General features: G+C 73.5%; 108 protein-coding genes, 2 pseudogenes and 2 riboswitches (2 of these 112 cut by a window edge). Of the genes and pseudogenes, 50 read left to right on the top strand and 60 right to left on the bottom strand.

What is annotated here, in order from left to right:
* The 3 genes in view from ACFYPS_RS02085 to ACFYPS_RS02095 are tightly spaced (at most 24 nt apart) and all read right to left on the bottom strand, a layout consistent with a single transcriptional unit that may run on beyond the window.
* Window positions 1-1,017, bottom strand: the 5' portion of a protein-coding gene (locus ACFYPS_RS02085) for an enolase C-terminal domain-like protein (RefSeq protein ID WP_354962309.1). Its footprint begins 288 nt before the window's first position; only the first 1,017 of its 1,305 coding nucleotides appear in the window; its start codon is at window positions 1,015-1,017; its stop codon lies off the left edge, out of view.
* Window positions 1,014-2,447: a glucuronate isomerase gene (gene uxaC, locus ACFYPS_RS02090; RefSeq protein WP_354962308.1), complete on the bottom strand. Its 1,434-nt coding sequence runs from the start codon at window positions 2,445-2,447 to the stop codon at window positions 1,014-1,016. The genes ACFYPS_RS02085 and uxaC overlap by 4 nt, the downstream gene beginning before the upstream one ends.
* A gap of 24 nt (window positions 2,448-2,471) precedes the next feature.
* Complete coding sequence (locus tag ACFYPS_RS02095) at window positions 2,472-3,800, bottom strand: Gfo/Idh/MocA family oxidoreductase (RefSeq protein WP_354962307.1); 1,329 nt, start codon at window positions 3,798-3,800, stop codon at window positions 2,472-2,474.
* Between the two features lie 238 nt (window positions 3,801-4,038).
* Here ACFYPS_RS02095 and ACFYPS_RS02100 point away from each other — a divergent pair, with 238 nt between their 5' ends.
* The 6 genes from ACFYPS_RS02100 to ACFYPS_RS02125 are packed head-to-tail and all read left to right on the top strand — an operon-like array spanning window position 4,039 to window position 9,913.
* Window positions 4,039-5,169, top strand: a complete 1,131-nt coding sequence (locus tag ACFYPS_RS02100) for a LacI family DNA-binding transcriptional regulator (protein ID WP_354962306.1) — start codon at window positions 4,039-4,041, stop codon at window positions 5,167-5,169.
* 19 nt (window positions 5,170-5,188) lie between these two features.
* Window positions 5,189-6,538: an extracellular solute-binding protein gene (locus ACFYPS_RS02105; protein WP_354962305.1), complete on the top strand. Its 1,350-nt coding sequence runs from the start codon at window positions 5,189-5,191 to the stop codon at window positions 6,536-6,538.
* A gap of 31 nt (window positions 6,539-6,569) precedes the next feature.
* Window positions 6,570-7,553 (top strand): sugar ABC transporter permease, encoded by a 984-nt coding sequence (locus ACFYPS_RS02110; protein ID WP_354962304.1) that lies wholly within the window; start codon window positions 6,570-6,572, stop codon window positions 7,551-7,553.
* Window positions 7,553-8,452, top strand: a complete 900-nt coding sequence (locus ACFYPS_RS02115) for a carbohydrate ABC transporter permease (protein ID WP_354962303.1) — start codon at window positions 7,553-7,555, stop codon at window positions 8,450-8,452. The genes ACFYPS_RS02110 and ACFYPS_RS02115 overlap by 1 nt, the downstream gene beginning before the upstream one ends.
* Window positions 8,436-9,065 (top strand): hypothetical protein, encoded by a 630-nt coding sequence (locus tag ACFYPS_RS02120; RefSeq protein ID WP_354962302.1) that lies wholly within the window; start codon window positions 8,436-8,438, stop codon window positions 9,063-9,065. Before ACFYPS_RS02115 ends, ACFYPS_RS02120 begins: the two co-directional genes overlap by 17 nt.
* A complete protein-coding gene (locus tag ACFYPS_RS02125; protein ID WP_354962301.1) occupies window positions 9,062-9,913 on the top strand; it encodes a PmoA family protein in 852 nt (283 codons plus the stop codon). The genes ACFYPS_RS02120 and ACFYPS_RS02125 overlap by 4 nt, the downstream gene beginning before the upstream one ends.
* Before the next feature lie 12 nt (window positions 9,914-9,925).
* On the opposite strand, the gene ACFYPS_RS02130 is transcribed toward ACFYPS_RS02125, so the two are convergent.
* The 17 genes from ACFYPS_RS02130 to ACFYPS_RS02210 form a co-directional block, all read right to left on the bottom strand.
* Entirely contained in the window at window positions 9,926-12,154 is a 2,229-nt protein-coding gene (locus tag ACFYPS_RS02130; RefSeq protein ID WP_387322310.1) for a hypothetical protein, read from the bottom strand.
* 50 nt (window positions 12,155-12,204) lie between these two features.
* Window positions 12,205-12,960 carry a hypothetical protein gene (locus ACFYPS_RS02135; RefSeq protein ID WP_354962299.1) on the bottom strand — a complete coding sequence of 252 codons (756 nt, stop codon included), beginning with the start codon at window positions 12,958-12,960 and terminating at the stop codon, window positions 12,205-12,207.
* 20 nt (window positions 12,961-12,980) lie between these two features.
* Window positions 12,981-13,442 carry a hypothetical protein gene (locus ACFYPS_RS02140; RefSeq protein WP_354962298.1) on the bottom strand — a complete coding sequence of 154 codons (462 nt, stop codon included), beginning with the start codon at window positions 13,440-13,442 and terminating at the stop codon, window positions 12,981-12,983.
* Window positions 13,439-14,368 carry a hypothetical protein gene (locus ACFYPS_RS02145; RefSeq protein ID WP_354962297.1) on the bottom strand — a complete coding sequence of 310 codons (930 nt, stop codon included), beginning with the start codon at window positions 14,366-14,368 and terminating at the stop codon, window positions 13,439-13,441. Before ACFYPS_RS02145 ends, ACFYPS_RS02140 begins: the two co-directional genes overlap by 4 nt.
* On the bottom strand, window positions 14,365-14,892 hold the full coding sequence (locus tag ACFYPS_RS02150) for a phage tail protein (RefSeq protein ID WP_354962296.1): 528 nt from the start codon (window positions 14,890-14,892) through the stop codon (window positions 14,365-14,367). The genes ACFYPS_RS02145 and ACFYPS_RS02150 overlap by 4 nt, the downstream gene beginning before the upstream one ends.
* A complete protein-coding gene (locus ACFYPS_RS02155) occupies window positions 14,873-17,584 on the bottom strand; it encodes a putative baseplate assembly protein (protein WP_387322313.1) in 2,712 nt (903 codons plus the stop codon). Before ACFYPS_RS02155 ends, ACFYPS_RS02150 begins: the two co-directional genes overlap by 20 nt.
* Window positions 17,581-18,015, bottom strand: a complete 435-nt coding sequence (locus ACFYPS_RS02160) for a GPW/gp25 family protein (RefSeq protein WP_354962294.1) — start codon at window positions 18,013-18,015, stop codon at window positions 17,581-17,583. The genes ACFYPS_RS02155 and ACFYPS_RS02160 overlap by 4 nt, the downstream gene beginning before the upstream one ends.
* Window positions 18,012-18,350, bottom strand: coding sequence for a hypothetical protein (locus ACFYPS_RS02165; RefSeq protein WP_354962293.1), 339 nt, complete (start codon window positions 18,348-18,350; stop codon window positions 18,012-18,014). The genes ACFYPS_RS02160 and ACFYPS_RS02165 overlap by 4 nt, the downstream gene beginning before the upstream one ends.
* Window positions 18,350-19,945, bottom strand: coding sequence for a contractile injection system protein, VgrG/Pvc8 family (locus tag ACFYPS_RS02170; RefSeq protein ID WP_387322315.1), 1,596 nt, complete (start codon window positions 19,943-19,945; stop codon window positions 18,350-18,352). Before ACFYPS_RS02170 ends, ACFYPS_RS02165 begins: the two co-directional genes overlap by 1 nt.
* Window positions 19,942-20,907: a hypothetical protein gene (locus ACFYPS_RS02175; protein ID WP_354962291.1), complete on the bottom strand. Its 966-nt coding sequence runs from the start codon at window positions 20,905-20,907 to the stop codon at window positions 19,942-19,944. The genes ACFYPS_RS02170 and ACFYPS_RS02175 overlap by 4 nt, the downstream gene beginning before the upstream one ends.
* Window positions 20,907-21,269, bottom strand: a complete 363-nt coding sequence (locus tag ACFYPS_RS02180; RefSeq protein WP_387322317.1) for a hypothetical protein — start codon at window positions 21,267-21,269, stop codon at window positions 20,907-20,909. Before ACFYPS_RS02180 ends, ACFYPS_RS02175 begins: the two co-directional genes overlap by 1 nt.
* 1,315 nt (window positions 21,270-22,584) lie before the next feature.
* Window positions 22,585-23,067, bottom strand: coding sequence for a phage tail protein (locus tag ACFYPS_RS02185; protein WP_089020755.1), 483 nt, complete (start codon window positions 23,065-23,067; stop codon window positions 22,585-22,587).
* Between the two features lie 4 nt (window positions 23,068-23,071).
* Window positions 23,072-24,310: a phage tail sheath subtilisin-like domain-containing protein gene (locus ACFYPS_RS02190; protein WP_354962289.1), complete on the bottom strand. Its 1,239-nt coding sequence runs from the start codon at window positions 24,308-24,310 to the stop codon at window positions 23,072-23,074.
* 23 nt (window positions 24,311-24,333) lie between these two features.
* A complete protein-coding gene (locus ACFYPS_RS02195) occupies window positions 24,334-25,032 on the bottom strand; it encodes a carboxypeptidase-like regulatory domain-containing protein (protein WP_354962288.1) in 699 nt (232 codons plus the stop codon).
* Complete coding sequence (locus ACFYPS_RS02200; RefSeq protein ID WP_354962287.1) at window positions 25,029-25,637, bottom strand: glycine zipper family protein; 609 nt, start codon at window positions 25,635-25,637, stop codon at window positions 25,029-25,031. The genes ACFYPS_RS02195 and ACFYPS_RS02200 overlap by 4 nt, the downstream gene beginning before the upstream one ends.
* An 11-nt stretch (window positions 25,638-25,648) precedes the next feature.
* Window positions 25,649-25,993 carry a hypothetical protein gene (locus ACFYPS_RS02205; protein WP_354962286.1) on the bottom strand — a complete coding sequence of 115 codons (345 nt, stop codon included), beginning with the start codon at window positions 25,991-25,993 and terminating at the stop codon, window positions 25,649-25,651.
* Between the two features lie 146 nt (window positions 25,994-26,139).
* The gene (locus ACFYPS_RS02210; protein WP_387322321.1) at window positions 26,140-26,856 is read right to left on the bottom strand and encodes an LppM family (lipo)protein; all 717 of its coding nucleotides are present in this window, start codon (window positions 26,854-26,856) and stop codon (window positions 26,140-26,142) included.
* A gap of 448 nt (window positions 26,857-27,304) precedes the next feature.
* Here ACFYPS_RS02210 and ACFYPS_RS02215 point away from each other — a divergent pair, with 448 nt between their 5' ends.
* Window positions 27,305-27,580 carry a hypothetical protein gene (locus ACFYPS_RS02215; RefSeq protein ID WP_354962285.1) on the top strand — a complete coding sequence of 92 codons (276 nt, stop codon included), beginning with the start codon at window positions 27,305-27,307 and terminating at the stop codon, window positions 27,578-27,580.
* 66 nt (window positions 27,581-27,646) lie between these two features.
* Window positions 27,647-28,069 (top strand): NUDIX domain-containing protein, encoded by a 423-nt coding sequence (locus ACFYPS_RS02220; protein ID WP_354962284.1) that lies wholly within the window; start codon window positions 27,647-27,649, stop codon window positions 28,067-28,069.
* Between the two features lie 19 nt (window positions 28,070-28,088).
* Here the strand turns inward: ACFYPS_RS02220 and ACFYPS_RS02225 are convergent, their stop codons facing one another.
* On the bottom strand, window positions 28,089-29,252 hold the full coding sequence (locus tag ACFYPS_RS02225) for an FAD-dependent monooxygenase (RefSeq protein ID WP_387322324.1): 1,164 nt from the start codon (window positions 29,250-29,252) through the stop codon (window positions 28,089-28,091).
* 66 nt (window positions 29,253-29,318) lie between these two features.
* On the opposite strand from ACFYPS_RS02225, the gene ACFYPS_RS02230 reads away from it, so the two are divergent.
* On the top strand, window positions 29,319-29,948 hold the full coding sequence (locus ACFYPS_RS02230) for a TetR/AcrR family transcriptional regulator (RefSeq protein WP_354962282.1): 630 nt from the start codon (window positions 29,319-29,321) through the stop codon (window positions 29,946-29,948).
* Between the two features lie 14 nt (window positions 29,949-29,962).
* Here ACFYPS_RS02230 and ACFYPS_RS02235 read toward each other — a convergent pair whose 3' ends face one another.
* Complete coding sequence (locus tag ACFYPS_RS02235) at window positions 29,963-30,901, bottom strand: AraC family transcriptional regulator (protein ID WP_354962281.1); 939 nt, start codon at window positions 30,899-30,901, stop codon at window positions 29,963-29,965.
* 89 nt (window positions 30,902-30,990) lie between these two features.
* Here ACFYPS_RS02235 and ACFYPS_RS02240 point away from each other — a divergent pair, with 89 nt between their 5' ends.
* The gene (locus ACFYPS_RS02240; RefSeq protein ID WP_354962280.1) at window positions 30,991-32,112 is read left to right on the top strand and encodes an FUSC family protein; all 1,122 of its coding nucleotides are present in this window, start codon (window positions 30,991-30,993) and stop codon (window positions 32,110-32,112) included.
* 21 nt (window positions 32,113-32,133) lie between these two features.
* On the opposite strand, the gene ACFYPS_RS02245 is transcribed toward ACFYPS_RS02240, so the two are convergent.
* On the bottom strand, window positions 32,134-32,835 hold the full coding sequence (locus ACFYPS_RS02245) for a phospholipase (RefSeq protein WP_354962279.1): 702 nt from the start codon (window positions 32,833-32,835) through the stop codon (window positions 32,134-32,136).
* A gap of 111 nt (window positions 32,836-32,946) precedes the next feature.
* Window positions 32,947-33,936 (bottom strand): LacI family DNA-binding transcriptional regulator, encoded by a 990-nt coding sequence (locus ACFYPS_RS02250; protein ID WP_387322327.1) that lies wholly within the window; start codon window positions 33,934-33,936, stop codon window positions 32,947-32,949.
* A gap of 161 nt (window positions 33,937-34,097) precedes the next feature.
* Between ACFYPS_RS02250 and ACFYPS_RS02255 the strand changes: the two genes are divergently transcribed.
* Window positions 34,098-35,363: an MFS transporter gene (locus ACFYPS_RS02255; RefSeq protein WP_354962277.1), complete on the top strand. Its 1,266-nt coding sequence runs from the start codon at window positions 34,098-34,100 to the stop codon at window positions 35,361-35,363.
* Window positions 35,364-35,436: 73 nt separating this feature from the next.
* Window positions 35,437-36,333, top strand: coding sequence for an aldo/keto reductase (locus ACFYPS_RS02260; protein WP_354962276.1), 897 nt, complete (start codon window positions 35,437-35,439; stop codon window positions 36,331-36,333).
* A 44-nt stretch (window positions 36,334-36,377) separates the two neighbouring features.
* Here the strand turns inward: ACFYPS_RS02260 and ACFYPS_RS02265 are convergent, their stop codons facing one another.
* The 4 genes from ACFYPS_RS02265 to ACFYPS_RS02280 form a co-directional block, all read right to left on the bottom strand.
* A complete protein-coding gene (locus ACFYPS_RS02265) occupies window positions 36,378-37,043 on the bottom strand; it encodes a hypothetical protein (RefSeq protein WP_354962275.1) in 666 nt (221 codons plus the stop codon).
* Between the two features lie 26 nt (window positions 37,044-37,069).
* A complete protein-coding gene (locus tag ACFYPS_RS02270) occupies window positions 37,070-37,564 on the bottom strand; it encodes a hypothetical protein (RefSeq protein ID WP_354962274.1) in 495 nt (164 codons plus the stop codon).
* Between the two features lie 128 nt (window positions 37,565-37,692).
* Entirely contained in the window at window positions 37,693-38,412 is a 720-nt protein-coding gene (locus ACFYPS_RS02275) for a hypothetical protein (RefSeq protein WP_354962273.1), read from the bottom strand.
* Entirely contained in the window at window positions 38,405-38,980 is a 576-nt protein-coding gene (locus tag ACFYPS_RS02280) for an RNA polymerase sigma factor (protein WP_354962272.1), read from the bottom strand. Before ACFYPS_RS02280 ends, ACFYPS_RS02275 begins: the two co-directional genes overlap by 8 nt.
* A gap of 126 nt (window positions 38,981-39,106) precedes the next feature.
* On the opposite strand from ACFYPS_RS02280, the gene ACFYPS_RS02285 reads away from it, so the two are divergent.
* Complete coding sequence (locus ACFYPS_RS02285) at window positions 39,107-39,442, top strand: hypothetical protein (RefSeq protein ID WP_074310459.1); 336 nt, start codon at window positions 39,107-39,109, stop codon at window positions 39,440-39,442.
* A gap of 300 nt (window positions 39,443-39,742) precedes the next feature.
* Window positions 39,743-39,872, top strand: a riboswitch (cobalamin riboswitch).
* A gap of 148 nt (window positions 39,873-40,020) precedes the next feature.
* Entirely contained in the window at window positions 40,021-40,632 is a 612-nt protein-coding gene (gene cobO, locus ACFYPS_RS02290; RefSeq protein ID WP_354962271.1) for a cob(I)yrinic acid a,c-diamide adenosyltransferase, read from the top strand.
* A 94-nt stretch (window positions 40,633-40,726) separates the two neighbouring features.
* Here the strand turns inward: cobO and crcB are convergent, their stop codons facing one another.
* From crcB to ACFYPS_RS02310, 4 genes are all read right to left on the bottom strand, one after another.
* Window positions 40,727-41,089, bottom strand: a complete 363-nt coding sequence (gene crcB, locus ACFYPS_RS02295) for a fluoride efflux transporter CrcB (RefSeq protein ID WP_354962270.1) — start codon at window positions 41,087-41,089, stop codon at window positions 40,727-40,729.
* The gene (locus ACFYPS_RS02300) at window positions 41,086-41,577 is read right to left on the bottom strand and encodes a CrcB family protein (RefSeq protein WP_354962269.1); all 492 of its coding nucleotides are present in this window, start codon (window positions 41,575-41,577) and stop codon (window positions 41,086-41,088) included. The genes crcB and ACFYPS_RS02300 overlap by 4 nt, the downstream gene beginning before the upstream one ends.
* Before the next feature lie 187 nt (window positions 41,578-41,764).
* Entirely contained in the window at window positions 41,765-42,523 is a 759-nt protein-coding gene (locus ACFYPS_RS02305) for a class I SAM-dependent methyltransferase (protein ID WP_354962267.1), read from the bottom strand.
* Between the two features lie 152 nt (window positions 42,524-42,675).
* The gene (locus ACFYPS_RS02310; protein ID WP_354962266.1) at window positions 42,676-43,896 is read right to left on the bottom strand and encodes an MFS transporter; all 1,221 of its coding nucleotides are present in this window, start codon (window positions 43,894-43,896) and stop codon (window positions 42,676-42,678) included.
* Window positions 43,897-44,032: 136 nt separating this feature from the next.
* Here ACFYPS_RS02310 and ACFYPS_RS02315 point away from each other — a divergent pair, with 136 nt between their 5' ends.
* The 5 genes from ACFYPS_RS02315 to ACFYPS_RS02335 all read left to right on the top strand — a co-directional run bounded on the left by ACFYPS_RS02315 (window position 44,033) and on the right by ACFYPS_RS02335 (window position 48,033).
* Window positions 44,033-44,482 carry a MarR family transcriptional regulator gene (locus tag ACFYPS_RS02315; RefSeq protein ID WP_354962265.1) on the top strand — a complete coding sequence of 150 codons (450 nt, stop codon included), beginning with the start codon at window positions 44,033-44,035 and terminating at the stop codon, window positions 44,480-44,482.
* 90 nt (window positions 44,483-44,572) lie between these two features.
* A complete protein-coding gene (gene paaK / locus ACFYPS_RS02320) occupies window positions 44,573-45,880 on the top strand; it encodes a phenylacetate--CoA ligase PaaK (protein WP_354962263.1) in 1,308 nt (435 codons plus the stop codon).
* Between the two features lie 31 nt (window positions 45,881-45,911).
* Window positions 45,912-46,295, top strand: coding sequence for a hydroxyphenylacetyl-CoA thioesterase PaaI (paaI, locus tag ACFYPS_RS02325; protein WP_354962581.1), 384 nt, complete (start codon window positions 45,912-45,914; stop codon window positions 46,293-46,295).
* Between the two features lie 9 nt (window positions 46,296-46,304).
* Complete coding sequence (locus ACFYPS_RS02330; RefSeq protein WP_354962261.1) at window positions 46,305-47,411, top strand: nucleotide disphospho-sugar-binding domain-containing protein; 1,107 nt, start codon at window positions 46,305-46,307, stop codon at window positions 47,409-47,411.
* Between the two features lie 55 nt (window positions 47,412-47,466).
* Entirely contained in the window at window positions 47,467-48,033 is a 567-nt protein-coding gene (locus ACFYPS_RS02335; protein ID WP_354962260.1) for a dienelactone hydrolase family protein, read from the top strand.
* Window positions 48,034-48,246: 213 nt separating this feature from the next.
* Here the strand turns inward: ACFYPS_RS02335 and ACFYPS_RS02340 are convergent, their stop codons facing one another.
* Window positions 48,247-50,730 carry an AAA family ATPase gene (locus tag ACFYPS_RS02340; protein WP_354962259.1) on the bottom strand — a complete coding sequence of 828 codons (2,484 nt, stop codon included), beginning with the start codon at window positions 50,728-50,730 and terminating at the stop codon, window positions 48,247-48,249.
* Window positions 50,731-50,923: 193 nt separating this feature from the next.
* Here ACFYPS_RS02340 and ACFYPS_RS02345 point away from each other — a divergent pair, with 193 nt between their 5' ends.
* From ACFYPS_RS02345 to ACFYPS_RS02365, 5 genes are all read left to right on the top strand, one after another.
* Complete coding sequence (locus tag ACFYPS_RS02345; protein WP_354962258.1) at window positions 50,924-53,824, top strand: AAA family ATPase; 2,901 nt, start codon at window positions 50,924-50,926, stop codon at window positions 53,822-53,824.
* 135 nt (window positions 53,825-53,959) lie between these two features.
* Entirely contained in the window at window positions 53,960-54,730 is a 771-nt protein-coding gene (locus ACFYPS_RS02350; RefSeq protein WP_354962257.1) for a DUF5995 family protein, read from the top strand.
* A 432-nt stretch (window positions 54,731-55,162) separates the two neighbouring features.
* Window positions 55,163-55,564, top strand: a complete 402-nt coding sequence (locus ACFYPS_RS02355) for a hypothetical protein (RefSeq protein ID WP_354962256.1) — start codon at window positions 55,163-55,165, stop codon at window positions 55,562-55,564.
* A gap of 87 nt (window positions 55,565-55,651) precedes the next feature.
* Window positions 55,652-57,748 carry an APC family permease gene (locus ACFYPS_RS02360; RefSeq protein WP_387322336.1) on the top strand — a complete coding sequence of 699 codons (2,097 nt, stop codon included), beginning with the start codon at window positions 55,652-55,654 and terminating at the stop codon, window positions 57,746-57,748.
* A gap of 173 nt (window positions 57,749-57,921) precedes the next feature.
* Window positions 57,922-59,424 (top strand): hypothetical protein, encoded by a 1,503-nt coding sequence (locus ACFYPS_RS02365; protein WP_354962255.1) that lies wholly within the window; start codon window positions 57,922-57,924, stop codon window positions 59,422-59,424.
* A 227-nt stretch (window positions 59,425-59,651) separates the two neighbouring features.
* Here ACFYPS_RS02365 and ACFYPS_RS02370 read toward each other — a convergent pair whose 3' ends face one another.
* Window positions 59,652-59,858: a hypothetical protein gene (locus tag ACFYPS_RS02370; protein WP_354962254.1), complete on the bottom strand. Its 207-nt coding sequence runs from the start codon at window positions 59,856-59,858 to the stop codon at window positions 59,652-59,654.
* Between the two features lie 248 nt (window positions 59,859-60,106).
* On the opposite strand from ACFYPS_RS02370, the gene ACFYPS_RS02375 reads away from it, so the two are divergent.
* Both ACFYPS_RS02375 and ACFYPS_RS02380 read left to right on the top strand, forming a co-directional pair.
* Window positions 60,107-60,934 (top strand): hypothetical protein, encoded by an 828-nt coding sequence (locus tag ACFYPS_RS02375; RefSeq protein ID WP_354962253.1) that lies wholly within the window; start codon window positions 60,107-60,109, stop codon window positions 60,932-60,934.
* Window positions 60,931-61,689, top strand: coding sequence for an Asp/Glu racemase (locus ACFYPS_RS02380; RefSeq protein WP_354962252.1), 759 nt, complete (start codon window positions 60,931-60,933; stop codon window positions 61,687-61,689). The genes ACFYPS_RS02375 and ACFYPS_RS02380 overlap by 4 nt, the downstream gene beginning before the upstream one ends.
* 57 nt (window positions 61,690-61,746) lie before the next feature.
* Here the strand turns inward: ACFYPS_RS02380 and ACFYPS_RS02385 are convergent, their stop codons facing one another.
* The 4 genes and pseudogenes from ACFYPS_RS02385 to ACFYPS_RS02400 form a co-directional block, all read right to left on the bottom strand.
* Entirely contained in the window at window positions 61,747-62,943 is a 1,197-nt protein-coding gene (locus tag ACFYPS_RS02385) for a low temperature requirement protein A (protein ID WP_354962251.1), read from the bottom strand.
* 245 nt (window positions 62,944-63,188) lie between these two features.
* Window positions 63,189-64,160 (bottom strand): hypothetical protein, encoded by a 972-nt coding sequence (locus ACFYPS_RS02390; RefSeq protein WP_354962250.1) that lies wholly within the window; start codon window positions 64,158-64,160, stop codon window positions 63,189-63,191.
* Window positions 64,161-64,384: 224 nt separating this feature from the next.
* The gene (locus tag ACFYPS_RS02395) at window positions 64,385-65,734 is read right to left on the bottom strand and encodes an NAD(P)/FAD-dependent oxidoreductase (RefSeq protein ID WP_354962249.1); all 1,350 of its coding nucleotides are present in this window, start codon (window positions 65,732-65,734) and stop codon (window positions 64,385-64,387) included.
* Window positions 65,735-65,747: 13 nt separating this feature from the next.
* Window positions 65,748-65,918, bottom strand: a pseudogene (locus ACFYPS_RS02400) (TcmI family type II polyketide cyclase); the annotation flags it as partial.
* Here ACFYPS_RS02400 and ACFYPS_RS02405 point away from each other — a divergent pair.
* Both ACFYPS_RS02405 and ACFYPS_RS02410 read left to right on the top strand, forming a co-directional pair.
* Window positions 65,899-67,077, top strand: a pseudogene (locus tag ACFYPS_RS02405) (beta-ketoacyl synthase N-terminal-like domain-containing protein); the annotation flags it as partial. The pseudogenes ACFYPS_RS02400 and ACFYPS_RS02405 sit on opposite strands and share 20 nt — an antisense overlap.
* Window positions 67,074-67,412 carry an antibiotic biosynthesis monooxygenase family protein gene (locus ACFYPS_RS02410; RefSeq protein WP_354962248.1) on the top strand — a complete coding sequence of 113 codons (339 nt, stop codon included), beginning with the start codon at window positions 67,074-67,076 and terminating at the stop codon, window positions 67,410-67,412. The pseudogene ACFYPS_RS02405 and the gene ACFYPS_RS02410, both read left to right, overlap by 4 nt.
* A gap of 395 nt (window positions 67,413-67,807) precedes the next feature.
* Here the strand turns inward: ACFYPS_RS02410 and ACFYPS_RS02415 are convergent, their stop codons facing one another.
* A complete protein-coding gene (locus tag ACFYPS_RS02415) occupies window positions 67,808-68,746 on the bottom strand; it encodes a sialidase family protein (RefSeq protein WP_354962247.1) in 939 nt (312 codons plus the stop codon).
* 343 nt (window positions 68,747-69,089) lie between these two features.
* On the opposite strand from ACFYPS_RS02415, the gene ACFYPS_RS02420 reads away from it, so the two are divergent.
* Complete coding sequence (locus ACFYPS_RS02420; RefSeq protein WP_354962246.1) at window positions 69,090-69,503, top strand: hypothetical protein; 414 nt, start codon at window positions 69,090-69,092, stop codon at window positions 69,501-69,503.
* Here the strand turns inward: ACFYPS_RS02420 and ACFYPS_RS02425 are convergent.
* Window positions 69,500-69,904, bottom strand: a complete 405-nt coding sequence (locus tag ACFYPS_RS02425) for an MmcQ/YjbR family DNA-binding protein (RefSeq protein WP_354962245.1) — start codon at window positions 69,902-69,904, stop codon at window positions 69,500-69,502. The genes ACFYPS_RS02420 and ACFYPS_RS02425 overlap by 4 nt on opposite strands.
* Window positions 69,905-69,923: 19 nt before the next feature.
* The gene (locus tag ACFYPS_RS02430; RefSeq protein ID WP_354962244.1) at window positions 69,924-70,847 is read right to left on the bottom strand and encodes an aminoglycoside phosphotransferase family protein; all 924 of its coding nucleotides are present in this window, start codon (window positions 70,845-70,847) and stop codon (window positions 69,924-69,926) included.
* Between the two features lie 263 nt (window positions 70,848-71,110).
* Here ACFYPS_RS02430 and ACFYPS_RS02435 point away from each other — a divergent pair, with 263 nt between their 5' ends.
* Complete coding sequence (locus tag ACFYPS_RS02435; RefSeq protein ID WP_089020799.1) at window positions 71,111-71,371, top strand: hypothetical protein; 261 nt, start codon at window positions 71,111-71,113, stop codon at window positions 71,369-71,371.
* A 179-nt stretch (window positions 71,372-71,550) separates the two neighbouring features.
* On the opposite strand, the gene ACFYPS_RS02440 is transcribed toward ACFYPS_RS02435, so the two are convergent.
* The 5 genes from ACFYPS_RS02440 to ACFYPS_RS02460 form a co-directional block, all read right to left on the bottom strand.
* Window positions 71,551-72,987: a glycine hydroxymethyltransferase gene (locus ACFYPS_RS02440; protein ID WP_354962243.1), complete on the bottom strand. Its 1,437-nt coding sequence runs from the start codon at window positions 72,985-72,987 to the stop codon at window positions 71,551-71,553.
* A gap of 18 nt (window positions 72,988-73,005) precedes the next feature.
* Window positions 73,006-73,095, bottom strand: a riboswitch (ZMP/ZTP riboswitch).
* Between the two features lie 75 nt (window positions 73,096-73,170).
* Window positions 73,171-73,656, bottom strand: a complete 486-nt coding sequence (locus tag ACFYPS_RS02445; RefSeq protein WP_387322812.1) for a hemerythrin domain-containing protein — start codon at window positions 73,654-73,656, stop codon at window positions 73,171-73,173.
* A 174-nt stretch (window positions 73,657-73,830) separates the two neighbouring features.
* Window positions 73,831-75,303, bottom strand: coding sequence for a S8 family serine peptidase (locus ACFYPS_RS02450; protein ID WP_387322342.1), 1,473 nt, complete (start codon window positions 75,301-75,303; stop codon window positions 73,831-73,833).
* Window positions 75,304-75,448: 145 nt separating this feature from the next.
* Window positions 75,449-76,318, bottom strand: coding sequence for an NAD(P)H-hydrate dehydratase (locus tag ACFYPS_RS02455; RefSeq protein WP_354962241.1), 870 nt, complete (start codon window positions 76,316-76,318; stop codon window positions 75,449-75,451).
* Window positions 76,302-77,033: a histidine phosphatase family protein gene (locus ACFYPS_RS02460; RefSeq protein ID WP_354962240.1), complete on the bottom strand. Its 732-nt coding sequence runs from the start codon at window positions 77,031-77,033 to the stop codon at window positions 76,302-76,304. The genes ACFYPS_RS02455 and ACFYPS_RS02460 overlap by 17 nt, the downstream gene beginning before the upstream one ends.
* Window positions 77,034-77,168: 135 nt before the next feature.
* Here ACFYPS_RS02460 and ACFYPS_RS02465 point away from each other — a divergent pair, with 135 nt between their 5' ends.
* The 3 genes from ACFYPS_RS02465 (at window position 77,169) to ACFYPS_RS02475 (ending at window position 79,024) form a co-directional block, all read left to right on the top strand.
* Entirely contained in the window at window positions 77,169-77,399 is a 231-nt protein-coding gene (locus ACFYPS_RS02465) for a hypothetical protein (protein ID WP_354962578.1), read from the top strand.
* A gap of 212 nt (window positions 77,400-77,611) precedes the next feature.
* Window positions 77,612-77,938: a hypothetical protein gene (locus ACFYPS_RS02470; RefSeq protein WP_354962239.1), complete on the top strand. Its 327-nt coding sequence runs from the start codon at window positions 77,612-77,614 to the stop codon at window positions 77,936-77,938.
* Between the two features lie 96 nt (window positions 77,939-78,034).
* Window positions 78,035-79,024, top strand: a complete 990-nt coding sequence (locus ACFYPS_RS02475) for a DNA polymerase domain-containing protein (RefSeq protein WP_387322345.1) — start codon at window positions 78,035-78,037, stop codon at window positions 79,022-79,024.
* 34 nt (window positions 79,025-79,058) lie between these two features.
* Here the strand turns inward: ACFYPS_RS02475 and ACFYPS_RS02480 are convergent, their stop codons facing one another.
* Window positions 79,059-79,493: an Lrp/AsnC family transcriptional regulator gene (locus tag ACFYPS_RS02480; protein ID WP_387322814.1), complete on the bottom strand. Its 435-nt coding sequence runs from the start codon at window positions 79,491-79,493 to the stop codon at window positions 79,059-79,061.
* Window positions 79,494-79,671: 178 nt separating this feature from the next.
* Between ACFYPS_RS02480 and pdhA the strand changes: the two genes are divergently transcribed.
* The 4 genes from pdhA (at window position 79,672) to ACFYPS_RS02500 (ending at window position 85,037) form a co-directional block, all read left to right on the top strand.
* A complete protein-coding gene (pdhA, locus tag ACFYPS_RS02485) occupies window positions 79,672-80,838 on the top strand; it encodes a pyruvate dehydrogenase (acetyl-transferring) E1 component subunit alpha (RefSeq protein ID WP_354962236.1) in 1,167 nt (388 codons plus the stop codon).
* Window positions 80,835-81,851 (top strand): alpha-ketoacid dehydrogenase subunit beta, encoded by a 1,017-nt coding sequence (locus ACFYPS_RS02490; protein WP_354962577.1) that lies wholly within the window; start codon window positions 80,835-80,837, stop codon window positions 81,849-81,851. Before pdhA ends, ACFYPS_RS02490 begins: the two co-directional genes overlap by 4 nt.
* Entirely contained in the window at window positions 81,848-83,233 is a 1,386-nt protein-coding gene (locus ACFYPS_RS02495) for a dihydrolipoamide acetyltransferase family protein (protein ID WP_387322347.1), read from the top strand. Before ACFYPS_RS02490 ends, ACFYPS_RS02495 begins: the two co-directional genes overlap by 4 nt.
* Before the next feature lie 127 nt (window positions 83,234-83,360).
* On the top strand, window positions 83,361-85,037 hold the full coding sequence (locus ACFYPS_RS02500) for a right-handed parallel beta-helix repeat-containing protein (protein WP_354962234.1): 1,677 nt from the start codon (window positions 83,361-83,363) through the stop codon (window positions 85,035-85,037).
* A 46-nt stretch (window positions 85,038-85,083) separates the two neighbouring features.
* On the opposite strand, the gene ACFYPS_RS02505 is transcribed toward ACFYPS_RS02500, so the two are convergent.
* Complete coding sequence (locus ACFYPS_RS02505; RefSeq protein WP_354962233.1) at window positions 85,084-87,186, bottom strand: PQQ-dependent sugar dehydrogenase; 2,103 nt, start codon at window positions 87,184-87,186, stop codon at window positions 85,084-85,086.
* Between the two features lie 23 nt (window positions 87,187-87,209).
* On the bottom strand, window positions 87,210-88,166 hold the full coding sequence (locus tag ACFYPS_RS02510) for a sugar phosphate isomerase/epimerase (protein WP_354962232.1): 957 nt from the start codon (window positions 88,164-88,166) through the stop codon (window positions 87,210-87,212).
* A 647-nt stretch (window positions 88,167-88,813) separates the two neighbouring features.
* Between ACFYPS_RS02510 and ACFYPS_RS02515 the strand changes: the two genes are divergently transcribed.
* Entirely contained in the window at window positions 88,814-90,073 is a 1,260-nt protein-coding gene (locus ACFYPS_RS02515) for an Ig-like domain-containing protein (RefSeq protein ID WP_354962231.1), read from the top strand.
* Window positions 90,074-90,196: 123 nt separating this feature from the next.
* On the opposite strand, the gene ACFYPS_RS02520 is transcribed toward ACFYPS_RS02515, so the two are convergent.
* Window positions 90,197-91,213 (bottom strand): SMP-30/gluconolactonase/LRE family protein, encoded by a 1,017-nt coding sequence (locus ACFYPS_RS02520; RefSeq protein WP_354962230.1) that lies wholly within the window; start codon window positions 91,211-91,213, stop codon window positions 90,197-90,199.
* A gap of 274 nt (window positions 91,214-91,487) precedes the next feature.
* Here ACFYPS_RS02520 and ACFYPS_RS02525 point away from each other — a divergent pair, with 274 nt between their 5' ends.
* Entirely contained in the window at window positions 91,488-91,874 is a 387-nt protein-coding gene (locus ACFYPS_RS02525; protein ID WP_354962229.1) for an STAS domain-containing protein, read from the top strand.
* A 63-nt stretch (window positions 91,875-91,937) separates the two neighbouring features.
* On the opposite strand, the gene ACFYPS_RS02530 is transcribed toward ACFYPS_RS02525, so the two are convergent.
* Window positions 91,938-92,330, bottom strand: a complete 393-nt coding sequence (locus ACFYPS_RS02530) for an FKBP-type peptidyl-prolyl cis-trans isomerase (protein WP_354962228.1) — start codon at window positions 92,328-92,330, stop codon at window positions 91,938-91,940.
* Window positions 92,331-92,528: 198 nt separating this feature from the next.
* Complete coding sequence (locus tag ACFYPS_RS02535) at window positions 92,529-93,086, bottom strand: hypothetical protein (RefSeq protein ID WP_354962227.1); 558 nt, start codon at window positions 93,084-93,086, stop codon at window positions 92,529-92,531.
* A 190-nt stretch (window positions 93,087-93,276) separates the two neighbouring features.
* Here ACFYPS_RS02535 and ACFYPS_RS02540 point away from each other — a divergent pair, with 190 nt between their 5' ends.
* Window positions 93,277-93,810, top strand: coding sequence for a CBS domain-containing protein (locus ACFYPS_RS02540; protein WP_354962226.1), 534 nt, complete (start codon window positions 93,277-93,279; stop codon window positions 93,808-93,810).
* 120 nt (window positions 93,811-93,930) lie between these two features.
* The gene (locus ACFYPS_RS02545) at window positions 93,931-94,890 is read left to right on the top strand and encodes a TerC/Alx family metal homeostasis membrane protein (protein ID WP_387322352.1); all 960 of its coding nucleotides are present in this window, start codon (window positions 93,931-93,933) and stop codon (window positions 94,888-94,890) included.
* A gap of 12 nt (window positions 94,891-94,902) precedes the next feature.
* Here ACFYPS_RS02545 and ACFYPS_RS02550 read toward each other — a convergent pair whose 3' ends face one another.
* The 4 genes from ACFYPS_RS02550 to ACFYPS_RS02565 are packed head-to-tail and all read right to left on the bottom strand — an operon-like array spanning window position 94,903 to window position 97,152.
* Window positions 94,903-95,628 carry a helical backbone metal receptor gene (locus ACFYPS_RS02550; RefSeq protein ID WP_387322816.1) on the bottom strand — a complete coding sequence of 242 codons (726 nt, stop codon included), beginning with the start codon at window positions 95,626-95,628 and terminating at the stop codon, window positions 94,903-94,905.
* A gap of 60 nt (window positions 95,629-95,688) precedes the next feature.
* Entirely contained in the window at window positions 95,689-96,270 is a 582-nt protein-coding gene (locus tag ACFYPS_RS02555; protein WP_354962223.1) for a hypothetical protein, read from the bottom strand.
* On the bottom strand, window positions 96,267-96,791 hold the full coding sequence (locus ACFYPS_RS02560) for a DUF6286 domain-containing protein (RefSeq protein WP_354962222.1): 525 nt from the start codon (window positions 96,789-96,791) through the stop codon (window positions 96,267-96,269). The genes ACFYPS_RS02555 and ACFYPS_RS02560 overlap by 4 nt, the downstream gene beginning before the upstream one ends.
* A 1-nt stretch (window position 96,792) precedes the next feature.
* Complete coding sequence (locus tag ACFYPS_RS02565; RefSeq protein WP_354962221.1) at window positions 96,793-97,152, bottom strand: Asp23/Gls24 family envelope stress response protein; 360 nt, start codon at window positions 97,150-97,152, stop codon at window positions 96,793-96,795.
* Window positions 97,153-97,333: 181 nt separating this feature from the next.
* Between ACFYPS_RS02565 and ACFYPS_RS02570 the strand changes: the two genes are divergently transcribed.
* The 3 genes from ACFYPS_RS02570 (at window position 97,334) to ACFYPS_RS02580 (ending at window position 100,755) form a co-directional block, all read left to right on the top strand.
* Window positions 97,334-98,206: a phytanoyl-CoA dioxygenase family protein gene (locus ACFYPS_RS02570; protein WP_387322355.1), complete on the top strand. Its 873-nt coding sequence runs from the start codon at window positions 97,334-97,336 to the stop codon at window positions 98,204-98,206.
* Window positions 98,207-98,314: 108 nt separating this feature from the next.
* Window positions 98,315-99,187 (top strand): DUF2726 domain-containing protein, encoded by an 873-nt coding sequence (locus ACFYPS_RS02575; RefSeq protein ID WP_354962219.1) that lies wholly within the window; start codon window positions 98,315-98,317, stop codon window positions 99,185-99,187.
* Window positions 99,188-99,477: 290 nt separating this feature from the next.
* Complete coding sequence (locus tag ACFYPS_RS02580) at window positions 99,478-100,755, top strand: hypothetical protein (protein ID WP_354962218.1); 1,278 nt, start codon at window positions 99,478-99,480, stop codon at window positions 100,753-100,755.
* A gap of 154 nt (window positions 100,756-100,909) precedes the next feature.
* On the opposite strand, the gene ACFYPS_RS02585 is transcribed toward ACFYPS_RS02580, so the two are convergent.
* Both ACFYPS_RS02585 and ACFYPS_RS02590 read right to left on the bottom strand, forming a co-directional pair.
* Window positions 100,910-101,257, bottom strand: a complete 348-nt coding sequence (locus ACFYPS_RS02585) for an Lsr2 family protein (protein WP_354962217.1) — start codon at window positions 101,255-101,257, stop codon at window positions 100,910-100,912.
* A 149-nt stretch (window positions 101,258-101,406) separates the two neighbouring features.
* The gene (locus ACFYPS_RS02590; protein ID WP_354962216.1) at window positions 101,407-102,048 is read right to left on the bottom strand and encodes a response regulator transcription factor; all 642 of its coding nucleotides are present in this window, start codon (window positions 102,046-102,048) and stop codon (window positions 101,407-101,409) included.
* Window positions 102,049-102,113: 65 nt separating this feature from the next.
* Between ACFYPS_RS02590 and ACFYPS_RS02595 the strand changes: the two genes are divergently transcribed.
* From ACFYPS_RS02595 to ACFYPS_RS02615, 5 genes are all read left to right on the top strand, one after another.
* Window positions 102,114-102,845 (top strand): sensor histidine kinase, encoded by a 732-nt coding sequence (locus ACFYPS_RS02595; protein WP_354962215.1) that lies wholly within the window; start codon window positions 102,114-102,116, stop codon window positions 102,843-102,845.
* 84 nt (window positions 102,846-102,929) lie between these two features.
* Window positions 102,930-103,790: a manganese catalase family protein gene (locus ACFYPS_RS02600; RefSeq protein WP_354962214.1), complete on the top strand. Its 861-nt coding sequence runs from the start codon at window positions 102,930-102,932 to the stop codon at window positions 103,788-103,790.
* Window positions 103,791-103,833: 43 nt separating this feature from the next.
* Window positions 103,834-104,118 (top strand): hypothetical protein, encoded by a 285-nt coding sequence (locus tag ACFYPS_RS02605; protein WP_354962212.1) that lies wholly within the window; start codon window positions 103,834-103,836, stop codon window positions 104,116-104,118.
* Window positions 104,119-104,156: 38 nt separating this feature from the next.
* On the top strand, window positions 104,157-106,487 hold the full coding sequence (gene lon / locus ACFYPS_RS02610) for an endopeptidase La (protein ID WP_354962211.1): 2,331 nt from the start codon (window positions 104,157-104,159) through the stop codon (window positions 106,485-106,487).
* Window positions 106,488-106,617: 130 nt separating this feature from the next.
* The gene (locus tag ACFYPS_RS02615) at window positions 106,618-107,022 is read left to right on the top strand and encodes a DoxX family protein (protein ID WP_354962210.1); all 405 of its coding nucleotides are present in this window, start codon (window positions 106,618-106,620) and stop codon (window positions 107,020-107,022) included.
* Between the two features lie 45 nt (window positions 107,023-107,067).
* Here the strand turns inward: ACFYPS_RS02615 and ACFYPS_RS02620 are convergent, their stop codons facing one another.
* Window positions 107,068-108,795, bottom strand: a complete 1,728-nt coding sequence (locus ACFYPS_RS02620) for a DEAD/DEAH box helicase (protein ID WP_354962209.1) — start codon at window positions 108,793-108,795, stop codon at window positions 107,068-107,070.
* A gap of 102 nt (window positions 108,796-108,897) precedes the next feature.
* On the bottom strand, window positions 108,898-109,875 hold the full coding sequence (locus ACFYPS_RS02625; RefSeq protein ID WP_354962208.1) for a hypothetical protein: 978 nt from the start codon (window positions 109,873-109,875) through the stop codon (window positions 108,898-108,900).
* 60 nt (window positions 109,876-109,935) lie between these two features.
* Between ACFYPS_RS02625 and ACFYPS_RS02630 the strand changes: the two genes are divergently transcribed.
* Window positions 109,936-110,059: the beginning of a histidine kinase gene (locus tag ACFYPS_RS02630; RefSeq protein ID WP_354962207.1), read on the top strand. 1,031 nt of this gene lie beyond the right edge of the window; 124 of the gene's 1,155 nt are visible here — the first part of the coding sequence; it begins with the start codon at window positions 109,936-109,938; its stop codon lies beyond the right edge, outside the window.

The following is a 110,059-nucleotide window of genomic DNA, read 5'->3' on the forward strand; positions in this document are numbered from 1 at the left end:
GGCCAGGACCTCGTTGACCCCGCCGACCCGGCACGCGTCGATCTGCATCACGCCGATCGCCTCGGCCTGGAGCAGCTGCTTGAAGATCACCCGGTTGGCCGCCACCTCACCGGTGGCCACCCGGCACCGGCCGTTGGTCAGCTCGTCGACCGCGCGGGCGATCCGGGCATGGCCGAGGATGTCGTCGGCGTGCGTCGGCTCCTCGATCCAGTACGGGTCCACCTCGGCCAGCACGGTCATCGCGGTGATCGCCTCGTCGACGTCCCAGACCTGATTGGCGTCCATCATCAACAGCGCGTCCGGGCCGATCTCAGTCCGGATGATCCGTGCCCGGCGCAGGTCGTCGGCGAGCGGGCCGCCGACCTTCATCTTCATCGCCCGCCAGCCGTCGTCGTACGCCTGCCGGGTCAGCGCCCGCACCTTGTCGTCGGGGTAGCCCAGCCAGCCGACGGAGGTGGTGTACGAAGGGAAACCGATCTGCTTGAGTTCCGCGAGCCGGCCATCCCCTCCGGTTGATCCCTTGTCGAGGATGGCTGCGGCGTCGTCCGGGGTGAGCGCGTCGGTGATGTGCCGGAAGTCGACGCTGGCGACGAGGTCGTCGGTGGGCAGCTCGGCGAGGAACCGCCACATCGGCTTGCCGGCCAGGGTGGCCCGCAGGTCCCAGACAGCGTTGACCAGCGCCCCGGTCGCCATGTGGATGACGCCCTTCTCGGGGCCCAGCCAGCGCAGTTGCACGTCGGCGCTGAGCGAACGCCAGAACGCCACCGGCTCGGCGGCGATCTCTTCGATCGTGCGCCCCAGGACGTGATGGGCGAGCGCGCGGACCGCCGCGCAGGTGATCTCGTTGCCCCGGCCGTTGGTGAAGGTGAAGCCGGCGCCGGTCGGCCCGGCGTCGGTGCCCAGCTCCACGTACGTCGCCGAGTAGTCGCCCCGGTTGACGGCGTCGGAGCCGTCACCCCGCGCGGCGGTCGGGAACCGTACGTCGTGCACCTCGACGGAGGTGATCCGCACCGTCACTGGTCAGCCTCCCCGAAGTTGAAGACCCGCTTGGGCAGCCGGTACGCCAGGTCGACGATGGTCTCGGCCGCCTCGTCCATCCGAAGCCGGTGCTCGGCGACCAGTCGGGCCAGGAAGCCGGCGTCCACCCGGCGGGCCACGTCGTGGCGGACCGGGATGGAGCAGAACGCCCGGGTGTCGTCGACGAACCCGGTGGTGTTGTAGAACCCGGCGGTCTCGGTGACCGTCTCCCGGAACCGGCGCAGCACCTCGGGGGAGTCCAGGAACCACCAGGGCGCGCCGAGCAGCAGCGCCGCGTATCCGCCCGCGAGGGGCGCCAGCTCGCGGGTGAAGGTGTCCTCGTCGAGGGTGTAGAGCACCACCCGCAGCCGGGGGTCGTTGCCGTAGCGGTCCAGCAGTGGGGCGAGCGCGTGCACGTACTCGGTGGCCTGCGGGACGTCCCCGCCGACGTCGCGGCCGTGCCGGGCGTGCAGCCAGCGGTTGTGGTTGCGCATCGCTCCGGGGTGCAGCTGCATGACCAGGCCGTCGTCGAGTGACATCCGGGCGAACTCCATCAGCATGTGCGCTCGGAATGCTTCGGCGTCGGCAGCGTCGGCCTCGCCTCGCCGGCCCCGGTCGTACAGACGCTCGGCCTCCTGCGGGGCCAGGTCCAGGGTGCGGGCGGTGGGGTGGCCGTGGTCCGACGAGGTAGCGCCGGCGGCGATGAACGCGGCCCGGCGCGCCCGCAGCGCCGCCAGGTAGCCGGCGTACGTGCCGGTGTCCTCCCCGGCCAGCTCGCCCAGCCGGTCCACGTTGGTCGACCAGCCGTCGAACTCCATGTCCACCACGTCGTCCGGGCGGAAGGTGGTGACCACCCGCCCGCCCGGCCCGCCCCAGCCGTCGGCGGCGAGCTTGGCGTGCTGCCCGAGGTCGTCCAGCGGAGACTCGGTGGTGGCCAGCACCTCGATGCCGAACCGCTCGAACAGCGCTCGGGGTCGGAAGTCCGGTTCGGCGAGGCGGGCGGCCAGCTCGTCGTAGAGGGTGTCGGCGGTGGCCGGGCCGAGCGGGGTGTGCACCCCGAACACGGTGCGGAAGGTCTGCTCCAGCCAGAGCCGAGACGGGGTGCCCCGGAACAGGTGCCAGTGCGCGGCGAAGCGCCGCCAGATTTTCCGGCCGTCGGTCTCCACCGGGCTGCCGTCGCGGGTGGGCACGCCCAGGTCCGCCGGGGGTACGCCCTGGCTGAGCAGCATCCGGGTCAGGTAGTGGTCGGGCACGATGAGCAGCTGCGCCGGGTCGGGGAACGGCTGGTCCTCGGCGAGCAGGGCCGGGTCGACGTGCCCGTGCGGCGAGATGATGGGTTGCTCCGCGGCGAGGGCGTACAGCTCCCGGGCAAGCGCGCGCTGGCCGGGTTCGGGCGGCAGGAGCAGGTCGGTGTTGTCGAACGTGGGCACGGGGATGGGCTCCTCGTCGGTGGGTCAGCGGGGGGTGAGCAGGTCGGCGACCCGGACCGGTTGACCGGTCTCGAAGGACAGGTTGGCGGCCAGGCCGGTGAGCAGGGCCAGGGCGCCGTCGTCGGCGGTCGCGGCGCGGTCCAGTGGGTCGGCTTGACCCCCGAAGAGCACGCCGGTCATCCGGGCGTCCGCGCCGCCGTGTCCGTGCCGGGTGCGCCCCTCGACGGGGATCTGTCGGGGCGGCTCCCAGAACGGGCGCAGGGTGAGCGTCGCGCCGCCGCCCTCGGCCGGCGCCTCGGCACCGTGCAGCGCGGCGCCCTTGACCGCGCCGGCGGTGCCCCGGTCGACGAAGTCGTTCTCGGTGACCTCCAGCTCCAGCCGGCCCCGGCTGCCGTTGACCATCACCCGATAGCCCTCCCAGGGGGCGTACGCGGTGAGGTGGTAGGTCATCGTGGCGCCGGTGGAGTAGCGGGCGAGCACCGCCATGTCGTCCTCGATGCTCACCCCGGGGGCGAACACGTTGCGGTCGCGCTGGTAGCCGTCGTCGGCCTCCGCGTCGAGGTAGAGCTCACGCAGTCGAGGGTGCCCGTCCAGCCGCAGCGCGAAGGGGTCGTCGACGGCGGCGGGGGAGCCGTGCGCCCGGTCGTAGTCGCGGGCGTAGCCGTGCCGGCGGCCGTCCTCGCCGTAGAAGAAGAGCCGCCCGGCCGCGTACACCTCGACGGGGGTGGCGTCCAGCCACCAGTTGACCAGGTCGAAGTGGTGGCTGGCCTTGTGCACCATCAGCCCGCCGGAGACGGCCTTTTCCCGGTGCCAGCGGCGGAAGTAGTCCGCGCCGTGCCGCACGTCGAGCAGCCACTCGAAGTGCACCGAGCCGATCTCGCCGACAGCGCCGTCGGCGAGCAGTCGGCGTACCTGCTCGTGCAGCGGGTTGTAGCGGTAGTTGAAGGCGACCGTCACCCGACCGCCGGTCTCCGCCACGGCGTCCAGGATCCGCCGGCAGCGGGGCGCGTCCACGGTCATCGGCTTCTCGGTGATGACCTGCCGGCCGGCGCGCAGCGCGGCCACCACGTACTCGTCGTGGGTGACGTCGACGCTGGTGACCAGGACGACGTCGACGCGCTCCTTGTCCAGTATGGCCGCGAAGTCGCCGGCCGGGTACGTGGGCACCGGGCGGTGGCCCAGCTCGGTGAGCCAGCGGTTGTGCGCGTCCATCCGGGCCTGGTTGACGTCGGCGAAGGCGACCAGCTCGGTGGTGTCGGCGTGGTCGAGCACCAGGGCCCGGACGAACATCTCCGCCCGCGCGCCGGTGCCCACGACGGCGTACCGGACCCGGCCGTCCGCTCTCGGTGACATGCGGTCGCCTCCCCGGTGATCCTGCAAAGGTTTGCAGTGAAGTAATCACGGTCGATCCGACGGCGTCAACGACGACGACGTAATCGGCGGTTAATGTCCGTATTTGCGAGGCATTAGGTCACCAGGGGGAGTGCGGACGCAACAAAGCCGTAACCATTCACCGTTGACACTGGAGCAACCGTTTGCATTAATTGGCCACACCCACGTGACCGCCACCACATCGGACGAAGGGGCCGCCGTGCCTGTCACCATCCGGGACGTCGCCCGGGCGTCCGGTGTGCACATCTCCACCGTGTCCCGCACCTTCTCCGCTCCGCACCTGGTCAACCCGGAGACCCGGGTCCGGGTGCTGGCCTGCGCGGAGGATCTGGGCTACCGGCCGAACCGGGCCGCACGAGCCCTGATCACCGGGCGGACGCACAACATCGGGCTGATCATCGCGGACATCGCGAACCCGTTCTTCCCGCCGCTGATCAAGGCGGCGGAGAGCCAGGCCCGGCACCGCGACTACCACGTCTTTGTGGCCGACACCAACGAGGACCCGACCGCGGAAGAGGAGCTGGTCCACGCGCTGGCCAAGCAGGTGGACGGGGTGCTGCTGTGCAGTCCTCGGATGAGCAACAGCCTGATCGAGCAGCTCAGCCGTGAGGTGCCGCTGGTGGTGGTGAATCGCCAGGTGACCGGCCTGCCCTGCGTGCTGATGGACGTCGGGCAGGGCGCCCGGGCGGCGATCGAGCACCTGGTCGGCCTGGGGCACCGCAGCATCGCGTTGCTCGGTGGCCCGCGCAGCTCGTGGACCAACCGGGAGATGCGCCGAGCCGCCGGCGCGGCCGCCCGGGCGGGTGGCGCCGAGCTGACCCTGCTCGGCCCGAACGCGCCGACCGAGACCGGTGGGTCCGCGGTCGCCGAGCAGGTGCGGCGCAGCGGCGTGTCCGCGGTGCTCGCCTACAACGACCTGATGGCGATCGGCCTCATCGAGGGGCTGGACGCGCTCGGGGTCCGGGTGCCGCAGGAGGTGAGCGTCGTCGGGGTCGACGACATCGCCCTGAGCCGGCTCACCCGCCCCAAACTGACGACGGTGGCCACACCCACCGGGGCCGCCGGCCGGACGGCCGTCGACATGCTGCTGCAACAGGACACCGAGTCACCGCGCGGTGCGCGAGGGCTGGGTGCCGGCACAGCGCTCGGCGTCCGTCGTACCACCGCACAGGTAATGCTCCAGACCGACCTGGTCATCCGCGACTCGACCGGCCCGGGCCCGCACGCCCGACCGGCACGTCCCCTGGCCGCGCCGCGTGGCCCGGACCCGCATTGCCCTGCGGGCCCGGGCATCCCGACCGCGGCCACCGGTGACGCCGTCGCCTCCTAATGCCGAGGAGTGAGCGCACATGCACCCCGCAACGCCCCCCACCACTGACGCGTCCGTCGGGCGCAGTCACCGTACCGCGCTGCCTCGGCGGCGCCTGCTGCGTGGCCTGCTCGCCGTGACGGTCGCCGCACCGCTGATGTTCGGCGCCGCCGCCTGCGGCGGAGACGACGACCCCGCCGCCGATCCGAACGCTCCGGTCAAGCTCTCCATCTTCTGGTGGGGCGGCGACGCCCGGGCCAAGCTGACCGAGGACGCGCTGGCTCTCTACACCAAGAAGCACCCGAACGTGACCTTCGAGAAGACCTGGCAGGCCAACCAGGGCTACTTCGACAAGCTGGCCACGCTCACCGCCGGCGGCAACCCGCCGGACCTTTTCCAGATCGACGACAACTACCTGGCCGAGTACGCGGCCCGCAACACCACACTCGACCTGACGTCCTACCAGGAGTCCGGCAAGCTGGACACCTCCAAGTTCCCCAAGAGCCTCTGGCAGTACGGCGTGGTCGACGGCAAGCTAGCCGGGCTGGCCGCCGGGGAGAACACCCAGGGTCTGGTCTACAACAAGACGCTGTTGACCAAGAACAGCCTGCCCGAGCCGACCACCGGGATGTCGTGGGAACAGCACATCGCCTGGGCCGAGGAGGTTGCGAAGAAGACCGGCGTACCCGGCACCCAGGACCCGAGCGCGGACTACAAGGCGCTCTGGGTCTGGCTGCGCCAGCAGGGCAAGGATCTCTACAAGGGCTCCGAACTGGGCTTCACCGCCGAGGATGTGACCAAGTGGTTCGACCTCTGGAAGGGCGCCCGGGACCGCAAAGCCACCCCGACCGCCGACGTCATCCACGAGGGCAACTCCAGTGACGTCACCAAGCAGCTGGTGGTCACGGGCAAGTCGGCGACCTCCTGGGTCTGGGCCAACCAGATGCCGGACCTGAAGAAGAACACCAAGGACGAGTTGGGCGTGATCGCCTACCCCGGTGACCCGAGCGCGCAGTGGGCCCGGGCCTCGATGTACTGGTCGGTGTTCAAGGGCAGCAAGAACAAGGATGTCGCGGTCGACGTGATCAACTTCCTGAACAACGACCAGGAGGCGGTATCGCTGCTCGGCACCGACCGCGGCCTGCCGTCCAACCTGGACCTGCGTCGGGTGGTCAGTGACGACACCACCGACCCGGCCATGAAGCAGTCCATCGCGGTCGAGGCGGAGCTGACCCAGAAGTTCGGCGAGTCGCCGCAGGTGCCGATCAAGGGGCACAGCAAGGTCAAGTCCGAGCTGATCAAGGCCGCCGAGAACGCGCAGTACGGCCGGGCAACCCCCGCCGAGGCCGCCGCCCAGTTCGTGCAGGCGGCCAAGTCCGCCATCGCCTGACCGACCCGCAAGGCGAGGAGAGGAGCAGTTCGTGGCGTTGACCACGGCGCCCGACCCGACCCGACGCGGCCCCGGATCCGCCCGGGCCCATGCCGAGAGGCGTGGGCCCGGACGCCTCCGGCACAGCGAAGGTCTGGCGGGGTACGTCTTCCTGTCGCCGTGGCTCATCGGCCTGATGGGCGTCACGGCGATCCCCATGCTGCTGTCGCTCTACCTGAGCTTCACCAACTACGACATCCTCACCCCGTTCTCCGAGGTGGAGTGGGTGGGGTTGGCCAACTACGAGCGGATGTTCACCGCCGACCCGTCGTACTGGCACGCGGTGCGGGTCACCCTCACCTTCGCGCTGATCGCCGTGCCGCTGAAGCTGGCCGCGGCGCTCGGCGTGGCGTTGCTGCTCAACCGGGCCTGGCGCGGGGTCGGGCTGTTCCGCGGGCTGTTCTACCTGCCGTCACTGCTCGGCGGCAGTGTCGCGCTGGCCATCGTGTGGGTCAACATGTTCAACCGCGACGGCGCGTTCAACTCGCTGCTGGGCCTCTTCGGCATCACGGGCAAACCGTGGGTCAACGACCCGGACTGGGCCCTGGAGACGCTGATGGTGCTGGCCATCTGGCAGTTCGGCGCGCCGATGGTGATCTTCCTGGCCGGGCTCAAGCAGGTGCCCACCGAACTCTACGAGGCCGCCTCGGTCGACGGGGCCGGCCGGTTCCGCCAGTTCCGCAACGTCACCCTGCCGATGCTCTCCCCGGTGATCTTCTTCAACCTGGTGCTGGAGACCATCAACGGCTTCCAGGGCTTCACCGCCGCGTTCGTGCTCAGCAACGGCACGGGCGGCCCGGTCGACTCCACCCTGATGTACACGCTCAACCTCTACATCACCGGCTTCACCGACCTCGAGATGGGCTACGCCTCGGCGATGGCCTGGGTGTTCCTGCTCGCCATCGCGGTGATCACCGCGATCTTGTTCAGCACCGGGCGGTTCTGGGTGCACTACTCCGACGGGGAGGACCGGTGATGGTGACGGTGACCCCGACGGCCGTTGCGCCGACCGGAGCAGCACCGAGCGCGCGCCGACGGCCCGGCGGTCGGCCCGTGCTGCGGCTGCTCATCCTGGTGGCGATCGTCGCCGTGGTGCTCTACCCGCTGATCTGGATGATCGGCACCTCGGTGAAGTCCCAGGAGGAGATCGTCAACAACGTCGGGCTGCTGCCCGAGCGGTTCACCCCGGGCAACTACACCGCCGGGTGGTCCAACTTCGACGTCAGCTTCGGCCGGTTCTTCCTCAACAGCGCCATGGTCAGCCTGCTCACCGTCGTCGGCAACGGGATCTCCTGCCTGCTGGCCGCGTACGCCTTCGCCCGGCTGCGGTTCCGGCTGCGCGGCATGTGGTTCGCCGTCATGATCGGCACGCTGCTGCTGCCCCAGCACGTGCTGATCGTGCCGCAGTACATCCTGTTCCGGACGCTGGGCCTGGTCGGCGGCGAGTGGCCGTACCTGCCGCTGCTGATCCCGCAGTTCCTGGCCACCGAGGCGTTCTTCGTCTTCCTGATGGTGCAGTTCATGCGGGGCGTCCCGCGCGAGCTGGACGAGGCGGCGCGAATCGACGGCGCCGGCCCGTACGGCATCTTCCGGCACATCATCCTGCCGCTGAGCCGACCCGCGCTGGTCACCACGGCGATCTTCTCGTTCATCTGGACCTGGAACGACTTCTTCCGGCAGTTGGTCTTCCTCTCCCAACTGGAGGACTACACCGTGCCGGTCGCGCTGACCCTGTTCATCGACTCGACCAGCCAGAGCGCGGTCGGGCCGATGTTCGCCATGTCGGTGCTGTCGCTGCTGCCGGTCTTCCTGTTCTTCGTCGCGTTCCAGCGGATGCTCGTCGAGGGGATCAACACCAGTGGCATCAAGGGCTGAGCGGGCGGACACCGCCGGGCGACGGGACTGGCGCGACGTCGTCCGGGACGCCGCCGACCTGGCGCTGCTCGGCATCCTGCTGGTGCTGGCGGCGGCACCCCTGCTGACCGTCGCCGCGGCGGCGGGCACCGCCAGCGCGGCGGTGCACGATTGGACCCGTACCGGCACGTGGCCGATGGCGCGGACGACCCTGCGCCGGTTCGGCCGGTCGGTGCTGCCCGGCATGCCGGTCAGCCTGCTCGCGCTCGCCGCCGCCGGACTGCTCGCCGCCGATCTGGCGGCGCTGGCCACCGGCCGGGTGCCGGGCGGCCCGCCGGCGCTGCTGGTGACCGCGCTGGTCGCGGCCGGCCTGGCCGGGTACGCCGGGCTGGTCGTCGTCGAGGTGGGCGGCAACGGGGGCGGGCGGTGGCGGGCCGCGGCCCGGTCCGCCGCCCGCGCCTGCCTCGACGCGCCCATCCGCTGGGCCGCGCTCACCGGGGTGACCGCGCTGGCCGGGCTGCTCGCCGTCCTGATCACCCCGGTCGCGGTGCCGGTCCTCGCCGGCTACACCGTGGCCGCCCTGCACGCCGTCGCCGGCCGCCGGCCGGTTCCCGCCCATCCGGAGCTGCCGTGAGCGCCGGGCACGATCCCGCGCGGCTGCTGGTCGACGGAACGGAGGTGGCCCGGTACGTGGTCGACCCGGCGCTGGACGCGCGGCACGGTCCACGGCCGTATCTGCACCCGGTACGCACCCTGGGCGGCACGGTCGTCACCGACGCGCTGCCCGCCGACCACGTGTGGCACCTCGGCGCCTCCCTCGCCGTGCAGGACGTCAACGGCAGCAACCTCTGGGGAGGGCGCACCTACGTGCGCGACGTCGGCTACACCTGGCGCGACGACCACGGGCGGATCGCGCACACCGGCTGGTCGGAGCGGGCCGCCGACCGGCTGGAACACCGGCTGGAGTGGCGCGACCCGCACGGCCAGGTGCTGCTGACCGAGCGTCGGCGCCTCGCCGCGTCGATGCTCGCACCGGAGGTCTGGCGGCTCGACCTGGACACCGCTCTCACCGCCCCCGCCGATCGGGAGGTGTGCCTGGGCAGCCCGGCCACCAACGGTCGCCCCGGTGGGGCCGGCTACGGCGGGTTCTTCTGGCGGGCCGCCGCCGACGGCGAACCGGTCGTGTTCACCGCCGACGCCATCGCGGAGGAGGCGGTCAACGGCAGCGCGGCGCCGTGGGTCGCGTTGACCGGCACCGGGCCGGGCGGTGGGGCGTACACCCTGGTCTTCGCGGGTCTCGGCCCGGGCGACCGGTGGTTCGTGCGGACCGCGATGTATCCGGGGGTCTGCGTGGCGTTCGCGTTCGATCGCCCGGCCGTGGTGCCGGCCGGCGGGACCCGGCACGGCCGGTACCCGGTGTGGGTCATCGACGGGACACTCGACCGGGACGGGGCCGCCGCCCTGGTCGGCGCGGGGACGTGACGGCGGAGACGGTCAGCGGGAGCGGTCGGTCAGCGTGCGGACGGCCGCCTGGTACGCGCCCTGGGTGTGGTACGGCCAGTGCCGCTCGATCGGCGGTGGCACGGTGTCCGTCGGGTCGACGGTCAGGCTGCGGGGATCGCGGAGCCGGATGTCGACGTCGCCGGCCGCCGCGACGTCGCCGGCCGGCGGCGCCCCCGCGTCAGGGGGAAAGATCGGCCCGCCGATCGGGTCGGTGTCCCGCCACAGGTTGCGCCAGCGCCACCCGATCCGCTCGCCCAGATCACAGAGGGTCTGCGGTCCCAGGTACGCGGGGTAGAGCCGTGCGTAGGTGCGCCGCAGCGGCGAGCCGTAGGTCAGTAGCGATACCCGGGCCAGCGCGGACGGCGGTAGTTGCAGGACGGTGGCGGCGGCCAGAGCCGAGCCGTGGCTGTGCCCGGAGAGGATCACCGGCCCGTGCGCGGTGAGCCCGGTGACGCGCTTCGCCAACTCCGGGACGGCGCGGGCGGCGTAGCAGGGCGGCGCGAACGGATGAACCGTGCGGGGCCAGAAGGTGCCGAGGTCCCACAGCACCGCCACGACCCGCCGGGTCTGCGACGACCGGTACGCGCGGAAGCCGAGGATCAGGAGGCCGATCACCAGCAGGCTGATCACCCAGACACCCGCGTCGGTCACATACGCCGTCAGCAGGGCCACCGCGCCTCCGTTCCCACCGACGTGGGCGGCGAGTTGGGTGGGGCCGATCCCGATCACGTCGAGGGCGACGGTCGCCAACCCGAGCGACGCGATCAGCAGGAAGGCGATCAGCATCGGTCCCAGTTCCTCGGTGACCCGGGACCGGGCGATGGTCTCCCGGACCATCCGTAGCCGGTGCGCGTCGTCCGACGGTACGTCCGGGTAGTCCCGCTCGACGACACGTGTCGCCATCCGCCGTCGTCGCCGTCGGCTGAACAGGAGGGTCGCCGAGGTGACGGCCGCGCCGATGAGCAGCGCGGCGAGCCCGGCGAGCGCCGCCCACCAGTAGGCGACCGGCGGCTCCAGCGGGCCGACGGTCGGCGGGTTGGGCCGGATCGGGTCGGGAATGTCGCCGTGGTCGAGGGCGTCGGCGACCCGGTAGACCAGGGTGGCGGTGAACGCCGCACCGACGCTCACCGCGGCCGCCGCCATGATCGGGGCGCCGAGCCCGCGCAGGAACGGGCGGTCGGTGCGGACCTCACGCTGGCGGACGTACGTGACGACGGTGAGCACGACGAGCAGGACGCCCTGCGCGGCGACCACCCCGGCGGCGGCGCTCTCGTACCCGGGCAGTGTGCCCGAGCCCGACGGTGCCGCACCGGCGAGCACGGCCGAGCCGAGGCACAGCACGCTCACCGCCACGGTGGCCGCCCACAGCGGGAGCAGGACCCGCCGGGCACCAGCCGAGGTGGGCGGCGTGGGCAGGCAGAGCAGGACCACGCAGAACGCGAGCAGCCCGCCCGCTGCCACGAACAGCGCGACGTGTCCCGGTGTGGCCCCGCCCGATGAGATGCCTCCGAGCAGGCTGAGGTTCAGCGTGCCGACGCCGAGCGCCACGTGGATCTGGCGCAGCCACCCGATCGTCTGCTCGTGCCAGAAACCCGCGTCGGCGAGGCCCTCGACCCGGCCGTCGGAGGGCGGCGGCGCCGCCGGTGGATTGAACCCTTCGAGCGCCCGCGCCGACCGGATGCTGATCGCCCAGACGACCCGCAGCGCGAGCAGGGGGACGACCGACAACAGCGCCAGCCGGGGGCCGGACGGCAGCGCGTACAGCCAGGCCAGGTAGGGACGGCTGGCTCGGCAGCCGGGGTACGGCACGCACTGCCAGCCGACCAGGTCCAGCGTGACGCCCGTGATCGCCAGCACGAACGTGGCGGTGAGGGTGCCGGCGAGCAGACGGCACAGCACGCTGAGCAGCGCCCACCGGTCACGCCCCGGGGGGCGCAGCCAGATCGCGAGGTTACCCAGCATGAAGGGCAGCAACAGCAGCATCGAGGCCGTCCGGACCGCCGCGCCTGCGGTCAGGGAACCCCAGCGGTACGCCTCGACGGCGACCCCGGCGGTGGCCCCGCCGGCGGTGCCGCTCCCCGCCCGGGGCCGGAAGAAACCCGCGTGCGTGTCACCGGCGACGCGGACCACGATCGGGTGGTCGAGGATCCGTTCCGCGGTCACCCCGGAGATGCCGTGTACGCGCAACTCCACCGCGTCGCATCCCGGCGTCCTGTCCACGCCGTCAGGGTCACAGACAATCCGCCGGGCCGTTGCCGATACCGCGAACGTCAGCGGGCGGGCAGGGCTGCGGTCACCCGGACGGCCTTGACGATCGCGGGGATCGAACCGATCAGCAGTACCAGCCCCCAGATGATGGCGACGATGGCGAAGACCACCGCCGCGACGTCGTCGACGATGCTGACCAGGATCACCGGCACCAGGTTGTGCAGGAACTCCAGCACGACCGTGCACAGCAGGGTGGTGAGCATCAGCAGGACGAGGCCCTTGTTCTGCAGGAAGCGCGGCTGGGCCAGCACCAGCAGCCCGGCCCAGACCAGCTTCAGCAGCAGCACCAAGCCCAACAGCACCGCCGCCTCGCCGACCGGGAAGAACCCCCACAGGGCCAGGTAGGCCAGCGTGCCGAACGGCGCGGCCAGGAACAGCGACACCATGATCATCAGTTCCACGAACGCGATGAGCAACGCGATCAGCCCGACGATGATCAGGATGATCGAGAAGATCAGGCTGGCGACACCCTGCACCCGGCCCTGAATCCGTTCGGGCAGCAGCAGACCCAGACAGAACAGCCCGGTGCTCCAGACCGCCACCGCGTCCATCAACGCCAGGTAGCCGGTGCCCCGACCGGACGGCTCACTGACCCCGGACACGTCGTCGAGCTCGACGTCCAGCGCGCCGGCGCTGTCCGACAGCGCCGCGCTGGCGTCGGCGCCCCCGAGCAGCAGCCCGGCGCCCAGCTCCACCCCGATCGCCAGGACGATGGCGAGCATCGCCAGCAGCAGGAACGGCTTGCGCAGGTCACCCACGTCGGCACCTTCCTCTCGGATCAGGACGCGGCCACGGTGACCGTGCAGCCACCCAGGCCCGGGCAGATCACGGCCACCTCGGTGGCCTCGTCGACGGCGACCTTCGCCACCGCGCCGGTGCCGTCCGACGCCGGCTCGACCTCGTCGCGGATGGTGAGGTCCGCGTCGCCGGGCGCCGACGCGACGACCGTGAACGGCTGCGCGCTGCGCAGCACCAGGGTGCGCAGTCCGCCCGGGTCGGCGACCCGCACCAGACAACTGCCGGAGAAGACCAGCCGGCCGGTCTGCTCGGCGCAGTCGGCGCTGACCGTGGCCGGGTCCACCGCGGAACGCTCGCCGCCCAGCGCACCCAGCCGGTCGACCAGCCCGTGCCGGGCCCCCGGATCACCCCGGTCGTCGCGGCCCGTGCCGACCGCGCCCACGAACAGCGCCACCAGCAGGACGGCGAGCAGCCCCAGCAGCGCCTTCTGCCGGCCGCTCATCGCGCGGCGGCCGGCGGCGCGACCTCGCTGAACCGGATCTCGTCGACGCCCGCGAAGTAGCGGTTGGTGCCCTGCGTCTTGCCCACCACGACCAACGTGACGCGGTGCGGGCCCTTGGTCAGCCGGACCGTGCCGACGTCCAGGAACTCCGTCTTCTGCACCGTCGGCGTGAAACCGAGGAACGCCCCGCCGATCTGGGTGCCGTCGATGGAGAAGACGGTGTTGGCGTAGTCGAACGAGGTGGTGCGTACCGCCGCGAAGCGCCAGGTGGCATCCGCCGGAATCTGCACCGTCACGGTCACCTGGTCGCCGATGGCCAACCCCTGGAAGAACAGCTGTTTGCCGCCCGACCAGGTCACGCCGCAGCAGTTCGGTTGCGCCACCACGGCTGCCCCGCTCGTCCGCGGCGACTCCACCACCGCCGCGTCCACCAGGCTCTCCGCCTCGACGGTGACCACCCGCGGCTCGCCGGGGGCCGGCTCGCCGCCACGGGTCAGCAGCACCACCCCCACGGTCACCACCACCAGCACCAGCGCCGCCGCGGCCGCGATCCACGGCCAGGGCGTCCGCTTCGGCGGGGCGACGGCCCGCACCTCGTAGGTGACCCGGCCGCTCGAGCGGGAACTCTCCTCCGGCGCGGTGTTCGCCGAGTACGCGAACCCGGTCATGTCGTAGCGCCGGGGCGGGGTGCCCGGCGGCACGGCGAGCTTGACCAGGAACGAGACGGAGCCCTGCCCGGGTACCACCCGCTGCGGCTCGGTCACCGTGAACCAGGACCGCTGGGATCCGTCGCCGGGCGCCACGTCGAACACCACCGTGTCCGGCGCGTTGCCCGGGTTGGAGACGGTGAAGGTCAGCTCGCCGCTGTTGCGCGGGTCGAGGGTGAACTGTTCGGCGGCGGCGACGACCGCCCATTCGGTGGTCATGACGACTCCTCTGCGACGACGACTGCGACGACGATCTCGGCGGTGGTCGAGGCGGGCTTCTCCGCCTCGACGATGCGGGTGATGACGGCGAGCTGGTCCGCGGCGGCCGCCGGCACCCGCACCACGACGTGGAACGGCTGCTCCGCTGGCTCGTCGATCGCGAAACCGCGCAGCCCGGTGGCCAGTTCAAGGGCCCTGCACATCCCGTACGGGGTGCCGCGCCACCGGGCCAGCAGCGCGCCGTTGGCCACCAGGTCCCGCAACCGGCCCACCGGCAGCGGCAGCGGGGCGTCCGGGCGGGGCGAGGCCACCACGTGATCCATCGCCACCCAGCGGGTCAGCTGCACGACCAGCCCGTCCGGTGCCCGGTACGGGTCGAACAGGGCGTCCACCTCGGCGAGGATCGCCTCGTCCGGGGCGTGCAGCCCCTCCATCACCTCCAGCAGCGCCCACAGGACACTGCCCGGCACGCACGCCCGCTGGTACGCGGCGGGCAGCAGCCGCTCAATCGCCGAGCGTCGCATCCTGCCGCACCACCTCGATGTCGTGCTCGCCGGAGCAGAGCAGCCAGGTGTCGGGGACGGTCACCACGTCGGCGGTGGCCTGGTTGGCGCTGGCGGTCCAGTCCACCGCGCTGGCGCTGCGGTACACGCCGCGCTCGCCGCCGGCCAGGATCAGCCGCTCCGCCGGCTGGTTGTCGGCGCCGGCCGCTCCGCTGCCGGCGGCATGGCCGCTCACCGCGATGGCGTCCACCGGTACGAACCGGGTCCGGTCGCGCAGCGGCAACCCGCAGTTGACCGACACCGACTGCCACTGCGGCTGCGCGGCCAGCGTGTCCAGCCGCAGCACGCCGCCGCTCTGCGTGGCCGCCACCGCCAGCGAGCCGGCGAACGCGAGATCCCGACAGGTGCCGCCGATCCAGCCGGCCTGCACCGACTGCCACTGCACGTCCGACTCGAACAGCCGGGTGCGGTGACAGCCCTGGCCCGGCTTCTTCGGGTCCGGTTCGCCGGCGCCGCTCCACAGCAGCGTGGCCGGGCCGTCGTACTGCACCGCCAGCACCCGGTTGTCCACATTGGAGAGACCGACGTGGGCGAAGCTGCCCGGCCGGCCACCGGCCGTCGACAGGTACACCCCGAAACCGGCCTGCGCGGCCACCGCCACGCCCGGTGCGCCCCGCTCGGAGACGAACGCGCGCACCGCGTAGAACCCCCGGTCGGCGTCGGACGGGTCGACGAGGATCTGCAACGGCACCGCGCCGGGCAGCAGGGACACCTCGTACAGGCCGGTGTCGGTCGCCACCAGCAGCGCACCCGCGCCGTCGCGATCCAGCCAGGCCACGTCGGAGATCCGCGAATCCAGGTCGGTCAGCAGTGACCACGTCTCGCCGAGGTCGGTGCTCAGGTGCACCCGGGAGCCGCCGGAGGCACGCAGTGTCACCACGGCCACCGAGCCGGGACGCGGCACGATGCCCGGCCGCGTCGGCGCCGGGGCGGGCGCCACCCGCAGCACCGTCTCGCCGTCGAAGCGGCCGGTCGGCTCCCAACCCGCACCCGCGTTGCTGGAGCGGAACACCACCGGGCCCCGCCCGGCGTACCAGGTGCGGGGCTGGTACTGGTCGACGGCGAGGGCTCGCACCTCGGCGTCGGGCGCCTCGTCGACCACGAACCGCACCGACTCGACGTAACGCACGCCCGGCTCGGCGTGCTCCAGCAGCCGGTACACGTTGGACGCCCGCAGCGGCTCGCCGAACGGCCAGCCGGTCGGGTTGAGCGCGGTGGGCAGCGGGCTCAGCGTCTGGCGCAGCCGGTCGTGGATCCGCCGGCGGACCGCGTCAACGTCCTCCTCCCGCCGGACCACCACCCGGGCCCGCACCGACACCGCCTTGAATCGTGCCCAGGTCGCCCGGGACCGGATACCGACCATCCGCCGCTGTTCCAGGTCCGCCTCCACCCGGCGCCGCGCCTCGGGCACCTCGTGCTCGCGCAGCACCGCCACCGGCAGCCGGCCACCCGGCCGGGCCTCCGCCGGCACGTACGGCACCAGCACCACCTCGACCTCGCCCGGCCGGGCGAAGCTGTACACGGCGGCGCGGGTGAACGCCCGGGCCCGGGCCACCGCGCCGGAGCTGGTGGCCAGCACCTCGAAGTCGCGGGCGGTGACCGCGCGCTGCTGGGCGAAGAACTCGTACGGGCCGCGCAGCAGCACCGACTCCAGCGCCTCCATCTCCCGGCCGCCGGCCGCCGGCGCGGGATTGTCGACGCGTATCCCGGGCAGCGGGTCGCGCAGGCTGGTCAGCGTGCCGGCGGCCACGTTGCCGGTAGGCCCGCCGCCGGCCCGGTACCAGAGCCGGATCTGCCGTCCGGCCGGCGGGACCGCGGCCACGGTCACCGGCGACCGCGCCGGGCCACCCGGTGCGGCCGGGGGGTCGGCGGGAGCGGTCGGGTCGGTCGGCGCGGGATCGCCGGGGGTCGCCGGGTGGGCCGGTCCGGCCGCGGGCCGCAGGTCGAGCGCCGGGGCGAAGGTGACCGTCCCCGAGCAGCGGTCCACCAGGTACACCTTGGCCTGCGGGCCGACCCCGGCGAAGCTGTCCACCGGCCGCCAGATCTCGAACGTGCGGCCGTCATGCTCGCGCGCCGCCGCGCCCAGCTCCACGGTGCCGGCCGGCACCTCCACCCCGAGCAGCAGGTCCAGTGGCTCGGCGGTGTGCGCGAGCGGGGCCCGGGCCGCCCGCAGCACCTGGCCCGACTGACCGGTGCCGGTGCCGAGCAGCTCCGCCTCGACCGGCTCGCAGTGGTGCATCCGCACAGTCACCGAGGTCTCTCCGGCGGGCAGCAGCGCCGGCTCGGTGGTGACGAACACGACCGGCCGGGGGTCGGCGCCGCGAGCCGCCGCGACCCGCAGGCCGGCCGGGATCCGCACCGCGCCCCGGTCGGTGCCGCTGCGGGTGAACCGGACGTCCGCCCAGGCCGCGGTGGGCGCGTGCCGGGCCACCCCGAGCAGGTTCAGGAAGGAGACGTACGCCTTCTCCGGCAACTGGTTAAGCCGGTAGATCATCACCTCGGTGAGGTGCGCGAACGCCTCCACCAGCGCCATGCCCGGGTCGTGCGCCGACAGGTCGGTCCAGGCCGGACAGGACTGGCGGATCCGCTCGCGGGCCTCGGTGACCAGATCGAGGAACGCGCGGTCGTCCAGGTGCGGCACGGGCAGCGTCATGACGGTCCTCCCGGTGCCGGTTCGTCGATCGGGAGCAGGTCCACGGAGAAGACCAGCTGCCCGGGGGTCAGGCTGGCCCGCACCCGGTAGTCCAGCCGGATCACCAGCCGCCACGCGTCGTCCGGATCCGGCCCGGCGTCCACGTCGATCACCTCGACCCGGGGCTCCCAGCGGGCGATCGCCTGCCGCACGTAGTGGATGGCCAGCCCGGCGGTCGTGTCGTCGTTGGGCGCGAAGATCAGCCGATGCAACCGGGAGCCGTACCCGGGCCGCATCAGCCGCTCGCCCGGCGTGGTCGACAACAGCAGGAACAGCGCCTGGCGTACGGTCTCGTCGCCCTCGGTCATGGCCAGGCCACCGGCCGCGGTGAGCGCCAGGCCGCCGCTGCGCCCCGCGTCGAAGCCGGCGCCGACGAAGCGGAAGGCCCTCACCGGTCCGCCCCCAGGAACCGCTGGCGCGGGTCGCGCACCGTGTGATGGACCGCGTTGGGCGGCGTCCCGTTGGTGAACCCCTCCAGGTGGGACAGCACCACCCGCTGCCCGTCGACCCGCAGCCAGTCGCTGTAGCCGACGCGCAGGCTCTCCGTCGTGGTGCACGGCTTGATGGTCGGGCCGTAGTTCGGGCAGGCGATGATCTTCCGTCCCTCTGGGTCGTCGTCCACCAGCACCGGCACGCCGGTGACGGTCACCCACCGCTGCGAGGGCCGGTTCTCGACCCGGCCGTCGTGGTCGCAGGTGATCACCGAGTCGCGGTGGATCCAGCGCATCAGCCGCCTCCTTCGTGGTGTGCGCGGGCGAGCGCGCGGGCCCGCTCCGCCGCGGTGGTCGGGTCCTCGGTCGACTCGGCGTGCAGGAAGTCCACGCTGCGGGCCCGGACCACCATGGCCCGGCCGGGAGCGGAGATCACCAGGTCGGTCGCCGCGTGCAGGGTGGCCAGGTCGGGGGTCAGCTCCAGCCAGCTGCCGCCCTCGGTGGCCAGCCGCAGGCTGCGCTGGACGTCGTCGACGACGATCGACTGCCCTCCGGCGGTACGCAGCGTCCAGCGCCGGGCCCGGCCGTCGTCGATGCCCGCGTCGTACGGCTCGACGGCCCCGAACAGCGAGCCGAGCACGATGCCGGAGGCCGGCTCGCCGCCGGGCAGCACCACCAGCACGGTGTCGTCGGGGTCGGGGAGCGCGACGAGGCCCTTGCCCCGTCCGGCTCCGGGACAGAGCACGCCGAGCCACCCGGCGTCCAGGTCCCCGTACGCCGGCAGGGTCAGCCGGACCCGGCCCAGCCCGTCCGGGTCGGCGACGTCGGTGACCGTCCCGAGCGTGACCACCGCCCCGGCGGTCGACGCGGTGGGCGGCGCGGCCGGTGGCACGGTGGAGAACCGGGTCAGGTGCCCGTTGCCGTCCACGGTGTGCACCACCTCGGTCAGCACGTACACCCCGGCGACCGGGTCGGGCACGCCGGTCAGGTCGATCCGCCGGCCGGGCCGCAGCGCCGGATCGCCCTCGGCCACCCCCTCGGCGGTGACCAGCGCGGCGGCGCGGGTGTCCAGCCGCGCCTGGGCCAACGCGGCCAGCTCGTCGTCGCTGCGGCCGGGCTGGTCGACCGCCGTGCGTACCCCGTCCGCGCCCACGTCCGCCGGGTCCGGCCGGTCACCGGCCGGTCGGCCGCAGCGCGCATCGTCGGCCTGCTGGCTGATCGGTTCGGCCCGCTGGGGATGCCAGCCCAGCGCCGCGTTGGCGCCGCTGGCCTGGTCCAGGTTGGTGGCCAGCCGCAGGGTGTGCACGCCCGCGCCGAGGGCCAACGCGACCGGTTGCCCGTATCCGGCGAGGGTGATCAGCCGGACCCCGTCACCGTCGGCGGCCAGGTGCAGCCCGGCCCGGCCGGTCACCTCGCGCAGCAGCTCCAGATCGCTGTGCCGGTGCTGGAGCAGCCGCTCCAGCCGCGGCCCGTCGGTCTCCGCCGTCACCGTCAGCCCGACCTCGCCGCACAGCTCCCGGGCCAGCTCGGCGGCGGTCACCGAGGTGAACACCCGCAGATCCTGTCGCTTGCGCAGCCGGTGCAGCGCGTCGTACGCCCGCAGGCGCAGCACCGCCGCGCCGTCGGCGGCGTACTCGACCTCCACGCAGGTGACCTCCCCGGTGAACAGCGCGTCGGGGTGATCGGCGAGCCGCACGTCGAGTGCCGTGCCGGGGCGCACCGCGGGGTCGAACGCGCCGCTCCCAGCGGTGGTGGCCAGCACCAGCTCGGCCTGGGTGGGCTGGTCGAGCCGGGCGGCCACCCGCAGCGAGCAGACCCGCTGGCGGGCCGCGCCGGCCAGCTCGGCGCCGTCGAGCAGGACGGTCAGCGCCCGGGGCGCGACGCTGGTCACGGCGCACCGCCCGGCCCGGTGCCGCCCGGTCCGGTGCTGCCCGGGCTGCTGCCGCCCGGGCTGGCGCTGCCCGGGCTGCTGCCGGTCGGTGCTGGGCCGGGCGGCGTCGTTCCGGTCGCCGCCGCCCAGGCCGCTGGCGCGGTGGCGACCGAGGCGCCCACGAACGACGCGCCGGCACCCACCGCTCGGGCCATCCCGGCCACCGCCCCGACCAGCGTCGACCCGCCGGTCGGGGAGCCGCCGGTCGGGGAGCCGGCCGGCGGGACGGCCAGGGTGGTGCCGGCCGGCACGGCCAGCGGATCGGTGATCCGGTTGTGCTCGGCCAGCAACCGCCAGCGCAGCGGTGAGCCGAGCGCGTCGTTGGCCAGCAGATCGAAGCGCACCCCGGAGCGTCCGGGCTCGGCGGCGCCGTCACCGGCGGCGACCACCGCGCTGCCCGGGGCGGCGGTCGGGGTGCTCGCCGCGGCCAGCTCCTCGGCGAAGCCGGCCTCCGCCTGATCGGCCGTCTCGGCGGCCCGGACCAGCTTCAGCCGTAGCCAGGAGCGTCGCGGCGACCCGGTGCCGGTGAACGCGTCGAACCGTTCGGCCACCGCGATGATCACGCCGGGCACGTTCCAGGTCTTGCCCCAGACAAGCCGGACCAGCGGCGGCCGCAGCCACCCGTGCTCGGCGGTGGAGTTCTCCGCCAGCATCCACAACGGCCGGGTGAGCGCCCGTACGTCACCCGGACGGATCTGCGTCTCCACGAAGTCGACGTCGAAGAGCAGGTCGAGCACCAGCTCGGTCCGGCCGCCGCCGGTGAACACCAGCGGGTCGTCGGCCAGCCCGGCCCCGGTGAGCTGGCCGCCGGCGGCCGCCCGATGGCGTACCCCGGCGAGCCGGGTCACCTGCACGGTCTCCGGGTTGAGCAGGCAGTCCACCCGTTCGCCGGAGGAGTCGATGAGGAAGGCGACGCGCTCCATCAGTCGCCCGCCTGTTCTCGCTCCAGCCGGCCCAGGTCGGTGGCGTCCAGCGCCGTCCCGGGCACCGTCCACAGCAGCCGGTCGTCCGGCAGCGCTGGCCACAGATCACCGGTCACCGTCGACCACCCTCCGCCGACCGGGCCGCGCCCCGACCCGGCGGTCCGCGCTCCACCGATGGCCGCGTCCGGCCCGCCGGTGAACGCCGCCCCGCCGGACAGGTGCCCGGGCCACGCCGGATCGTCCGGCAGGGCCGGCCAGGGCCCGCTGCCGGCCGCGCGGGCCACGTCGAGCGGGCCACCACCCGTCGCGAGCCGCGCACCCACCTGGCCGGTCCGCCCGGCTCGCTCGTCGGCCTCGCCCACGTGCCGATCGCGAGGTACGTCGCCGGCCGCCCAAGTCACGCCCGGCCGCCCCCCTCGACCACGGCCTGTCCCCAGGGCACCCTGGCCGACGTCGAACCCGTCCCCGCCAATGTCGAACCCGTTCCGGCCGGCCTCGAATCCGTCGCCGCGCCTCCCGAGGCGGCTCGTTCCCGCCGAGTGTCCGTTCCCGACCGCCATGGACCGGTCGCTGCCCCGTTCATCCGGCCCACGCTGGAATCCGGCAGCGGATCTTGGAGGGAAAGTGCCCCTGGAGGGGCCGAAATCGTCCAAGATCCGGCCCGACCCGGGGGGCCACGGCGTGGTGGGGTGTTCAGGTCGGACATGTGCGGGGGTGGTGTCCGCGGGTGAGTGGAGTGGGCCAGGGACCGCAGGACGGATCATCGGCCGGGCTGGCGCAACGACTTCCCCCGCCTGTCCAGATCCCGGCGGTCCGTCCCTACCCGAGCCGGCAACGCCGCCGGAAGCAGCCCGTCGCGCCGATCCACCGAGCCCCCAGCTGGCACCCGATCCGGCCGCCGATCCCGCCGGGGTGGTCGACCCTGCTGCCGCACCCGGCCCGTCCGACGAAGCGAACCCACGGCGGAAGCGCAGTCGGGCTGGCGTCGGCCCGCCGGACGTCGGGCCACCCGGCGCCCCGAACTCCATCCCCGCGCCGAACACCCCGGCGGTGCCGGGAGCGCCAGCATCGGCCAGTCCACCAGCTGCCCCTGACCCGCCGTCCCGGACCCTGGACGCACCGGTCGCCCGCCGACCCTCCGGCCCCCCGAACCGGCCGGCGGCACCGGGTTCGCTGAATCCACCGCCGGCTCCGGGCCCGCCGGATCCATCACCCGCACCGGACACTCCGAACACGCCCGCACCAGGACCTCGGAATGAGCTGGCGTCCGGGCCGTCGACGCTGGCCGGACCACTGACCTCAGCAGCGTCATACCTCCCGAACCCACCCGATGGGTCGCCTGTGGACCGGTGACGGTCCGAGCCCGGGACGGGCCCGGTCACCCCACCGCCGGCGCCACGGACCGCATCCTCCCGGCCGTTGTGTTCGTCCGTACCGTCACCGGGCGGGCCGGTCGAGGTGTGCCCGGCCGGCGGCCCGTCGAGGTCCAGGTCCTGCAGCAGACCGGGGGCGTGTGCGGCCACCAGGTCCAACCAGTGCTGGGGTGGCTCCCCGAAGCGGCGTGGCGCATCCGCACGGACGTCCGACGGCCGGTGCCCGGTCGCGCCGGCCGATTCGACGCGCCCGGCCAGGCGTTGCACCGCCCCGGCCGCCGAGCGCAGCCGGCCGGCCAGCCAGCTACGCGGGCGTCGGCGCGGTGGCACCGCCGGTCTCCAACTCCAGGCCCTCGTAGCGCAGGGTCAGCGATGCGATGGCGATTTCGTGGCTGAGCGTGTTGAGGTGCGCCCCGCGCCACCGGGTGGGCCAGGCGTCGATCAGGTTCCACCGCAGCACCTCGGCGGTCCCGACGGAGTCCAGCAGCACCACCGAGACGTTGCGGCGGTTGAGCGTGCCCTGGGCCGTGGCGTGCACCCAGTCCCACAGCTCCCGGGACGCGGTGAGCCCGAAGTGCAGCGTCACCGGCTCGTACTCCGCCTGACCCGGCACCATCCGCATCCGGCCCAGCCCGTGCTCCCGGTACGGCTGGCCGGGGATGTTCACCTCCAGACCGCTCATCTCGGTGAAGTGGCCGTTGGTGACGCCGTTGATGAGCAACCGGAAGTTGTACGCCCGGTACGGGTCGACCGGGGCACCCGGTTGCGGGGTGGCTGTGGTGGGCATGTCGTCAGCCTCCGATCATCTCGGTCTCGGTGCCGCCGGCCCACTGGCTCAGCTTGAACACCACGAATTCGGCGGGCTTGACGACGGCGATGCCGATGTGGGCGATCACCATGCCCGCGTCGCGGACGTCCGGCGGGTTGGTCTCCTCGTCGCACTTGACGAAGAACGCCTCCTCGGGGCTGCGTCCGAGCAGCGCGCCGTCGCGCCACACCCGGGTCAGGAACGCCCCGATGTCGCGCCGGATCGAGCGCCAGAGGGTGAAGTCGTTGGGCTCGAAGACCATCCACCGGGTGCCGTTGGCGATGGCCTGCTCGATGGCGATGCTGAGCCGGCGCACGTTGAGGTAGCGCCATTCGCTGGCCTCGGCGGCGAGCGTACGGGCGCCCCAGACCCGGATGCCCTCACCGGCGAAGTAGCGGATCACGTTGACGCCCTTGGGGTTGAGCACGTCGTGCTCCGGTCGGGTGACCAGGTAGCCCAGGTCGACGGCGCCGCGTACCGGTTCGTTGGCCGGCGCCTTGTGCACGCCGCGCAGCGCGTCGGTGCGGGCCCAGATGCCGGCCAGGTGACCGCTCGGCGGGGTCAGCTCCAGCTCTCCGCTGATCGGGTCGCGTACGCGCAGCCACGGGTAGTAGAAGGCGCCGAACTCCGACTGCCGGGGCCGGTACGCCGCACCCTCGTGCCCGCCCGAGCCACCAGGACCACCCGAGCCGCTGCCCGCGCCGTCGGCAGGCTTGGGGGGCTTGCCGGAGGACGGCGTGGCGACGCGGGTCAACGCGGAGATGTCGTCGATGTCCGGCGCCGGGTCGCAGATCGCCACCATGGTGCGGGTCCGCTCGGCCATGCTCAGCAGCGCCTCGTGCGCCACGACGTCGTTGAAGCCGGGGGCGGCGATGATCGAGATCTCGTCGATCGCCTCCAGCAGTTGCAGGCCGCCGCGCCGCTGCCCGGTGCCGGTGATCGCGCCGCCCTCGCCGACGTTGACCACCCAGCAGCGGGCGCCGCCGTTGTCCAGGAAGCCGAAGACCGCCCGGGCCAGCGCGGTGCTCTCCGCCTGCTCCCCGCCGGCGAAGAGCCGCAGGAACTCGGTCCAGTTGTTGACCGGCACCGCCTTGCCCAGTTGGGCGGAGCGGTCCGGGGCGATGCCGACGAAGGCGGCGATGCTGGTGCTCGCCGGTCCGATCGGTCGGGCGCCACTGGGGACCTCCTCGACGTAGATGCCGGGGGAGAAGTAGCTGGGCATCGGTCCTCCTGTGCGGGTGGGCGTCAGCGGGTCGGTGGCGCGCAGACGATGACGATGTCGGGTTCGGCGGGGTCGACCTCGGCGGTGAGCACGAGCCCGCGCCCGGTCAGCCGGAGCCGGACCGGGCCCGGGTGCTCGGGGTCGTGCGGTACGCCGACGATCAGGAACCGGCCGTCGGGATCGGTGCGGGTGACGGACGACGTGCCGGGCAGCTCGACCCGCATCTCCGCGAGGGGTTGCTCCTCGGGGCCGACGACCCGGCCGGTGAGCGTGCGGGACTCCAGTTGTCTCAGCCGCAGTGGGTGCAGCACCGGCGGCGCGGCCGGGGTCGGGTGATCCACCTGCGTCGGCACGTCGATCAGCAGCCCGGGGCGTGGCGCGGTGCCGAACGCGGTCCACAGCGGCGCCGCACCGGCCTCCAGCACCACCGGGTAGCGACCGTCGCGGGTCGCGGCGGTGAGCACCCGGTCGAGCCGGTCCAGCCCGGCCGGACCGGTCACGCAGAGCAGGTAGCGGACCGTGAACCGGTACGGCTCGCGGACCGCGCCGCTGGAGCGGGTCTGCCGCGCCGGGCGCAGCTCCATCGGCCAGAGGGTGAGCCCGGCGGCGTCGCCGTCGGTACGGGGCGGGCCGATCGGGACGGCTTCCCCGGCCGCGTTGGTCAGCCAGGCGGCCAACTCGGCGGTCGCCGTCTCGATCGGTCCGCGCCCGTCGGTGCTCATCGCGGCGGCGTCCCCTGGATCCGGTACGCGATGGCCTCGTTCCACACGTGCGGGTAGACGCCGATCTCGAAGTACCGGGTGAACCGGTTGATCGGCGCGTTGGTGTGGTCGTGGTAGAGCAGCCACACCGGTGCGATGGTGAACAGCACGTAGTTCGCCAGGACCAGCGGGATGTAGAGCGGGCCGAGCAGGCGACCCTGGAAGATGTGCACGTCCTCGTGCCGCTGGATGCCGGAGCTGGAGCCGGCGCAGACGGTGCCGATGGTGGTGGCGTAGCGGGGCGAGACCCCCTCCACCACGCTGACCCGGCCGCTGCCCTGCGAGGTGGGCCGGTCCAGCGAGTGCCCGAAGAGCAGGTGCACGGCCAGGTAGATGGCCCCGACGACCGTGTTCAGCAGGCTCCAGGTGTGGTCGACGACGAAGAGGAAGACGCCGCGGGCGTCCGCCGCGTACACCCCGGCGGAGGCCACCGCCCAGCCGAAGGCCGCGCCGACCAGCAGGCCCACGACGGCGCCGATCAGCAGGCCGATCGGGCCGCCGACGAGGAGGCCGAACAGGGCGCCGAAGCCGACCTGGACGGCCGCGCTGATGATTCCGAAGATCATGATGTCACTCCTCAGACCCAGGAGCGGAGGATGCGGGGCTCACGACCTTGCGCGAGCTGGGTCGGCGACGCCTGGGTCGCCTGCCGGTTGCCGGGCGGAATCTGGTTGACGCCGAGCGCGGCGGAGAAGATGACCAGCGCGTTGAAGAACGCGATGATCCACTTCTCGCCGCCGGCGTCGTCGGCGAACGCCGCGGTCACGTAGGACAGCAGGAGCGCGATGCCGATGGCGATCCACTTGCGGAGCTTGTCGCCGCTGGGGCCGATCAGCCCGCCGATGACGTTGGTGGCCAGCAGGGTGGCGGCGCTCGCGCCGGCGAGGCTGCCCAGTGCGGCCCAGGTGAAGAGATCGTTCATGGCGATCCCCCTTTTCTGCGATGGTGCGACCGGGATGTGGTGGTGGTGAGGTCCGGTGCTCCCGTGGTGGGAGCACCGGGGCCGGTCGCCGTCGTGGCGGGGCGGCCGGTGCCGGGCGTGGCCGGCGGGGCCGGCCACCGGATGGATCAGCCGGGCCCGGGCGCGCCGGCGGGCGGGCCCGGCGAGGTCGGGCCGGGTGCGGCCGGCGCCGCCGGGCGGCGGCGACGCAGCAGGAACACGCCCACCGCGGCGAGCAGCAGCAGGAGGAGCAACCCGCCGACGATCAGCAGCCAGGGGAACCCGCCTCCGTCGGCGGCGGCGACCGGCGAGGCCGACGGTCGGGGCGGCGCCTCGGCGACGGCCCGCAGCTCGGTCGGCTTGTCCTGGTTGGAGTCCACCTTCCAGCTGACCGACCGGCCGTTGACGGTGCCGTTGGAATCGATCACCCGGCCGGGAAATGTCACCGAGATCTCGAACGACATCAACTTGAGGAAAGCCTGTTGCTGTTGCGGATTCTGCTCGGCCATTTTTCCGCCGTACTTCTTCGGGTCGAGCGGCAACGTGAATCGGTAGAAATCGCCGTCCCGGACCAGTTTGACGCTCTCGCTGTCGAAGGTCGCCAGCGGCGCCTTGCGGTAACTGATCTGGGTGCCGAAGAGATTGCTGTCCTCGTAGCCGGACTCCTCGCCGGGCGGCAGCGCGGGGATGTTCTGGCGCAACTCGGCGATGGCCGCCGGCATGGTCTTGTTCCAGGCGACCAGCCGGGACCTGTGAGCAGTCAGCAGCAGCTGCCCGTCGACTGTGTCGTCGGTGTTGACGGTGAGCCCCATGTTGAGTTGAGCGGCCCAGAATCGGGTGAACACGGGTCGTTCTAGTCCCGGAAATACTGGTAGAACGATATCGGGCGTTGGCGGTGCGTGCCGGACGAGGTCACTGCGCCCTCGACCGTCCTGAATGCAGCCGCTCAGAACGGCGAGAAGGAGGAGACACACCGCGACGCGGAGTGCCTTACCGCGGTTGACTCTCCTGTTCATGCGCTCAGTGTGTGTGATCGCGTTCACCATGAGCAGTCAGCGATCAGTCACAACGCAGTCGCCGATATTACCGGCGTGCTGTCATGTTCGGCCGAGGCCGGCGGCGGCAGAAATGATTACCCTGGAGTTTTGGGCCCATCGCGGTTTTCACGCCGGAGATCCCTCTGTGGGGGAGGCCGGCCGGGGCCGGGGTGCGACAGGCTGGGTGCCCCGTCGACCGGACCCGGGAGCACCACGATGACGCCAGCCCAGCTCCACACCCCGAAGATCGAGCTGCATGTCCACCTGGAGCCCATCGTGGACGCCGAGGAGCGGCTCGGGCTGGCCGGCTGGGCGGACGTGCTCGCCCACCGACGACCCGGCCATCTTCGACATCACCCTGGCCGACGAGTACGCCTTCGCCGGGCGGCTCGGCGTGGACGCCGCGACCGCGTACGCCTCGGCCTGCGCGGAATGCTCGGCGATGCCGCCACCCGCGCGGCTGGTGGCGGTGGGGGAGCGGGCCTACGGGACTCGTCCCGGCGCTACAACCGGTCGCGAAGGCCGTCGATGATCGGACACCTTCCACCGCGCGAGCGCCTACCCGACAGGGCCACCGGCCCGGGTCTACGCTGACTGGATGACGGTGGTCGCGTGCGTGCTGCTGGTGGATCCCGACGGGCAACTGTTGCTGCAACTGCGCGACGGCAACGCCCGCTACCACCCCAACGTGTGGGGGTTGCCCGGCGGGCATGGCGAGGCGGGGGAGACGCCGGAGCAGACCGCCGAGCGGGAGCTGTGGGAGGAGACCGGCCTGCGCGCAGACGGGCCGCTGCGCCCGTTCGCGGTGCAGCCGCTGCCGGAGCTGGAGCGGGTCAAGCACTACTTCATCGGCGGCACCCGGGCCCGGCAGGAGGACGTGGTGCTCGGCGAGGGGGCAGCGATGGTCTTCGTGCCCCGCGACGAGGTGCTCGACGGCCGTCCCTACACACCGGGCACCGTCGAGGTGCTGACCCGGTTCCTCGCCTCACCCAAGTACGCGGGCGCGGCCACCGCCGGCTGAAACGACCGCCGGGACCGGTTCAGCCCCCTGGAGGCCGCCAGTCGGCGTACCGGGCCATGCCCCGAAGTGCCGCCCGGGCCGGGGTGAGCCGCAACGCGGCGTCCCGCACCGCCACGGCGAGGGGGTTGCGGAGCTGCTGGCCGTACCGGCCGGCGCGGAAGGCGGCCCGGGCGATGGCCTGGCTACGGGGACGACGCTGCCGGTCGTACGCCGCCAGGGCGGCCGGCAGCCCCTCGGCGCCGCCGGCGCAGACCGCACCGAGCACGACCGCGTCCTCGATCGCCTGGCCGGCGCCCTGCCCGAGGTTGGGCGTCATCGGGTGGGCGGCGTCGCCGAGCAGCGCCACCCGCCCCCGCACGTAGGAGGGCAGCGGTGTGGCCAGGTGGTGGATGTCGTTGCGCAGCACGACCCCGGGTGGGGTGGCCGCCAGCAGCGCTGGGATGGGCGCGTGCCAGTCGCCGAAGCGTTCCCGGACGACCGCCAACTCGTCCGGGGCGTGGCCGCCGGGCGGGGCGGTGAGCGCGGCGTACCAGTAGACCTGGCCGGCGCCGAGCGGCACCATCCCGAACTCGGCCGCCGGGCCCCAACTGATCGCCGCCGGGACGGGGTCGGGGAACGCGATGGCGGCCCGCCAGGCCGTCGAGCCCGCGTACACCGGGGCGGGGTGTTGCGGCCAGAGCTGAGCGCGCAGCCGGCTGCGCAGGCCGTCGGCGCCGACCACCAGGTCGGCGGCGAGCGTCTGCAGGCCGGCGGGCCCTTGGTAGCGCACCTCGGCGCGGTCCGGGCCGGGCTCGACGTGCTCCACCTCCGCCCGGGTCAACAGCGACGAGGCCGGCAGCGCCTCGCGCAGGATGCGGTGCAGGGTGGCCCGGTGTACGCCGAGCGCCGTGGTGCCCAGCTGGCGGGTCATCTCCGCCGCGTCCACCCGGGACAGCCACCGGCCGTGCCGGTCGCGGATGCCGCCGGGCGCCTCGGCGTGCTCGCCACGGCGCAGGGCCGGGCCGAGGCCGAGTGCGTCCAGCGCGCGCAGCGCGTTCGCCATCAGGGTCAGCCCGGCGCCGACCTCGCGCAGCTCGGCGGCGCGCTCGAGGACGGTGACCCGCCATCCGTGCCGGTGCAGGGCGAGCGCCGCGCTGAGCCCGCCGATCCCGGCGCCGACCACCACCGCGTGCGGGTCGTCCATGTCGACCACCTTTCTACAGTTGTAGAAGAGTGATACTACCTGCGGACCACCGGAAGGGGGAGGTGCGTGACGGCCCGGACGAACCGGATCGCGCTGCTGGCCGACGCGGCCATCGAGCTGATCGCCGACGGCGGCATGCGAGCGCTGACGCACCGGGCGGTGGACGGTCGCGCCGACATGCCGCCCGGCACCACGTCCGCGTACCTGCGGACCCGGCAGGCGCTGATCGAGGCGGTGGTGGGACGGCTCGCCGAACGGGACCGGGCCGACCTGGAGGTGTACGACCTGCCGACCGGCCCGCCACCCCCGACGCCGGGCCCCCGGCTCGACGGTGACGACCTCGACCGGCTCGCCGCCGGCGTCGCCGAGGTGCTCGACCGCTGGCTGAGCACCGGACGCAGCCGGACCCTGGCCCGCTACGCCTGCCTGCTGGAGGCGGTGCACCGCCCCGAGCTGCGCGGCATCCTGCACCACGGCACCGGCCTGCGGGTCCAGGCCCGCGACCTGCTGACCCGGGCCGGCGCCCCCGACCCCCAGCGGCAGGGCGACCAGTTCGTCGCGTTCGTGGACGGGCTGCTCTTCGACCGGCTGGTCGGCGCCGGCGCGCTCACCGCCCCGGCGCCCGGCAGCCCGGCCAGCCGGGCCGACCTGACCGCCGCCGTTCGCACCCTGCTGCACGCCCTGACCGGCAGCTGACCCCGCTGGCGCGATCAGCCGGCGGTGGCGCCGATCCGGTGCTGGCTCGGGCTGATCCCGCGGACCCGACGAAACGCGGTGCTCAGGGCGTACGGGGTGGCGTAGCCGACCCGCCGGGCCACCGCGCCCAGCGTGGCGTCGGGCTCGCGCAGCAGATCCGCGGCGAGCGTCAGCCGCCACCCGGTCAGGTACGCCATCGGCGGCTCACCGACCAGCTCGGTGAACCGGCGGGCCAGCACCGCCCGGGAGACGCCCACCTCGGCGGCGAGCGCGGCGACCGTCCACCCTCGGGCGGCGTCGTTCTCCAGCAGCCGCATGGCCGGGCCGACCACCGGGTCGCCGGCCGCCCGGTACCAGCCGGGCGCCGCGTCGCCGCGGCCGAACCAGGTACGCAACGCGCCGATCAGCAGCAGGTCCAGCAGCCGGTCCAGCACCGCCGCCTGGCCGGGGGCGTCCCGGGTCACCTCCTGCGCCAGCAGCGGGACCAGCGGACTGCGCCACTCGTCGGCGGGGACCACCAGCAGCGGTGGCAGCGCGCTGAGCAGCCGTCGGCTCACCTCGCCGGGCAACTGGTACGTGCCGGTCAGCAGCACCGTCGATCCGCGTGGGCCGGTGCCCCAGGTGCGTACGCCCAGCGCCATCGACTCGGTCAGCGGCTCGCCGCGCAGGGTGGTGCAGCGCTGACCGGGGTGGATCACCACCTGCGGTGGGGTGGCCGGGTCGTCGGCGACGAGGTAACCGTCCGGCCCGCGCAGCACCGCCACGTCGCCGGGGCGCAGCGCCGCCGCGGCGGCGTCGTCGGGTACGAGCCAGGCGGTGCCGCTGACCAGCGCCACGACGGTGAGCGGCGCCCGGTCCTCGATCCGTAGCGCGTACGGCGGGTCGAGCACCGAGCGGAGTAGGAAGGCGCCCCGGGCCCGGGGACCGTCGAGCAGCCCGGTGAGGGGGTCCATGGCGCGATGGTAGACGATCGCGAGGGGCGCTCCGGCGGCCGCCAGACGCCGGCGCGGTGCCGGTGACCGGGTGCGGGAGGTGGGCGAAGGTGCGGTTCGGGGGGCTGCGGGTCGCCGGGGACCGGCTGCGGCGGGACTGGCGGCCGGTGCTGGAGACGACCGTCGCGGCGACCGTGGCCTGGCTGCTCGCCACCCGGCTGGTCGGGCACCCGCAGCCATTCTTCGCTCCGGCGGCGGCGCTCATCGTCCTCGGCCAGGCCCGGGGACAACGGATCCGGCGGGCCGTCGAGGTCGTCCTCGGTGTCGCCGCCGGGGTGCTGGTCGCGGATCTGGTGGTGCAGGCGCTGGGCCCGGGCACCACCTGGACGGTGTTCACCGTCATCCTGCTCACCATCCTGCTCTCGGCGGCCCTCGGCGCCACCGGTGTGACGTTGGTGCAGGCCGCGGTCTCGGCGCTCTACCTGGTGGTGGTCGCACCGCCGGACGGGTCGCTGGTGCCGTTCCGCTTCGTCGACGCGCTGATCGGCGGCGCGGTCGCGCTCGCCGTCAGCCTGCTGGTCGACGCCCGGCACCCGCTGGCCCCGCTGGTCGCCGAGGTGCGGCGGACCTTCGACGAACTGGCCGGGCTGCTGGACGGGATCGCCGACGCGCTGGATCGTCGCGACGAGCCCGGCGCGGTCGCCGCGCTGGTCCGGGCGCGGGGCATGGACGCCCGGGTCGACGGGTTGCGCGACGGGGTGCTCGCGGCCGGCGAGGCGCTGCGGCTCAACGTGCGCCGGCGCCGGCACATCGGCCGGCTGCGGTCGGTGGACGAGTCGATCCGGCAGATTGACTACGCGGTACGCAACGTCCGCGTGCTGGCCCGCGCCGGGGTGACGCTCAGCCGGCTGCAGTCCCCGGCGCCGCCCGAGCTGGGCGTGGCGCTACGTGCGCTGGCCGAGGCGGTCCGGGAGGCCGGAGCGGCCCTCGCCGCCGACCTGGACGGGCGGGACGAGGCAGCCGACCGGCACGCCAGCCGGGCGGACGAGTCGGCGCTGGCCGCGGTGCGCACCGTCGGACAGCTCTTCGGTCCGACCCAGACCCTCCCACTCGCCATGATCATCGGCCAGGTCCGGGCCACGGCCATCGACCTGTTGCGCGGCGTCAACCCCGACGACGACGTCGCCGTCCTCACCCGGGTGGACGACGCCCTCGGTCTTCCCCCGGTCTGACCCGCACCCGAGCGGTCGGGGTCAGGTGGTCAGCCAGGTGGTGGCGGACCGCCGGATCGACGTGGGCAGTTCGTGGCCGCCGGGGAACTCCTCGTAGGTGACCTCGTAGCCCAGGTCGTGCAGGTGCGGGACGAGCCGGCGGCTGCACATGTCGATCGGCAGGACGCGGTCGTCCACCCCGTGCGCGACGAAGATCCGCGGCCGGCCGTGCGTGGCCGGCGGCGCGGCGAAACCGGGGGAGAAGGCCAGCACCGCGTCGACCAGGTCGCCGTTGGTCAGGCCCAGCGAGAGCGCGTACGAGGCGCCGTCGGAGAACCCGCCGAACGTCACGTCGCGCACCGGGTAGCCGTCGAAGACGCTGGCCAGCAGCTCGTCGATGCGCCGCACGTCCACCCCGAAGCCCCCGGCTATCAGGTCCCAGCTGCTGGCGGCCGCCTGCGGGGCGACCAGCAGCAGGTGGTGCGCGTCCGCGACCGGCAGCAGCAGGTCCAGCCCCTGCCGCGCGGAGCCGCCCGCCCCGTGCAGCAGCACCACCAGCCGGTACGCGGCGTCGTCGGCGGCGGGCTCCGGGGCGTACACCATCGCCAACAGCCCACCGCCGGGGGCGCTCAGCGGCACCAGCCCGGCGGGCGCCGGCGCCACCGGCGGGTGGGCGCGGGCGGTCAACCGGCCGGGGCGGGAAACGCCCGCCGGCTCCTGCCGCGGCGGCCTGAGTTCGGACACGGGTCACCGTTCCTCGCTGTCGGCGGGGTGTGCGCCGCGGTTACCCGGCCCGCCACCGGTTAACCGCCCGCAGTGGGTCAGGTGCCGCCGGCGCGAAGGGCCTGGATCGGGTCAGGCGCTGTCGCGGGCCACCAGGGCGGACGGGAAGAGGGTCACCGGCGCGGTCGGACGACGGTCCAGCACGGCCGTGGCCGCGGCGGTGGCGATCCGGCCCACCGGGTGGCTCGCGGTCGTCAGCGCGGGGGCGGTCATCCCGGCCAGCGGGATGTCGTCGAAGCCGGCCACCGCGACGTCGCCCGGCACCCGCACCCCACCCTCGCGCAGCGCCGCGATCACCCCGAACGCGGTCTCGTCGCTGATCGCGTACACGGCGTCGAGGTCCGGCCAGCGCCGCAACGCCTCGTCGGCCGCCGCCCGGCCGCGCGCCGCGGTGAAGTCACCGGGCAGCACCCGCTCCGGCAGCCCCGCCTGGCGCATCAGCCGGCGGTACGCCTGCACCGGCCGCTGCGAGCACGGCAGCCACCGGGGGCCGGCCACCATGGCGATCCGGCGGCGACCGCCGGCGTACAGGTGGCGCAGCACCTCCTCGGCGCCGGCGGCGTTGTCGACGTCGAACGACGGGACGGTGGCCGAGCCGATGCCGATCGAGGCCACCCGGCCGCGCAGCGACCGGGGCACGGCGTCCAGCAGATCCTCGGTGGTGTTCACCAGCACCACCCCGCACACGCTGCCGTCGCCGGCGAGCTGGTCCAGGCTGTTCGGCTCGCCCAGCGGCAGCCAGTGCAGCGCCACCCCGATGGCGGCCGGCGCGCAGACCCGGGCCGCCGAGCCGACCACCCGGTGCACGTACGGGTCGTCCAGCACCGCCGCGCTGGGCCCGGCGACCGCCACCACCAGCCGTACGCCCCCGCCGCGGACCAGTGCCCGGGCGGCCGGGTTGGGCACGTAGCCGAGCTGGTCGGCGGCCGCGGCGACCCGCTCCCGGGCGGACGGCGAGGCGAACCCGGTCCCGGCGATCACCCGCGACGCCGTGGACCGGGACACCCCGGCGGCCCGCGCGACGTCCTCCAGCGTGGCCGGCCGGTGCGCGGCTGCCGTCATGGTTTCCTCCCCCGACCAGCCGTCCGGCGGACGGACGCCTGCCCGGCATCATGCCCCGGCTGGGCCACCGGCGGTAAGGGCGGTCACCCCGGTTGTGGTGGAAGCGCTCTCAGGTGTGCGATCGTGCCAGGAGATCACCCCGAGAAAGAGGAACCGTCCCCGTGAGCGCCGCCACCAGTCCGCCCGTCCCCCCGGCCACCGCCCCGGCGCCCTCCCGGGCCGTGCGGACCGCCCGCAACGGCGTGGCCGTCGTCTTCACCCTCAACGGGCTGGCGGTCGGCAGCTGGTTCTCCCGGGTGCCGGCGGTCCGCGAGGCGCTGGACCTCTCCGCCGGCCGGCTCGGCCTGCTGCTGCTCGCGATGAGCATCGGCGCGCTGCTCGCCATGCCCACCTCCGGCCTGCTCGCCCAGCGCCTCGGCGCGGCCCGCACCGTGACGCTGGCCACCGTGCTGGTCGCGGTCGGCCTGACCGTCGCCGGGCTGGGTGCCACGGTGGCCGGTTCGGTCGTCGTCGTCGCGGTGGGCCTGGCCGCGTTCGGCTACGGCTCCGGCGCCTGCGACGTGGCGATGAACGTCGAGGGTGCGGCGGTGGAGCGGCGCCTGGGGCGTACCGTCATGCCCCGCTTCCACGCGGCGTGGAGCCTCGGATCGGTGGCGGGCGCGGCACTCGGGGCCGGGGCGGCCCGGTTCGACCTGCCCGTCGGCGCGCATCTCGCCGGTGTGGCGGTGGTGGTGCTGGCCGGCACCGTGCTCGGCGCCCGGTCGTTCCTGCCCCAGCCGGTCGTCGACGAGGCGCAGGGTACGGCGGACGCCAGCCCGCGCGCTCGCCGCCGCGCCCAGCTCGCCGCCTGGCGGGAGCCGCGCACCCTGCTGATCGGGCTCTTCGTGCTGGTGGCGGCGTTCACCGAGGGCAGCGCCAACGACTGGCTGGCAGTGGCCTTCGTCGACGGCCGGGACCTGAGCGAGGCGGCCGGCGCGGTGGTCTTCGGCGTCTTCGTCGTCGGCATGACCCTCGGTCGCACCGCCGGCACGGTCGCGCTGGACCGGTGGGGTCGCGTGCCGGTGCTCACCAGCACCGTCCTGCTCGCCGCGTTTGGCGCGGGCCTGGCCGTGCTGGCCGGCTCGGGGCCGGTCGCCATCGTCGGCGTCGCGCTCTGGGGGCTCGGCGCGTCGCTGGGCTTCCCGGTCGGGATGAGCGCGGCGGCCGACGAGGAGGCGCACGCGCCCGTCCGGGTGAGCGTGGTCGCGGTGATCGGCTACACCGCGTTCCTGGGTGGGCCACCGCTGCTGGGGCTGCTCGGCGACCGGGTCGGCATCCTGCAGGCGCTGCTGGTGGTGCCGTTGCTGCTGCTGCCGACCCTGGCGCTGGTGCCGGTGCTGCGCCCGCCGGGCGCCGCCGGACCGACCTCGCCAGCACAGAAAATCTAACCCGGAACGCCGCCGAGCGGTATCGGGCGCATGGCCGACTGCGCCGCGCGCCCCGGCTGGCTACGGTCGCCCGATGCCAACCGACTTGATCACCGCCGCCGCGGCGGGCAGCTGGACCCTGGGCGACCGCGCCGTGCACCGGATGGGCTTCGGCTCCATGCGGATCACCGCGAACCCGAACCGCGGCCGAGCGATCGCGCTGCTGCGCCGCGCCGTGGAGCTGGGCGTCAACCACATCGACACCGCCGCCTTCTATGTCTCGCCCGGCGGGACCCTGGGGGTTGGCACCGGCCCGGCGCGCTACGCGACCGAGCTGATCCGGGCGGCGCTCGCCCCGTACCCCGAGGATCTGGTGATCACCACCAAGGTCGGCTTCGGGTACGACCCGGTGGGCGGCTTCACCGAGGCGGTCACCCCGGCGCGGTTGCGGGCCCAGGTGGAGGAGAACCTGCGCCGGCTCGGCCTCGACCGCCTGGACGTGGTGAACCTGCGGCTCGGCCGGGGACCGGGCCCGGTGCCGCTGGCCGAGCGTTTCGGCGCCCTGGCCGAGCTGCGCGCCGCCGGGCTGATCCGGCACCTCGGGCTCTCCAACGTCCGGCCCGGGCAGTTGGAGGAGGTGGCGGACATCGCGCCGGTGGTCTGCGTGCAGAACAACTACGGGGTGGACGCCTACCGGGAACAGGACGAGTTCGTCAGGTCCTGCGGCGAGCGGGGGATCGCCTACGTGCCGTTCTTCGCGTTGGCCGGCACCGGCCGGGAGGCGGGCGCGAGCGCCGAGCAGGGCGAGGCCGTGCACGCCGTCGCCCGGGCCCACGGCGTCACCCCGCACCAGGTACGCCTGGCCTGGACCCTGCACCAGGGGCCGCACGTGCTGGCCATTCCCGGCACCGGCGACCCGGCGCACCTCACGGCGAACGTGGCGGCCGCCGCCCTCCACCTGACCCCCGAAGACCTGACCCTGCTCGGCTGACCCCGCCGTCTTCCATGATCACCGGGGGGTGGGGGAGGGGTGGGTCAGTCGCGGAGCCAGACTCGGAGGGGGCCCTGTTGGGTGAAGCCCGCTGTCAGGGCGGGGGTCAGGTCAGGGCCGGATTCGTAGCCGACCAGTGGTACCCGGGGCACGGTGGCGAGGACGCCGTGCCAGATCTCGCGGGGGTCCACCGTGTGGGAGAACAGGTTGGAGACCCCGTACGCGCTGTCGCCGCTGACCACCGCGCCGCCCAGAACCGTGCCCCGGTCGTCGTACCGGGCCAGTATCCGTACCCCGGGGTCGGCCAGCAGTGCCGGCCGGAACAGCGACCCGCCGCCGTGCGCCGCCGCCCAGACGGCGAGTTCCGTCGGCGTGGTGACCGGGGTCAGCGGAGCGCCGGTGGGCGGATCCAGCGGTGGTCGGTGGATCCACTGTGCGTCGAAGAGCACCCGGAAGCCGTACCGGGACAGATCGAGGTCGGCGAAGCTGTCCTTCACCGAGGCGCCGGGCCTGGCGTCGATCCGGGCCAGCAGGGCATCGACGTCGACGCCGGGGCGCAGCGTGACCGCGTCCGGGTACCAGGTTGGGGAGCGGCGGGGGACCGACCAGGCGTCCGCGTCGGTCCGGCCGGCCAGCCCGTGGCTGCCGCAGACCACGTCGCACCATTCGGCGTTGTTACGGGCCGCCGCCTCCCGCACGTCCTTGGGCACGTCCCGCAGCCTAGGGGGCGACGTGTCTAGGGCAGCCGGTCGGTGTAGACCAGATCCATCGTGTCGGTGTGCCCGGACCAGCGGAGTTCGAGTTTCCAGCAACCCGCGTGCGGCATGTCGATGATCGACGGACCCGGACCGCCGGCGACCTCGCGGGTCACCCTGGTGTCGGTGCCGTACAGCGTCGCGGTGATCGCCAGGGCCTTCGGCGACGTCGTCTCGGACGATGTCGAGGCAGGGCGGGAGACCCAGAGGATCTTGTTGTTCGACCCGTCCTGTCTGACCTGAGCGAGCGGGTGAGCGAACAGCACCGCCACGATGTCGCCCTTCGCGCCGAAGACGTGCGGGACCCGGGCGTCCCCGCTGAACCCGGCGTCCGCCCAGTCGGGCAGGGACCCCGTCTCGATCCGCGGGCCGCAACCCGTCGCTGCGGTCGCGGAGGTCGTGCTGGTCGGCGCGTCGACCGGCGTGGCCGACCGGCCGGCCGTCGTGCACGCCGTCAGCAGGAGCACCGACCCCATCAGCAACCTGCCCCATGCACCCATCTCGCCCCTTCCGAATACCTGTCGATGAGTCAGAACGTCCTCGCACCATCAAGACACCGGACGCGCCCGCCAAGTTCCCCGTCCGAGCTTTCCTGGGAGTACGCCTAGTCCAGCGATTCGGCGATCTCGATCGCCTCGGCCCTCGTGAGGTCGCCCTCCAGCCGGTAGCTCGCGTCGGCCCCCTGCCAGATCAGGGTCGAGGCGGCGAGCCGGGCGGTCTCCATCCGGACCTGTCCGGTGCGATCCACGTAGGCCAGGACGTGCGGGCCGCCGACCCAGACGGCGAAGTCGCCGTCGACCTGGACCCACTCCGCTCCCGGCCGGCTGGTTTGCTTGTGGAACGCCAGGTCGAGCCGACCATCGAAGGCGTCGATGCGCAGCGCGCCCCCGTGGTAGAGCAGCGTGGCCACCCGGTAGGCGCCCGTGTCGTCGGGATCGGCGACCAGCACCCGCTCGGGCGGACCGAGCTTCGCCGGTAGGCGGATCGGGAAGCGCACCGCCCGTTGCGCCTCATCCAGGGCCGCGGTTCGCTGCGCGGGCAACGGCGACGGGGTGCCGGTGGGCAGCACCGGGTCGGGCGACGTGACAACGGTGACTCCGGCGAAGCGCAGCAGCCCCGCGACGGCGTCGGCGAGGGCCGCCCGTCCCGGTGGCAGCACCGCCACGAGCAGGGCGACGAGCGCCGCCGCCGCGTAGGCGCGCCACCGACGCCGCCGGGACGGGGGCTCGGTGAGCCGAGCGCGTACGCGCGTGGTCACGTCGGGCGCGTCGGGTGTCTCCAGCCAGGTGGAGAGGCCACGCAGCTCCCTCTCGAGGTCATCCACTCCGGACCTCCTCGCGGTCGAGCAAGCCGCGGAGCTTCGCCAATGCCCGGGACGTCCGCGACTTCACCGTGCCCCGCGGCCAGCCCAACGTCGCCACCGTCTCCTCCTCGCTGAGATCGAGGAAGAACCGGCAGACGATCACCTCACGGTCGCGTACCGGCAGTTGGCGCAGAGCGTCCACCAGCACGGCGCGGCGCTCCCCGGCGAGGACCGCGCCGACCGCGTCGTCCTCGGCGATCTCCGAAGCCGGGTTCGCCGCCGCGGCCCGCAGGACGAGGCCGTCGCGGCGGGTGCGTGACCGGTGCAGGTTGCGGGTCTCGTTGGCGACGATCGCCAGCAGCCACGAGCGGAACGACGACTCCGCCCGGTAGCGGGAGAGCTTTCGGTACCCCTTCACGAAGGCCTCCTGGATGACGTCCTCGGAGTCCGAGCCCGCGCCGAGTAGCACCGCCGTCCGGTACGCGGACGCGGTGTGCCGGGCGACCAGGAGGTCGTACGCCTCCAGGTCACCTGCCCGAGCGCGGGTGACGAGCACGTCGTCGTCCAGGGGTACCTCCGGTTGGGTCACCTTCATGACACCGCTCACGCGCTGCGGGTTCCAGCCGCGGCTCGGTCAGCCCACTCTCACCCGGCGTGCAGCGTATTGCCAGGAAACGGTGGTGCACTGGATGGGCGTCGAGGAGAGGAGTCGGTCATGGGCTGGTTCAGTCGGCGGGCCCGGGGCGCCGAGGCGACCCCCACGAAGCTGGACCGGGAGGCGACCCGGGACGACCTCGCCGCGCTCGAGGCGTTCATCGCCAGCCGGCGGGGGGTGGAGTTCTACCTGGAGCCGGAGACCACCGCCACCGACACCACGGTGGTGGCGATCGCCCACGACGGCGAGTGGATCCGTCGCCGTACCGGCACCCCGCGTGCGGCGGGCGCCATCGCCCGCAAGCACGCGGTGCCGCTGTACGAGGCGGCCCGCACCGGCTACCCGGAACGGATGCGCACCTGGAGCCGTGCCCACCCGGAACGCCACGCCCGGTGAGCGTGGCCGCGTCCGTCGAGGTGGCCGTGAGCCGCCGTCCCACCGGGCGATCGGGGCAGGCCAGAGGACGTGTGCGCACCCTTTGCTCTGCTTACCCGGGCGCAACGAAAAGGCGTCGTCACTGTTGCGCTGGCTGAAGCAGAGCAAAGGACGCGTCGCATTGACCCGGGGCGTTCCGATGCGGCGTCCGAGCACGCCTCAACCGCCAGATATCGATGAGAGTCATTCGCCTGGCCAGGCCGGGGTCGGCGTTGACCGGCGACGGACGGGTGTGGCAGCATTCGCGGCCTGACGGCAGTGAAGGAAGTCGGTGTGATTCCGACGCGGTCCCGCCACTGTCACCGGGGAGCGATCCCCCCTCGTGAGTCACGGCCGCGTGTCTGCGGTTGGAAGGCCGGGGGAGAGCGTCGATTCGGAAGCCAGGATACTTCGGCCGTCGGGATGTACCCCAGGGCGTGGACACCCGAGGAGGACCCGATGACGCACGGCGTCTCTTTCATTGACGGACACCGTCATGATCCGCTCGGCGGGCGCTCCGCCGCACCCACCGCCGCACCCGGCCCCGGTCGTACCGCCTGATGCCGCAGGGAAAGCCGAGCACGGTGCCCGCCGACGGTTTGACCACCCGGCAGCGACGTCACCGGCCGCTGCTGATGGTCCACACCGGACAGATGAAGGGAAAGTCCACCGCCGCCTTCGGGCTGGCGCTGCGGGCGTGGGCAGCCGGCCTGCCGGTCGGGGTGTTCCAGTTCGTCAAGAGCGCCAAGTGGCGGGTGGGGGAGGAGAACGCCTTCCGGGCCCTCGGCGAGGTGCACGAGCGCACCGGTCACGGCGCGCCGGTGGCGTGGCACAAGATGGGCGAGGGCTGGTCCTGGATCCAGCGTGGCGGCGACGCCGATCACGCCGCGGACGCCCTGGAGGGTTGGCGGCAGATCCAACGCGACCTGGCCGCCGAGCGCTACGGGCTGTATGTGCTGGACGAGTTCACCTACCCGATGACGTGGGGCTGGGTGGACGTCGACGAGGTGGTGGCCACCCTGGCCGACCGTCCCGGCTTCCAACACGTGGTCATCACCGGCCGGGACGCCGACCCGCGCCTGGTGGCCGCCGCCGACCTGGTGGCCGAGCTGACCAAGGTCAAGCACCCGATGGACGCCGGCCAGAAGGGCCAGAAGGGCATCGAGTGGTGAGCGCCGCCGCCGAGTCGTGGCCGCTGCCCCGCCCGATGGGCGACGACCGCGCCGGCCCGGACGGCCGCAGCGGTCTCCGCTGGCCGGGAACGGGTCAGCCGGTCAGGGCCCGGGCGAGGACGTAGCCGACGGTCGCGGCGGCGAGCCCGGCGGTCACACTGCCCAGCACGTTGGCCAGCGCGAGGAGCCGGTTGCCGGTCCTGGTCAGCCGCAGCGTCTCGTAGCTGAAGGTGGAGTAGGTGGTCAGCGCGCCGCAGAAGCCGGTGCCGAGCAGCGCGCTGACCGCCGGGCCGGCCGGCAGCCCGACGAGTACGCCGAGCAGCAGCGATCCGAACACGTTGACGGTCAACGTCCCCCACGGGAACGCCGAGTGGTGCCGGGCCTGCACGGCCCGGTCGGTGAGGTAGCGCAGCGGCGCGCCGACGGCCGCCCCGAGCACGATGAGCAGCACGGTCACCGGACGGCCCGCCCGTCGTCGCGGTCCCGGTCGAGCAGTCGAGCGGCGGCGGCGTCACCCAGCCACACCGCGACCAGGGCGCCGAGCACCGTCGCGGCCAGGTACGCCAGCGCGCTGACCGGGGCGCCCGCGACCACCGCCTGCTGCACGTCCACGGCGTAGGTGGAGAAGGTGGTGAACCCGCCGAGCACCCCGACCCCGAGGAACGGGCGGACCAGCGGTCGACCGCCGCCGACGTGCCCGAGCACCGCCATCAGGACGCCGATCAGCAGGCAGCCGGTCAGGTTGATGCCGAAGGTCGCCCACGGGAAACCGGTCCGCGCGTGGGGGAGGGCGTGTTGCAGGCCGGCCCGGGCCAGCGCGCCGAGCACCCCGCCCGCCGCGATCGCCGCGAGCACCGCCGCGGGATGAGCCTTCAGCTCGCCACGGTCGACGGGGACGCGCAGGTCGACGTCGGGGTCGGTACGCGGGTCGAGCGGTCCGGACATGATGCCTCCCCACCAGCACGGTGTCACTGGCAGGGACCGTTGGCGAGCGGCGTCGCGGTTCTCCCGGTGTCCCCGGGACGGCGGGCCCCACCGCCGGGAGCGCTCCTGCTCCGGCGTCAGCATATCGTCCACCCACCGAGCGCCGGGCCGACCGGCGCGGCAGACGCCGGCCGGCGGGGCTGGTGGGTCAGCGCACCCCGGCGACCGCGGCGTCCGTGCCGCCGCGCCACACCGTGCCGACCTCGCTGAAGCCGGCCGCGGTCAGCGCGGCCAGGTGCCAGGAGGCCGGGGGGTTCCACTCGGGGCTGTGCCCGGTCGGGTAGATGGCGTGCCGCTCGGCGACCAGCGGGGCGAGCACCGGATCGGCGCCGGCCCGGTCCCACCAGTCCGACCACGACAGCACGGACCCGGCGGCGTACCGGGCGGCCCGCCGGTCCCGCGCCCGGTCGAGCAGCCGCTTGGTCAGCTCCGGCAGGGTGTCGTCGGGCATGTGGTCGGCGTTGACGAAGATCCCGCCCGGCCGCAGCAGATCGCGGACCTCGCCGTAGAGCCGGCCGAGCCGCTCGGCCGGCAGCCAGTGCAACGCGGTGGCGGTGAGCACGGCGTCGTACTCGTCGTGAGGCAGGGCGGATCGCCATTCGGGGGCGCCGAGGTCGGCGGTGACGACGGTGGCCCGGTCGTTCAGCGAGGCGCGGGCGATGGCCAGCAGCGCCGGGTCGAGGTCCAGCAGGGTCACCTCGGCGGTGGGGAAACGCGTCAACGCCCGCAGCGAGATGGTGCCGGTGCCGCCGGCCAGGTCGAGCACGCGCGGCGGCCGGCCGTCGCGGACCGCGTCGACGGCGTCGAGCATGGCGGCGAACCGGTGCTCCCGGTCCGGTAGGTACGCCTCCTGCTGGCGGTCCCAGCTCTCCTGCCACGCCGACGGATCCGTGATGTAAGGAGTCATATGGATCAGGCTAGTTACCGAACGAGACACTTGTCCAGACCTTGTTGCACATAACTTGCAATTGCGAGAACATGGCAGAGCGATGATCACAGGGGAGCCGGGTCGGTCATCCGCCCGGCCCGGCTCTCCTCTCGCGCGACTGCCGCCGCGGGTCAGGCCGCGGTCGGTGCCAGGTCCGCGTCGGCCGTCGGCGCCCCGCTGCGGCGGGCCAGCCGGAGCGCCCCGAGTAGGACACCGAGGCCGGCCAGGGTGAGCGCGGCGCCGGCCCAGATCGGTGCGGTGTAGCCGAGCCCGGCGGCGATGGTCACCCCGCCGACCCAGGCGCCCAGCGCGTTGCCGAGGTTGAACGCCGCGATGTTCGCGCCCGACGCGAGGGTGGGCGCCTGGTGCGCGTACCGCATGATCCGCATCTGCAGCGGCGGGACGGTCGCGAAGCCGAACGCGCCCATCAGCACCAGCGAGGCGACGGTCAGCACCGGGCTCGACGCGGTCAGGGCGAACCCGACGAGCACCACGGTGAGTACGGCCAGGACGGTGATCAGGGTGCGCGACAGCGACACGTCCGCCGCCCGGCCGCCGAGGAGGTTTCCGACGAAGAGCCCTACGCCGAAGAGGACCAGCAGCCATGGCACCGCGCTGGTGGCGAAGCCGCTGACCTCGGTGAGCGTGTAGGCGATGTAGGTGAACGCGCCGAACATGCCGCCGAAGCCCAGCACGGTGATCACCAGGGAGAGCCAGACCTGCGGGTGGGTGAAGGCCCGCAGTTCGCCGCGCAGCCCACCGGCCGGGCGTTGGGCGTCGACGGTGCCGCGGCCGGGGATGAGCAGGGCCAGCCCGATCAGCGCGACCACCCCGATGCCGGTGATCGCCCAGAACGTCGAACGCCAGCCGACGTGCTGGCCGAGGAGGGTGCCGAAGGGGACGCCGAGCACGTTCGCGATGGTCAGCCCGGCGAACATCAGCGCGATGGCGCCGGCCCGGCGGGCCGGCGCGACCAGTCCGGCGGCCACCACGGCGCCGATGCCGAAGAACGCGCCGTGGCAGAGCGCGGCGACGATCCGGCCGGCCATCATCACGCCGTAGTCGCCGGCGACCGCGGAGAGCAGGTTGCCGATGATGAAGAGCACCATCAGCCCGAGCAGGACCGGTTTGCGGGGCAGTCGGGTGACCGCGGCGGTGAGGGCCACCCCGCCGACGGCCACGCTGAGGGCGTAGCCGGAGATCAGCCAGCCGGCCACCGGCTCGGTGACCGCGAAGTCGGCGGCCACCTCGGGCAGCAGACCCATGATGACGAATTCGGTGAGCCCGATGCCGAAGGCGCCGAGGGCCAGCGCGATCAGGCCGGGCGGCATGGACGTGGGGCGTACGGGCATGGTCTTCCCATCGGGGAGGGGTCAGATATTCGGCGCGTGCAACTACCCGCGCCAACAACGAGATAGTTGCACGCGCTTCATATAGGCGCAAGCGTGGTAGCCTGGGGCCGGTCAGATCACATCCCAGGAGGCCGTCATGGGCATCGCCGACGACGCGGTCGAGATCCGCGCGCAGGGCTGGCGCACCCTCGCCGCCCTGCACGGGCTGATCGAGACGTCCCTGGAGCGGGCGTTGCAGGCCACCCATGACCTGTCCGTCGTCGAGTACACGGTGCTCGACGCGCTCTCCCGACAGGACGGCTGGCACATGCGGATGAGCCAACTCGCCCGCGCCGCCGCGCTCTCCAGCAGCGCGACCACCCGCCTGGTCACCCGTCTGGAACAGCGCGGCCTGCTCACCCGGATCCTCTGCGCCGACGACCGGCGCGGCATCTACACCGAGCTGACCCCGGCCGGCTCCGAGCTGCTCGCTCACGCCAGACCCACCCACGACGAGGTGCTGACGTCCGCACTGGCCGAAGGGGAGGCCACCCCGGAGCTGGCCCCGCTGGTGGCCGCGCTGCACCGCTTGCCCACCGCCCGCTGACTCCACTCCGGGGCGGCGATGGTCGGCCCACCAGGCCGGGCGTACGGTACCCGGAGCCCGGCCGGGCCCGTCGCACGAAGGAGGCAGGCGATGCAGGATCGCACCCCTCGTCCCGAGGAGCTGGAGCCGATCGAGCGCGCCGGCATCGACGAGCTGCGCGCCCTGCAACGCGAGCGGCTGCGCTGGTCGTTGCGGCACGCGTACGACAACGTGCCGCACTACCGTCGGGCGTTCGACGCGGCCGGGGTGCATCCCGACGACTGCCGCGACCTCGACGACCTGGCCCGTTTCCCGTTCACGGGCAAGGCGGAGCTGCGGGACAACTACCCGTTCGGCATGTTCGCCGTGCCCCGCGAGCGGGTCGCCCGGCTGCACGCCTCCTCCGGCACCACCGGCCGGCCGACTGTGGTCGGCTACACCCGCGACGACCTGCGGACCTGGGCCCGGCTGATGGCCCGGTCGATCCGCGCGTCCGGCGGCCGTCCGGGCGACCGCGTGCACGTTGCGTACGGCTACGGGCTGTTCACCGGCGGGCTCGGCGCGCACTACGGGGCCGAGGAGCTGGGCTGCACCGTCATCCCGGTCTCCGGCGGCATGACCGAACGCCAGGTCATGCTGATCCGCGACTTCGAACCCGAGGTCATCATGGTCACGCCCAGCTACATGCTGGCCATCGTGGACGAGATGCAGCGCCAGGGCCTCGACCCCCGGGCGACCTCGCTGCGGGTGGGCATCTTCGGCGCGGAACCGTGGACCGAGGACATGCGCCGGGAGATGGAGCACCGGCTGGACATCCACGCGGTCGACATCTACGGGCTCTCCGAGGTGATGGGCCCGGGTGTGGCCACCGAGTGCGTCGAGACCAAGGACGGGCTGCACCTCTGGGAGGACCACTTCTATCCGGAGATCATCGACCCGCTCACCGGCGCGGTGCTGCCCGACGGCGAGCAGGGCGAGCTGGTGCTCACCTCGCTGACCAAGGAGGCGATGCCGGTCGTCCGCTACCGGACCCGGGACCTGACCCGGCTGCTGCCCGGCACCGCCCGCCCGATGCGCCGGATCGAGAAGATCACCGGCCGGACGGACGACATGATGATCGTGCGCGGGGTGAACCTCTTCCCGACCCAGATCGAGGAGCTGATCCTGCGGACCCCGCAGCTGTCGCCGCACTTCCAGTGCGTACTCGACCGGCAGGGCCGGCTGGACACCCTGACGGTGCGGGTGGAGCGGCGGGCCGAGGTCGCCGTGGACGCCGCCGAGCGCGCCGGCGCGACCCTGGTGGAGCTGGTGAAGAACACCATCGGGGTGAGCGTGGCGGTCGAGGTGCTCGCCCCGGACGCGGTGGAGCGTTCGGTGGGCAAGATGCGGCGAATCGTCGACCAGCGGCGGGCCGGCTGACGTGGCGGAACAGCGCAACCCGGCGTACGACATGTTCGCCGCCGACGTGGCCTCGCGCGGTCTCGGCATCGAGCTGGTCGAGGCCGGCGACGGCGCGGCGGTGGCCCGGATGCGGGTGACCGAGGGGATGCTCAACGGTCATGCGATCGCCCACGGCGGCTTCGTCTTCCTGTTCGCCGACACCGCGTTCGCGCTGGCCTGCAACAGCCGGGGCCCGGTGACCGTCGCGGCTGGCGGTGAGATCACCTTCGTCCGGCCGGCGGGCGCCGGTGATCTGCTCACCGCCCGCGCCACCGAGCGCACCCGCTACGGCCGCAGCGGCATCTACGACGTCACCGTCACCCGGGACGACGGCGAGGTGGTCGCCGAGTTCCGGGGCCGCAGCCGGACACCGGCGTCGCCACCGTCGACATAGGATCCGCCCATGCGTGTCCTGGTGGTCTCCGCGCCGCTCGTCGGCCACGTCTTCCCGCTGGTGCCGCTCGCCGTCGCGCTGCGCGACGCCGGCCACGACGTGCTGCTGGCGACCGGTGGCGGCGGCCTGGCCGCCGCCGACGCCGGCCTGCCGGTACACGACATCGCGCCGGGCTTCGACTTCGGCCGGATCGCGCTGCGCGTGCTGCCGCGCCACCCGCTCGTCGCCCGCGCCGAGCTGGCCGGCACGGCCGGCACCCGGGGCGCCGGCCTGCTCTTCGGGGCGCTCAACGACCAGCTCACCGACCCGATCGTCGCGCTGGCCACCCGGTGGCGTCCGGATCTGGTGCTGCACGAGCCGTTCGCGGTGGCCGGCGCGGTGGCCGCCGCCCGGCTGGGCGTGCCGGCGGTCCGGCAGGAGAACGCCCTCTTCGACGGACGGGACCTGGTCCGCGCCACCACCGCCCGACTCGGCGCCGCGCTGCGCCGGCACGACCTGACCGAGCTGCCGCCGCCCGCCGCGGCCCTCGCCGTCGCCCCGCCCAGCGTGACCAGGCAGGACGGCTGGCCGATGCGGTACACGTCCTACGTCGGCGGCGGCGAGCTCCCGGCCTGGCTGCGGGAGCCGGGTGAGCGGCCCCGGATCCTGGTCACCCGCAGCACCCTCACCGGCCCCGGCGACCGGGGGCCGATGCCTGCCGTGGTCGCGGCCGCCGCCCGGGTGGACGCCGAAATCGTGCTGGTCCGGCCGGACCCGCGCTCGACCCGTGCGCTGCCCGGCAACGTCCGGGTGGTCGACTGGATCCCGCTCGACGAGGCGCTGCCGGCGAGCGCGGCGCTGGTCCACCACGGCGGGGCGGGCAGCGCGTTCGGCGCTCTCGCCGCCGGCCTGCCGCAGCTGGCCACCGTCGGTCCGGGGGACCGGCGGCACAATGCCGAGCTGGTGGCCCGTCGAGGCGCCGGCCTGGCACTACGCCCCCGCGACATCACCCCGCGGACGCTGACCCGGCTGCTCACCGACGACGGCCTGCGGGCCGCGGCCGGGCAGGTCGGCCGGGAGATCGCCGCGATGCCGCCGCCGTCCGAACTGGTGGCCCGGCTGGCCGCGCTGGTCTGACGGCCGCCCCGCGTGCCCACCTCGCACGCCCGCCCAGCTGGGGCAGGATGACCGGATGCGACACGTCGTGCTGTTCCACTCCGTGTACGGGCTGCGGCCCGCCGTGCGCGCCGCCGCGGACCGGCTGCGTGCCGCCGGGCACCGGGTCGTCACGCCCGACCTCTACGGCGTCCAGGCCACCGACACCGTCGAGGAGGGCTTCGCGCTGCTCGACAAGATCGGCCAGGAGGTGGTGCTCGACCGGGCCCGCGCGGCGCTGCGGGAGCTGCCGGCGGAGACCGTGCTCGCCGGCTTCTCGATGGGCGCCGGCGTGGCCGGGGCGCTGCTGGCCGAGCGCCCCGACACCGCCGGTCTGCTCCTGCTGCACGGCACCGGTGGCGCGCCGGAAGCCGCCCGCGCCGGGCTGCCGGTACAGCTGCACCTCGCCGACCCCGACCCGTACGACGCGCCGGACGAGGTCGACGAGTGGCAACGGGAGATGACCGACGTCGGCGCCGACCTGACGGTGTTCCGCTACCCGGGCGCGGGGCACCTGTTCACCGACCCGGACCTCGCCGAGTACGCCCCGGACGCCGCCGCGGCGACCTGGCCGCGGGTGCTGGCCTTCCTCGCCACGGCCTGAGCGTCGGACCCGTCGGCGCGGCGACCCAGCTGCGCACCTTCGTGGCCAGGGCACTCCCGCTGAGGCACCGTTGCCCAGGTCACCCCAGACGTCGACGGCTGCCGGCGCCGCCGGGCAGGCGGTGTGGCGGCCAGTGGGCGGGCGGCACGACGGTGGTCGTCGGCTGGATCGCGAGGCCTGGCGAGGGCCCTTGCGCAATCGTCGCCAGAACGGTCACGCGGACGCGGCAAGGCCGCCCAGCGGATGGATCAACGGCGGGCGGGGTACGGCGCGCGCCACGCCGGGCGCAGCACGGACGACGGTCAGCGCGCCGCGCCGGCGCGTGGGCCGCAGCCCGGACGACTCGGGTGCGGCGGGTGCCGCGCGGACCGGTGCCAGCGTCCGGCCCACCTCCGGGCTCCGGTCACCACGCGCGATGGAGCGCGGCGTCGGCGCGTTCGCCCGCCCCGCGCGGGCCGGGGCGAGGGCGGCGGCGGATCGGACCGGCGGCACGTCGCCCGCCGGGGCGGTCGTCCGGAACCGCCGCGCGGGCGCCGGACGGCCGACCCGGGGCGGCAGGGCCGTCGCCGGCGTGCCGGGATGCCGGCGCGGCCCCGCCGGGTGGGTTGCGGCGGCCGGCCGCGTCACGGTCAGTGCCGCGACGGCGGCGTCGAGGCGGTGGGTCCGGGATCGGGCGGCATCGAGGGGCACGATCTTGGCGCGGCCGGCGACCGGGCCGGCGGCATCCGTGCGGTGTGCGGCGGAGGTAGGGGTGTCCGTGTGGCGTGCGGCCGAGCCGGGGCTGTCCGCGCGCTGTGCGGGGGAAGCGGGACTGTCCGCGTGGTGGGCGGCGGAAGCAGGGGCGTCCGCGTGGCGTGCGGCGGAAGCAGGGGCGTCCGCGTGGCGTGCGGCGGAGGCGGCGCCGACCGCGGCGGGCCGGTCGGGGGCGGAGCCGGCGTTCTGCTCGATCGCGTCGGGGTAGGTGACGTCGGCATGAGCGCCGTCGGCCGCGCGGCGGGCGAAGACGGCCCGCAGCGCCCGGGGCAGCCGCTCGGCGGCGACCCGGCGCAGCGCGGGCGCGGCGAACGCGTACCCGCCGGCGCGGCGGGGGATCAGCGGCCCGGCGGCGACGAGCCCGCGCAGCGCCGGCGCGGACCGCCCCGGCGTCCAGCCGAGCGCCCGGTCCACCGCCGCGCCGGTGGCCACGCCGCCCAGGGTGGCAGCGGCCATCAGCACCGCCCGTCGCTCGCCGTCGAGCCGGTCCAGCTCCGCGCCGACCGCCCGGCGCACGTCGTCGGGCAGCGGGAGCGCAGCCGGGTCCGCGCCGTCGACGATGGAACGCACGTACGCCGTCGCGTGCCCGGGACGGCCGCCCACCACCGGCAGCAGCCGGTCGACAAGGGCCACCGGCTGCCCGGCCCGGGTCAGCAGGAGACGCAGCAGCCGGCCGCTCTGCACCGTGGCCAGCGGCCGGACCGCCACCCGGCGGGCCGCGCCGGGTCGGGTGTCGGCCCAGTGCGGCTGGTGCAGGGTGACCACGGCCAGCGGCAACCCGCGTGCCGTGGCGGCGGTGAACAGAGCGTGCAGGAACCGGCTCACCGCGGGTGCGGCCCGGTCCAGGTCGTCCACGGCGACGATCAGCGGCCGATGGGCGGCCAGGCGCAGCAGGGCGTCCCGGCAGGACGCGGCGCCGGCCAGCGCGGCCACCGAGCCGTCCGGGGCGGCCAGCAGCCGTTCCAGCGCCGGGACCGCCGCAGCGACCCGGGCCGGCGGGAGCAACGGTGTCAGGGTCGCCGTCAACCGGTCGCGGATCACCGCCGGGCCGTCACCGTGACGGATCCCGGTGAGCCCGCGGAGCAGGTCCGCGACCGGCGCGAGCACCTGGTCCGGGTACGGCTGGCAGGTCGCCACGCACCAGCGCACCGCCACCCCGTCCACCGTGGTCAGCGACGTGGTCAGCTCGTGCAGCAGCCGGCTACGACCGCTTCCGGTCGGACCGACCAGGGACACCCAGCGCGGGTTGTGCTCGCGGACCGCCCGGCTCAGCTGGTCCCGCACGGTCGCCAGCTCGCGACGGCGGCCGATCAGCGGGCCGTCGTGCGGGTCGGCACTCGGGCGTACGGGACCGACGGCGTGCCAGACCGGGCCCGGCGGCACCCGCCCGGCGACCGGCACCAGTGCCAGTTGGCGTTGGGCGATCAGGCCGGCGGTGGCCCGGGCGGTGGCCGCGCAGAGCGCGACGGCGCCGGGTGGCGCGTACTCCTGCAGGCGGGCCGCCGCGGTGATCACCGCGCCGCTGGCCACGCCGTGACCGCCGTTGACGGCGCTGCCCAGGTCGACCACCACCTCGCCGGTGGCCACGCCGACACGCACCCGCAGCGCGATGTCACCGATCACCGGGCGGCGGTCCAGCGCGGCCTGGATCTCCAGCCCGGCGCGGACCGCCCGGTACGCGTCGAAGCCGTCGGAGTGCCGCGCGCCGAACAGAGCCATCACCGCGTCGCCGACATACTTCTCGACCACCCCGTGCCAGCGGCGTAGCACACTGGCGACGGTGGCGAAGTAGGCCCGTTGCAGCGCTCGGACGTCTTCCGGGTCCAGCCGGTCGACCAGTGCGGTGGAGCCGACGATGTCGACGAAGAGGACGGTCACCGTGCGTCGCTCCTCCGGCACCGGCCAGTGCGGGGCGATGGTCCGCTGCGTGATGATGGTGGTCATGGGTATCGCACCGGCCCTTCTCCCGTTGCTGGCTGACGACCCTCGGAGATTGGCATTCCTGGGCTGACGGGGGATCGGCAGAACGACGTATGTCGGCCACCCGCAACCTTTAGTCGCAATGTCGACGCGAGGAGTACCACAAGCGGCAGATGGCCGTAGAACGTTACGGGGGCGTGTGATTAGGCTGCGTGCCATGGCCAGCGATGTGGACACCGCACCGCTCGTGGGCCGGGCCGAGCTGGTGCAGACGGTTCGGTCCGCGTTGCTCGGTGACGTCGCGCACGGGCAGACCGCCGCCGTCTTCCTGACCGGTGAGAGCGGTGTGGGCAAGACCCGGCTGCTCGGCGAGATCGGCGCCGGGTTGCGCGACCAGGGCGCGCTGGTGCTCACCGGCAGCTGCCTGGACATCGGCGACGCCTCCCCGCTGCACCCGTTGTTGCAGGCACTGCGGCGCTTCGACGCTGACCTGTCCACTTCGCACGCCCGCACCTCCTCGGCTGTGCGGGGGCTGTTGCAGATGTTCGCCGACGAGACCGCCGGCCCGGACGGCGCGGGCGCGCTGCTGGAACGGGTCTCCCGGGGGCTGCACCTGATCGCCGAGGGCCGTCCGCTGGTGCTGATCCTGGACGACCTCCAGTGGGTCGATCGGAGCACCCGTCAGCTGCTGCTCTACCTGCTGGCTGGGCTCGGCGACCTCCAGCTCTCGGTGCTCGCCGCGGTCCGCGCCGAGTCGTTGCAGGGTGCACACCCGTTGCGCCGGGTGCTCACCGAGCTGCGTCGACTGCGTACGGTGCGGGTGCTCGACCTGTCCCCGCTGGACCGCGCCGGCACCGAACGGCTCGCCGCCGCGGTGGTCGGCCGGGAGCTCACCGCCGACGCGGCCGAGCAGGTGTGGCAGCGCAGCGGCGGCAACCCGTTCGTCATCGAGGAGCTGGCCCGCGACCTGCGCGACGGCCGGGACGGGCTGTCCGAGACGCTGAGGGAGATCTTCCTCGCCCGGGTCGACGCGCTGCCCCAGCACGCGCACGCGGTGGTGCACGCGGTGGCCGCCGGCGTCGAGCCGGTGGAGCACTGGCTGCTGGCCCAGGTGCTCCGGCTGCCCGAGGAGGAGCTGATCGAGGCGGCCCGCGCCGCCGTGGCGCACCGGCTGCTGGTCGGCGCCGACGACGGCTACCGGCTGCGGCACCGCCTCGTCGCTGAGGTCCTGGCGCACGAGCTGCTGCCGGCCGAGCGTTCCGGGTTGCACCGTCGCTACGCCGAGGCGCTGACCGCCGCGCCGGCCGAGCTGCACCAGGCCCGGCTGGCGCACCACTGGCGGCTGGCCGGCGAGCCGGGCCGGGCGTTGCCGGCGGCGGTGGCCGCCGCGCAGGAGGCCGAGCGGCTGCACGGCTACGCCGAGGCGCACCGGCACTGGTCGGCGGCGTTGCAACTGGCCGGCGACCCCGGCACGCCGGGTGTGGACCGGGTCGAGTTGCTCGGGCACGCCGCCGAGGCGGCCCACCACTGTGGGGAGCACGCCCGGGCGCTGGCCCTGCTGGAGGAGCTGGCCGTGGTGCGGGGCGGCGAGCCGAGCTGCGCGCTGCACATCCGCCGGGCCCGCTACCTGGCCGCCGCCGGGCGCTCGGCGCTGGCCGAGGAGGAGTACCAGCGGGCGTTGGAAGCGGCCGACTGCTCCCCGGGTGAGCGGGCCACCGCCGCCGCGCACCTGGCCGAGCTGCTGCTGCACCTTGGTCGGTACGCGGACGCCGGCCGGCGGGCCCGGGAGGCGCTGGCGCTGGCCGCCACGGTGGAGGGATCCACCACCGAGGTGGTGCTGGCCAGCTCGGCGCTCGGCTTCAGCGACGCCTACCTGGAAGACCCGGACGCCGGGCTGGCGGTGATGCGCCAGGCGCTCGACACCGCCGAGCGCGCCGGCCGGCCGGAGGACGTGGCCTGCGCGTACCTGCACCTGGCCGAGCTGCTCACCGGTCCGCTGAACATCCTCGAGGAGGGGGTGGTGGTGGCCCGCCGGGGCGCCGAACGGGTGGCGGAACTGGGGCTGGGCCGCACCTGGGAGACCCGGCTGCTGGCCATCGCCACCAACGGGCTGTTCCGGGTGGGCCAGTGGGCCGAGGCCGAGAAGGTCGTCGCCGCCGCGCTCCGGCACCGCCCGTCCGGGGCGGACGCCGTCGAGCTGCTGCTGGCCCGGTGCCGGCTCTCGGTGGGCTACGGCGACATCGACGCCGCCGACCGGGACCTCGACGCGGTGGCCACCGTGCTCGCCGGCGGCGGGGCCCGGCACGTCATCCCCCTGCTCACCCTGCGCGCCGGGCTGGCGATGTGGGAGGGCCGGCACGACGTGGCGCGGCAGGCGGTGCAGCGCGGCCTGACCGAGAGCCGCTCGGACGACGTGACCATCCTCTCCGCGCTGGTCTGGCACGGCCTGCGCGCCGAGGCGGAGGCGCACGCCAGCCGCACGGTGGCGGTCGACCCGACGGCGGTGCGCCGGCTGCGGGAGGTCGCCGAGCGGGTGGCGCGCAAGAGCGCGTCCGCGGCCCGTCCGGTGCGATCGGTGGTGGACGGTTTCCTGGCGCTCTGCGCCGCCGAGGTGAGCCGACTCGACGGCAGCGACCCGGAGCTGTGGGCCAATTCGGTCGCCGAGTGGGAACGGCGCAACCACCCCTACCCGGCGGCGTACTCGCGGCTGCGGCAGGCCGAGGCGTTGCTGGCGCGGCGCAGTCGGGTGGCCACGGCCGCCAAGCTGCTGCGCGAGGCGTACCGGGTGGCGCAGGGGTTGGGCGCGGTGCCGCTGACCTCCGAGATCCGCGAGCTGGCCGGGCGGGCCCGGGTGTCGCTGGAGGAGCACGAGGCCACCGACCGTACGCGGGGCGCGGCCGCGGCCGAGCCGGTCGACGACGAGCTGGCGGCGCTCACCGCGCGGGAGCGGGAGGTGCTCGTCCTGGTCGCCGAGGGACTGACCAACAAGGAGATCGGGCAGCGGCTGTTCATCAGCGAGCGGACCATCGGCGTGCACGTGTCGCACATCTTCGACAAGCTCCAGGTCCGTAGCCGTGTCCAGGCCACCGCCATCCAGTTGCGCGGTCGGCGCGGCTGATCGACCGGTCGGTCAGTCGGCGCGCCTGTGCGCGCCGGGATACGTCGTTCTACTGATCCGGCGGTCGATGTCGGCTGAAAGGCTGAGCACCGTCGACGGCGGCACGGGGGTGCCGCGGACCACCATGGAGGAGAGATGACCGAACCGGTCTGGGGGCCCGTGCACCGGGACATCGTCGACCTGCTCGCCGACCATCCGGCGGACGTGCCGGCCGTTGTCGATCACCTCACCAAGCTCCAGGACCTGCTGGTGCGGCTGCCTCCGTTGGAGGAGAGCTGCCCGTTGGCCGACTTCAACAAGCTCTACCTGACCATCACCAGCAGCGTCCTGGACGGGCTGTACGACGACCGCTTCGTCGACCCGGTCTTCCTCTCCCGGCTGGACGTCGAGTTCGCGGCGCGGTATTTCGACGCGATGCGACTGTGGACCGACTCCAGCCCGGGCACCCCGAGGGCGTGGTCGTGCCTGTTCGAGCGGATGCGCGGGCCGGACGCCCGCCCGCTGCCGTCGGCGGCGGCCGGTGTGAACGCGCACATCAACTTCGATCTGCCGTTCGCCCTGGTCACCACGTTCGACCACCTGGAATCGGAGCCGGTCGACGGCAGCGACCAGCACCACGACTACCTCGAGATCAACAACATCTTCGCCGACAAGATCCCCGGCCTTCGTCGGGGTTACCTGGAGCGGTGGCAGTTGCTCATCGACATGCTCAACGGGGACATCGACGACTGGTACCAGGGGGAACTGGTCGAGTACACCCGCGATGTCGCCTGGCGCAACGCGCAGAAGATCTGGCGGTGCCGGCACGATCCGGACGCCCGCGAGTGTGAGCGCACGCGGTTGGACGACAACGCCGCGGCGCTCGGCCGGTTGCTGCTCTCGCCCCTGGGGGCGTTCCTGCAGTAGCCGGGACGGGGGGTCCCCGCGCTCCGCCCGATGGGGGGCGGCGGAGCGCGGGGACGCGTCCCGCCCCGCCAGCTCCACCCACCCCGCGACGCCGCCTGCGGAATGCGGTCGGCTCCGGGTGACAGCCGGCCGACCCCGGGGGGTGTCGACCGTCTGCCGTCGTCGGCCGGCCCGGGGGGTGTCGACCGTCTGCCGTCGTCGGCCGGCCCGGGGGGTGTCGGCCGGCGGTGGGGGAGCTGGCGGGGAGGGGCCGCGTCGCCGGTGGCGGGAGATCCGTCCGGACGGGGGGTGTCGCCGAGCCTTTACGGGGTACGCCCGCGCCATGACCGTCCTGGCCCGGCGCCGGCCCGCCGCCCGACCCCGGCCCGCGCGGCCCGGCCCACTGAGGCCGGGTGGCCCGGTGCCGCGACCCACCGTCCGTCCCGGTGCGCCATGACCGGCCCCGCGACCCGGTTCCCGTTCCGCTTCGACCCGGTGTTCCGCCCGGCGTTGGCGCTGCTGGGCGTCCGGCCGGCGACGGCCTGGGTCACCGTCACCGACCGGGATCTTCTGATTCGGTACGGGCCGTGGCGGTTGTACACCGACCGGGCCAACGTGACCGGCGTCGAGGTGAGCGGCCCGTACCGCTGGTGGCGGGCGATCGGCCCGCACGTGTCGCTGGCAGACGGCGGTGTGAGCTTCGGCAGCAGTACCGCCGGCGGGGTTTGCCTCCGCTTCGGCGTACCGGTGCCGGCCATCGCGCCCGGGGGGTGGCCCCGGCATCCGGCGGCCACCGTGACCATCACCGATCCGCCCGCCCTGGCTCGGCTGCTCGCCGGCCCGGACCTGCCCTGAGCAGGCCACCGGCCTGCCCGGTTCCGCCGGTCCCGCCGCGCGGTACCGCCTACCGTCTGAGCAGGACCTGCGAGCGTGGGACGGGCGATGGCTGACGAGCACCGGGGGAAACCGCGACGCTGGAGCGGGCGCCGCCACCAGGCCACCGGCCCGGACCCGGCGCTGCGCGCGGCCCGCGACCCGGCCCGTCCGCACCGGGGCGGCCGGCAAGGTGTCGTGGTGCCCGAACGGGTGGCCAGCCCGGTCCGGCCGATGCCGCCGGCCAGCCCGCTGCGCCGGTGGCTCTTTCAGCACCAGGTGCAGCCGCCCGGCCCGGAGGCGATCGAGGGGCAGAGCCGGGCGCACGCCTGGTGGCAGGTGATGTGCCTGACCGGCGTGGACTACTTCTCGACCCTGTCGTACCTGCCGGGCATCGCGGCGGTGGCCGCCGGGGCGCTCTCGCCGCTGGCGACGCTGCTGATCGTCGCGCTCACCCTGCTCGGCATGCTCCCGATGTACCGGCGGGTCGCCCACGAGAGCCCGAACGGACAGGGTTCGGTGGCGATCCTGGAGCGGCTGCTGCCGTTCTGGCGGGGCAAGATCTTCGTGCTCGTGCTGCTCGGTTTCGTGGCCACCTCCTGGATCATCACGATCACCCTCTCCTCGGCCGACGCCACCGTGCACCTGCTGCAGAACCCGTACCTGCCGGAAGCCCTGCACGGCCGCTTCGTCCCGGTGGTGGTCACCGTGGCGCTGCTGCTCATCCTCGGCGGGGTCTTCCTGCTCGGCTTCCGCGAGGCGGTGGTGGTGGCCATCCCGCTGGTCGCGATCTTCCTGCTGCTCAACGCGGTGATCGTGCTGGTCGCGCTGACCCGGATCGTGGCCGACCCGGGCATCGTGTCGGACTGGACCACCGCGGTGACCGCGGACGGCGGCGGGCCGGGCGGCGTGCTGCTCACCGCCGCGTTGGCCTTCCCGCTGCTGGTGCTGGGGTTGTCCGGGTTCGAGACCGGGGTCAGCATGATGCCGCTGGTGGCGGCCCACGGGCCGGACCCGCAGGCCCGGCTGGCCGCGCGGATCCGCAACACCCGCCGGCTGCTCACCACCGCCGCGCTGATCATGTCGGTGTACCTGATCTCGACCACCTTCGTGACCACGGCGCTCATTCCGGCCGAGGAGTTCCGGCCGGGCGGCGCCGCGAACGGCCGTGCGCTGGCCTTCCTGGCGCACACCTACCTGGGTGAGCTCTTCGGCACCGTCTACGACGTGAGCAGCGTGCTCATCCTGTGGTTCGCCGGCGCCTCGGCGATGGCCGGCCTGATCAACATCGTGCCCCGCTACCTGCCCTCGTACGGCATGGCCCCGGAGTGGGCGCGGGCGGTGCGCCCGGTGGTGATCGTCTACACCCTGGTCAGCGTGGCCCTCACCATCGCCTTCCGGGCCGACGTCAACGCCCAGGCCGGAGCGTACGCCACCGGCATCCTGGCGATGATGGTCTCCGGCGCGGTGGCGGTGACCATCTCCGCGGTCCGCCGCCACCGGCGCACCGCCGCCGTCGGCTTCACCGTGCTGACCCTCGTGCTGCTGTACGCGCTGGTGGAGAACGTCATCGAGCAGCCGGACGGGATCACCATCTCGGCGCTGTTCATCCTGGGCATCATCGGGGTCTCGCTGGTCTCCCGGGTCACCCGGACCACTGAGCTGCGCGCCGAGCGGATCGAGTTCGACGAGCCGGCCCGCCGGTTCATCACCGAGTCGCTGGCCCACGACGGGCAGCTGCACCTGATCGCGAACAAGCGGCAGAGCGGCTCGGTGAAGGAGTACACCGTCAAGGAACGGGCGCAGCGCGGGATGAACCCGGTGCCCGGCGCCGCCGACGTGCTGTTCCTGGAGATCGACGTGGTCGACCCCTCGGAGTTCAGTCAGGTGTTGCGGGTGCACGGGGTCGAGGTGGGTGGCTTCCGGGTGCTGCGGGCCAGCAGTCCGGCCGCGCCCAACGCGATCGCCGCCATCCTGCTGGCCCTGCGTGACGCCACCCGGGTCCGGCCACATGCGCACTTCGAGTGGTCGGAGGGGAGCCCCATCGCGCACCTGCTGCGGTATCTGATCCTCGGCCGTGGGGACACCCCGCCGGTGGTACGGGAGATCATCCGGCGTACCGAGCCGGACCCGCTGCGCCGGCCCGGCATCCACGTCGGCGGGTGATCGAGGCGCGATCCGGCGAACTTTGAAGATGAATGGCAGCATTCTTCACGTTCACACCTGCCTGTCCGTATTGCGGCGTTATCGGGGCCTTTGGTGGTCGACGGCGCGTCGATCCCCCCGCGCCCGAATCGGCGCGCGGTCACGTTCACGCAGCCAGGAAGGCAGGCACCTTGATGTCCACATACCGAGGTGGAGATCGTTCGGCACGACCCAGACGGCGGTCCCGATGGTTCGTAGCCGGCGGGTTCCTGGCCGGGAGCCTGGTGGTGGGAGCGGCCGGCGTGGCCGGCGTCGCCGCCGCCGCCGACCGCGACATGTCCCTCCCGGGCCTGGGCCGGCTGACCGCGGCGTCCCGGGACGACGACCGGACCGCGCCGGAGCGCGAGGAGGGCCGCGACGGAGCTGAGCCCGCCCGTCCGGACACCCCGGGGACCGGCAAGGCCGGCGTGGTGTCGGTGCCCTGCGACGCGGCGAAGCTGGTGGCGGCGCTGGTGGCGGCCAACGCCGAGGGCGGCGCGGAGCTGCGGCTCGCGCCGAAGTGCCGGTACACCCTCACCGAGGCGTTCCACGAGACCGACCAGTACGACGGCGGAATCCGCGACGCGCGGGAGACGGCGGACGCCGCGGAGACCCCCGGCGACGCCGACGCGCCGCCGCACAACCCGGCCGACGACACCGCCGGCCCGCCGGTGATCTACCAACCCATCACCATCGACGGCGCCGGCGCCACCATCGCCCGCGACGCCCAGGCCGCGGCGTTCCGCTTCTTCACCGTCCGCGACGGCGGCGAGCTGACCCTGCGCGACGTGGAGCTGCACAACGGCCGCTCGGCCATCGAGGGCGGCAGCGTGCACGTCGTGCACGGCGCCACCGCCGTGGTGGAGCGGGTCACCGTCACGCAGAGCACGTCGCTGTCTCCCGAGGGCGGCGGCGGCGGGATCTTCAACGACGGCAACATGGTGGTCACCGACTGCACGTTCATCGGCAACAGCGCGTCCGGCGCCGCGGGCAAGGGCGGGGGCCTGCTCAACGGCGGTGTGCTGACGCTGAAGCGCTCCGAGTTCCACCGCAACAGCGCCAACGGCTACGGCGGTGGGCTCGGCAACTACCGGGGCGCGGCCGAGGTGGAGAGCACCACCTTCGCGCAGAACAGCGCCAGCCAGGGCGGCGGCCTGGCCAGCTTCTCGGCCCGGACCAAGGTCTCCGACACCGAGCTGCTGAACAACACCGCACAGATCGGCGGTGGCGCCGCGAACTCCGACGCGGTGCTGGTGATGCGAAGGATGACCATCCGCGGCAACACCGCCACCGTCAACGGCGGCGGCATCTCGACGGTGCAGGGCCTGCTGCCGCTCGACGACAGCGTCGTCGACGGCAACACCACCCACGGCATCGGCGTCGGCATCTACGCCGCCAAGTCGAATCTGCTGGTGCGCGGCAGCGACGTGACCGCCAACGAGGCGGTCGGCGCGACGTCCAAGGGCGGCGTCTACGCCACCCAGGGTTCGGTGGCGATCTACACCAGCAAGGTCACTCGGAACGCGGCCACGGTGAAGCCGGGCGGCATCTTCGGGGAGCACGCCCAGGTCAAGATCGACGACGAGAGCGTGGTCGTCGAGAACGAGCCGACCAACTGCAAGGGCAGCGCGGTACCGATCGCGCACTGCTTCCGCTGAGTCGGGACCGCGCGCACACCGTGCGCAGCCGGCCGCCCGGACGATCGTCGCGATCGTCCGGGCGGCCGGTGTCATCCGCTCACCGCGTGCAAACCAGCCTCCTAGGATGCGGTACGTGGTGTGCTCCGCCCGACGCGCGACGGGACAGCCGGGGGAGGACCGACCCCCACGGCCGCCCGGACAGCGAACGGCCCGCGCCCCAACGGGGCGCGGGCCGACGTCCAGTCCTACTTGGACGGCTCGGGCAACTCACAGTCGACCTTGGGGTTCGCGCCGATGTAGTTCAGGGGTCCGGCCACGATGGTGACCAGAATCGTGCCGGCTTCGGCGCAGTTGGTGTCGTCGCCGCCGTAGTAGCCCCGCTGGCCGGCGGCGATCGCGCCGATCAACAACCAGATCACGACGATGACTCCGAGTATCGAGGTGCCGCGCATCGCTGCCTCCTGAGGGAATGTGGTGGTTCGAGGTGCAGGCGTTGTACCCAATCGGGCCGAGCCGCTAACTGCCGGACGGATGACCCTGCGGATCGTCCGTCCGGCCGATACCGGCCGCCGTCGGTACAGCCCTGGCATCGGTCACCCGCACCGGGTAGGGCGAGCCGGCTATCGGATCGACGACGGACCGGCCGTCACACCGGTCCTCCGACGTAGAACTGCCTCACGGCCCCCGCCGAGGAGGACTCATGGACGCCCCGACACCGCCCCTGTACCTGGACCGCCCCGAGGACGTCGCGGTCGCTGCCCGCGCGCTCGCCGGCGGCGCGGTCGTCGCGGCGGCCTTCGCCAACTTCTACGTCATCGTGACCCGTCCGGACGCGGCCACCGTGCGCCGGGTCAACCTGGCCAAGGGCCGCCCTGTCCACCAGGTCGGCAGCATCACCACCGCGGTCGGCCGGATCCCGGCGATGTTCGACTGGTCCCGCATCTCACCCCGGTTGCCGGTCGGCCGGGTGCGGGCCCTGATGGACGCCCTCTACGGCGCCGGGCCGTTCGGCTTCCGTGGCCCGGCGGCGGACCGCCTGCCGGAACACCTCACCCAGCTCGACCAGGGGCTGCGCACCACCCAGGTCATCGCGCCCGGCCTGACCTGCCCGTCCAACGCCTTCTTCGAACGAGCGCTCGCGGAGACGGGGTCGGACCACCTCTACATCACCTCGGCGAACCGGTCCCGGTACCTCACCGGCGCGGCCGAGGAACCCGCGCACTGGAAGGCCGGCGGCCTCGCCGCCGATTTCGCCCACCTCGACGACCTGGTGGTGCTCGCCCACCGGGACGAGGCGGCGGCCCGGGCCGCCTACCCGGGGTACCTCACCACGTCGGTCACCCTGCTCTCCTTCCACGCCCCCGAGGGCGAACTGGAGGAACCGCCGGTGCTCACCGTGGACCGGCACGGCTCGCTGCACCTGGACGAGGTGCGCCGCGCCGCCGCGCCGCTCGGCCTCCAGGTGCGTCTGGGCGACGCCGCCAGGCAGCGGTTGCAGGTCCGGGGGTACGCCGGGGCGCTGGTGTGAGCAGCTACCGGATCGGCCTGGTGGTGCCCAGCTCGAACACCACCATGGAGACCGAGATCCCGGTGATGCTGCGCCGACGCGAGACCGTCGACCCGACGGTCCACTTCACCACCCACGCCAGCCGGGTACGGCTGCACCAGGTGACCCCCGACGAACTGGCCCGGATGAACCGCTCCGCGGTCCGGTGCGCCGCCGAGCTGGCCGACGCCCGCTGCGACGTGCTCGCGTACGCCTGCCTGGTGGCGGTGATGTGCGAGGGTCCCGGCGCGCACGAGCGTGCCGAGCAGCGGTTGGGTCGGGCGGCCGGCCGCGCCGGGCACGGCATGCCGGTGGTGACCAGTGCGGGCGCGCTGGTCGCCGGGCTGCGCGCGCTGGGTGCCCGCCGGGTGGCGTTGATCGCGCCGTATCTGCCCCCGCTGACCGCGACCGTCGCCGGCTACCTCGCCGGGCACGGTGTGCGGGTGACCGAGGCGGTGAGCCTCAGCGAGCCGGACAACGTCGCGGTGGGCCGCATCCCCACCCAGCAACTGGTGGAGCTGGCCGACCGGCTGGACGTGACCGACGTGGACGCGGTGGTCCTCTCCGCCTGTGTGCAGCTGCCGTCGCTGGCCGCGGTGCCGCAGGTCGAGGCCCGTCTCGTCCGCCCGGTGCTCACCGCGGCCACCGCCACCGTGCATCAACTGCTCACCGGCCTGGGCGTCGAGCCGTACGTGCCGGACGCGGGTCGGCTGCTGGCCGGGGCGGTGCCGCGCTGACCGGAACCCCACCATCCGACGACCGGGCCGCGCCGGCGGTACCGCCGAGCGGTCGGTTCAGTGCGGCGGGGCGGGGGCCTCCGGCGGCTTCCCACGGCTGCGCCGAAAATCCGCGTACGCCACGCCGGCCAGCACCAGCATGGCTCCCAGGGAGGCGAGGACCGGCGGCACGAACAGCGCCGCGGGTGCGATGGTCAGCAGCGCCAGCAGACCGCCCGGGCGGGACAGCGACACCCGGCTGAACACCTCGTACTCGAAGGAGGCCCGGCCGGCCAGGAACAGCGCCGGGCCGCCCAGGATCACCGCCAGCCAGGCCGGCGGCGTGCGCCCGGGCGGCTCGTGCAGCACCAGGTGGAACCCGGCGGCCGTCGTCACCACCCCGGCGACCATCAGCAGATGGGTGTACGGGGCGGTGAACAGGAACTTGCTCGGTTCCCTGGACGCCTGAATGGCCACCGGCAGCAGCTCGCCGGACTTGTGCACGTAGATCCGCCAGAGCAGCAGGGTGGTCAGGAACGCCACCGCGAAGGCCCCGATGTTCACCACCTCGGAGTGCGCCAGGCTGAACATGGTGCCGATGGTCAGGATGGCGTCGCCGAGGGCGATGATGAAGAACTGCTGGTAGCGCTCGGAGAGGTGCTCCGCCGTGACGTTGCGCTGCTGCTCCGGCACCACGCCGAGGCCGGGCACCGGGTACGCGAGCCGGAAACCGCCGTAGTCGATGGCGAGCGCGAGGGCCCAGCAGAGGATCCGGGCGTTGTCGCTGACGAACCCGCCGATGATCCAGGGGATCGCCGACACGGCGAACCACACGAAGATCCGCTCCGCCCGACGCTGGGTCTGCGGTTCGCGGCGCACGATGGGCATCAGGAACAGCCCCCGGCCGAGGTGGATCGCCACGTAGGTGACGGCGAAGACCAGCCCCCGGGCGCCGAACGCCTCCGGGATCGCGGTGGTCATCAGCAGCGCGCCGAACATCACCGCGGTGATCAGCAACTTGATCTCGTTGCGTTCCGGGTCGTACATGTCGGTGACCAGGGTCGTGATCGCCCAGGTCCACCAGACGGCGGACAGCAGGATCAGCGCCTCCGCGGCGCGCTGCCAGTCGAGGCCGATGACCATGGTCCGGGAGATGAGCGCGAGCGCCACCACGTACACCAGGTCGAAGAAGAGTTCGAGCAGCGTCACCCGGCGCGGGGCCTCCGGGTCGCGCATCGGGGGGCGGGACCCGGGCCCCGGCGCGGCGAAGTGCACGGGTTGCTCCTGCGGTGCCGTCGACGTGGCGGGCCGTCCGGCCCAACCTGACCGACGGTAGCGAGCAGCCGACGACGTCACCCGCCGATCGTCCGGTCTTCCCCCGACCGGGGCGATCGACTCGGTTTCCGCGAAGTCGGGGCGTCCCGGTCGCGGGGACAGGCCGGTTTTCTGGAAGCCGAGGAGGAATCAGGCCCCGGCGGGCCGTCCTGCGAGGACGGCCCGCCGGGGCCCGGTATCCGTGGTCAGCCCCGGGCGTCGCCCGGCAGCACGGCGGCCATCTCGTCACCGGCGCCGGCCAGCACCCGGGCCTGCTGCGGCCAACTGGCCAGGCCCGGCGCGGCCCGCAGGCCGGCGGCCCGGATCAGGTCGCGCAACGCCGGCTCGTCCAACTCGCCGAGCTGGCCGTAGGTGCGCACGCCGGCCGCCTGCAACGCGGCCGCCATCTTCGGCCCGACCCCCTGGATCCGGCGGAAGTCGTCGGCCGGGCCCTCCTGGTCGGTGTCGGCGCCGCTCGGCGCGGTGTCGGCCACCGGACGGACCGGCCGGGTGGCGGTGGCGGTCGGCCGGACCGGCGGCGTGGCCCGGACCGGCTCCGCGTCGACGTCGGCCGGCGCACCGGTCACCGGCGCCTCCGCCGACGTCGTGTCGACAGCCGTGACCTCGGTGTCCACGGCCTCGGCCGGCGTCGTGTCGGCGTGCGGCGCGTCGGTGGGTCGGACGTCGTCGTCCCCCGGCTGGCGGGGAGCGATCACCGTCGCCGGGGCGGGCTGCTCCTCGACCGCGACCGGCTCCGGCTCTGCGCTGGGCTCGGGCCGGAGGTCGTCCGCGTCGGCGGCAGGGCTGGCCGGTGGGGCGTCGGTCAGCGCCATGTCGGCCGGGTCGGTGGTGCTCGGGGCGTCGGCCGGGGTGGGACCGTCCGGCGTGGCGTCGGTGGTCACCGCGGCCGGCGCGCTGACCGTGTCCACCGGGGCCGGCTCGTCGGCGACCGCGGCCGGCGCCGGGTCGACGGTCGCCGCTGGCCGGGCCTCGTCGGTGGTGGCCGCCGGCGGCGGCGTGGTGACCACGGCCAGGCCGGCGACGGGGTCGCCGTCCACGATCGACGGACCCTGCCCGCTGGCCCGTACGCCCTGCCGGCCACGCAGCAACCGCCCGGCGGCCAGGCCCAGCAACAGCGCCAGTACCACTATCAGCGAGTGTCCGATAGACCACTCCACGGCGAACCTCCCTCTCACCTCGTCGGAAAAGTCACGAGAAAAACTCGCCGCAGCTTTGCACATGCGCTTTGACGACGACAGGGAGGCTCGGTCGGGGGCGGTACTGGTGGGACGGTCTCTGCGCCGGGTGCCCGGCGGGTGACACAGTGTCGCGGCGGATGCGACGGATCCGGGCCGGCGTCGGAACGCCGGGCCCGGATCGGCGGGACCGGGGCGGTGCGCGATCAGTCCTGGTCGCCCTCGTAGGTGTGGAAGTCGTCGACGAAGCGGCGACGCAGCGGTGGTACCCGGCTGGTCACCCCGAAGTAGCCGCGCGCGCCGAGCAGCGCGAGCCGACCCACCACCGGGCGGTACATCCGGTCGTCGCCGTTGGTGCCGCTGCGGTTCAGCGACCCGCTGACGCGCGCGAAGCCGTACGGCACCATCGCCGCCTCGTAGTCGGCCACCGCCTGCAACAGCGTCTTGTCGCCGGCGACGGCGCGGGTGAGCTGCTGGCAGAGCAGTCGGGCGTCGCGCAGCGCGGTGTTCGCGCCCACCCCGCGACCGGGTGTCATGGTGTGGATGGCGTCGCCGAGCAGGGTGACCGTGCTGCTCTTCCACGGCGGTACCGGCTCGGACGTGGCGACCCTGATCGGCAGGGCGCTGTCCGGGTCGCCGCGGGTCAACAGCTCGCGCAGATGCGGATGCCAGTTCGGGGTGAGGTCCAGGGCTACCCGCACCAGGTCCTCGCCACGGCGCTGCATGACGTCGGCCGGTAACCGGCGGGCGGCGCTCCAGATGATCAGGTTGATGTTGTCGGTGGTGGTGTCGTGGGACAGGCCGGGCCAGTTCCGCAGCAGCGCGGCGTCGGCGTCGTCGACGCCGGGCTTGATCGCCCGTTCGGCGTCCCACTTGAACTCCATCACGTGCAGCACGCCCATCGTCCCGCCGGCGCCGAAGATCAGCGAGATGCCCTGGCGCACCCGCTCCGGGACGAGGTCGCGGGTCTGCGCGGTCAGCGGGATCCGGGTGGCGATGTTGATGGTGCCGGCGTCCCGGGTGGCCGCGTGCGGCAGGTACTGGCGGCGCACTGCCGAGTGCGTGCCGTCCGCCGCCACCAGCAGGTCGCCGGTGGCGCTGCTGCCGTCGGCGAAGTACGCGGTGACCGTCCCGTCGTCGCGCTGCTCGTACTCGACGAAGGTCTTGTCGAAGTGCACCACGTCGGTCAGGCCGGTCAACAGCACCTGGCGCAGCACCATCCGGGCCACCGAGTGCTCGGTGTGCACCGGGTCGGCGTCCGGTCGCAGCTCGAACGACGCGGTCTGGCGCAGCCGCTGGGTGACCACGTTGAAGTAGCGCGGCGGCCGGGCACAGGTGGCCAGGAAGGTGGCGAACAGCTCCGGTGGCAGGCACTCCCGCAGTGCCCGGCTACCGGTCGGACCGATACCCACCCGATAGCCGAGCAGTCCCTCGGCGCGGTGGCGGTGTCGCTCGTAGACGGCGACGCTGATCCCGGCGCGGCGCAGCCCGTGTGCCAGGCACAGCCCGCCGGTGCCGGCGCCGATGATCAGGACGTGCGGTGGCGGCGCGGACACGTCGACCGTCCGCTCAGCCGGCCGGGTGCGCCGCGGGGGCCTCGGCGGCGTCCCAGCGATAGAAGCAACCGGCGATGGCGTCCCGGGGCGAGCGCCAGGTCGGCAGGTACGGCGAGGTGTGTGCGGAGAGCCGCTCGTTGACCTGCCGGAAGAGCGGGTGGTTGCGGGCGGCGGCGAGGGGGTCCACCCGGCGGACCGGGCCGATCACCCTGTTCGACCCGTCCGGCTACCCGACCCGCTTCGGCGGGGAGGTGCCGGACTTCGCCGCCGACGGGTACGCCGACAGCCGGCAGCTGGTGCAGACCGACCGGTGGACGCATCTCGGCTTCGCCGCCACCCGGTTGGCGCTGGCCGACGCCGGGCTGCCGGAGCGGGCTCCCGACCCGTACGGCTACGCGGTGACCCTGGCCAGCTCGTCGGGGGGCAACCTGTTCGGCCAGCGGGAGCTGCAACGGCTGTGGGGCGGCCCGTCGCGCACCGTCGGGGCGTACCAGTCGATCGCCTGGTTCTACGCGGCCAGCGTCGGGCAGCTCTCCATCCACCACCAGTTCAAGGGCCCGAGCGGGGTGCTGGTCGCGGAGACCGCCGGCGGGCTGGACAGCCTGGCGCACGCCGCCCGCGCGGTGCGCCGGGGCACGCCGGTGGTGATCGCCGGTGCCACCGAGTGCCCGCTGAGCCCGTACGCGCTGGCCTGCCAGCTGCGCTCCGGACTGCTCAGCGACGTCGCGGACCCGGAGCGGGCGTACCGGCCGTTCGACGCCGCGGCCAGCGGCTACCTGCCCGCCGAGGGGGGCGCGGTGTTCGTGGTGGAGGAGCTGGGGCACGCCCTGTCCCGGGGCGCCCGGGTCTACGGCGAGGTGAGCGGTTGGGGCGCCACCCACGACGCCGCGCACACCACCGCGGACAGCGCCGGCGACCCGGCCCAGTACGCCCGGGCGATGCGGCTGGCCCTGGACCGGGCCGGCGTCGCGGCGGCCGGGATCGACGTGGTGTTGCCCGACGCGCTCGGTGTGCCCCGCTACGACCGCAGCGAGGCCGAGGCGCTGCGCGCCGTGTTCGCCGATCGGCCGCCCCCGGTCACCACCCAGAAGCCGCTGACCGGGCGGGCGTACCAGGGCGGGTCCGCGCTGGACGTGGCCACCGCCCTGCTCGCCTTCGCGCGCGACACGCTGCCCGCCTCCGCCGGCCCGGACGAGGTGGCCGACGGGTGCGAGCTGGACTTCCTCCGTGAGCACCGCCGGCCGCGCAGCCGGCTGGCGCTGGTCTGCGCGCGGGGCTTCGACGGATTCAACAGCGCGCTGGTCCTGCGCGGGGCCGCGCCGATGAGGGGAGAGACGCCATGACTGAGCAACGGGCCCGGGTGGTGTTCCTGGTGCGGGTGCCGGCGCCACGCACCGAGCAGTTCCTCGCCGCGTACGAGGCGGTCCGGCATCTGGTCGCCGGCGGGGTGCCGGGGCATCTGGTCGACCAGGTCTGCCGCTCGTCGACGGACCCGGAGCAGTGGCTGATCACCAGCGAGTGGGCGAGCCTGGCCGACTTCGAGAACTGGGAGCGCAGCCACGAGCACCGGGACCTGGTGCGCCCGATGCGGGAGTGCTTCACCGACGCCCGTTCGCTGCGCTTCCACATCCACGCCGAGACCCCCACCCCCGCCCTGGCTCCAGCGTCGCCGGGATGAGCGCGCTCGGTCCGTGGCCGCGATGGCGTGGCGCGGTGTCTGCCGCTGCGTCAACCGGCGGTGACGCCCTGGCAACATACGCGGCCGATCTTGCCGGTGGAACGGCCTGCCGGCAATCCTGCCAGCCGTCGGTTCGATCCAGCCACTTGCATCTGGCAATGCGTTCGATAGGCGTCGTAAAGTTCCTCGCAGCACCCTGACAGGTGTACGTGACGGTCTCGACGCTGGGCGGTGATCACGCGCCCGCTCGACCAGTCGCCCCGCACCACCACCGGGAAGGTGGTCCGCTCGGCTGACGCGCTGCCCTCGGCAGCCACGCAGTGAACGGCCCGCTGCACCGGGTCGACCACCCGGCCCCGACCGCCAGGCGGGCGACAGCCTGGCCGAGCGGTCGCTCAGCCCGTCAGGCTGACCTCGGCCAGATAGACGCAGGTCCGCTCCTCGTGGGAGGAGTAGTAGCTGACCCACAACAGGTCGTCGTGCCAGACCAGGCCGGGGTAGCTGGTGTCGCCGCCGGAGGGCAGCGCGATAAGTTCGGTCAGCTCGCCCCGCTCCGGGTCCACGGCACAGACCGCCGTGCGCACCTCGCCGTCGAGCAGGCGCAGCCCAGCTAGCAGCCGCCCGTCGGGCAGCCGGAGCAGTGTCGGCCCGCCGACCTGGACACCCAGGTCGATCCAGCTCCAGTCCCGGTACGGCGGGCAGGCGCGGCCGAGCTGCGCGGTGGCGGCGTCACCGTCGCGGCGCAGCAGGCAGATGGCGGTGCCGTCCGGGTCGAAGACCAGCCCCGACTCGTTGGGGTAGCCGCCCTCGAAGAGCGTCGGCGCCCATGGCTGGAGGTCGATGCCATTCCCGCTGCGGTAGAGCCGGGCGAACCGTGGCTCACTGGTGGCGTAGCCGACGCCGTACATCGCGCCGTCGTGCCAGGCCGCCCGCCACACCCAGACGCCCGGCTCGCCGACCGGGACAGGATCGCCCCAGGCGTGCCCGTCCACGGAGAGCCAGGTCACCGTCTGGAACGCCTTGGTGGTCTCGCCGGTGGCCGCCACCGCCAGCAGCTGTAGCCGCCCGTCGGGCCGCAGGACGAAGCGCGGGTCGCGCAGGTCGGTCCCGGGCTGGCGGACGACCGTCGCGGATGTCCACGACCGCCCGTCGGTGGAGGTCAGCACCCGGATCGCGCCGTCCCCGGAGAGGTGGGTCCGGGCCTCCCGGAAGACGCAGAACCAGCTCCCGGCGTACCGGACCAGGTCGGTGAAGGCGCTGTGCGGCGCGCTGTCGCCGATCCGGTGGACGGCGGTGACCTCGGCGGTGGTGCGGCGGGTGGGTGACGACGTCATGCGCGGCGGCCTCCTGGCGTGGGGGAGTGCGGGACGTTCCGGGCGCCGGCCAGTGCCCGGTCCCGCTCCGCGGGTGCCGGCGGTGCTCCGGACCCGCGCCGACCGTCCGGCCGGCCGGACGGGCCCGGAGCGGGGGGACGACGGCCGACGCTAGCCGCCCCAGCCGACGCCCGCACGGCCACGAGACGAACGCGCGACGAACTCCCCGGCCGGGTGTGGCTCGCACCGTCGGATTGATGTCGCCCGTGCGGCGGCGTCGGCGCGCTGGGGCGGGTTGATGGCGCCGGCCGGTCACGATTGCGGTGGGCCGGAGTCGTGGCGATGCGGGCCGGAGGTGGCGTCAGTGCTCAGCTCGTTCCTCCAGACCATGGCGACCAAGATGGTCGAGGAGATCCTCAAGCGACTGGTCGAGTGGCTCGCACCGAAGGCGCTGCGGTCCGTGCCGCACCGCGCCACGCCGAACTGCCCGCGCTGCGGCGGGTACGGCGTGGCCCGCTGGGCGCCTGGCGGGGTGCGGGCGGTCTTCGTGCTGTCCCTGCTGGCCTTCACGAGTACCTGCGGGCGGCCCGGCCGGTGTTCACCTGCGGTTGCGGTCAGCGGCTACGGGCGCCCGGGGCCGCCGAGGTCCAGCTGCGCTGCCCGCGCTGCGGCACCGAACACGCCACCCCGGCCCTGGCCGGCCGCTGACGTGGAGGCGATCAGCGTGCCGTCCAGGTCGAAGACGATCGCGTGCATCTGCCGCACCCCGCCGAGCTAGCCGCCGGCCGGCTCCTGCTGGGCGCGGTGGGCGGCGGCGAGCCGCTTGGGGGCGCGGGCGTACCACGCCTCGGTGATCACCTCGGTCAGCTCGGGCACGCCGATCCGGTCGAGCCGGACCAGCACCGCCGGGTAGCCCTCGAAGTGCGGGGTGGTGAAGTAGACCGACGGGTCGTCGGCGAGCAGGGCCTCCTTGACGCCGAGGTCGGGCACCCGGACGCCGAGGATCGGCCCGTCGGGCGCGGCGGTGCCGAGGGCGGCCAGGTCGGCCCGCCGCAGCGGCCTCTCCCAGACGAACGCCTTGTCCCGCACCCGCCAGGCGGGCAGCCCGTCGTACGAGGCCCGCTCGGTGGTCCCGGGCAGTGCGAGCGCGATCCGGCGGGCGTCCTCCCAGCTTGCCATGTCCACACCGTACGGGGAGTCAGCGGGCCACGGTGTGCTCGGCGAGCAGGTGGCCGAGCACGTGTCGGGCTTCGGCCGCCTTGGCCGGCTCCGGATTGTCCAGGGTGATCAGCGCCTTCCACAGCGCCCAGCCGCGCCCGCGAGCCCAGGTGGCCGCGTCGACGTCGAGCGCGTCGTGGAAGGCGGCCCTGCTCGGGCCGTGCAGCAGCGTCCAGGCGATCACGGTGTCGCAGGCGGGATCGCCGACACCACAGCAGCCGAAGTCGATGACGGCGGCCAGCCGGCCGTCGCGGACCAGCAGGTTGCCGGCCGCGACGTCGCCGTGGAACCAGACCGGCGGCCCGGCCCACGTGGCGTCGAGGGCGGCCTGCCAGATGTCGTTGACGGCGGCGACGGGTAGCTGGTCACGGTGCGTTTCGATCGCGGCCCGGGTTTCGGCGTCGTAGGTGGACAGCGGCGCGCCCCGCCAGGCGCTGTGCCGGCCGGCGGTGGGGCCGCCCGTGGCGTCGCCGCGCCGTAGGGCGCGCAGGAAGCCGGCGAGGTCGGTGGCGAATCGGGTCAGGTCGTCGATCCGCTCGGGCCGGGCGGTCCGTCCGTCGATCCATCGGTAGACCGACCACGGGTACGGGTAGCCGGCGCCCGCCCGACCGTGGGCCAGGGGGGTGGGCACCTCCAGTGGCAGCCGTTCGCCGAGCACCGGCAGCCAGCGCTGTTCCTTGGCGACCTGGAGGGCGTACCCCTCGCTGCTGGGCAGCCGCACGGTCATCGCGTCGCCCAGGTGGAAGGTGCGGTTGTCCCAGCCGTCGACCTCCACCGCGCGTACCGGCAGCTCGGCCCAGTGCGGGAACTGGTCGGCGACCAGGCGGCGGACCAGTGCCTCGTCGATCCGGCCGGCCACGGCGTCGTCGGTGTCGGGTACGTCGGGGAGGTCCTGTGCGTTCATCCGCCCGAGCCTGCGGGGACCGGACTAGGTCCGCAACCGACTTTACGCCGGACGGCTGGGGTCGGTGGCGGGTGCGGGTTGCGAAGCCCATCATCGACGTGGGCGGGCACTGGTCCGCGACCTGCTGGACCGGGTCGTCGCGGCGGGTTGCCGGACGGTGGTGGTAACAGTGGACGTCTTGGTGCGGGCGCTCGCGTTGGGCGCAGCCGAGGTGCTGGTCGGCCGCCCGCCGAGCTGCGCGCTGGCAGCCGGCGGCGGTCATAATGGGCCGCATGGTTGCCTGGGAGTACGCCCTGCTCGTCCGCCGCTATCAGGGACAGGGCCGCAATTTTCACGTCTCGTTCGTCTGGTACGCGCCGGACGGGTCGCGCAGGGACATCACCGCCTTCGGTGACACCGCCATCGCCCACCTCAATCGGGTTGGCCGGGAGGGCTGGGAACTGGTCTCCGCCGCCGAGGACGTGAACAACGTCCAGGGCAGCACCGAGGTTCACCGCTACCACCTCAAGCGCCCCCTAGCCTGAGGCGCGCCCGCCCGCCAGACCGGTGCGGGGCCGGCCGGTGTCGGCCAGGTCGGTTCCGCGAGTGCGATACCTCTAAGTCATATCGATGACTCAGAGGTATCGCACTCGTCCGAGCGAGCGCCACCGACGGCGTTACCCACCGTGATCGAGGCGGCCCGGCGCGGCGACCAGCCTGAGCGTCAGGCCAGGTCGATGGCGGGGTAGAGCGGGTGGGGGGCCAGCAGCTCGGTGGCCTGGCGGGCGATCTTGTCGGCGAGGGCCGGGTCGAGGGTGTACTTGGCCTTCGAGGGGGTGCCGTCGGCGTTGGCGCCGGCCGTGGTCTGGGTGAGCACCGTGTGCATCAGCTCCGCGGTCTGGTCCATTTCCGCGGTGCCCAGGCCCCGGGTGGTCAGAGCCGGGGTGCCGACCCGGATGCCCGAGGTGTACCACGCGCCGTTCGGGTCGTGCGGGACCGAGTTGCGGTTGGTGACGATGCCCGAGTCCAGCAGCGCCTGCTCGGCCTGCCGGCCGGTGAGCCCGTAGCCGGACACGTCGATCAGCACCAGGTGGTTGTCGGTGCCGCCGGTGACCAGCTTCGCGCCCCGGCGCAGCAGCCCCTCCGCGAGGGCCTGCGCGTTGTCCACGATCCGCTGGGCGTAGTCGGCGAAGTCGGGGCGGCGGGCCTCCGCGAGGGCGACCGCCTTGGCGGCCATCACGTGCGGCAGCGGGCCACCGAGCACCATCGGGCAGCCCCGGTCCACCTGGTCGGCCAGCTCGGGCTGGCAGAGCACCATGCCGCCACGCGGGCCGCGCAGCGACTTGTGCGTGGTGGTGGTGACGATGTGCGCGTGCGGCACCGGGTCGAAGTCGCCGGTGAACACCTTGCCCGCCACCAGGCCCGCGAAGTGCGCCATGTCGACCATGAAGGTGGCGCCGACCGAGTCGGCGATCTCCCGCAGGATCCGGAAGTTCACCTTCCGGGGGTACGCCGAGTAGCCGCCGACCAGGATCAGCGGCTTGAACTCGCGGGCCGCCTCGGCCACCCGGTCGTAGTCGATCAGGCCGGTCGCCGGGTCGGTGCCGTAGCTGCGCTGGTCGAACATCTTGCCCGAGATGTTCGGCCGGAAGCCGTGGGTGAGGTGGCCGCCGGCGTCCAGCGACATGCCGAGCATCCGCTGGTTGCCCAGCTCGCGGCGCAGCGCGAACCAGTCGGCCTCGGTGAGGTCGTTGACCTGACGCACCTGCGCCTTCTTCAGCGCGGGGGACTCCACCCGGTCGGCCAGCACCGCCCAGAACGCGACCAGGTTGGCGTCGATGCCCGAGTGCGGCTGCACGTAGGCGTGCGCCGCGCCGAACAGCTCGCGGGCGTGCTCGGCGGCGAGCGCCTCGACGGTGTCGACGTTCTGGCAACCGGCGTAGAAGCGGCGCCCGACGGTGCCCTCGGCGTACTTGTCGCTGAACCAGTTGCCCATCGCGAGCAGGGTCGCCGGGGAGGCGTAGTTCTCGCTGGCGATGAGCTTGAGAGACTCCCGCTGATCGGTCAGCTCGGCGCCGATGGCGTCGGCCACCCGCGGCTCGACAGCCCGGATCACCTCAAGGGCACTCCGGAATGCGGTGGACTCGGCGTTGCGCGACATGCGACCTCCTACAGACGTGCGGAAGGCCCAGGCGCTCGGCAAACGTCCTCGTGACGGGGCCGCTCCCCGATGGTTCTCCATCCCCACGCGCCAGTAACGGCCCGCGCCGATCCTACCGGGCCGGCCCGGGCCCGCCCGGCCGACCTCCGGACGCGACCGCCGGGGTGGTTGGTCGAGCACCGCTCAAGCGGTCACGGCATCGATCGCCTTCTTGATCGCCTTCGGCTCGCCGGGCGAACGCGGCGCGTCCGCGCGCAGCGCGATCATCTTCTCGCCGATCTCCTGGAGCTGCTTACGGCCGAGCTGCTCGCGCACCTTGGGGAACCACTCCTGCTCCTCCTCCTCGACGTGGTGCGTCACGTTCTCGATCAGCACCGTCGTCTTGGGGTTGAAGCGCTCGTCGTCGGCGTCCATGCTGGCCAGCTCGAAGCAGAGCAGGTCGGCGACGTGGTGCTCCTCGTACGACTCGAGGATGTCGTCCTCCAGGTCGGGCAGGAGCCGGCGGATCTCCGGGTACATCACCTCGTTCTCCAGGTAGGTGTGCACCGTCAGAGCCTCCAGGATCTGGCCCACCAGCTTCTGCCGCTGGCTCGCCGGCCCCTCCTCGGCATCCTGGAAGGCCTTGAACAGGCGGCGCATCTCCTTGTGGTCCTCGTTGAGCAGGACGATTCCTTGTGGTCCTCTTTGAGCAGGACGATGGCATCGGTCGACACCGGCATGACCTCCCTGGATCTCGTCTGGTGTCGATCCCGTACCCGAGGGATGAACTGCGGAAACAGGGTTACCCTGAACGGGTGGGGCCCGGCGCCGAAGCGCCGGGCCCCACACTGGTCGTACCGTTGGTCAGCGGACCACGCCGTACGCGCTCACCATGCCCGCGCCGTAGAAGCCGTTCCGCGCCCCGCCGGAGCAGGTCGCGTCGTAGACGGCACCCAGCAGCGGGACCGGGTTGTAGACACCCGCGGGGCAGCTCTGCGCCCGAGCCGTGCGCTCCAGGAACGACGCCAGCTGGCCCGGGGACATGTCCGGGTGGGCCGAGGCCGCCAGCGCCGCGACGCCGGCGACGTGCGGGCCGGACATCGAGGTGCCCTGCTTGTAGCCCCAGCCGTTGGTCCGCGTCGCCGTGTTGAAGGTGGTGGACAGGATGCCGTCGGTCAGCGTCGACTGGGCACCCTGGGTGCGGAACCGGGTGTCACCACCCGGAGCGGTGACGTCCACGACACCCTGGCCGTACGAGGAGTAGTAGCTCTTTTCCCCGGTCGGGCCCACCGCCGAGACGGTCACCACGCCCGGCGCCTCGGCCGGCAGGTCGAGGCAGGCGCTGTTGATGTCGCGCACCTCGGGCGTCCCGTTGTTCGGGCTGCCCGCGTCGACCGTCTTGTGGGCCAGATCGACGTTGGAGTTGCCCGCGGACGCGACGTTGAGCACGCCCTTGCTGTGCGAATAGCGGATGGCACGCTGCACGGCCTGCCACACCGGTCGCTGGCGCGCGTCGTTGCGGCAGTTGAACTCCCACGGGTCGATGTAGTAGCTGTTGTTCGTGACCTTCATGCCGTGCTCGGCGGCCCAGAGGAAGCCGCAGACCGCCGCCTCGGGGTAGATGAAGCCGTCGTTGTTGACCACCTTGACGGCGGCCACCTTGACGCCTGGGGCGACGCCGGTGACGCCGACGCCGTTGATGGCGGCGGCGATGGTGCCCGCCACGTGGGTGCCGTGATCGGATGTGGTCGGGTTCCAGGCCGCCTCGGTGGTGTCGACGACGCCGCCAAGGCAGGACGTGCTCTTGTCCTTGGCGATCTGGCTGGCCAGGTCGGGGTGACTGGAGGAGATGCCGCTGTCCAGCACGCCCACCACTACGTCCGCGCTTCCGGTGGTGACGGCGTGGGCCTGCGGGACGCCGATCATCGGCATGTCCCACTGCTGGCCGAACAGGGGCTCGGCGGTCGGGTCACCGGTGGCGCTGGCGAGGTCGGCGGCGGAGACCTCCACGGTCTCGCCCTCGTCGAGAGCGGTGCCGAGCCCGGTGGTCGCGGCCACCGACTCGACCCCGGCTCCCGCCACCTCGGTGGCGAAGTCGGGGTTGCTGGAGCGGGCGACGAGCACACCGATCTGCTCGTAGCTGGCCATCACGGTGCCCTTGGCGGCGGCCACCCGGGCAGCGGCCCTGTCGTTCGCCGCGCCCTGCGGGGCGAGAACCAGGAACGTCGTGTCCGGGCCGGCGGCCGTGGCCGGCGCCAGTGCGCCGGTGACGGCGAGACCGACCCCGAGCGTCACCGCGGACGCGGCGGCCAGTGTCTTGTTGCGGAGGTTTTTCACGCGGACTCCCAGGAGCGGGGACCAACCGGTGCGCTCCCGGGCGGGGAGTGACCGGCCGAGGGCGGGCGGGATGCCCGTCTCTGGTAGTCGAGCGCGGACGGTCGGTGTGGCGTTACACACACCCCGGCAGGTGGGACGAAAGGTGTCAGACCGTGGCCAGCGTGCGGGGGATCTCGTCGAGCAGTTCCCGGGCCAGGAAGCCGATCCGGCCGTACCGGGGGATCAGCCGCTGGCCGCTCACCGCGTGCGCGAACGACGCCCAGCAGGCGGCCTGGGCCGGCTCGGCGCCCCGGGAGAGTAGCCCGGCCAGTAGCCCGGCGAGCACGTCCCCGCTGCCCGAGGTGCCCAGCCCGGCGTCGCCGCTCTCCTCGCGCCAGCGCCGCCCGTCCGGGGTGGCCACGTGGCCGTAGAGCGAGACGACCGCCTCGTACCGGACGGCCAGCTCGGCCGCCTCGGCGTCCAGGTCGTCGCCCGGGTCGCGGCCGAGCAGGTGCCCGGCCTCGGTGACGTTCGGGGTCAGCACCGCCGGTCGCCCCGAGCCGACCAGCAGGCCCGGCTCGTGGCTGAGTGCGCCCAGGGCGTACGCGTCGAGCACCAGCGGGGTGCGCGGCCCCGCCGCGTCCAGGACCGGGTGCAGCAGCTCGCGCGTCTCGTCGATCCCTTTCAGCCCCGGCCCGAGGGCCACCACGTCGGCATGACCGATCAACTCGCCGAGCTGGCCGTCCCGGTCCGCGGCGACCGCGCCGGTCGGGGTCTCCGGCAGCCCGATCACCAGCGCCTCGGGCACCTGGACGCTCAGCGTGGCAGCGGTGGACTCGGCGGCGGTGAGCTGGAGAACCCCCGCGCCGGCGCGCAACGCGGCGACCCCGGCGAGCAGCACCGCCCCGGGGGTGAAACGGGAGCCGCCGACCACCAGCACGGTGCCCCGGCTCTCCTTGCCGCCGGTCGGGACCGGCAGCTCCCAGTTCCGCAGCAGCCCCGGCGTGATCACCTTCACCTCAGACCGGCTCGGCATGGACCTCGTCCTCCCTGGTCGGCCGGGCGCCCTGCCGGCGTAGGTGGCCCACCTCGTTGAACCCGGCCAGCGCCAGCCGGCCGTCGGTGTCGACCGACCAGTGGGTGATCGAGCAGTTGGCGATCACGTGTTCGCGGGTCAGCGCCATCAGTTCCGGCTCGGTCAGCCCCTCCACCAGGAAGCGCAGCAGGAAGACCAGTGCGTCGTGGCCGAAGAGCAGCACCCGCTGGTCGGCATGGTCCCGGCGCAGGTCGCCGAGGAGCGTCCGCAGCCGCAGCGCCACGTCGGTCCAGGATTCCCCGCCGGGCGGCCGGTAGTAGAACTTGCCCAGCCGGGCGCGGCGGTCGGCCTCGTCCGGGAACCGCCGGCGCACCCCGTGCCCGGTCAGCCCGTCGAGGATGCCCAGCTCCCGGTCGCGCAGCCGCTCGTCCCGGCTGAGCGGCACCCCGGTGCCGTGCAGTGCCAGTTCGGCGGTGGAGACCGCGCGCAGGTACGGCGAGACCACCGCCACGTCCGGGCGCCGGTCCGCGGGCAGCCCGGCCAGCCAGCGGCCGGTGGCCCGGGCCTGCTCCTGGCCGGTGGGGGAGAGCGGCACGTCGGCGTCCCGGTGGGTGAGCCCGATCAGGTCGGCACCGGAGGACTCGGCCTCGCTTGCCGCCACGTTCGCGGTGCTCTCGCCATGTCGGATGATCCACAAGGTTGCCAATTCGGCCATGCGGCACCCCCTACCCGGCCCGGCTGCCGGGTAACCGCGCCACCGGCGCAGGTCGGGGGTCGGGCGTGAACGCCACTCGGTTGGGTAAGCGTGGGCTTCAACGCGAGCCGACAGGGGAGGTGCGCCGTGGCGACGATGGTCAAGGAGCAGATCAGCCCGGTGAAGGACAAGAACTACGACTTGATCCGGGCGTTGCAGATGTCACTGGAGAACGTGTACCGGATGGACACGTACATCGCCGACGCCGAGCAGCATGGCGACAGTGAACTGGCCAACTGGTTCCGCCTGATCCAGGAAAACAGCCGCAAGGCGGGTGAGCAGGGCAAGCAGATGCTGATGTCCCGGATGCAGCAGGAGAAGCGCTGACCGCGGCGAATGTCGCCCGGGTGCGGGCGGATGCCGGTCGATGACCGGCATCCGCCGCGCTGACCCCCGACGGCACATCGACCCACGTCCAGGCGATCCCCTCGATGCCGCGCGGTCCGGTCCGGTTCGGGACAGCGCCGCAGGAGGTCGATGGGGCACAATGTCCGTCCGGGACGGCCGGGCCGCCCCGAGACGGAGGGGTGGAATCGACGATGACGGTCGTCCGGGGTCTGCGCGAAGCGCTGCTGCTGTTCCTGATCGCCGCTGTTCTGGTCGGGGCCGCCGCAGCGGTCTGGGTGGCGGTCGACGGGGGTGACTACACCGGCCGACTGGGGATCGCGCTGATGGTGGTGGGCGCGCTGTTCGGAGTGACCGGCGACCTGACGCTGAGCCGGATCGGCATGCTCGGCCCGCGTGCCACCTTCGGGCTCGCGCCGGAGCGCGAGGAGGCCGGGGGCGGGCGGGTGCTCACCGGCGTCGGCATCTTCCTGTTCGTCGGGTTGCCGCTGATCCTGGTCGGCGTCCTCCTGGTCACCTGACCGGGCCCGCGGGCCGGGCAGATCGGTCCGCGTCGCGCCCTGCTCGTCTCCGGTCGATGACCGCGAGGAGCCCGCCGGCGTCGTACCCTCGTGGGCGTGGCCACGGCAGCGGAGGAGATCCAGGTGGGGGAGCGGCTGGTCCGCGTCTCCAGCCCCGACAAGCCGTACTTCCCCGAGCGCGGGCTGACCAAGCTGGACGTGGTCCGCTACTTCCTGGCGGTGGGTGACGGCATCCTGCGCGCGCTGCGGGACCGGCCGACCATGCTGGAACGCTGGCCGCGCGGCGTCTTCGAGGGCGCAACAATCGCCACCCGGCAGACCAACCGGGGTGACGCGTTCTATCAGAAGCGGCTGCCGGCGGGCGCGCCCGAGTGGGTGCGCACCGCGCACATCACCTTCCCCAGTGGCCGTACCGCCGACGAGGTCGCGCCGAGCGAGCTGGCCGTGGTGATCTGGGCGGCCAACCTGGGGACGCTGCGCTTTCATCCGTGGCCGGTGACCGCCGCCGACGTGGAGCGCCCCGACCAGCTGCGCATCGACCTCGACCCGATGCCCGGCGTCGAGTTCGCGCAGGTCGTGCCGGTGGCCCACGAGGTGCGGGCGTTCCTCGCCGAGCTGGGCATGACCGGTTACCCGAAGACCACCGGAGGCCGGGGGCTGCACGTCTACCTGTCGATCGAGCCGCGGTGGAGCTTCGGCGAGTGCCGGCGGGCGGTGCTCGCGCTGGGCCGGGAGATGCAGCGTCGCCTGCCGGAGCTGGTCACCACCACCTGGTGGCGCGAGCAGCGGGACAAGCCGGTCTTCGTCGACTACAACCAGATGGCCCGGGACCACACCGTGACGTCGGCGTACTCGATCCGGCCCACGCCGCAGGCTCTGGTGTCGGCGCCGCTGGACTGGGCGGAGCTGGACGACGCCCGCCCGGAGGACTTCGACGTGCTTTCCGTGCCGGCCCGGTTCGCGGAGCGGGGTGACCCACACGCCGGCCTGGACGGCGACCGGCACTCGCTGGAGCCGCTGCTGGAGCTGGCCGACCGGGAGGGGCTGGAGGCCCCGCCGGAGCGGCAAGGAAGGGTCCCCTATTAACGCCAGGCGTTAATAGGGGACCCTTCCTTGCACCTCACGCCCAGGGGCTGCCCGCCCCGTCGAACTCCTCGAAGACCAGCCAGGTGCGGGTGGACAGCACCCCCGGGATGCTCTGCACCCGGCCCAGCACGACGTCCCGCAGCGCGGCGTTGTCCGGTGCGCGGACCAGCGCGAGCACGTCGTGGTCGCCGCCGAGCAGCGCGGCGTGCTCGATGTAGCGCACCTGGGCCAGCTCCGCGGAAACCTCCCGCCAGGTGTTCTGCTCGATCGTCAGCGCGATGTACGCCGAGGTGCCCAGGCCGGCCGCCACGGGCGCCACCTGGGCCCGGAAACCGGTGATCACTCCGTCGCGGAGCAGTCGCTCCACCCGGGCGTACGCGTTGGTGCGGGAGATGTGGATTCGCTCGGCGAGGGTGCGCACCGAGGTCCGCCCGTCACGGACCAGCTCGTCGAGGATCCGCCGGTCCACCTCGTCCAGGGGTCGGGCCGATCGTCCCGATCCGGTCGCCCGGCCCGCCCCGTCGGTGGCTTCCTGGCTCACTGATGCGCCCTTTGCATGCCAACCGTCCCGCCTTCCACCTGGATCTTGAGTCAATCATCCGACAGGCGGAAGCATAGGCCCACCACACGTCCCAGGAGGTTCCGCCGTGACGACCACTCCCCAGGCGGTCCGCAGGGCATCCCCGCGCACCCGTCGGGCGGCCACCCCGCCCGACCCGGCGCGCCCGCTGCTGCCCGACGCCGAGCCCGTCCGCCTGCTCGACCCGAGCGGCACCCCGCTGCCCGCCCGCACCGACTACCCGGAGCCGCCCGTCGAGGCGCTGCGTGAGCTGTACCGCCGGATGGTGCTCGGCCGCCGGTTCGACACCCAGGCGACGGCGCTGACCAAGCAGGGCCGGCTCGCCGTCTACCCGTCCTCCCGGGGACAGGAGGCGTGCCAGGTCGCCGCGGTGCTCGCGGTCCGGCACACCGACTGGGTGTTCCCCACCTACCGCGAGTCGATGGCACTGGTCGCCCGGGGCATCGACCCGGTCGAGGTGCTCACCCTGCTGCGCGGCGACTGGCACTGCGGCTACGACCCGGCCGCGATGCGGACCGCACCGCAGTGCACGCCACTCGCCACCCAGTGCGTGCACGCTGCCGGGCTGGCGCACGGCGAGGTGTACCAGGGGCGCGACACGGTGGCGCTGGCCTTCATCGGCGACGGCGCGACCAGCGAGGGTGACTTCCACGAGGGGATCAACTTCGCCGCCGTGTTCAAGGCGCCGGTGGTCTACTTCGTCCAGAACAACCGGTACGCGATCAGCGTCCCGCTGTCCCGGCAGACCGCGGCGCCGTCGCTGGCCTACAAGGGCGTCGGTTACGGCGTGCCCAGCGAGCAGGTCGACGGCAACGACCCGGTCGCGGTGCTCGCCGTGCTCACCCGCGCGGTGGAGCACGCCCGCGCCGGCAAGGGGCCGTTCCTGGTGGAGGCGCACACCTACCGGATGGAGCCGCACACCAACGCCGACGACGCGACCCGCTACCGTGACGGCGCCGAGGTCGACGCCTGGCGGGACCGGGACCCGGTCACCCGGCTGGAGACCTACCTGCGCTCGCGCGGGGTGCTCGACGACGCGGCGGTCGCCGAGATCGCCGAGCAGGCCGAGGCGTACGCGGCGGACCTGCGGACCCGGATGAACGAGCAGCCCGCGGTCGACCCGCTGAGCCTCTTCGACCACGTCTACGCCGAGCCCACCCCGCAGCTGCTGGAGCAGCGCGAGCAGGTCCGCGCCGAGCTGGCCGCCGCGCACGACGAGGAGGGTGACGCCTGATGGCCACCACCATGGCGAAGGCCCTCAACACCGCGCTCGCCGACGCCCTCGCCGCCGACGAGCGGGTGGTCGTCTTCGGTGAGGACGTCGGCCAGCTCGGCGGCGTCTTCCGGATCACCGACGGCCTGCAGGCCCGGTTCGGCGAGAAGCGCTGCTTCGACACCCCCCTCGCCGAGGCCGGCATCGTCGGCTTCGCCGTCGGCCTGGCCATGTCCGGGTTGCGGCCGGTGGTCGAGATGCAGTTCGACGCGTTCGCGTACCCGGCCTTCGAGCAGATCGCCTCGCACGTGGCGAAGCTGCGCAACCGCACCAGGGGCGCGCTGAGCGTGCCGATCGTCATCCGGGTGCCGTACGCCGGCGGGATCGGCGGGGTGGAGCACCACTGCGACTCGTCCGAGGCGTACTACGCGCACACCCCGGGTCTGAAGGTCGTCACCCCGGCGACCGTGCAGGACGCGTACTCCCTGTTGCGGGAGGCGATCGAGGACCCGGACCCGGTGGTCTTCATGGAGCCCAAGAAGCTCTACTTCGCCAGCGCCGACGCGGAGCTGCCGGCGCGTACCGAACCGTTCGGCCGGGCGGTCGTGCGCCGGCCCGGGCGCGACGCCACCCTGGTGGCGTACGGGCCGGCGGTGCCGGTCGCGCTGGAGGCCGCCGACGCCGCCCGCGAGGAGGGCTGGGACCTGGAGGTGGTGGACGTGCGCACCATCGTGCCGTTCGACGACGCCACGATCACCGCCTCCGTCCGGCGCACCGGCCGGTGCGTGGTGATCCAGGAGGCGCCCGGGTTCGCCGGCGTCGGCGCGGAGATCGCCGCCCGGGTGCAGGAGCGCTGCTTCCACGCGCTGCACGCCCCGGTGCTGCGGGTGGCCGGGCTGGACATCCCGTACCCGGCGCCGATGCTGGAGCACACCCACCTGCCCGGGGTGGACCGGGTGCTCGACGCGGTGGCCCGGTTGCAGTGGGACGACCAGCCGGACCCGCGCTGGTCGATGCAGGGCAGCGCGGCATGACCACGGTCGAGCGGACGCAGGTCTTCCTCCTGCCCGACCTGGGCGAGGGGCTGAGCGAGGCGGAGATCGTCGAGTGGCGGGTCGCGGTCGGCGACGTGGTCACGGTCGACCAGAGCGTGGTCGAGGTGGAGACCGCCAAGGCGGTCGTCGACGTGCCCTGCCCGTACGCCGGGCGGGTGGTCACCCTGCACGGCGCGGCGGGTGAGGTCCGTCCGGTCGGCCAGCCGTTGATCACTATCGCGCCCCTGGACGGCGGTGCCGAGCCGGCCGGGCACGCCACCTACCGCGAGGAGGAGCGCGCGGGTTCCGGCAACGTGCTGATCGGGTACGGCACCGGGCACGGCGGGACGACCCGACGCCGACGCCGACCCCGGCTGGCGCTGGCCCCCGAGCCCACCGACGTCGCGTCCGGCGATGTCTCCGGTCCGGCCGCCGCGGGCAGCCCGGCGGGCCGCACCGAGGCGTCCTCCGGCGGCGCCCCGGCCGGCACGACCGCTCCGGCCGCCCTGGTCATCTCACCGATCGTCCGGCGGCTGGCCCGCGAGCGCGGGATCGACCTGGGCACGGTGCGGGGCACCGGGCCCGGCGGGGTGATCCGTCGCGCGGACGTGGAGGCGGCGCTGGCCGCGCCCGCCCCCCGGCTGGCGGCCGTGCCGGACGCGCACGCGACGGTGATCCCGGGCGGCGACGGCGATGTGATCGTCCCGCTCACCGGCGTCCGCAAGGCGATCGCCGACAAGCTCTCCCGCAGCCGGCGGGAGATCCCCGAGGTGACCATCTGGGTCGACGTGGACGCCACCGGGCTGCTGGAGACCCGGGCCGCGATCAACGCGGCGACGCCGGACGCGCCGGTGAGCATCCTGGCCCTGCTGGCCCGGATCTGCCTCTCCGGGCTGCGCAGGTTCCCGCAGCTCAACGCCCGGGTCGACACCGAGGCCCAGCGGATCGTCCAGTCCGCCGGGGTGCACCTGGGCATCGCCGCGCAGACCGACCGGGGCCTTCTGGTGCCGGTGCTGCGCGACGCCCAGCGGCTCACCACCGCCGAGCTGGCCGCGGAACTCGCGGCCACCACCGCGGCGGCGCGGGCGGGCACCCTTGCGCCGGCCCGGCTGACCGGTGGCACCTTCACCCTGAACAACTACGGGGTGTTCGGCGTGGACGGCTCCACGCCGATCATCAACCATCCCGAGGCGGCACTGCTCGGCGTGGGGCGGATCGTGGACAAGCCGTGGGTGGTGGACGGGCAGCTCGCCGTGCGCAAGGTGACCCAGCTCAGCCTCACCTTCGACCACCGGGTCTGCGACGGTGGGGTGGCCGGTGGCTTCCTGCGGCACGTCGCCGACTGCGTGGAGCGGCCGGCGCTGCTGATCGCCGCCGTCTGACCCGGCGTACCCCGGCCCCGGCGCTGCCCGTGCGGCGCCGGGGCCGGCGCACGCCCGGGGTTTCCCCAACGTGTCACCGGGAAGTCGGCCCCGCGGAGTGCACCGCCGCGTCGAAGGGAGCCGGTTCGTGGCGTACCAGGTACCCAACGCGTTCCGGGAGCGACGGCCCGCCTCGGCCGGCGCGCCGCTGCACTGCGACGCGCGGGAGTACGGGCTGTGCGGCGACGGCCGAACCAACGACCAGCCGGCGCTGGCTGCCCTCGTGGACCGGCTCGGCGACGGCTACGCGGCGGACGGGCGGGCCCGCGTCATCTACTGCCCACCGGGCATCTACTCGATCCGGGACGCCGGCACGGTGTGGCGCAGCGGCGTCTCGCTGGTCGGGGCCGGGCCGGCGGCGACCCGGTTCCTGCTCAGCAACGAGTGCAACCGGGTCGACCCGACCCCGTTGGCGTACTGGACCGTCCTGCAGCACGGCGCGGGCCGGGACCGGCACATCGCCGACTGCACCTTCGCCGACTTCGAGATCGACGGCTCCGGGGTGGCGATGGCCGAGTACAACTACCTGGCCAAGGGCCTCGGCCTCCAGTACGTGGTGCGCGGTGTCTTCCGCAACCTCTACATCCACCACACCGCGGCCACCGGGCTGGGGTGCGACTTCCTGCAGGACAGCCTGATCGACGGTGTGGTGGTGGTCGGCTGTGGCCGGCTGGACAACGGCGAGCAGATCGGCGGCGCGGGAATCGGCGTGGGCATCGGCGGCTGGGGCGCGGTGGAACGGCTGACCATCGTCAACTCCACCACCCTGGCCAACGGCACCAACGGGATCTTCCTGGAACTCCAGAAGGACTACTGGTCCCCGCCCCGGGGGTACCGCATCATCGGCTGCCACAGTCAGGGCAACCGGTTCGGCATCTCCGACTGGGGCGCGGACGGGCTGATCGTCTCCGCGTGCACGATGGCCGACAACCTGGAGGCCGGCTTCGACGTCTCGGCCGAGGGCACCGCGGGCGTGGCCGGTCGGGGTGGGCTGCTCACCGACTGCGTCATCGACGGCAACATCGGCGACGGGATCAGCATCGGCAACACCTCTGGCCCCTACACCATCCGGGGCAACCGGATCAGCGACAACGGCCGGAACGGCTACCACGGGCACGACCTCGGGCGCGGTTACCAGGGCCCGGCACGGGACGTGGTGATCGAGAGCAACGAGTTCTGGGGCAATGGACTGGACGCGGTCCGGGTCGACCATCCGATGGTCGACGCGGTACTGCTCAACAACCGGATCCGCAACAACGGCCGGCAGTTCGCGCAGGCGGCCGGCGGTGCTGGCGAGACGGTCCGCTACAGCGAGCGGTCCCTGGTGGACCGGGCGGCCGACTGGCCGCACGACGGGCACCGGGGCAAGGTGCTGCGGGTCGGACGATCCGTGGCGCTGGTCGCCTCGAACACCGGCGACGAGCTCACCCTCGCCCCGGTCCGCCCCGACGCCTTGAGCGCATGGAGCGGGGACATCCCGCCGCCGGGCTGCCGGTACGAGCTGTCCCCGGCGCCCGCGCGGCGGGCCGGCATCACCATCGACGCGGCGTGCGACTCGGCGACGATCCGGGGCAACCGGATCTGGGACAACCGTGAGAGCCGGACCCAGACCAACGGGTTGTGGATCACCGAGCGGGGCAGCTGCGTCGACTGCCGGGTCGAGGGGAACGACCTCGGCGGCAACGCCGACGAGGGGCTGCGGCTGGACACCCCGCCGGTGGGCGGCCGCTGGCGCGACAACCACGACGACAGCGACTGGGGCTGAGCGGCGGCGGCCGGAGTGCACCGGCCGCCGCCGTCGTCAGGACCGGTCAGCCGGCCAGACCGGCCACCGGGTCGGGATCCAGCACGACCGTCGCCGTGCCGGTCTGCGGCGGTACGCCCGGCTCGGTCGGCGCGTCGGTGTACTCCGCCACGAAGACTGCGGTGAGGTTGTCAGCACCGCCGTGCCCACCGTCGACGAAGGTGGCGATGGTGCCGGAGCACCCCGTCGCCGAGGAGAGCGGGTGCCCGTGCTCGTCATGGCCGAGGACGTAGGTGACCTTCACCCGGGAGCAGTCCACCGGCAGGTCATCGGTGACCTTCACCTGGTACGCGACCGTTTGCCCGAACTGGAAGGGTTGCCCGGCCACCGGGGCGACGAACTCGACGATCGGCGCGCGCGGCCCGACCAGCAGCGGCAGGGTCGCCGCGGCGGAGCGTCCGGTGCGGTCGGTGACCTTCAGCGTGGGGGTGTACGCGCCGTTCTCCTGGAAGGTCCAGGCCGGATTCGCCTCGGTGCTGTCCACCGAGCCGTCCGCGTTGAAGTCCCACGCGTAACGCAGCGCGTCACCGTCCGGGTCGGTGGTGCCCGCGCTGGAGAAGGTCACGGTCAGCGGCGCCTGACCGGCGGTCGGGTCCGCGCTGATCTTCGGGATCGGCGTCCGGTTGCCCCGGACGAAGTCGATCCGGGACAGCTGGGCGTCCGGGTTCTCGGCGAAGTAGCCGTCGCCGTACTCCAGCACGTAGAGCGCGCCGTCCGGGCCGAACTCCATGTCCATCGGGTTGTCCACCACCAGCGACGGCACCACCGGCCGGATGTCCTTCACGTCGCCGTCGGAGTCGAGGCGGAACTCCTTGATGTAGTCCCGGGTCCACTCGTAGAACAGCGGCACACCGTCGTAGTAGGCCGGCCACCGGGTCCGCGAGGTGCTGGTTCCGTCGTAGTCGTACGCCGGGCCGCCCATCGGGCCGATGCCGCCGGTGCCCAGCTGCGGGAACTCCCCGGCGGCGGCGGACGGGTACCAGACCTGTGGCTGCTCGACCGGCGGCAGCTGCCGCTTCCCGGTGTTGTGGGGTGAGTCGTTGACCGGGCGCTTGCAGTTGAACGTCGAACCGGACTCGCCGGTGGCGAAGTCGTAGTCGCGGTACGCGATGTCCGGTGTCACGCAGTACGGCCAGCCGTAGTTCGCCGGCTTGTCGATGAGCATCCACCGGCCGTGTCCGGCGGGCCCGCGCCCCGGGTTGGACGAGGACGCGTCCGGGGAGTAGTCGCCCAGGTAGACGTCATCGGTGCGCCGGTCGACGGCGAACCGGAACGCGTTGCGCAGCCCCATCGCGTAGATCTCCGGGCGGGTCTGTGCCGTACCCGGCTTGAACAGGTTGCCGGCCGGCACCTTGTAGCCGCCGCCGGGTTGCACCCGGATGCGCAGCAGCTTGCCGCGCAGGTCGTTCGTGTTGGCCGAGGTGCGCTGGGCGTCGAACGCCGGGTTCCGGTCGGCCCGCTCGTCGATCGGGATGTAACCGTCGGAGAAGAACGGGTTCGTGTCGTCACCGGTCGACAGGTACAGGTTGCCCTTGCTGTCGAAGTCGATCTGACCGCCGACGTGGCAGCAGATGCCCCGGTCGGTGGGCACGTCGATGATCTGCTGCTCGGTGCCGAGGTTCAGCTTCATCCCGTCCAGCTTGAACCGGGACAGCCGCAGTGCCCCCCGGAACCGCTGCCAGTCCGCCTCGGTGCCGACCAGCGGCGCGTCCCCCTCGTTGACGTCGGGGGTGGCCGGGTCGTCCACCGGGGTGTTCAGCGGCGGCGAGTAGTAGAGGTAGACCCATTTGTTCTGGGCGAAGTTCGGGTCGATGGCGACCCCCTGCAGCCCCTCCTCATCGTGCTCGTACACCGGGATGTCGGCGGCGAGGGTGTTCAGCCCGGTGCGCGGGTCGTGGATGCGGACCTCGCCGGTGCGGGAGGTGTGCAGCACCCGCAGGTCGGGCAGGACGGCGAGGCTCATCGGCTCGCCCGGGAAGTCGTTCAGTGTCACCTTCTGGAAGCTGCTGTCCGGTGGCGCCGCGGCCGGCGCGGGCGCGGCGGCCGCCGGTGGCGCGGCCAGGCCGGCCGTCACCAGCAGCAGGGCGGACACGAATGCGGTCCTGTTCATCAGGTCGTCCCCCGAGGTGGTCGTCAGTACCGGAGTGAGGCGAGATAGTCGAAGCCGACCCGGGCGGTGTCCAGGGCGTCGGCGGGCGCGCGCGGCGGGGTGCCCGCGTCGTCGCGTTCCACGATGTACTCCTCGATGCCCGCCTCCCGTTCGTGGGCGAAGATCCGTCCGAAGTCGATGACGCCGTCGCCGAGGTCGGCGAAGCCACCCTCGACGTCGAGGTCCTTGACGTGCACCTGGCGGATCCGGCCGCGGTTGGCCCGGATCACGTCGACCGGGTCGTGTGCGCCCCGCCAGGTCCAGTAGAGGTCGAGTTCGAAGTGGACCAGTCGCGGGTCCGTCTGCCGGGTGAGGATGTCGAAGCCGGTCGACCCGTCGGTCAGCGGCACGAACTCCAGTTGGTGGTTGTGGTAGCCGAAGTCCAGCCCGGCGCGCTCGGCGAGCCGGCCGGCCTGGTTCAGATCCCGGGCGAGGGCACGGTAGACGGCGGGGTCCCGGATCGGGCGCCCCTCTGGGTCGCGACCGAAGTACGGGTGGACGATCTTCTTGCAGCCCAGGATGTTCGCGTCCGCGAGGGCGCGTTCCCAGGTGGCGGCGTCGAACGGCTGCGGGATGCCGGTGTGCCCGGAGGTGGACCGCAGCCCCGCCTCGTCCAGCGCGGCCCGGAACTGCGCCGCGGTACGCCCGACGAAGCCGGCGTGCTCCACTCGCCGGTAGCCGATCCGCCGCAGTGCGGTCAGGGTGCCGGGCAGGTCGGCGGCGAGTTGGTCGCGCACCGTGTAGAGCTGGATGCTGATCCGGTCCACCGGCACCCGGCGCCGACCGTGGGTATGTCCGGCCGGCGTGGCGGCGGCCGGGCCGGCGAGCAGGCCGGCGGTGCCGAGGGCGGCGGCGGAGACGGTCGCGGCGCGGAGCAGGCCCCGCCGGCTGACCGGCTCGGAGGCCGGTGCCGACTCCGGTCCGTTGGTCTGTTGATCCATGGTGGTGGTCCCTTCCTGACGGCTGGCACGCCGTCGGCGGAGGTCGACCGGCTGCCGCCTCCGGGCGCGCCGAACCGGCCGGATCGGGGATCCGGCGGGACGATGACGGACGGCGCGCGGGTGCGGCCCGGACCTGTCGGGAGCAGAACACGGCGACCCGGCGGGTGGCGGCGAGGCGATCGACGAATGGGCAACCTTCTATCTGATTCGCGACCTTACCCTTGCCTCCGGACGAAGGCAAAGCTTCGTCTCGATCAGCAGAAGTTTCGCTCCAGGCGACAAAAGTCCATCCTCGTGATGCGTCACCTGCCCTGACCTCGTCCTCCCTGCGCCGACGCCACCCCGGCGCAGTCGGGTGCCGTACGGCCGGATCCCTGCCCGTCGGGTCAGGGACGAAAGCCCGCGCAACGATGGCAGAACGTGCAAGATCGTGGTGGTCGGGGTCGGACGGGACGACCCGGGTCGGGTCGGCCGGAGTCGGTCGGTGTCGCTCAGACCGGGCCGGTCATGCCTTTGTTTCGCCAATTGGCTCAGCGCCGGAAAATGCGCCGATAAATGGGCCGCCGATTATTTCCGAATGGGATGGGCACGCCGATCGAGGCGGCGAGAATATGGCGGAGGGAAGCCGAAAACGGGGGGACTGAAACATGACGTTGAGGCGGCGATTGACGCTGTTGGCGGTAACCATCGCAGCCGTACCACTGGTTGTGGGAGGGTGCACCGCGGATCGGGACGCGTCGGGCAAGCGGCACGCCGCTCCGCCGGAGCTCACGGTGACGCCGGGCGACAAGGCGCGGGAGGTGCCGGTCAGCGCCGAGGTGGGCACCGTGGTCAAGGGCGGACGGGTCACCGGTGTGCGGCTCACGGACGACAAGGGGAAGCAGATCGCGGCCGAGCCCCGTGAGGACGGCTCCGGCTGGGTGCCGAGCGCGCCGTTGCAACCGAAGCGGACGTACACCGCCGAGGTGACCGCGACCGGCGACTCGGGCGCCACGACGACCCGAACCACCACGTTCAGCACGATGGCCAAATCCACCAAACCGCAGATCACCAGCACGCTCTATTTCGTCGGCAACCGGACGTACGGCACGGCGATGCCGGTAACCGTGGCGTTCGACCCGGGAATTCCGAAAGAGGCCAGAGCGGACGTGCAGCGACGGTTGTTCGTGAAGACCAATCCGCCGCAGCCCGGTGCCTGGTCGTGGCTGGAGGACGGGACTCAGGCCTATTACCGGGCGCCCGATTTCTGGCGTCCGGGGACGACGATCAGCGTCCGGGCCGGTCTGCAGGGCCTGCCGATCGGCAAGGACCGGGTCGGCGACGCCGAGCGGACCGCGACCTCGAAGATCGGACGGCAGGTCGCGCTGGAGATCGACAACGACACCAAGCAGATGACCGTGTTGCGCGACGGCAAGCAGGTCCGCCGGATCCCGGTCAGCCTGGGCAAGGCGAGTACACCCACCTCGAGCGGCAAGATGGTGATCATGGAGAAGCACGAGCGGACCACGTTCGACACCCGGGGTGAGCCGGACGGCGGCTACGTGGTCGACGTCGATGACGCCCAGCGACTCACCTGGGGCGGCGAGTTCATCCACTCGGCCCCCTGGTCGGAGGGCGACCAGGGCAGCACCAACGTCTCGCACGGGTGCACGAACGTCGCCGCCACCGCGGCGGACTGGTTGATGGGAGTGACCCAGGTCGGTGACCTGGTCACCGTGAAGGGCACCGAGGTGCAGTTGCAGGCCGGCAACGGCTGGACGGCGTGGAACGTGAGCTGGGACGAGTTCGTCCGGGGCAGCGCCCTGCCGGTGCCGCCCGGGCTGCGGCCGGCGCCAGTGCCCCCGGCGCACCCGGGAGCGGTGGCCGGCGGGTCACCCGCACCCGCGCCCTCGGTCAGCGGCCGCTGACACACCGCCGACGGCCCCCGGGTCGGCCCGCCATTGCGGCGGGCCGACCCGGACCCGGTGCGGGAACCCCGGGGACACGTCGCCGGCGGGTGCCGGCACCGGGGACGATGCCGGCCCGGGCGTTCAGGCCAGCGGTACCCGTGCCACCCCGGGCCCGATCAGGCTGCCCAGCCAGAGCTGGTCGCCGTGCTGGCGTACCCCGGTGATCATCCAGTAGTGCCCGGTCGGGCCGTGCAGCGTCCGGCGGACCGTGCCCGCGCCGTCGACCAGCGCGACCAGCCCGTAGCGGCGCGGCTGCGGCTGCATCGCATCGGGCAGCAGGGCGGCGAGCTGGCGCAGTCGCGGGTGCGGCAGCAGCCGCTCGGCGATCGGCACCCGCGGGCTGGGCAGCGCGATCCAGTACGTTCCGTCGCCCACCGCGGAGAGATTGTCCGGATAGGCGGGCAGGTCGGCGAGCACCCGCACCCCGCCGCCCAGCTCGACGCGGAGCAGCCGGTGGGTGGTGGTCTCCACCAGCATCAGCGCCGACTCGTCGGGGGTCAGTGCGATGCCGTTGGGGAAGTACAGCCCCTCGGCCACGACCTCGGTGCGCCCGCTGGCCGGGTCGTGCGCGAGCACCCGGCCGTTGGGGCGGTGCTCCAGCAGGTCCCGCTTCCAGTGTGAGACCGGGAACCGGTCGGAGGAGTCGGTGAAGAAGATGGTGCCGTCGCGGGCCACCGTCGCGTTGTTGGCCAGGTGCACCGGGGGCGCGGTGCCGGTCAGCTCGCGTACCGCTCCGTCGGGCGTGACCCGCAGCAACCCCCGGTACGCGTCGCAGACGATCAGCGCCGCACCGGACCGGTCCAGCTCGATGCCGAGCGGCCGGCCGCCGGTCTCGGCCAGCAGGCGGGGTCGGGTGCCGGGCGGCGCGTCGGCCGGCCACCACCAGAGTCGGCCGTCCTCGTCCCCACTGATCACCCGGCCGGTCGGGTCGACCAGCACGTCCTCCGGACCGACGGCACCGTCGGGCAGGGGCAGGAGGTCGACCTGGTCGAGCCGGCGGTCGGTGGCCGCCCAGGCCCCGGTGAGCGGGGGAGGGACGGTGGCCTGCTCGCGGACGGGCCGGATGAGCCGGGGTGGCCGGGGCCGGGGGATCAGCATCGGTCCATTCTCCACCGCCGATGCCGGCCGGGCCGGCTCACCACCGCGGCGCGGCGCGGGGGAGGTCGAGCAGACGGCGTCCGGCTCCCGGTGGTCGGCGCGTGCGTCGAGCGGCGAGGCCGATGTTGCCCGTCGTGTCGGGCGCGGGGCCGGGGGGACCCCTGGCCTCCGCCGTAAGGGGGATCGGGGTGGCCTCGGGGTCTGACCCTGGACGTACCCGGAATCACTCCGTGGAGGGGCGAAACTGTCGGGGGTGGGGGCTAGATTTCTGGGCATGGGTGAGGGCAGCGACCGGTTCGACGTGCAGGTCAGCGTGGGTGATCAGGTGGTCCTGGTGCGGGTGACCGGCGAGGTCGACATCGCCACGGTGGCCGCGTTCCGCTCCGCCCTGTGGGCCGCACCGGCCCGCCCGGTGCTCCAGCTGGACCTGTCCGAGCTGCGACTGCTCTCCGCCGCGGGGGTGCGCGCGCTGCTCGCCGCGCATCTGCGGGTCCGGGCCCGTGGCGGCCAGCTGGTCCTGGTCGATCCGACCCCGGTGGTGGCCCGGGTGCTGCGCGCCACCGCCCTGCACCGGGTGATGCCGATCCTGGAGCCGGCCCGAGTGGTCGAGGCCGCGCGTCGCCCGGAGGTCGAGGCCGCGCACCTGGTGCTGGCCGCCTGACCATCGCCCTCCGCCCGGCGGCGGGGGCCGCCGGCCGAACCGGCGACCCCCCTGAAGGACCGATCAGCGCACGCCGAGCAGGTCGACGACGAAGACCAGCGTCTCGCCCGGCTTGATGGCGCCGGCCGCGCCGCGGTCGCCGTACCCCAGGTGTGGCGGGATGGTGAGGCGGCGCCGGCCGCCGACGCGCATGCCGACAACGCCCTGGTCCCAGCCGGCGATGACCTGGCCGCCGCCGAGCGGGAACTCGAACGCCTCGCCCCGGTTCCAGGACGAGTCGAACTCGCCACCGGTGGAGTGCGACACGCCGACGTAGTGCACGCTGGCCAGCTGGCCCGGCTGGGCCTGCGGGCCCTCGCCCACGGTGACGTCCTCGATCACGAGGTCGGCCGGCGGCGCACCCTCGATCGGACCCACCTCGGGCTTGCCCGATCGGGCGCCTGCTGCCTGGTTCATGCGTGGAACTCCTGCCATTTGGGTGATGTGTCCGGTCACCGTCGATCCTGCCGGATCGCACCCCACCGATGTGCGGCGGACCCGCCAACGGCGTGGCGACACCCGGCGGATCCATGATCCATCGGGTGCCGGGCGGACCGCACGACTCGGCGGGCGTCACCGGTGGTGACGCCCGCCGTGGGGATGGTGCGGTGTGGATCAGCGGAGCCAGCGCATCCGCCGGACGATCGGCTGCCGCGCCCAGACCCGGCCGAGGCCCCAGGTGTCACCGGCGTTGACCAGCGCCAGCACCGCCAGCACCGCGGCGTAGATCAGGTGGTCGTCAATGAAGGGGTTGTTCTCCGGAGGCAGGACGGCGGTCCACATCAGCACCAGGAGGAGCCCGCCGGCCACGGCGGCGACCCGCATGCCGATGCCGAGCAGCAGGGCGACGCCGATCCCCGCGAGGCCGGCCATGAACAGCCAGTCCGCCCAGGCGGCCCCGGCGATCCCGGCGTAGACGTCCTTGAAGGGACCGGCGACCCCGAAGGTGAGGAAACCCTTGGTCGGGCTGCCTCCGTTGATCCAGGCGTTCTTCGACTCGGTGGCCAACCCGAGGCCGAACAGCTTGTCGACGAACGCCCAGAGGAAGATCCAGCCGAGCGCCAGCCGGATGCCGGCCAGGATGTACCGGACGGCGCTCTCGCGGGGGGTGCCCGCCGTCGGAGCGGTGGTCTCGGCGCTGATCCGCTCGATCGTCGCGGCCATGGTCTCCACGTCCCTTCTCTGCTTCGCACCGCGCTTCCCCGGTGGCATCTCCATTGGACGCCGGTCGTGCCGTCGCCGGCAGGGCCGACGGACCCGCAACCGCTCGGGACCTTCGACCCCTGCGGCGTGGCCCGGAGGCCCTGACCGCGGCGGGTGTCCGGCCGTAACGTCCGAGGTGGACGACGAGAGGGAGGCCGTGATGAGGACCTGGCAGGTGGGTGACGTGATGACCCGGGAGGTCGCGACCGTGGTGGCCGAGACCCCGTACCGGGAGATCGTGGACGTGCTGGTGCGTCACGGGGTCAGCGCGGTGCCGGTGGTCGACGGGTTCCGCCGGGTGCTGGGCGTGGTGTCCGAGGCCGACCTGCTGCACCGGATCGAGCGCGCTGGCGAGCCGGCGCAGCGGCGGGTCTTCGAGAGCCGTCGCCGACGTGACGGGATCGTCAGTCGCGCCGACCTGCTGCGGGTGCATCTGCGCTCGGACGCCGAGATCCGCGAGGACGTGGTGCAGGAGGTGCTCCGCCGGGTGCTCGCCGTGCGGGACGGCCTGGTCACCGTCGAGGTCCGCCACGGCGAGGTCACCCTGGCCGGACGGCTGGACCGCCGCTCCGCAGTCGACCTCGCCGGGCGGCTCGCCGCCCAGGTGAGCGGCGTGGTTCAGGTGACCAACACGATCGGCTACGAGGCGGACGACACCGCCTTCGATCCGGCGCAGGTGACGCCGGTCGCCTGAGCACCGTCGCCAACCCGGCTGGCGCGTGCCGACTTCGCCGGAGCGCCGCCGGGGGATCGGCCGCTCGCCTAGGCTCGGGAGCGGCCGTCCGGCGGTGCGGGCGGGCGGTGCGCAGGGTCGATGCGGGGGGCGCCGGTGGCTGAGGCGACGGTCGCGGTGCCGCTGTGGGCCTGGGCGGCAGTCGGCGCGGTGATCGCCGTAATGCTCGGGGTGGACGTGCTCATGCACCGGGACAGCCACGTCATCGAGCTGCGGGAGGCGCTGGTCTGGAGCGGCGTCTGGATCGCCGCGGGCCTGCTGTTCGGCCTGGTCGTCTGGTTCGGCCTCGGCGGCGACCCGGCGGTCGCGTACTACTCCGGCTACCTGCTGGAGAAGGCGCTCTCGGTGGACAACGTCTTCGTCTTCGCCCTGCTCTTCGGCTATTTCCGGGTGCCGCCGGGCTACCAGCACAAGGTGCTGTTCTGGGGCGTCGTGGGGGCGCTCGCGTTCCGGCTGTTCTTCATCTTCGCCGGCGCCGAGCTGCTGGACCGGCTCACCTGGGCCGGGTTCGTGCTCGGCGCCTTCCTGATCTGGACCGGCTGGCGGCTGGCGGTGCGGGGGGAGCCGGACGTCGACCCGGAGCGCAATCCGGTGGTCCGGCTGTTCCGGCGGGTGGTCCCCACCGACCCTCGGTACCACGGCGACCGGTTCACCGCCCGGGTCGACGGCCGGCGGATGGCGACCGTCCTGCTGGTGACACTCGTCGCCATCGAGGCCACCGACGTGGTCTTCGCCATCGACTCGGTGGCGGCGATCCTGGCTATCACCACGAACACCTTCCTGGTCTGGACGGCCACCGCGTTCGCCGTGCTCGGGCTGCGCAGCCTCTACTTCTGCCTCGCCGGCCTGCTGCGCCACTTCGGTTACCTGCGCTACGGGCTGGCGCTGCTGCTCGCCTTCGCGGGGCTGAAGCTGATCCTGGCCGAGACGCCGGTGGGCAAGCTGCCGGTCTGGCTCACCCTCACGGTGGTGGTGCTGACCCTCGCGGCCTCCATCGTGGCCAGCCTCATCGCCGCCCGGCGCGCCCGCGCCACCGGCTGACCCCGCTCGACCTCAGCCGCGCAGCACCGGACGGGACAACTGGTCGGCCAGCAGCGCGGGCGCCTCGGCGAGGGACGGGCCGTACCAGGTGAGGTGTCGTCCGGAGAGCAGAGCGCACGGTACGCCGGGAAAGGCCTCCGGCCCGTCGCCGCCGGTGAACCGGTACGGCTCGTCGGGCAGCACCACCAGCTCGGGCCGCTGGTCGCGCAGTTCGGCCAGACTCGGACGGGGATAACGCTCGGCGTGCTGGTCGTACGCGTTGACCACGCCGAGCCGGTGCAGCGCGTCGCCGGCGAACGTGTCGCCGCCGAGCACCACCCACGGCCGGCGCCAGACCGGCACCACCGCCCGGCGGGCCGGTTCCAGGCGGGGCGGCTCGGCCCACGCCCGCCGGGCCGCCCGAAGCCAGGCCGGCTCCGCCGGCGCGCCCAGCTCGGCCAACAGCTCGGCCAGCTCGGTCAACGCACCCGGGACGGTACGCGGATAGGTGACCCGCACCGGCACGCCGGCGGCCCGCAGCGCCTCCGCGTCGTCCCGGCGGTTCTCCTCCACGTTCAGCAGCACCAGGTCCGGCCGCAGCGCGCGGACCCGGTCCAGGTCCGGGTACTTGGTGCCGCCGACCCGGGCGACGTCCAGCCCGGCCGGGTGGCTGCACCAGTCGGTGGCCCCGACCAGCGCACCGGGCAGGGTCAGCGCCACCGCCTCGGTCAGTGACGGCACCAGCGACACCACCCGCACCCGCGCACCTCCGTCGGTCATCCGGTACCGATCATGCCGGCCGGGCCGGTGCGGCGCGGGTCAGGGTCGTCCGGGCTCGACCCGGGCGGTCACGTCGAGGTGCGCCGGTTGGCAGCCGGCGGTGGCCGCGAACCGGCGGACCGCCGCGCGGACGTGCTCGCGTACACCGGCGGTCGGGGTGTCGGCCGTCAGGTCCACCCGGATCCACACGTCGGGTCGCGGCGGCGCGCCGGTGAGCACCACCCGGGCACGGCGTACTCCCGGGGCGCCGGTCAGGTCGCGTTCCAGTGCGTGGACGAGGACGTCGGCGGCCAGTCGGGTGCGACCTGGGCGCCGCCCGGGGTGAGTCAGCGTGCCCCGCACCGCGGAGCCGGGTCGGCGCAGCTCCCAGGCCAGCAGCTGGTAACCGGTCAGGGCGAGCAGCGCCCCGGCGACCGCCGCGGCCAGGGTGGTCCACGGCGTGGCCAGCCGCCACCGGCTCAGGAGACCGGCACCGAGCAGCGCCGCGCCGGGGTCCGGGCCGGGCAGCACACCGAACGCGCCGGGCAGCACACCGAAGCTGACCGCCAGCGCCGCTGAGCCGCCCGCCACCAGCAGCAGCGCGACGATGGTCCACAGCAGTCGGTGCGCGGCGTCCGTCATACCGGCCGCCCGCGGGGGAGCAGCCGGACCTCGATCCGGCCGGCGCGTGGCGCGGCGAGGCGGTGCAGCTCCTGGTGCACCGCGAACTCCACCTCGGCACGGGCCGCCGGGTCGCCGGTGGCGCGTACCCGGGGCCGCCACTCGGCGCCGCGTCGGCGGACCCGGACCCGGGCCCGGCGTACGCCCGGCACGGTGCCCGCCGCGTCGGCCAGCCGGCGTTCCACACAGCGGCGGTGCAGGTACCAGCCGTCCCGCTCGTCGACGCGCAGACGGACCGGCGCCCAGCGTCGCAACTGGGCGGCCAGGACGGCCAGGCCGAGCAGCACGGCCCCGCCGGCCACCGCGCGGACGCCCGGGTCGCGCCAGCGGGTGCTGGTCAGCGTCTCGTACCAGCCGGTCCCCGTGCCCAGCGGCGCCGGGCGATCCAGGGCCACCAGGAGCGCCTGCGCGGCCAGCAGTGTGCCGCCGGCCAGCAGCGCGACGGCCAGCAGCAGCGAGGCGACCCGGTTGGCGGTCCGCATGTCAGCCTCCAGCCGTCCACCCGGTCCGGGGGCCGTCGACGCCGGGGACGAGCAGGTCGTCCACCGTGACGGTCACCGCCGCCACGGTGAGCCCGGTGTCGGCCGCCACCCGGTCGGCGACGGCCACCCGGACCGCCTCGGCGACGGCGGGGACGCTGTGCCCGTACCAGGTGACCAGGTGCAGGTCGAGGCTCACGGACCGCTCGTCCACGCGGACCGTGGCCGGGTGGGCGCCGGACACGCCAGGGACCCGGCCGGCGGCGTCGGCGGCGATCCGTGCGACGTCCGCCGATCCGGCGGTGCCGTGTTCCCGCCGGCCCGCGCCGTTACCGGCGAGGACGCCGAACTGTTGTCGCGACATGCTGACCTCCCGGCCGGTCCGGTACCGGTGCCCTCCGCTGGATACACCCTGCGGTGACCCTGGAACCCGGGCTCGCCTGTGATCCGGGTCACAGCACTGGTCCGGGCGCTGGCGCGCTCCGGCGGTCCTTGACCACGCTTCTACAACGTTGTAACGCTCGCTTCCGTCCCGAGGAGACCCCATGCGTGTTCCCCCGGCGCCCCCGGCGACACCCGCCGCCCACCCCGTGCCCGGCGGCGACGACGAGGTGCCGGTCGAGGCACTCGGCGACCTCTACCGCGACGGCATCACCGCCTGCCGGGGCGCCTTCGACCCGGCCTGGGCGGAGCAGGTCGGCAACGATGTGGCCGTCGCGTTCGAGGAGGCGCGCTCCCGAGCCGACGGCGCGGTCGGTCGCGGCCCGCAGCGCTGGTACCTGGAGATCCATCCGGAGCAACTGCGCGGCTTCGTCGAGCTGGTCAGCCACCCGTGGGTGGTGTCGGTCTGCCGGGCGGTGCTCGGCCCGGAGTACGAGATCGTCGAACTGGGTTTCGACATCCCCTTCCCCGGGGCGGCGATGCAGCCCTGGCACCGGGACTTCCCGATGCCGGAGGACACCCGGCGGCAGCGGCGGCTCACCTCGCTGGCGTTCAACCTGACCACCGTGGACACGGTGGAGGAGATGGGGCCGTTCGAGATCGCCCCCGGCACACAGTGGGACGACGGCGTCGACTTCGACCACGAGATGTTCCCGCCCCGGGAGCGCTACCCCCGCTACCAGCAGCGGGCCGTGCGCAAGTACCCGCGGCGCGGGGACATCTCCGCCCGGTCGGCGCTGACCATCCACCGCGGCACCCCGAACGTCTCCCGGTCGGCCCGCCCGGTGCTGGTGCTCGGCGTGGACGCCCCCGGCGCGGGCAACGCCGCCCACCACGACATGGCCATCACCCACGGCTACTGGAAGCGCCTGCCGGCGTTGGTCCGGGAGCACCTGCCCTGCCCGGTGGTGGACCGGCTGGAGCCGATCCGGCAGAAGCACACCATCGAGGGTCTGGTGATGGGCGCTGCCGAGTAACCGCCGGTCCGGCCGGCCGGGCGGTCCCGGCCGCACCGCCGAGGCGCGCACCATGATCGACCGCCTAGACTCGGCGCGGCTCGACCGACCGGCGGATGGATCAGGCAGATGACGAGCACCGTCAGCGACGACCGTGGCTGGCTGCGGGCGTTGCCCGCCGACGGTGAGCAGGACGCGCTGCTCACCCGCGCCGGTCACCGGGTGTACCCGGCGCGCCGGCTCAGCGAACTGGTCCAGGGGCGTCCGCCCGGTGTCACCGGCAGCCAGTGGAGTTCGGCCAGCCGGGCCGGCTTCGACCTCGTGGTGTGCGCCGCCGACACCGGCCGGCCGGTCGTCGCCGTGGAGATCGGCCCGGTCCCGGCCGCCGGCTCCGCGGAGCAGCGGGCCGAGCGACTCAAGGACGCGGTGAGCGCGGCGGTCGGGCTGCCCGTGCTGCGGATCGGCTCGCCAACCCTGCGTGCGGCGGAGCACGGCCGACGCCTGGTGGAGTACGTGATCGACGCGCGGGACTACGCGGCGGGCGGCGCCGGGGACGAGTTGAACCCGGTAGGCTTCCGGGACATTCTCGGCCGGCTGCCGGACGGCCGGACCGGGCCGGTCAACGACCTTGGCGCGCTGACCCGTGCGGCGGCGGTCGAGGCGTACGTCGCCCGGCGGCTGGCCGACCCGATCGTGCGGGGGCTGCACGTGAGCTGGGCGGACGGCCCGGCCCAGGGGTGGAGCTGGGTGCAGGTGCGCCCGGACGCGTGCCTGGTCGAGCGGGTGTCGGTGACCGAACAGCGCTTTTCCTGCGGTGTCGACGCGGCCCGGTTGGCCGAGGACCTCGCCACGGTCGCCGTCGGGGAACGGCTGCGCGCCGCCGGACCCGTCGACCCGGACCTGCTGCCGCGCGTCGAGCTCACCGCGGAGATCGTCGCGCTGAGCCGGCGCCGGCATGAACTGGTGGGCGGTTTCGCGTTCGACCACCTCTGCGTCGACTGATCCGTCACCCACCGCATCCGGTCGACCCTTCCCGCACGGCTCGCGCCAGATCCGGCAATTTCCTGTGCGTCGGTTGAACCTTCCCGCGCACCGTCCCGTACTCCTGCGCGAATGAAGAGGATCTCCCATCCGCGTCGACGGGACGCGGGAGACGGTGCGGAAAGGGCATCGTCGGCCATCGACACGTCACCGGGTAGGTCGCGGTGGTCGTCGCCGTGGCGTGCCATCTCACATCCGTCGGTCCGCCGAGGGCAGGAATCCACTACCGGATCGAGAAGGAGAGCAATTCGATGCGCAGGTCCACACGGGCGCGCCGGTCATCCGGCAACGCGCGGAGCAAGCGTCTGCTGGCCGTTGTCGGCACGCTCGTGGTCTTCGGCGGAGTAGTCGCCGTGACCCAGATTTCGTCGGCCCAGGACCGGCGGCCGAACAATCCCCGGCCGGCCTCTGGACAGTGTGTGCAGCCGAGCCCGGGCGCCACCGCGCCGAATGGCGGCGGCTCAACCACCCGGACGTGGCAGAACGGTCGCTGGGTGCGTAACCACTGGGGTGACGGGCAGCAGTCGGTGCCCGAGTGTGAGGACGGCAAGGACGGCACGGTCGGCAGCGGCTCGGCCATCGCCTGCCCGGACGTGACGGCCAAGCTGCCGCAGGTGCCGGACCGGGCCCGGGCCGAGGTGGACCGCAACCTCGCCCAGTTGCAGACCCAGATCGCCGAGGCCGACCGCCGGCTGGCCGCCGAGGGCAGCAAGGGCGAAGCCTTCATCCGCAACGCGATCCTGCAGCCGCTGGCGGCCAAGCGGCGCGCGGTGCTGAGCCGCATCACGACCGCCATCGACCGTGTCGGGCCACGCCCGCAGGGTCTGGCGCAGCTCGCCGAATGCCAGGTGCAGCCGACCGGCAACAGCGGTGGTGGCGACAACGGCGGCGGTGACAGTGGCGGTGGCAACAATGGCGGCGGTGACAACGGCGGTGGTGACAACGGCGGCGGTGACAACGGCGGCGGCAACGCTCCCGGCGCCGGGCTCGGCGTGCTGGCCAACAACTGCGACGAGAGCCAGCTCCAGCCGCACGACGGCTTCCAGACCGGCAACCGCTGCGTGAGCACCGAGTTCGGTGAGGTCGGCGCGGCCGCCAACAACCCCTCGCTGCTGATCACCCAGTTCCCCGACCAGGTCGGCCAGAACCAGGCCTTCACCCTGCGGGTCAGCACCCGCAACCTGATCCGGGACCGCTTCCTGGCCGCCGGCCAGGGCGGGTACTACGTGGAGAGCTCGCTGCTCAACGACCAGGGCCTGGTCCGTGGACACTTCCACACCGCCTGCCGGATGCTGGACAGCCTCACCACTCCGCCGGAGCCGCAGGAGGTGCCCGCGTTCTTCGTCGCCACCGAGGACGGGCGCGGTAGTGCCCAGCCGGACGAGGTGACCATCCAGATCCCGGGTCTGCCCGAGACGGGCACCGCGCAGTGCGCCGTATGGGCCGGTGACGGCTCGCACCGTCTGCCGATGATGGAGAGGGCCAACCAGACCCCGGCGTTCGATGCGGTGCGTATCGAGGTCAACTGAGTCGGAAACAGATCGAGCCGACCAACGGCGGCCGGTCACCGGGGCGGACAGCCCAGGTGACCGGCCGCCGCGTGTCTTTCCGGGCGAGGAGGCCGGCGAAAAATCTGACGGGGCCACGCCGTTGCCGGCGAGACCCCGTCCCCATGTCGTTCGGTCAGCGGCTCTTGTACGCCTCGACGACCTCGACCGGGATCCGGCCCCGCTCGGATATCTTGTAGCCGTTCTTGACGGCCCATTCCCGGATGGCCCGGTTCTGCTCCCGATCCATTCCGGCGCCGCTGGGCCGCCCCGGCCGCCGAACTGTCCGGGTGTTCTCCACCGGGCCCCGGCCGATCCGCCGACCCGCATTGATGTACGGATCCAGCGTCTTGCGCAGGACGCCCGCATTCTCGTCCGAGACATCGATCGTGTAGGCCACGCCGTCAAGACTGAACTCGACGGTCCGGTCGGCCTTCCCACCGTCGAGGTCGTCGGTCAGCACCGTGATTACTTTTCTCGCCATTGCCGATTACTCCCTGTGTGTGGCGGGATGTGTCCAAAGTCTGACCTATCACCACGGGAATCCGCAACAATATGCGTCCCATTCATTTCGGCGCGTCGCGATTTCACGCTCGCAAAACCGCGAACGGAAGCTGAATCGTGGGGTCCGCCTCATTCGCCGAGCAGGCCGGCGTGTCCGGCGACGGCGGCGGCCTCCGCCCGGTTGGACACCCGCAGCTTGCGCAGCAGTGCGGCGGTCATCCGTTTCACCGTCCGCTCCGAGACGTGCAGTTCCTCGGCGATGTCGACGGTGTTGCGACCGGCGGCGATCGCCCGCAGCAGCCGACGCTCCTCGCCATCGAGGTCGACCGGTGCGGCGCGCGACGGTCGCAGAACGGCGCGCAGCAGCTCGGCCGGCAGCACCGCCCAGCCGTCGAGGATGGCGACCAGCGGGGGGAGCAGCTCCTCCGGCTCGCTGGTCTTCGGCAGGAACCCCTCGGCGCCGGCCCGCAGCGCCTCCAGCGCGGGCGCCGGGTCCGAGGAACCGGACATCGCGACCACTCGTACGCGAGGGGTCGTCCGCCGGATCGCGGCCACCGCCCGGATGCCGCCGGGTGGTGGCATGTGCAGGTCGACCAGGGCCAGGTCGGGGCGGCAACGGCTGACCAGGGCGGCCGCGGCGGCGGCGTCGCCGGTCGAGCCGACCACCTCGGCGCGGCCGTCGGTGGTCGCCGCGAGCAGCAACTCGAGGCCGCGGACGAAGAGGGGGTGATCGTCCACGACGGCGAGTCGGATGGTGGCGGCGTCCGGCATGTCTGCGCCGTTCCCCAGCGGGTACTGATCATGCGGGTACGCACCGAACGAGGGGAGTCGAGTGGATGCGCGCACGGAGCGGTTTGCACGGCCTGCTGCGAGGATTGCGCCGGACCGAGCCCGTACCCGGTGAGCTGCGACCTTCGGCGGCCGACTCCGAGTTGCTGCTGCGCGTGCTGTGTCACGAGTTCCGTACCCCGGTCAGCACCCTGACCTCGTTGACCCGGGCGCTCGCCGACGAACGCCGGGAGCTGACCGGCGCGGACCGGCGGGCCATCACCGAGCTGGCCCGCGATCAGGCCGCCCACCTGCAGAGCCTGCTGCGCGGCGCGACCGCCGGCACCGGGGCGCTGGCGTTGGCTCCCCAGCCGGAGCCGCTCGTACCGCTGGCCGGGATCCTGCGCGAGGCCGCCGCGCTGGTGCCGGCGTACCGGCGGCGGGCGCGGGCCACCCGGCGCGCCGGCTCCTGCCCGGTGCCGTCCGGCCGGACCCGGCAGGTGCTGGTGAACCTGGTGGAGAACGCCGTGCGGCACGGGCCGGCGGAGGGGCAGGTCGGCCTCCACGCCGAGCTGGGCCGCCGCGGGCTGAGCATCCTGGTCACCGACGAGGGGCGGGTGGACGACGCGCTGCTGGCCGCGATGCGCCGCCCGGCGCCGGCGGTCGGGATGTCCGGCCTCGGTCTCTGGATCGTGCGGCAGTTGTTGGCGGCGGACGGGGGAGTGCTGCGGGCGCACCGGTTGCGGCCGCGTGGTGTGGCGCTGGAGGTGCTGCTGCCGGTGGTCCGCCCGGTGCGCTGACCCCGCCGGGACACGGGTTGGCCCGGCCGGGTCACCGGGGTGGGGATCCTCCTCGCGCCAGCTCCCGGCAGCGAGGAGGACCCGATGTTCGGCCACGTCAAGGACCTGCAGTTCGAGGCCAAGCCGGACGGCCCGGACGCCGCGTTCGCCCGCCGCTTGCAGGAGATCCTGGGCGGCAAGTGGGGCGAGATGACCGTCGCCAACCAGTACCTCTACCAGGGCTGGAACTGCCGGCTGCCCGGCAAGTACAAGGACCTGCTGCTCGACGTCGGCACCGAGGAGATGGGCCATGTCGAGATGATCGCCACCATGATCACCCGCCTGTTGGAGAACGCCCCACTGTCACTGCAGGAAGCCGCCGACGACAACCCGATGGTCGCCGCGGTCTACGGCGGGTCGAACCCGGCGCACTTCATCCACGGTGGTGGCGGCGCCCTGCCCACCGACAGCAACGGCGTGCCCTGGAACGGCGCGTTCATCACCGCCAGCGGCAATCTGATGGCCGACTTCCAGCTCAACGTCACCGCGGAGGCGCAGGGCCGCCTGCAGGTGGCCCGGCTGTTCAACATGACCGACGACCCCGGGGTCAAGCAGATGCTGCGCTTCCTTTTGGCCCGCGACACCATGCACCAGAACATGTGGATGGCCGCCATCGAGCAGCTCAAACAGGACGGCCTGGAGGAGATGCCGGTGCCGGACGCCTTCACCGACTCCCCGCAGTTCACCGACGAGTTCAGCTACACCTACCTGGACTTCTCTCCCGGCCGGGACGCCGCGCGGGGCCGCTGGGCCTCCGGCCCCACCCCGGACGGCAGGGGCGAGTTCCGATACGACGACAACCCCCGCGCACACGCCCCCGAGCCGGTGCTCGCACCCGGCGACCCCCGCCTGTACGGCACCAACCCGGATCTGGCGGACGAACTGCTCGACGACGGCGCCACCTAACGCCGACGTGCCCGCCGCTCGCCCGTACCCCGAAGGAGGAACGATGCCGTCGGTCGCCGCACCCACCCGGGAGGCCGGTGTGGTCCCCGTGGCCCGCACCCGGATGAAGCTGGTGGTCTTCGCCGGGTTGACCCTGCTCGCCGCCGGCGCCGGGCTGCCCGGCCGGATCGTGGTCGCCCTGGCCGTGATAAGCCTGGCGATTCCGCTCGCCGTGGCGGTGGCCGGTGGTGGGCGGCTGGCGCGTGAGCTGCTGTTTCCGGTCCGTCGTCCGACGCGGGACAGTGGCCTGGGTCACAGTCCGGAACAAGGGGAACGCTTTGTTACTTGAGTGAGACACGCTCAAGTCAACGCGATAGCAGGTGTTCGATGGCAACTCTTCCGGTACTTCCCCTGACCGACGCCGTTCTGCTGCCCGGCATGGTCATCCCGGTGACCCTCGACCCGACCACCCAGGCCGCGATCGACGCGGCGCGGGCGACCGGCGACCGCAAGCTGCTGGCCGTGCCGCGTATCGACGGTGAGTACGGCCCGGTCGGTGTGGTCGCAACCATCGAGAAGGTCGGCCGGCTGCCCGATGGTGAGCCAGCCGCCGTCGTCCGTGGCCTGTCCCGGGCCCGGATCGGCTCTGGCGTGCCCGGCCCCGGCGCCGCACTCTGGGTCGAGGCGACCGAACTCGACGAACCCGCTCCCGCCGGCCGCGCCCGGGAACTCGCCCGCGAGTACCGCGCCCTGGTGACCTCCGTGCTCCAGCAGCGTGGCGCCTGGCAGGTCATCGACGCGGTGGAGCGGATGACCGACCTGTCCGAGCTGGCCGACTCGGCCGGCTACGCGCCCTGGCTGACCCTGGAGCAGAAGACCGAGCTGCTCGCCGCGCCGGACGTCACCGCCCGGCTGGAGCTGCTGGTCGGCTGGGTGAAGGCGTACCTGGCCGAGCAGGAGGTCACCGAGCAGATCAACAGCGACGTCCGCGAGGGGCTGGAGAAGTCCCAGCGGGAGTTCCTGCTCCGCCAGCAGCTCGCCGCGATCCGCAAGGAGTTGGGTGAGGACGAGCCGGACGGCTCGGCCGACTACCGGTCCCGGGTCGAGGGCGCCGACCTCCCGGAGAAGGTCCGCGAGGCGGCCCTGCGCGAGGTCGGCAAGCTGGAGCGGGCCAGTGACGCCTCCCCGGAGGCCGGCTGGATCCGCACGTGGCTGGACACCGTGCTCGAGATGCCGTGGGGCACGCGTACGCAGGACAACACCGACCTGGCCGCGGCGCGGGCGGTGCTCGACGCCGACCACGCCGGCCTGGCCGACGTGAAGGACCGCATCCTGGAGTACCTCGCGGTGCGCAACCGCCGGGCCGAGCGCAACCTCGGCGTGGTCGGCGGTCGCGGCTCCGGCGCGGTGCTGGCCCTCGCCGGTCCGCCCGGGGTCGGCAAGACCAGCCTCGGCGAGTCCGTCGCCAGGGCGCTCGGCCGCAACTTCGTGCGGGTGTCGCTCGGCGGCGTCCGTGACGAGGCGGAGATCCGCGGTCACCGGCGCACCTACGTGGGCGCGCTGCCCGGCCGGATCGTCCGCGCGCTGCGTGAGGCCGGCTCGATGAACCCGGTCGTGCTCCTCGACGAGGTGGACAAGCTGGCCGCCGGCTACGCCGGCGACCCGGCCGCCGCGCTGCTGGAGGTGCTCGACCCGGCACAGAACCACACCTTCCGGGACCACTACCTGGAGGTCGACCTGGACCTGTCCGACGTGCTCTTCCTGGCCACCGCCAACGTGGTGGAGACCATCCCCGGTCCACTGCTGGACCGGATGGAGCTGGTCACCTTGGACGGGTACACCGAGGACGAGAAGGTCGCCATCGCCCGGGACCACCTGCTGCCCCGGCAGCGGGAGCGGGCCGGGCTGACGGTCGAGGAGGTCAGCGTCGCCGACGAGGCTCTCGCGCTGATCGCGGGGGAGTACACCCGGGAGGCCGGCGTCCGGCAGCTGGAGCGTGCCCTCGCCAAGATCCTGCGCAAGGTGGCGGTGGCGCTGGCGACGGACCCGGCGCCTGTACGCGTCGACACCGGCAACCTCGCCGACTACCTGGGCCGGCCGAAGTTCACCCCGGAGTCGGCCGAGCGCACCGCGGTGCCGGGTGTGGCCACCGGCCTCGCCGTCACCGGCGCCGGCGGGGACGTGCTCTTCATCGAGGCGACCAGCATGGAGGGCGAGCCGGGCCTGACCCTGACCGGCCAGCTCGGTGACGTGATGAAGGAGTCGGCACAGATCGCCCTGTCGTACCTGCGCTCCAACGGGCGGCGTTTCGGCATCGACCCGAACGTTCTGGCCGGACGTCGGATCCACGTCCACTTCCCGGCGGGCGCGGTGCCCAAGGACGGCCCGAGCGCCGGCATCACCATGGTGACGGCCCTGGCGTCGCTGGTCACCGGTCGTCCGGTCCGCCCCGAGTTTGGAATGACCGGCGAGGTGACGCTCTCCGGTCGGGTCCTGCCGATCGGCGGGGTGAAGCAGAAGCTGCTCGCCGCGCACCGGGCCGGCCTCACCGAGGTGATCATCCCGGCGCGCAACGAGCCGGACCTGGACGACCTGCCGGCCGAGGTGCGCGAGGCGCTGACCGTGCACACCCTGGCCGACGTGGCCGACGTGCTCGCCCTGGCGCTGCGCCCGGCCGACGTGAAGGCGCTGGACGGTCCGGCTCTCTTCGCGGCCTGACCCAACACCACAGCGACCCCCGCCGTCTCTCCGACGGCGGGGGTCACTGCTGTGCCGCACGGGGCTACTGTCTCGCTTGAACCCTCAACTACCTCTCCGCCGCGAGGCGGTACCCCCGGAGGAAACCCCCGTGAACCTGGTGCTCTGGATCATCCAGATCCTGCTCGCCGTCGTCTTCGCCGGCGCCGGCACGGCCAAACTGACGCAGCCCAAGGACAAGCTGCGCGACCTGATGCGCTGGGTGGACCCGGTCCCGCCGCACCAGGTCAAGGCGCTCGGCGCCGCCGAGCTGCTGGCCGCCGCCGGGCTGGTGCTTCCGCCGCTCACCGGCATCGCCACCGTGCTCACCCCGCTCGCGGCGGTCGGCCTGGTCATCGTCATGATCGGCGGCATCCTGGTGCACCTGCGCGACATGAAGAGGCAGGACACCGACGACCGGCGCCGGACGGAGCTGCAGGGCGCCGTGACCTGCACGGTGCTGCTCGTCCTCGCCGCGGTCGTGGCGTGGGGCCGGTTCGGCCCGTACTCCTTCTGATCCTTGCGCCGGCGACCGTCGTACCCGACGGTCGCCGGCGGTCGTTCAGCGGTCGCCGCCGCGGTCCCGGCGCACGGTGGCCCTGCGGCCCTTGATGGTGCTGGAGCGCAACCCGGAGATCACCTCGTCCGCCACGCCCTGCGGCACCTCCACCAGCGAGAACCGGTCGGCGATCTCGATCGAGCCGATGTCCCGGCCGCTGATCCCGGTCTCCCCGGTGATCGCGCCGACCAGGTCCTGCGGGCGCACCCCGGCGCGCCGGCCCAGGCCGACGAAGACCTGGACGGTGTTGCCGGCCATCCGTGGCCGACCGCCACCGCGCCGATCGCCGCCCCGACCGCCGGCCTCGGGCCGGCCCTCGCGCGGGCCGCGCACCGGCGCCTGCGGAATCTCCTCCTCGTCGTCCGAGCCCGGGGAGGTCACCTCGTGTGCCAGCTTCACCGCGGCGAGGGCCACCTCCATCAGGTCGAACTCGTCCGTCAGCGTCTCCACGATCACCCGGAACGGGTCGAGGTCGTCCTCCAGCAGGCTCTCCCGCAGCGCCGCCTGGGTCAGCTCCAGCCGGCGGGTACGCATGTCCGCCACCGTCGGGATCTTGTCGATGGTGATCCGCTGACCGGTCACCCGCTCGATGGTCTTCAGCATCCGGTGCTCGCGCGGCTCGGCGAGGGTGATCGCCACGCCCTCGCGCCCGGCCCGGCCAACCCGACCGATCCGGTGCACGTACGACTCCGGCGCCGACGGCACGTCGTAGTTGACCACGTGGGTGAGCTGCTCGACGTCCAGCCCGCGGGCCGCCACGTCGGTGGCGACCAGCAGGTCGGCGGTGCCGGCCCGCAGCCGCCCCATCACCCGGTCCCGCTGCTCCTGGCTCATCCCGCCGTGCAGCGCCTCGGAGCGGTAGCCCCGGCCGTTCATCGTCTCGGTCAGCCGGTCCACCTCCTCCCGGCTGCGGCAGAACACGATCGCCGCGGTGGGCGACTCCACGTCCAGCACCCGGCCCAGCGCGGCGGGCTTGTGCGCCCGGGTCACGATGTACGCGCTCTGCCGCACCCGGGGCGCCTCGCCGGCCACCGGCTGCTCCCGGCCGATCTCGATGCGCACCGGATCGCGCAGATGCTGCCGGGCCATCCCGTCGATGCGGGACGGCATCGTGGCCGAGAAGAGCACGGTCTGGCGCTGCGCCGGCGCGTGCTCCAGGATCGCCTCGATGTCCTCGGCGAAGCCCATGTCGAGCATCTCGTCGGCCTCGTCGAGCACCACCGTGGCCAGCCCACCCAGCCGCAGCGTGCCCCGGGCGATGTGATCGAGGGCCCGCCCCGGGGTGGCCACCACCACGTCCACCCCGCTGTCCAGTGCCCGCAGCTGCCGCCCGATCGGCTGCCCACCGTAGATCGGCAGCACCCGGGCGCCCAGGTCCTTGCCGTAGCGGTGGAACGCCTCGGACACCTGCACCGCCAGCTCCCGGGTCGGCACCAGCACCAACGCGACCGGGTCCCCGCCGTCGCCGTGAGCCGGCATCCGGTGCAGCAGCGGCAGCGCGAACGCCGCCGTCTTGCCGGTGCCGGTGGCCGCCTGGCCCAGCAGGTCCCGACCCTCCAGCAGCGGTGGGATCGCCTCCCGCTGGATGGGCGTCGGCTCCTCGTAACCGAGAGCGGACAGCGCGCCCAGCAGTTCGGTGCGCAGCCCCAGCTCCGTGAAGGCGTTCGCCTCGTCGGTGCCGTCGGGGGTGGTGTCGGTCGGTGCGTCGTGCTGTGCAGGTGCGGAACTCATGCGCCAAGCCTTTCATCACGCCGCCGCACCCGCTGCGGCGACCGGCACAACGCGCCGCGGGAGGACCGGCCGCCCGCCGCCCCGTGCCGGCGGGCGGTCCGTTCACCCGGTGGTCAGGATCGCCAGGATCACGGTGACGCCCACCGCCGCGTCGAGTACCCCACACCACTCGGCGTAGCCGCGCGGCACCACCCGCCCGATGCGGTGGTGGACCAGGTCCCAGGCGGCGTGCGCCAGCCAACCGAACGCCACCAGCCACGCGGCGGTCCGTCCGCCGGCCGTCACCGCGACCAGGGTAAGGGTGACCCAGCCGGCCAGGCCGAGCAGTTGAGTGGTGAGCACGCCCGGTCCGCGCAGTGTGCCGCGGGCCAGACCGATCACCAGGTAGCCGCCGGGCAGCACCAACATCGCCCACGGGGTGAGCACGCCCGGGTCGACCCAGTTGTCCACGGTCATCAGCAGCGCCAGCCCGGTCGGCCACCGGCGGGCGATCGCCACCACGGCCGGATGCCGACGTACGGGCACCGGGGCCTCGTGACGGTGTCGCACCGCCACCAGCACCATCGCCGGCACCATCAGCAGGTGGCCACCGAGCAGCATCGCGTCGGCGTCCAGCAGGCCGGCCCACATCGGCGCGAAGAGCAGCAGGAACGGGACGTACATCGCGGCGGCCATCTCGCCGACCGCGAGCCAGCGATGCGCGCGGTAGCGCATCCAGACCGTCATGCCGATGGTCATGTCGGTGGCCATCACCAGGGCGGCCACCTCCGGCCGGCCCAGCGGGCCGGCGAGCCCCAGCGCGGCGCCGGCCGCGTCCCACAACGGGCCGAGCAGCAGCATCCCGGCGACCATGGCGAGCGCCATCTCGGCGAGGTGCCGCAGCAGGTGCCGCGTGCCGCCGCCCGCCACGGTGGCGGGCGTCTTGCCCGGCGGTGCCGGCCGCTCGGCCGGCAGCGGCCCGGTCGGCGGTACGGCGAGAGCGTCAATGTCTGTCCGTGTCATCTCCATGCCGTCCACCCTGGTGGCGTACGCGAGCAGCCGGCAGTTCCATCCGTCACCGGAAAACCGTGCGGACTGCACGGCTCGACCGTGACATCCGCTGGGGTGGACCGGGCGCGGAGCGGCCCTAGTATCGGTGCCGTGGCGAGCGAGGCGGTGACTCCCCGGGCGGACCGGCGGCTGCACCGGGCCCGGCAGGCGACTCTGCTGTCGCTGGCCACCGGAGTCTGGGCGAGCGTGCTGCTGCCCGCGGTCGGCCTGACCC

This window comes from Micromonospora sp. NPDC005087 (assembly GCF_042872965.1).
Lineage (GTDB): Bacteria > Actinomycetota > Actinomycetes > Mycobacteriales > Micromonosporaceae > Micromonospora.

Excerpts from the sequence above, each read along its gene's own strand:
- ACFYPS_RS02370 (WP_354962254.1), bottom strand. The coding sequence starts at position 59,858 with ATGCGCGGCACCTCGATACTCGGAGTCATCGTCGTGATCTGGTTGTTG.
- ACFYPS_RS02200 (WP_354962287.1), bottom strand. The coding sequence starts at position 25,637 with ATGATCTTCGGAATCATCAGCGCGGCCGTCCAGGTCGGCTTCGGCGCC.
- ACFYPS_RS02360 (WP_387322336.1), top strand. The coding sequence starts at position 55,652 with ATGGCTGACGAGCACCGGGGGAAACCGCGACGCTGGAGCGGGCGCCGC.
- ACFYPS_RS02410 (WP_354962248.1), top strand. The coding sequence starts at position 67,074 with ATGACTGAGCAACGGGCCCGGGTGGTGTTCCTGGTGCGGGTGCCGGCG.
- ACFYPS_RS02250 (WP_387322327.1), bottom strand. The coding sequence starts at position 33,936 with ATGACGGCAGCCGCGCACCGGCCGGCCACGCTGGAGGACGTCGCGCGG.
- ACFYPS_RS02595 (WP_354962215.1), top strand. The coding sequence starts at position 102,114 with ATGCGCGCACGGAGCGGTTTGCACGGCCTGCTGCGAGGATTGCGCCGG.
- ACFYPS_RS02495 (WP_387322347.1), top strand. The coding sequence starts at position 81,848 with ATGACCACGGTCGAGCGGACGCAGGTCTTCCTCCTGCCCGACCTGGGC.
- ACFYPS_RS02185 (WP_089020755.1), bottom strand. The coding sequence starts at position 23,067 with ATGCCCACCACAGCCACCCCGCAACCGGGTGCCCCGGTCGACCCGTAC.
- ACFYPS_RS02140 (WP_354962298.1), bottom strand. The coding sequence starts at position 13,442 with ATGAGCGGCCGGCAGAAGGCGCTGCTGGGGCTGCTCGCCGTCCTGCTG.
- ACFYPS_RS02605 (WP_354962212.1), top strand. The coding sequence starts at position 103,834 with ATGCCGTCGGTCGCCGCACCCACCCGGGAGGCCGGTGTGGTCCCCGTG.
- ACFYPS_RS02195 (WP_354962288.1), bottom strand. The coding sequence starts at position 25,032 with ATGAGCACCGACGGGCGCGGACCGATCGAGACGGCGACCGCCGAGTTG.
- ACFYPS_RS02310 (WP_354962266.1), bottom strand. The coding sequence starts at position 43,896 with ATGCCCGTACGCCCCACGTCCATGCCGCCCGGCCTGATCGCGCTGGCC.
- ACFYPS_RS02620 (WP_354962209.1), bottom strand. The coding sequence starts at position 108,795 with ATGAGTTCCGCACCTGCACAGCACGACGCACCGACCGACACCACCCCC.
- ACFYPS_RS02465 (WP_354962578.1), top strand. The coding sequence starts at position 77,169 with ATGGTCAAGGAGCAGATCAGCCCGGTGAAGGACAAGAACTACGACTTG.
- ACFYPS_RS02340 (WP_354962259.1), bottom strand. The coding sequence starts at position 50,730 with ATGACCACCATCATCACGCAGCGGACCATCGCCCCGCACTGGCCGGTG.
- ACFYPS_RS02345 (WP_354962258.1), top strand. The coding sequence starts at position 50,924 with ATGGCCAGCGATGTGGACACCGCACCGCTCGTGGGCCGGGCCGAGCTG.
- ACFYPS_RS02600 (WP_354962214.1), top strand. The coding sequence starts at position 102,930 with ATGTTCGGCCACGTCAAGGACCTGCAGTTCGAGGCCAAGCCGGACGGC.
- ACFYPS_RS02115 (WP_354962303.1), top strand. The coding sequence starts at position 7,553 with ATGGTGACGGTGACCCCGACGGCCGTTGCGCCGACCGGAGCAGCACCG.
- ACFYPS_RS02565 (WP_354962221.1), bottom strand. The coding sequence starts at position 97,152 with ATGTCGCGACAACAGTTCGGCGTCCTCGCCGGTAACGGCGCGGGCCGG.
- ACFYPS_RS02375 (WP_354962253.1), top strand. The coding sequence starts at position 60,107 with ATGGACGCCCCGACACCGCCCCTGTACCTGGACCGCCCCGAGGACGTC.
- ACFYPS_RS02175 (WP_354962291.1), bottom strand. The coding sequence starts at position 20,907 with ATGGAGCGCGTCGCCTTCCTCATCGACTCCTCCGGCGAACGGGTGGAC.
- ACFYPS_RS02270 (WP_354962274.1), bottom strand. The coding sequence starts at position 37,564 with ATGGGGTCGGTGCTCCTGCTGACGGCGTGCACGACGGCCGGCCGGTCG.
- ACFYPS_RS02580 (WP_354962218.1), top strand. The coding sequence starts at position 99,478 with ATGCGCAGGTCCACACGGGCGCGCCGGTCATCCGGCAACGCGCGGAGC.
- ACFYPS_RS02285 (WP_074310459.1), top strand. The coding sequence starts at position 39,107 with ATGGGCTGGTTCAGTCGGCGGGCCCGGGGCGCCGAGGCGACCCCCACG.
- ACFYPS_RS02260 (WP_354962276.1), top strand. The coding sequence starts at position 35,437 with ATGCCAACCGACTTGATCACCGCCGCCGCGGCGGGCAGCTGGACCCTG.
- ACFYPS_RS02220 (WP_354962284.1), top strand. The coding sequence starts at position 27,647 with ATGACGGTGGTCGCGTGCGTGCTGCTGGTGGATCCCGACGGGCAACTG.
- ACFYPS_RS02505 (WP_354962233.1), bottom strand. The coding sequence starts at position 87,186 with ATGAACAGGACCGCATTCGTGTCCGCCCTGCTGCTGGTGACGGCCGGC.
- ACFYPS_RS02510 (WP_354962232.1), bottom strand. The coding sequence starts at position 88,166 with ATGGATCAACAGACCAACGGACCGGAGTCGGCACCGGCCTCCGAGCCG.
- ACFYPS_RS02415 (WP_354962247.1), bottom strand. The coding sequence starts at position 68,746 with ATGACGTCGTCACCCACCCGCCGCACCACCGCCGAGGTCACCGCCGTC.
- ACFYPS_RS02470 (WP_354962239.1), top strand. The coding sequence starts at position 77,612 with ATGACGGTCGTCCGGGGTCTGCGCGAAGCGCTGCTGCTGTTCCTGATC.
- ACFYPS_RS02530 (WP_354962228.1), bottom strand. The coding sequence starts at position 92,330 with ATGAACCAGGCAGCAGGCGCCCGATCGGGCAAGCCCGAGGTGGGTCCG.
- ACFYPS_RS02590 (WP_354962216.1), bottom strand. The coding sequence starts at position 102,048 with ATGCCGGACGCCGCCACCATCCGACTCGCCGTCGTGGACGATCACCCC.
- cobO (WP_354962271.1), top strand. The coding sequence starts at position 40,021 with ATGCCGCAGGGAAAGCCGAGCACGGTGCCCGCCGACGGTTTGACCACC.
- ACFYPS_RS02205 (WP_354962286.1), bottom strand. The coding sequence starts at position 25,993 with ATGAACGATCTCTTCACCTGGGCCGCACTGGGCAGCCTCGCCGGCGCG.
- ACFYPS_RS02105 (WP_354962305.1), top strand. The coding sequence starts at position 5,189 with ATGCACCCCGCAACGCCCCCCACCACTGACGCGTCCGTCGGGCGCAGT.
- ACFYPS_RS02225 (WP_387322324.1), bottom strand. The coding sequence starts at position 29,252 with ATGGACGACCCGCACGCGGTGGTGGTCGGCGCCGGGATCGGCGGGCTC.
- ACFYPS_RS02165 (WP_354962293.1), bottom strand. The coding sequence starts at position 18,350 with ATGCGCTGGATCCACCGCGACTCGGTGATCACCTGCGACCACGACGGC.
- ACFYPS_RS02235 (WP_354962281.1), bottom strand. The coding sequence starts at position 30,901 with ATGGACCCCCTCACCGGGCTGCTCGACGGTCCCCGGGCCCGGGGCGCC.
- paaI (WP_354962581.1), top strand. The coding sequence starts at position 45,912 with ATGTTCGCCGCCGACGTGGCCTCGCGCGGTCTCGGCATCGAGCTGGTC.
- ACFYPS_RS02560 (WP_354962222.1), bottom strand. The coding sequence starts at position 96,791 with ATGCGGACCGCCAACCGGGTCGCCTCGCTGCTGCTGGCCGTCGCGCTG.
- ACFYPS_RS02190 (WP_354962289.1), bottom strand. The coding sequence starts at position 24,310 with ATGCCCAGCTACTTCTCCCCCGGCATCTACGTCGAGGAGGTCCCCAGT.
- ACFYPS_RS02350 (WP_354962257.1), top strand. The coding sequence starts at position 53,960 with ATGACCGAACCGGTCTGGGGGCCCGTGCACCGGGACATCGTCGACCTG.
- ACFYPS_RS02305 (WP_354962267.1), bottom strand. The coding sequence starts at position 42,523 with ATGACTCCTTACATCACGGATCCGTCGGCGTGGCAGGAGAGCTGGGAC.
- ACFYPS_RS02330 (WP_354962261.1), top strand. The coding sequence starts at position 46,305 with ATGCGTGTCCTGGTGGTCTCCGCGCCGCTCGTCGGCCACGTCTTCCCG.
- ACFYPS_RS02430 (WP_354962244.1), bottom strand. The coding sequence starts at position 70,847 with ATGAACGCACAGGACCTCCCCGACGTACCCGACACCGACGACGCCGTG.
- ACFYPS_RS02300 (WP_354962269.1), bottom strand. The coding sequence starts at position 41,577 with ATGTCCGGACCGCTCGACCCGCGTACCGACCCCGACGTCGACCTGCGC.
- ACFYPS_RS02215 (WP_354962285.1), top strand. The coding sequence starts at position 27,305 with ATGTCCACCTGGAGCCCATCGTGGACGCCGAGGAGCGGCTCGGGCTGG.
- ACFYPS_RS02585 (WP_354962217.1), bottom strand. The coding sequence starts at position 101,257 with ATGGCGAGAAAAGTAATCACGGTGCTGACCGACGACCTCGACGGTGGG.
- ACFYPS_RS02145 (WP_354962297.1), bottom strand. The coding sequence starts at position 14,368 with ATGACCACCGAATGGGCGGTCGTCGCCGCCGCCGAACAGTTCACCCTC.
- ACFYPS_RS02425 (WP_354962245.1), bottom strand. The coding sequence starts at position 69,904 with ATGGCAAGCTGGGAGGACGCCCGCCGGATCGCGCTCGCACTGCCCGGG.
- ACFYPS_RS02545 (WP_387322352.1), top strand. The coding sequence starts at position 93,931 with ATGCGGGGGGCGCCGGTGGCTGAGGCGACGGTCGCGGTGCCGCTGTGG.
- ACFYPS_RS02455 (WP_354962241.1), bottom strand. The coding sequence starts at position 76,318 with ATGCCGAGCCGGTCTGAGGTGAAGGTGATCACGCCGGGGCTGCTGCGG.
- ACFYPS_RS02355 (WP_354962256.1), top strand. The coding sequence starts at position 55,163 with ATGACCGGCCCCGCGACCCGGTTCCCGTTCCGCTTCGACCCGGTGTTC.
- ACFYPS_RS02460 (WP_354962240.1), bottom strand. The coding sequence starts at position 77,033 with ATGGCCGAATTGGCAACCTTGTGGATCATCCGACATGGCGAGAGCACC.
- ACFYPS_RS02335 (WP_354962260.1), top strand. The coding sequence starts at position 47,467 with ATGCGACACGTCGTGCTGTTCCACTCCGTGTACGGGCTGCGGCCCGCC.
- ACFYPS_RS02155 (WP_387322313.1), bottom strand. The coding sequence starts at position 17,584 with ATGACGCTGCCCGTGCCGCACCTGGACGACCGCGCGTTCCTCGATCTG.
- paaK (WP_354962263.1), top strand. The coding sequence starts at position 44,573 with ATGCAGGATCGCACCCCTCGTCCCGAGGAGCTGGAGCCGATCGAGCGC.
- ACFYPS_RS02540 (WP_354962226.1), top strand. The coding sequence starts at position 93,277 with ATGAGGACCTGGCAGGTGGGTGACGTGATGACCCGGGAGGTCGCGACC.
- ACFYPS_RS02570 (WP_387322355.1), top strand. The coding sequence starts at position 97,334 with ATGCGTGTTCCCCCGGCGCCCCCGGCGACACCCGCCGCCCACCCCGTG.
- lon (WP_354962211.1), top strand. The coding sequence starts at position 104,157 with ATGGCAACTCTTCCGGTACTTCCCCTGACCGACGCCGTTCTGCTGCCC.
- ACFYPS_RS02525 (WP_354962229.1), top strand. The coding sequence starts at position 91,488 with ATGGGTGAGGGCAGCGACCGGTTCGACGTGCAGGTCAGCGTGGGTGAT.
- ACFYPS_RS02095 (WP_354962307.1), bottom strand. The coding sequence starts at position 3,800 with ATGTCACCGAGAGCGGACGGCCGGGTCCGGTACGCCGTCGTGGGCACC.
- ACFYPS_RS02440 (WP_354962243.1), bottom strand. The coding sequence starts at position 72,987 with ATGTCGCGCAACGCCGAGTCCACCGCATTCCGGAGTGCCCTTGAGGTG.
- ACFYPS_RS02520 (WP_354962230.1), bottom strand. The coding sequence starts at position 91,213 with ATGCTGATCCCCCGGCCCCGGCCACCCCGGCTCATCCGGCCCGTCCGC.
- ACFYPS_RS02515 (WP_354962231.1), top strand. The coding sequence starts at position 88,814 with ATGACGTTGAGGCGGCGATTGACGCTGTTGGCGGTAACCATCGCAGCC.
- ACFYPS_RS02555 (WP_354962223.1), bottom strand. The coding sequence starts at position 96,270 with ATGACGGACGCCGCGCACCGACTGCTGTGGACCATCGTCGCGCTGCTG.
- ACFYPS_RS02435 (WP_089020799.1), top strand. The coding sequence starts at position 71,111 with ATGGGCCGCATGGTTGCCTGGGAGTACGCCCTGCTCGTCCGCCGCTAT.
- ACFYPS_RS02150 (WP_354962296.1), bottom strand. The coding sequence starts at position 14,892 with ATGCGACGCTCGGCGATTGAGCGGCTGCTGCCCGCCGCGTACCAGCGG.
- ACFYPS_RS02315 (WP_354962265.1), top strand. The coding sequence starts at position 44,033 with ATGGGCATCGCCGACGACGCGGTCGAGATCCGCGCGCAGGGCTGGCGC.
- ACFYPS_RS02575 (WP_354962219.1), top strand. The coding sequence starts at position 98,315 with ATGACGAGCACCGTCAGCGACGACCGTGGCTGGCTGCGGGCGTTGCCC.
- ACFYPS_RS02365 (WP_354962255.1), top strand. The coding sequence starts at position 57,922 with ATGTCCACATACCGAGGTGGAGATCGTTCGGCACGACCCAGACGGCGG.